Annotated in this window: 103 protein-coding genes and 2 pseudogenes (1 of these 105 running past the window's edge); 57 read left to right on the plus strand and 48 right to left on the minus strand. The window is 63.9% G+C overall.

Translation table 11 applies throughout. The annotated features are described in order from the left end of the window. Window positions 1-818: 818 nt before the first annotated feature. Both THL1_RS07350 and THL1_RS07355 read right to left on the minus strand, forming a co-directional pair. A complete protein-coding gene (locus tag THL1_RS07350) occupies window positions 819-1,952 on the minus strand; it encodes a P1 family peptidase (RefSeq protein ID WP_069082647.1) in 1,134 nt (377 codons plus the stop codon). Between the two features lie 45 nt (window positions 1,953-1,997). Further along, complete coding sequence (locus THL1_RS07355) at window positions 1,998-3,101, minus strand: polyamine ABC transporter substrate-binding protein (protein ID WP_069082648.1); 1,104 nt, start codon at window positions 3,099-3,101, stop codon at window positions 1,998-2,000. A gap of 111 nt (window positions 3,102-3,212) precedes the next feature. Between THL1_RS07355 and THL1_RS07360 the strand changes: the two genes are divergently transcribed. Then, entirely contained in the window at window positions 3,213-3,986 is a 774-nt protein-coding gene (locus THL1_RS07360) for a helix-turn-helix transcriptional regulator (protein ID WP_069082649.1), read from the plus strand. 168 nt (window positions 3,987-4,154) lie between these two features. Here THL1_RS07360 and THL1_RS07365 read toward each other — a convergent pair whose 3' ends face one another. The 10 genes from THL1_RS07365 to argH all read right to left on the minus strand — a co-directional run bounded on the left by THL1_RS07365 (window position 4,155) and on the right by argH (window position 13,688). Further along, the gene (locus THL1_RS07365; RefSeq protein WP_069082650.1) at window positions 4,155-4,622 is read right to left on the minus strand and encodes a BRO-N domain-containing protein; all 468 of its coding nucleotides are present in this window, start codon (window positions 4,620-4,622) and stop codon (window positions 4,155-4,157) included. A 321-nt stretch (window positions 4,623-4,943) separates the two neighbouring features. After that, complete coding sequence (locus THL1_RS07370; RefSeq protein ID WP_069082651.1) at window positions 4,944-5,231, minus strand: hypothetical protein; 288 nt, start codon at window positions 5,229-5,231, stop codon at window positions 4,944-4,946. 52 nt (window positions 5,232-5,283) lie between these two features. Beyond that, on the minus strand, window positions 5,284-6,462 hold the full coding sequence (locus tag THL1_RS07375; protein WP_069082652.1) for an MFS transporter: 1,179 nt from the start codon (window positions 6,460-6,462) through the stop codon (window positions 5,284-5,286). Between the two features lie 70 nt (window positions 6,463-6,532). Then, a complete protein-coding gene (locus THL1_RS07380; protein ID WP_069082653.1) occupies window positions 6,533-7,894 on the minus strand; it encodes an MmgE/PrpD family protein in 1,362 nt (453 codons plus the stop codon). After that, window positions 7,891-8,790, minus strand: coding sequence for a polysaccharide deacetylase family protein (locus tag THL1_RS07385; RefSeq protein ID WP_069082654.1), 900 nt, complete (start codon window positions 8,788-8,790; stop codon window positions 7,891-7,893). Before THL1_RS07385 ends, THL1_RS07380 begins: the two co-directional genes overlap by 4 nt. After that, entirely contained in the window at window positions 8,783-9,631 is an 849-nt protein-coding gene (locus THL1_RS07390; RefSeq protein WP_069082655.1) for a polysaccharide deacetylase family protein, read from the minus strand. The genes THL1_RS07385 and THL1_RS07390 overlap by 8 nt, the downstream gene beginning before the upstream one ends. 15 nt (window positions 9,632-9,646) lie before the next feature. Then, the gene (locus THL1_RS07395; RefSeq protein WP_069082656.1) at window positions 9,647-10,465 is read right to left on the minus strand and encodes an ABC transporter substrate-binding protein; all 819 of its coding nucleotides are present in this window, start codon (window positions 10,463-10,465) and stop codon (window positions 9,647-9,649) included. A gap of 33 nt (window positions 10,466-10,498) precedes the next feature. Beyond that, the gene (locus THL1_RS07400; protein WP_069082657.1) at window positions 10,499-11,263 is read right to left on the minus strand and encodes an amino acid ABC transporter ATP-binding protein; all 765 of its coding nucleotides are present in this window, start codon (window positions 11,261-11,263) and stop codon (window positions 10,499-10,501) included. Between the two features lie 26 nt (window positions 11,264-11,289). Then, window positions 11,290-12,168 carry an amino acid ABC transporter permease gene (locus THL1_RS07405; RefSeq protein WP_069082658.1) on the minus strand — a complete coding sequence of 293 codons (879 nt, stop codon included), beginning with the start codon at window positions 12,166-12,168 and terminating at the stop codon, window positions 11,290-11,292. A 92-nt stretch (window positions 12,169-12,260) separates the two neighbouring features. After that, window positions 12,261-13,688, minus strand: coding sequence for an argininosuccinate lyase (gene argH, locus THL1_RS07410; RefSeq protein ID WP_069082659.1), 1,428 nt, complete (start codon window positions 13,686-13,688; stop codon window positions 12,261-12,263). A 308-nt stretch (window positions 13,689-13,996) separates the two neighbouring features. On the opposite strand from argH, the gene THL1_RS07420 reads away from it, so the two are divergent. From THL1_RS07420 to THL1_RS07430, 3 genes are all read left to right on the plus strand, one after another. Continuing rightward, window positions 13,997-14,962, plus strand: a complete 966-nt coding sequence (locus THL1_RS07420) for a LysR family transcriptional regulator (protein ID WP_069082661.1) — start codon at window positions 13,997-13,999, stop codon at window positions 14,960-14,962. 765 nt (window positions 14,963-15,727) lie between these two features. Continuing rightward, complete coding sequence (locus THL1_RS07425) at window positions 15,728-17,044, plus strand: type II toxin-antitoxin system HipA family toxin (RefSeq protein WP_069082662.1); 1,317 nt, start codon at window positions 15,728-15,730, stop codon at window positions 17,042-17,044. Beyond that, the gene (locus THL1_RS07430) at window positions 17,041-17,475 is read left to right on the plus strand and encodes a helix-turn-helix domain-containing protein (protein ID WP_145928270.1); all 435 of its coding nucleotides are present in this window, start codon (window positions 17,041-17,043) and stop codon (window positions 17,473-17,475) included. The genes THL1_RS07425 and THL1_RS07430 overlap by 4 nt, the downstream gene beginning before the upstream one ends. A 164-nt stretch (window positions 17,476-17,639) precedes the next feature. Here THL1_RS07430 and THL1_RS07435 read toward each other — a convergent pair whose 3' ends face one another. Beyond that, a complete protein-coding gene (locus tag THL1_RS07435; protein WP_069082664.1) occupies window positions 17,640-18,233 on the minus strand; it encodes a helix-turn-helix domain-containing protein in 594 nt (197 codons plus the stop codon). Window positions 18,234-18,590: 357 nt separating this feature from the next. Here THL1_RS07435 and glnT point away from each other — a divergent pair, with 357 nt between their 5' ends. From glnT to THL1_RS07470, 7 genes are all read left to right on the plus strand, one after another. Further along, window positions 18,591-19,925, plus strand: coding sequence for a type III glutamate--ammonia ligase (gene glnT / locus THL1_RS07440; RefSeq protein ID WP_069082665.1), 1,335 nt, complete (start codon window positions 18,591-18,593; stop codon window positions 19,923-19,925). A gap of 40 nt (window positions 19,926-19,965) precedes the next feature. Then, complete coding sequence (locus tag THL1_RS07445; protein WP_069082666.1) at window positions 19,966-20,865, plus strand: class II glutamine amidotransferase; 900 nt, start codon at window positions 19,966-19,968, stop codon at window positions 20,863-20,865. Between the two features lie 11 nt (window positions 20,866-20,876). Next, window positions 20,877-21,551 (plus strand): protein glxC, encoded by a 675-nt coding sequence (locus tag THL1_RS07450; protein ID WP_069082667.1) that lies wholly within the window; start codon window positions 20,877-20,879, stop codon window positions 21,549-21,551. An 88-nt stretch (window positions 21,552-21,639) separates the two neighbouring features. After that, window positions 21,640-22,962: an FMN-binding glutamate synthase family protein gene (locus THL1_RS07455; protein ID WP_069082668.1), complete on the plus strand. Its 1,323-nt coding sequence runs from the start codon at window positions 21,640-21,642 to the stop codon at window positions 22,960-22,962. A 517-nt stretch (window positions 22,963-23,479) separates the two neighbouring features. Then, a complete protein-coding gene (locus tag THL1_RS07460; RefSeq protein WP_069082669.1) occupies window positions 23,480-24,799 on the plus strand; it encodes an ammonium transporter in 1,320 nt (439 codons plus the stop codon). Between the two features lie 11 nt (window positions 24,800-24,810). Next, complete coding sequence (locus tag THL1_RS07465; protein ID WP_069082670.1) at window positions 24,811-25,149, plus strand: P-II family nitrogen regulator; 339 nt, start codon at window positions 24,811-24,813, stop codon at window positions 25,147-25,149. Window positions 25,150-25,291: 142 nt separating this feature from the next. Beyond that, window positions 25,292-25,633, plus strand: coding sequence for a DMT family transporter (locus tag THL1_RS07470; protein ID WP_069082671.1), 342 nt, complete (start codon window positions 25,292-25,294; stop codon window positions 25,631-25,633). 176 nt (window positions 25,634-25,809) lie between these two features. On the opposite strand, the pseudogene THL1_RS31165 reads toward THL1_RS07470, so the two are convergent. The 9 genes and pseudogenes from THL1_RS31165 to THL1_RS07515 all read right to left on the minus strand — a co-directional run. Beyond that, window positions 25,810-26,781, minus strand: a pseudogene (locus THL1_RS31165) (methyl-accepting chemotaxis protein); the annotation flags it as partial. 75 nt (window positions 26,782-26,856) lie between these two features. Continuing rightward, window positions 26,857-29,202, minus strand: a complete 2,346-nt coding sequence (locus THL1_RS07480; RefSeq protein WP_069082673.1) for a DUF1989 domain-containing protein — start codon at window positions 29,200-29,202, stop codon at window positions 26,857-26,859. A gap of 110 nt (window positions 29,203-29,312) precedes the next feature. Beyond that, window positions 29,313-30,683 carry an NAD(P)-binding domain-containing protein gene (locus THL1_RS07485; RefSeq protein WP_069082674.1) on the minus strand — a complete coding sequence of 457 codons (1,371 nt, stop codon included), beginning with the start codon at window positions 30,681-30,683 and terminating at the stop codon, window positions 29,313-29,315. Next, the gene (gene folD, locus THL1_RS07490; protein ID WP_069082675.1) at window positions 30,680-31,591 is read right to left on the minus strand and encodes a bifunctional methylenetetrahydrofolate dehydrogenase/methenyltetrahydrofolate cyclohydrolase FolD; all 912 of its coding nucleotides are present in this window, start codon (window positions 31,589-31,591) and stop codon (window positions 30,680-30,682) included. Before folD ends, THL1_RS07485 begins: the two co-directional genes overlap by 4 nt. Further along, window positions 31,588-32,457, minus strand: coding sequence for a formyltetrahydrofolate deformylase (purU, locus tag THL1_RS07495; protein ID WP_414703728.1), 870 nt, complete (start codon window positions 32,455-32,457; stop codon window positions 31,588-31,590). The genes folD and purU overlap by 4 nt, the downstream gene beginning before the upstream one ends. A gap of 21 nt (window positions 32,458-32,478) precedes the next feature. Beyond that, window positions 32,479-33,609 (minus strand): aminomethyltransferase family protein, encoded by a 1,131-nt coding sequence (locus THL1_RS07500; protein WP_069082677.1) that lies wholly within the window; start codon window positions 33,607-33,609, stop codon window positions 32,479-32,481. A 42-nt stretch (window positions 33,610-33,651) separates the two neighbouring features. Continuing rightward, on the minus strand, window positions 33,652-34,668 hold the full coding sequence (locus THL1_RS07505; protein WP_069082678.1) for a heme-dependent oxidative N-demethylase family protein: 1,017 nt from the start codon (window positions 34,666-34,668) through the stop codon (window positions 33,652-33,654). Between the two features lie 17 nt (window positions 34,669-34,685). After that, window positions 34,686-35,615, minus strand: coding sequence for a PDR/VanB family oxidoreductase (locus THL1_RS07510; protein WP_069082679.1), 930 nt, complete (start codon window positions 35,613-35,615; stop codon window positions 34,686-34,688). Further along, window positions 35,612-36,139 carry a dimethylamine monooxygenase subunit DmmA family protein gene (locus THL1_RS07515; RefSeq protein ID WP_069082680.1) on the minus strand — a complete coding sequence of 176 codons (528 nt, stop codon included), beginning with the start codon at window positions 36,137-36,139 and terminating at the stop codon, window positions 35,612-35,614. The genes THL1_RS07510 and THL1_RS07515 overlap by 4 nt, the downstream gene beginning before the upstream one ends. Before the next feature lie 174 nt (window positions 36,140-36,313). Between THL1_RS07515 and THL1_RS07520 the strand changes: the two genes are divergently transcribed. Continuing rightward, entirely contained in the window at window positions 36,314-36,979 is a 666-nt protein-coding gene (locus tag THL1_RS07520; RefSeq protein WP_069082681.1) for a LuxR C-terminal-related transcriptional regulator, read from the plus strand. Window positions 36,980-37,202: 223 nt separating this feature from the next. On the opposite strand, the gene THL1_RS07525 is transcribed toward THL1_RS07520, so the two are convergent. The 5 genes from THL1_RS07525 to THL1_RS07540 all read right to left on the minus strand — a co-directional run bounded on the left by THL1_RS07525 (window position 37,203) and on the right by THL1_RS07540 (window position 41,561). After that, entirely contained in the window at window positions 37,203-38,555 is a 1,353-nt protein-coding gene (locus tag THL1_RS07525; RefSeq protein ID WP_069086441.1) for a purine-cytosine permease family protein, read from the minus strand. A 5-nt stretch (window positions 38,556-38,560) separates the two neighbouring features. Beyond that, window positions 38,561-39,247 (minus strand): cysteine hydrolase family protein, encoded by a 687-nt coding sequence (locus THL1_RS07530; protein WP_069086442.1) that lies wholly within the window; start codon window positions 39,245-39,247, stop codon window positions 38,561-38,563. Between the two features lie 125 nt (window positions 39,248-39,372). Continuing rightward, window positions 39,373-39,531: a hypothetical protein gene (locus tag THL1_RS30275; RefSeq protein WP_177343819.1), complete on the minus strand. Its 159-nt coding sequence runs from the start codon at window positions 39,529-39,531 to the stop codon at window positions 39,373-39,375. A gap of 68 nt (window positions 39,532-39,599) precedes the next feature. Then, complete coding sequence (locus tag THL1_RS07535) at window positions 39,600-40,643, minus strand: LLM class flavin-dependent oxidoreductase (protein WP_069082682.1); 1,044 nt, start codon at window positions 40,641-40,643, stop codon at window positions 39,600-39,602. Window positions 40,644-41,075: 432 nt separating this feature from the next. Beyond that, window positions 41,076-41,561, minus strand: a complete 486-nt coding sequence (locus tag THL1_RS07540; RefSeq protein ID WP_069082683.1) for a flavin reductase family protein — start codon at window positions 41,559-41,561, stop codon at window positions 41,076-41,078. A 348-nt stretch (window positions 41,562-41,909) separates the two neighbouring features. Between THL1_RS07540 and THL1_RS07545 the strand changes: the two genes are divergently transcribed. The 3 genes from THL1_RS07545 (at window position 41,910) to THL1_RS07555 (ending at window position 45,762) form a co-directional block, all read left to right on the plus strand. Continuing rightward, entirely contained in the window at window positions 41,910-43,307 is a 1,398-nt protein-coding gene (locus tag THL1_RS07545) for a purine-cytosine permease family protein (RefSeq protein ID WP_069082684.1), read from the plus strand. 124 nt (window positions 43,308-43,431) lie between these two features. Continuing rightward, entirely contained in the window at window positions 43,432-44,256 is an 825-nt protein-coding gene (gene ppk2 / locus THL1_RS07550; RefSeq protein WP_069082685.1) for a polyphosphate kinase 2, read from the plus strand. A gap of 33 nt (window positions 44,257-44,289) precedes the next feature. Then, window positions 44,290-45,762 carry a lytic transglycosylase F gene (locus THL1_RS07555; RefSeq protein WP_145928271.1) on the plus strand — a complete coding sequence of 491 codons (1,473 nt, stop codon included), beginning with the start codon at window positions 44,290-44,292 and terminating at the stop codon, window positions 45,760-45,762. A gap of 1 nt (window position 45,763) precedes the next feature. Here THL1_RS07555 and THL1_RS07560 read toward each other — a convergent pair whose 3' ends face one another. Further along, on the minus strand, window positions 45,764-46,081 hold the full coding sequence (locus tag THL1_RS07560; RefSeq protein ID WP_069082687.1) for a heavy metal-binding domain-containing protein: 318 nt from the start codon (window positions 46,079-46,081) through the stop codon (window positions 45,764-45,766). A gap of 379 nt (window positions 46,082-46,460) precedes the next feature. After that, window positions 46,461-46,886 (minus strand): organic hydroperoxide resistance protein, encoded by a 426-nt coding sequence (locus tag THL1_RS07565; protein WP_069082688.1) that lies wholly within the window; start codon window positions 46,884-46,886, stop codon window positions 46,461-46,463. 399 nt (window positions 46,887-47,285) lie between these two features. Here THL1_RS07565 and edd point away from each other — a divergent pair, with 399 nt between their 5' ends. The 10 genes from edd to THL1_RS07615 all read left to right on the plus strand — a co-directional run bounded on the left by edd (window position 47,286) and on the right by THL1_RS07615 (window position 59,262). Continuing rightward, window positions 47,286-49,112 carry a phosphogluconate dehydratase gene (edd, locus tag THL1_RS07570; protein WP_069082689.1) on the plus strand — a complete coding sequence of 609 codons (1,827 nt, stop codon included), beginning with the start codon at window positions 47,286-47,288 and terminating at the stop codon, window positions 49,110-49,112. Then, window positions 49,109-50,077 carry a glucokinase gene (locus THL1_RS07575; RefSeq protein ID WP_069082690.1) on the plus strand — a complete coding sequence of 323 codons (969 nt, stop codon included), beginning with the start codon at window positions 49,109-49,111 and terminating at the stop codon, window positions 50,075-50,077. The genes edd and THL1_RS07575 overlap by 4 nt, the downstream gene beginning before the upstream one ends. 114 nt (window positions 50,078-50,191) lie before the next feature. Further along, window positions 50,192-50,923: a response regulator gene (locus THL1_RS07580; protein ID WP_069082691.1), complete on the plus strand. Its 732-nt coding sequence runs from the start codon at window positions 50,192-50,194 to the stop codon at window positions 50,921-50,923. Next, window positions 50,916-52,346 (plus strand): ATP-binding protein, encoded by a 1,431-nt coding sequence (locus tag THL1_RS07585; RefSeq protein WP_069082692.1) that lies wholly within the window; start codon window positions 50,916-50,918, stop codon window positions 52,344-52,346. The genes THL1_RS07580 and THL1_RS07585 overlap by 8 nt, the downstream gene beginning before the upstream one ends. Window positions 52,347-52,623: 277 nt before the next feature. Next, window positions 52,624-53,877, plus strand: coding sequence for an ABC transporter substrate-binding protein (locus THL1_RS07590; protein WP_069082693.1), 1,254 nt, complete (start codon window positions 52,624-52,626; stop codon window positions 53,875-53,877). A gap of 211 nt (window positions 53,878-54,088) precedes the next feature. Then, the gene (locus THL1_RS07595; protein ID WP_069082694.1) at window positions 54,089-54,997 is read left to right on the plus strand and encodes a carbohydrate ABC transporter permease; all 909 of its coding nucleotides are present in this window, start codon (window positions 54,089-54,091) and stop codon (window positions 54,995-54,997) included. Continuing rightward, a complete protein-coding gene (locus THL1_RS07600) occupies window positions 54,990-55,835 on the plus strand; it encodes a carbohydrate ABC transporter permease (RefSeq protein WP_069082695.1) in 846 nt (281 codons plus the stop codon). The genes THL1_RS07595 and THL1_RS07600 overlap by 8 nt, the downstream gene beginning before the upstream one ends. A 24-nt stretch (window positions 55,836-55,859) precedes the next feature. After that, a complete protein-coding gene (locus tag THL1_RS07605) occupies window positions 55,860-57,011 on the plus strand; it encodes an ABC transporter ATP-binding protein (RefSeq protein WP_069082696.1) in 1,152 nt (383 codons plus the stop codon). 112 nt (window positions 57,012-57,123) lie between these two features. Beyond that, on the plus strand, window positions 57,124-58,347 hold the full coding sequence (locus tag THL1_RS07610) for a maltoporin (RefSeq protein WP_069082697.1): 1,224 nt from the start codon (window positions 57,124-57,126) through the stop codon (window positions 58,345-58,347). A gap of 12 nt (window positions 58,348-58,359) precedes the next feature. Then, window positions 58,360-59,262 (plus strand): D-hexose-6-phosphate mutarotase, encoded by a 903-nt coding sequence (locus tag THL1_RS07615; RefSeq protein ID WP_083246047.1) that lies wholly within the window; start codon window positions 58,360-58,362, stop codon window positions 59,260-59,262. 159 nt (window positions 59,263-59,421) lie between these two features. On the opposite strand, the gene THL1_RS07620 is transcribed toward THL1_RS07615, so the two are convergent. Then, a complete protein-coding gene (locus THL1_RS07620; RefSeq protein ID WP_177343857.1) occupies window positions 59,422-60,282 on the minus strand; it encodes a MurR/RpiR family transcriptional regulator in 861 nt (286 codons plus the stop codon). Between the two features lie 182 nt (window positions 60,283-60,464). Here THL1_RS07620 and zwf point away from each other — a divergent pair, with 182 nt between their 5' ends. The 6 genes from zwf (at window position 60,465) to THL1_RS07650 (ending at window position 67,593) form a co-directional block, all read left to right on the plus strand. After that, on the plus strand, window positions 60,465-61,934 hold the full coding sequence (gene zwf, locus THL1_RS07625; RefSeq protein WP_069082699.1) for a glucose-6-phosphate dehydrogenase: 1,470 nt from the start codon (window positions 60,465-60,467) through the stop codon (window positions 61,932-61,934). Further along, on the plus strand, window positions 61,921-62,634 hold the full coding sequence (gene pgl / locus THL1_RS07630) for a 6-phosphogluconolactonase (RefSeq protein ID WP_069082700.1): 714 nt from the start codon (window positions 61,921-61,923) through the stop codon (window positions 62,632-62,634). Before zwf ends, pgl begins: the two co-directional genes overlap by 14 nt. A gap of 16 nt (window positions 62,635-62,650) precedes the next feature. After that, a complete protein-coding gene (locus THL1_RS07635; RefSeq protein WP_177343820.1) occupies window positions 62,651-63,340 on the plus strand; it encodes a bifunctional 4-hydroxy-2-oxoglutarate aldolase/2-dehydro-3-deoxy-phosphogluconate aldolase in 690 nt (229 codons plus the stop codon). 336 nt (window positions 63,341-63,676) lie between these two features. Beyond that, entirely contained in the window at window positions 63,677-65,302 is a 1,626-nt protein-coding gene (locus tag THL1_RS07640) for an NADP-dependent glyceraldehyde-3-phosphate dehydrogenase (RefSeq protein ID WP_069082701.1), read from the plus strand. A 165-nt stretch (window positions 65,303-65,467) separates the two neighbouring features. After that, a complete protein-coding gene (locus tag THL1_RS07645) occupies window positions 65,468-66,286 on the plus strand; it encodes a shikimate 5-dehydrogenase (protein WP_069082702.1) in 819 nt (272 codons plus the stop codon). 146 nt (window positions 66,287-66,432) lie between these two features. Beyond that, the gene (locus tag THL1_RS07650) at window positions 66,433-67,593 is read left to right on the plus strand and encodes a Fic family protein (RefSeq protein WP_069082703.1); all 1,161 of its coding nucleotides are present in this window, start codon (window positions 66,433-66,435) and stop codon (window positions 67,591-67,593) included. A gap of 213 nt (window positions 67,594-67,806) precedes the next feature. On the opposite strand, the gene THL1_RS07655 is transcribed toward THL1_RS07650, so the two are convergent. Next, entirely contained in the window at window positions 67,807-68,694 is an 888-nt protein-coding gene (locus tag THL1_RS07655; protein WP_069082704.1) for a LysR family transcriptional regulator, read from the minus strand. A gap of 135 nt (window positions 68,695-68,829) precedes the next feature. Between THL1_RS07655 and THL1_RS07660 the strand changes: the two genes are divergently transcribed. From THL1_RS07660 to THL1_RS07675, 4 genes are all read left to right on the plus strand, one after another. Continuing rightward, window positions 68,830-69,951 carry a muconate cycloisomerase family protein gene (locus tag THL1_RS07660; RefSeq protein WP_069086445.1) on the plus strand — a complete coding sequence of 374 codons (1,122 nt, stop codon included), beginning with the start codon at window positions 68,830-68,832 and terminating at the stop codon, window positions 69,949-69,951. 15 nt (window positions 69,952-69,966) lie between these two features. After that, complete coding sequence (catC, locus tag THL1_RS07665; RefSeq protein ID WP_069082705.1) at window positions 69,967-70,257, plus strand: muconolactone Delta-isomerase; 291 nt, start codon at window positions 69,967-69,969, stop codon at window positions 70,255-70,257. A 39-nt stretch (window positions 70,258-70,296) separates the two neighbouring features. After that, the gene (gene catA, locus THL1_RS07670; RefSeq protein WP_069082706.1) at window positions 70,297-71,223 is read left to right on the plus strand and encodes a catechol 1,2-dioxygenase; all 927 of its coding nucleotides are present in this window, start codon (window positions 70,297-70,299) and stop codon (window positions 71,221-71,223) included. Between the two features lie 451 nt (window positions 71,224-71,674). After that, a complete protein-coding gene (locus tag THL1_RS07675; protein ID WP_145928272.1) occupies window positions 71,675-72,544 on the plus strand; it encodes an alpha/beta hydrolase in 870 nt (289 codons plus the stop codon). A gap of 130 nt (window positions 72,545-72,674) precedes the next feature. Here THL1_RS07675 and THL1_RS31280 read toward each other — a convergent pair. The 10 genes and pseudogenes from THL1_RS31280 to antA all read right to left on the minus strand — a co-directional run. After that, window positions 72,675-73,079: pseudogene (locus THL1_RS31280) on the minus strand (methyl-accepting chemotaxis protein); the annotation flags it as partial. 623 nt (window positions 73,080-73,702) lie between these two features. Further along, window positions 73,703-74,956 (minus strand): OprD family porin, encoded by a 1,254-nt coding sequence (locus tag THL1_RS07685; RefSeq protein WP_069082709.1) that lies wholly within the window; start codon window positions 74,954-74,956, stop codon window positions 73,703-73,705. A 133-nt stretch (window positions 74,957-75,089) separates the two neighbouring features. Continuing rightward, window positions 75,090-75,779, minus strand: coding sequence for an ABC transporter ATP-binding protein (locus tag THL1_RS07690; protein WP_069082710.1), 690 nt, complete (start codon window positions 75,777-75,779; stop codon window positions 75,090-75,092). Next, window positions 75,772-76,521: an ABC transporter ATP-binding protein gene (locus THL1_RS07695; RefSeq protein WP_069082711.1), complete on the minus strand. Its 750-nt coding sequence runs from the start codon at window positions 76,519-76,521 to the stop codon at window positions 75,772-75,774. Before THL1_RS07695 ends, THL1_RS07690 begins: the two co-directional genes overlap by 8 nt. Beyond that, a complete protein-coding gene (locus THL1_RS07700; RefSeq protein ID WP_069082712.1) occupies window positions 76,518-77,537 on the minus strand; it encodes a branched-chain amino acid ABC transporter permease in 1,020 nt (339 codons plus the stop codon). Before THL1_RS07700 ends, THL1_RS07695 begins: the two co-directional genes overlap by 4 nt. 10 nt (window positions 77,538-77,547) lie before the next feature. Continuing rightward, window positions 77,548-78,459: a branched-chain amino acid ABC transporter permease gene (locus tag THL1_RS07705; RefSeq protein ID WP_069082713.1), complete on the minus strand. Its 912-nt coding sequence runs from the start codon at window positions 78,457-78,459 to the stop codon at window positions 77,548-77,550. A 61-nt stretch (window positions 78,460-78,520) separates the two neighbouring features. After that, entirely contained in the window at window positions 78,521-79,684 is a 1,164-nt protein-coding gene (locus THL1_RS07710) for an ABC transporter substrate-binding protein (protein WP_069082714.1), read from the minus strand. A 179-nt stretch (window positions 79,685-79,863) separates the two neighbouring features. Further along, entirely contained in the window at window positions 79,864-80,889 is a 1,026-nt protein-coding gene (gene antC, locus THL1_RS07715) for an anthranilate 1,2-dioxygenase electron transfer component AntC (RefSeq protein ID WP_069082715.1), read from the minus strand. A gap of 19 nt (window positions 80,890-80,908) precedes the next feature. Next, window positions 80,909-81,400, minus strand: a complete 492-nt coding sequence (antB, locus tag THL1_RS07720; protein WP_069082716.1) for an anthranilate 1,2-dioxygenase small subunit — start codon at window positions 81,398-81,400, stop codon at window positions 80,909-80,911. Beyond that, the gene (gene antA / locus THL1_RS07725) at window positions 81,397-82,791 is read right to left on the minus strand and encodes an anthranilate 1,2-dioxygenase large subunit (protein ID WP_069082717.1); all 1,395 of its coding nucleotides are present in this window, start codon (window positions 82,789-82,791) and stop codon (window positions 81,397-81,399) included. Before antA ends, antB begins: the two co-directional genes overlap by 4 nt. A gap of 728 nt (window positions 82,792-83,519) precedes the next feature. On the opposite strand from antA, the gene THL1_RS07730 reads away from it, so the two are divergent. From THL1_RS07730 to THL1_RS07740, 3 genes are all read left to right on the plus strand, one after another. Next, on the plus strand, window positions 83,520-84,533 hold the full coding sequence (locus THL1_RS07730; protein WP_069086446.1) for an AraC family transcriptional regulator: 1,014 nt from the start codon (window positions 83,520-83,522) through the stop codon (window positions 84,531-84,533). A 107-nt stretch (window positions 84,534-84,640) separates the two neighbouring features. Continuing rightward, window positions 84,641-85,378 (plus strand): DUF899 domain-containing protein, encoded by a 738-nt coding sequence (locus THL1_RS07735; RefSeq protein WP_069082718.1) that lies wholly within the window; start codon window positions 84,641-84,643, stop codon window positions 85,376-85,378. A gap of 89 nt (window positions 85,379-85,467) precedes the next feature. Continuing rightward, window positions 85,468-86,613, plus strand: a complete 1,146-nt coding sequence (locus THL1_RS07740) for an IS110 family transposase (RefSeq protein ID WP_069082015.1) — start codon at window positions 85,468-85,470, stop codon at window positions 86,611-86,613. Window positions 86,614-87,099: 486 nt separating this feature from the next. On the opposite strand, the gene THL1_RS07745 is transcribed toward THL1_RS07740, so the two are convergent. After that, window positions 87,100-90,174 (minus strand): efflux RND transporter permease subunit, encoded by a 3,075-nt coding sequence (locus THL1_RS07745; RefSeq protein ID WP_069082719.1) that lies wholly within the window; start codon window positions 90,172-90,174, stop codon window positions 87,100-87,102. A gap of 1 nt (window position 90,175) precedes the next feature. Then, entirely contained in the window at window positions 90,176-91,273 is a 1,098-nt protein-coding gene (locus tag THL1_RS07750; protein WP_069082720.1) for an efflux RND transporter periplasmic adaptor subunit, read from the minus strand. 144 nt (window positions 91,274-91,417) lie between these two features. On the opposite strand from THL1_RS07750, the gene THL1_RS30280 reads away from it, so the two are divergent. Next, complete coding sequence (locus THL1_RS30280) at window positions 91,418-91,558, plus strand: hypothetical protein (protein ID WP_177343821.1); 141 nt, start codon at window positions 91,418-91,420, stop codon at window positions 91,556-91,558. Further along, a complete protein-coding gene (locus THL1_RS07755; RefSeq protein WP_069082721.1) occupies window positions 91,555-92,754 on the plus strand; it encodes an MFS transporter in 1,200 nt (399 codons plus the stop codon). Before THL1_RS30280 ends, THL1_RS07755 begins: the two co-directional genes overlap by 4 nt. Before the next feature lie 81 nt (window positions 92,755-92,835). Here the strand turns inward: THL1_RS07755 and THL1_RS07760 are convergent, their stop codons facing one another. The 5 genes from THL1_RS07760 to csiR form a co-directional block, all read right to left on the minus strand. Beyond that, window positions 92,836-93,213 (minus strand): type II toxin-antitoxin system VapC family toxin, encoded by a 378-nt coding sequence (locus THL1_RS07760; RefSeq protein WP_069082722.1) that lies wholly within the window; start codon window positions 93,211-93,213, stop codon window positions 92,836-92,838. Continuing rightward, entirely contained in the window at window positions 93,210-93,449 is a 240-nt protein-coding gene (locus THL1_RS07765) for a type II toxin-antitoxin system Phd/YefM family antitoxin (protein ID WP_069082723.1), read from the minus strand. The genes THL1_RS07760 and THL1_RS07765 overlap by 4 nt, the downstream gene beginning before the upstream one ends. A 110-nt stretch (window positions 93,450-93,559) precedes the next feature. Continuing rightward, window positions 93,560-94,009, minus strand: coding sequence for a BCCT family transporter (locus tag THL1_RS31170; protein ID WP_335721530.1), 450 nt, complete (start codon window positions 94,007-94,009; stop codon window positions 93,560-93,562). After that, window positions 94,006-94,227, minus strand: a complete 222-nt coding sequence (locus THL1_RS30580) for a BCCT family transporter (RefSeq protein ID WP_069082724.1) — start codon at window positions 94,225-94,227, stop codon at window positions 94,006-94,008. Before THL1_RS30580 ends, THL1_RS31170 begins: the two co-directional genes overlap by 4 nt. A gap of 265 nt (window positions 94,228-94,492) precedes the next feature. Continuing rightward, window positions 94,493-95,194, minus strand: a complete 702-nt coding sequence (gene csiR / locus THL1_RS07780; RefSeq protein ID WP_069082725.1) for a DNA-binding transcriptional regulator CsiR — start codon at window positions 95,192-95,194, stop codon at window positions 94,493-94,495. Between the two features lie 182 nt (window positions 95,195-95,376). Between csiR and glaH the strand changes: the two genes are divergently transcribed. The 17 genes from glaH to THL1_RS07865 all read left to right on the plus strand — a co-directional run. Further along, complete coding sequence (glaH, locus tag THL1_RS07785; RefSeq protein WP_069081861.1) at window positions 95,377-96,354, plus strand: glutarate dioxygenase GlaH; 978 nt, start codon at window positions 95,377-95,379, stop codon at window positions 96,352-96,354. A 132-nt stretch (window positions 96,355-96,486) separates the two neighbouring features. After that, entirely contained in the window at window positions 96,487-97,737 is a 1,251-nt protein-coding gene (lhgO, locus tag THL1_RS07790; protein ID WP_069086447.1) for an L-2-hydroxyglutarate oxidase, read from the plus strand. A 38-nt stretch (window positions 97,738-97,775) separates the two neighbouring features. Beyond that, window positions 97,776-99,224, plus strand: coding sequence for an NADP-dependent succinate-semialdehyde dehydrogenase (gene gabD / locus THL1_RS07795; RefSeq protein ID WP_069081862.1), 1,449 nt, complete (start codon window positions 97,776-97,778; stop codon window positions 99,222-99,224). An 89-nt stretch (window positions 99,225-99,313) separates the two neighbouring features. Then, complete coding sequence (gene gabT, locus THL1_RS07800) at window positions 99,314-100,591, plus strand: 4-aminobutyrate--2-oxoglutarate transaminase (RefSeq protein ID WP_069082726.1); 1,278 nt, start codon at window positions 99,314-99,316, stop codon at window positions 100,589-100,591. A gap of 454 nt (window positions 100,592-101,045) precedes the next feature. Then, on the plus strand, window positions 101,046-101,957 hold the full coding sequence (locus THL1_RS07805) for a LysR family transcriptional regulator (RefSeq protein WP_069082727.1): 912 nt from the start codon (window positions 101,046-101,048) through the stop codon (window positions 101,955-101,957). Between the two features lie 234 nt (window positions 101,958-102,191). After that, entirely contained in the window at window positions 102,192-103,037 is an 846-nt protein-coding gene (locus THL1_RS07810) for a transporter substrate-binding domain-containing protein (protein WP_069082728.1), read from the plus strand. A 53-nt stretch (window positions 103,038-103,090) separates the two neighbouring features. Beyond that, window positions 103,091-103,906 (plus strand): amino acid ABC transporter ATP-binding protein, encoded by an 816-nt coding sequence (locus THL1_RS07815; RefSeq protein ID WP_069082729.1) that lies wholly within the window; start codon window positions 103,091-103,093, stop codon window positions 103,904-103,906. Window positions 103,907-103,916: 10 nt separating this feature from the next. Beyond that, on the plus strand, window positions 103,917-104,588 hold the full coding sequence (locus THL1_RS07820) for an amino acid ABC transporter permease (RefSeq protein ID WP_069082730.1): 672 nt from the start codon (window positions 103,917-103,919) through the stop codon (window positions 104,586-104,588). Window positions 104,589-104,598: 10 nt separating this feature from the next. Continuing rightward, complete coding sequence (locus tag THL1_RS07825) at window positions 104,599-105,264, plus strand: amino acid ABC transporter permease (RefSeq protein ID WP_069082731.1); 666 nt, start codon at window positions 104,599-104,601, stop codon at window positions 105,262-105,264. 30 nt (window positions 105,265-105,294) lie between these two features. Continuing rightward, window positions 105,295-106,173 (plus strand): 4-hydroxy-tetrahydrodipicolinate synthase, encoded by an 879-nt coding sequence (gene dapA / locus THL1_RS07830; RefSeq protein WP_069082732.1) that lies wholly within the window; start codon window positions 105,295-105,297, stop codon window positions 106,171-106,173. A gap of 56 nt (window positions 106,174-106,229) precedes the next feature. Next, window positions 106,230-107,261, plus strand: coding sequence for a 4-hydroxyproline epimerase (locus THL1_RS07835; protein ID WP_069082733.1), 1,032 nt, complete (start codon window positions 106,230-106,232; stop codon window positions 107,259-107,261). Further along, the gene (locus THL1_RS07840; protein WP_069082734.1) at window positions 107,258-108,532 is read left to right on the plus strand and encodes an NAD(P)/FAD-dependent oxidoreductase; all 1,275 of its coding nucleotides are present in this window, start codon (window positions 107,258-107,260) and stop codon (window positions 108,530-108,532) included. The genes THL1_RS07835 and THL1_RS07840 overlap by 4 nt, the downstream gene beginning before the upstream one ends. Next, window positions 108,529-110,010, plus strand: a complete 1,482-nt coding sequence (locus THL1_RS07845; protein WP_069082735.1) for an aldehyde dehydrogenase family protein — start codon at window positions 108,529-108,531, stop codon at window positions 110,008-110,010. The genes THL1_RS07840 and THL1_RS07845 overlap by 4 nt, the downstream gene beginning before the upstream one ends. Before the next feature lie 10 nt (window positions 110,011-110,020). After that, window positions 110,021-111,052 carry a proline racemase family protein gene (locus tag THL1_RS07850; RefSeq protein ID WP_069082736.1) on the plus strand — a complete coding sequence of 344 codons (1,032 nt, stop codon included), beginning with the start codon at window positions 110,021-110,023 and terminating at the stop codon, window positions 111,050-111,052. Between the two features lie 83 nt (window positions 111,053-111,135). Continuing rightward, window positions 111,136-111,840 (plus strand): GntR family transcriptional regulator, encoded by a 705-nt coding sequence (locus THL1_RS07855; protein WP_069082737.1) that lies wholly within the window; start codon window positions 111,136-111,138, stop codon window positions 111,838-111,840. Window positions 111,841-111,921: 81 nt separating this feature from the next. Beyond that, entirely contained in the window at window positions 111,922-112,830 is a 909-nt protein-coding gene (locus THL1_RS07860) for a DMT family transporter (RefSeq protein WP_069086448.1), read from the plus strand. 180 nt (window positions 112,831-113,010) lie between these two features. Beyond that, window positions 113,011-113,482, plus strand: partial view of a GntR family transcriptional regulator gene (locus THL1_RS07865; RefSeq protein WP_069082738.1) — the 5' portion only. 236 nt of this gene lie beyond the right edge of the window; 472 of the gene's 708 nt are visible here — the first part of the coding sequence; it begins with the start codon at window positions 113,011-113,013; its stop codon lies off the right edge, out of view.

Below are 113,482 nucleotides of genomic sequence, written 5' to 3' on the forward strand. Positions count from 1 at the left end.
ACTGCTGTGGGAGATTCCATGTCAATCAGTCATGCAGCGGCCCCGTAGGTTGGTCCGAGCGGAGCGAGGCCCAACATGGCCATGAATCGACCTCGCACGTTGGGCTTCGCTTCGCTCTGCGCCAACCTACAAAAGCCGCCCGCTGTGCTTGCCCCCTATAAGGGGGCCATCCTCACACGCAGCACCCAGCTGATCTCCATCACCGTGCCCAACAGTAGGGTGCGCCATGCGCACCGCGGCGATGCTGGCGACTCCGTGCCTGTCTCCCGGTGCGCGCGGCGCACCCTACGGGACTCGCAGCATCCTGCTGGTTCGCGGACTCGTATCGTCACAGGCAGAGCCGGTGACTCATCACCACGTCCAAATGAATTCGCGCCTTCTACACGGATGCGAGGTGTGTCCGTCGGTTGGGTCGGGCGGTGTTCCGCGAGCGAAGCGAAGCCCAACGCCGAAGTGGCGTCGAGGTCGCAGCGTTGGGCCTCGCTGCGCTCGGACCAACCTACGGCAATCCTGCGGGCTGCTTGGCGAATGAATTGGCTCCGACAGAGATGTGCCTCCACAGGAATGCGGAGCTGCCGGCGCGAGTCACCCCTCTCCCGCTAGCGGGGGGAAGGGAGATTGCGGTGGTTCAGAGGGAGAGGGGGCTGACCAGAAACGCGTTGCCCACCCTTCATAACCCTCAAGTTCGCGTAGGGTGGAAAACCGCAGAGCGTCTTTCACCAGCGATTGTCCAGGCTACCTCGATAGGTACGCCACCTGTAGCACGACCAGGTGGCGTTCTGCTGTTAACGAAGGTTCTCCAGCGTGTTGTGGGTTTGCTAGATCAGATCGCCTTGCCCGGCCCCCGGCCAGCCGGCCTGACGCAGGGCCTTCAGCAACGTGGCGGCGTCCAGTCCCTTAACCGTATGGCCATTGCCTTCGGTGGTGGTTGCCGCCACCAGCGCATTGATGATGGCTTCCTCCACAGCCTCCGAGGCGGCGAGGAACAAATCGCCGATATGGTCGTTGTTGACCATGCGCAGGCCGTCGCAGGTGAAGGCGCCCTTACGCTCGTAAGCGGTTGCCTCCAGCTGCTGGTTGCCGGTGGAGAAGGCGACGAAGATGTCACCGCTGCAATCCTCGTTGCCGCCGCCGGTGCGGGCGATGCCGATGCTGGCGCGCTGGGCCAGGCGGGTGCACTGGTGCGGCAGCAGCGGGGCATCGGTGGCCAGGCAGACGACGATCGAGCCCATGCCGGGATGGGGCAGGTCGGCGCGCAGGAACGGCGAGGTAGCCTTTTCCATGTAGCGCCCCACCGGGTAACCATCCACGCGCAACTCGCGGCGGGTGCCATGGTTGGCCTGGACTATGGCGCCCACGGTCCAGCCGCCCTGCGCCACACTCAGGCGCCGCGAGGCGGTGCCGATGCCGCCCTTGTACTCGTGACAGATCATGCCGCTGCCACCGCCGACTGCGCCTTCGGTCACCGGGCCACCTATGGCACGGTCCATGGCTTCGGCCACATGCTCGGCGCGCACGTGGAAGCCGTTGATGTCATTGAGCAGGCCGTCGAAGGTTTCCAGCACCACCGGCATGTTCCAGTACAGGCGCCCGTCAGCGGGTTGGCTCTGGCGGTCCAGGGCGATCAAGGCGTCGCGCACCACACCCACGCTGTGGGTGTTGGTGAAGGCGATCGGGCTGGTCAGCAGGCCGGCCTCACGAATCCACTCCAGGCCGGTGGCGTCGCCGTTGCCGTTGAGGATATGCACACCGGCGAAGCACGGCTGATGGGTGGTGGAACCCGGGCGCGGCTCGATCAGGGTGACCCCGGTGTTGATGTCGCGGCCGCTGGCGGTGCGCCCGCGGATATTGCTGTGGCCGACGCGCACGCCGGGTACGTCGGTGATGGCGTTGAGGGGGCCGGGTTGCAGTTGGCCGAACTGGATGTTCAGGTCGCGGGCACGCAATTTCATGGTCTTTCTCGTTGTCAGAGGGTTATCAGGAAAAGTTCGGCGGGCTTACTGACCGCTCTTTACCTTGCTCCACACACGGGTGCGGATACGCTCGGTCTTCTTCGGCAGGGGTTCCAGGGTGAACAGACTGGCCATGGTTTCTGCCGACGGGTAGACGGCCGGGTTGTTGCGCGTCGCCGCGCTGACCAGGGGGGTCGCGCTGCGGTTGCCGTTGGGGTAGCGCAGGTAGTCGGTAATCGGCGCAACGACTTCCGGGCGCATCAGGTAGTCGATGAAGGCCAGGCCCTGGGTCGGGTGGGGCGCCTGCTTGAGCAGCACCAGGGTGTCGAACCACAGCGGCGCGCCTTCCTTCGGCAGGCTGTATTCGATGCGCACGCCGTTGCCAGCCTGCTCAGCGTTGGCCTTGGCGTCCAGCATGCCGCCGGCCCAGCCCACCGCCACGCAGATATCGCCGTTGGACAGGTCGGTGATGAACTTGGACGAGTTGAAGTAGGCGATGTGCGGGCGCAGCTTGAGCAGCAGCGCCTCGGCCTTCTTATAGTCCTCCGGGTTGCTGCTGTTGGGCGGCAGCCCCAGGTACTGCAGGACGATGGGCAGGATCTCCGACGGCGAATCGAGCAGGGCCACGCCGCACTGGCTGAGCTTGGCCAGGTTTTCTTCCTTGAACAGCAGCTCCCAGGAATCCACCGGGGCCTGCTCGCCGAGCACGGCGCGGACCTTGTCGACGTTGTAGCCGATGCCGTTGGTGCCCCACATATAGGGCACGGCATAGCGGTTGCCCGGATCGCTGCTGGCCAGCTTGGCCAGCAGGGCGGGGTCCATGTGCTTGAGGTTCGGCAGCTTGGCCGGGTTCAGTGGTTCGAGCACGCCGGCCTTGATCAGCGTCGGCAGGCTGAAGTTGCTGGCCACCACCACGTCGTAACCGCTGCCGCCAGTGAGCAGCTTGCTCTCAAGGACTTCGGCGCTGTCGAAGGTGTCGTAGATGGGCATGATGCCCGTGTCACGCTTGAAGTCTTTCAGGGTTGTGGGACCGATATAGTCATACCAGTTGTACACATGCACGCTGGGGGTATCTGCTGCGGCGGCTGCTATCCAGGCCGACAGGCAGGCACCAATTCCGAGGTTGAGATACGAGTGGTGACGACGCATGATGCGGCACTCCTAACCGGCTATAGACCGGTGATGGTCAGGAGGATGCAGAGTATTCGCACGGGCGGTACTCACCCATTCCCATCATGGGTTACGCGAAAGGGGTAGTGAGTGGAAGCCTTGTTGAAAGAGTTGCCCATACACCAGGGCTTGGCGCGGGTGATCGGCGCCTTGGGCAAGGAGGGATTCTGGCGCTGCCTGGTGGATACCCTGCGTCTGCTTGTGCCGCTGGACAATGCCGTGGTGACCCTGATGCAGCCGGGCCGGGTGCCACATCTGCTGGCCGACTTCGAGTTCCGCGCCGGGGTGCACGAGCGAGAGGATCTGGCGGACTACTGCGCCGGTATGTACCTGCTCGATCCGTTCTACCAGGCCGCCTGCAGCGGCATCGCCGATGGCCTGCACAGCCTCGAGTCGGTGGCGCCCGACCAGTTCCAGCAGAGCGAGTACTACCTCAGTTACTTCCGCACGGTGATTGGTAGTGGCGAGCTGCAGTTCATCTGCAACCTCGAAGGTGTCGTGCTCGGTCTGTCGCTGGGGCGCTCCACGGCCTTCGGCCACGACGAACAGGGCCGCCTGCTGTGCGTGCGCGACTGGGTGCTGGCTGCCATGTGTCGGCACCTGCAACTCATGCCGCCGGAGGGCCGGGTTGCAGCTGCTGCGGCCGGCGATCTATTGACCCTGCTGGACCGCTTGGACGCACGCCTGTCCGAACGCGAAATCGAGACTGCTCGACTCATTCTCCAGGGGTTCTCAAGCAAGGCGATCGCCCAGCGCTTGGGCATTTCCCCGGAAACGGTGAAGGTGCACCGGCGCAACCTCTACCACAAGCTCAACGTCAACGGTCACGCCGAGCTGTTCGCCCTCCTGCTGCAGCCTCGTTGAACGGCCAAATTGCTGCCATGCCAGCCATAACTGGAGGCTGTGCTTAAAGCTCGTTTCACGCGGCAAGCAGTCGGCCAAGGAGGCTCACCAGCCTGACAAGCCGCTGGAAGCCATCGACGTTGCTGCGCGACAGGTGGACTACCGCATCCATCAACGCACCTTCTCTACTCATGCCGACACCGCCGCGCCATCCACCATGAAGGCCGGCAAATCCCGCCAGGCCACCCACAGCTCCCGCTGCCAACGCACCACACCAATCTGCCGGTCAGCCCAGTGGATAAAGGCCCGTCGCGGTGCGGCACCTGGATCACGGTGATAGTCATGCAGCGTCGGCACCAGCACCTCGCTCAGCCAGCGGCTGATCTCGGCGTAGTCCGGCCGGGCGAAGCGAAACAGCGCCTTGTAGGCCCCGGCATCGCTGATGGCGTCGACTTCTTCATGAAAGCCGCTGGTGTTCGCCAGCAAGACGGTGCGCTTTTCAAAACGCTCCAGGGCATGGAGCAAACGGCGGGCATTGCGGACACCCATCAACCGGGCGAAGTCATGGGCGACGAACCAGGGTTGGTGGTCGATCATCAGGGCGCGCAGGCGGTGGGCGTGGTGGTGGAAAACGATGGGGGTGTATGCGTCGTGCATGGTGGATCTCCAGTGTTTGGAAAGAGTCCGCCACCATTCGCTGTCATCGAAGGGCGGCAGATCGCGCAGGGTTGACAGACCGGACACTGGAGCCGGCAGACCCGAGGGTCTCCCCACGCGATCTGCCATAGAGCAGTGCAGTTAGAAAACTGCATGCGAGCAAAGGCCTGCAAAAAACGTCCGCCGCTTTTCGCATGCACCGTGCGGCGCAATCGCGCCAGTGTTTCAGGCTGTCAAACCCGGCCACGGGATTGACCGTGGCCGGGGGAGGATAGGGATAGAGCAGGGGGAGGGCGAGGGGCTTGGAGAGGGCCGCATCAACTAGGAGCTTTGGCGGAATAACCTCGATGCCATGCGTTTAGAACGTCTCCCTTGGGGCAGGTGGCGCCCGTTCTTGAAGACCTGGACCCGGCTTCCTTCTGAGGTGTAAACCACCATACCTCCAGCCAGATATTCGACATCCAGGGTCGCAGGTACATCGTCTCCTTCCACGAGAATCTTCACCGTGGCATGACTTTCAATCCAGAACTCGCTGGAAATCGGCTCGATTACCAGCAGCAACCGCTTGGGAGCCCCATTGATGAAGCGGAATTCTTGGCTGTTATTCATTTCATCGCCTATGTGCTCCGACTGGCGCGAAGCGTTACTGCAAGAGATTCGATCAAGTCTTCACCCGGACCCGCCTGCCGGTCTCGAAACAGAGCAATCCACCCAATGCTGAAAGCCCCATCAAGACAAGGAACATGCTGGCGGGTACGGCATAGGTCAGGAGGTACCCGCATAGAATGGGGCTGAGGGCTCCGCCAAGGGCGGCCAGGTTCTGGGCGCCGTAATAGCTGCCACGCAGGTGCTCTGGCGCGATGGTGTCGATGAACAAGTACTCACCGGGCAGCACGATCATTTCCCCAAGCGTGAACACGAACATCGCCAGGCACCAACTGACCATGTTCTCGGCGTACATGAAGCCCAGCAGGCCACTGATGAACAGCGCCGAGCCGATGCCCATCCAGAACGCCAGGTGTTCTCGTTTGAGCAGGCGACCGAACTGGTACTGCAAAACGATCACCGTGATCGCGTTACAGGCCAGTACCGCGGAGAGAATCTTCATGGCCTCGTCGGACGGATAGCCAACCAGCAGGTACTGCGACAGGTAGATGGTGAAACGGCCATGGACCACGGCATTGAGCAGGCTGCCCAGGGTGAAGAGGATCAGGGTGCGGTCGTTTCTGAGCGTGGCCAGTGCAGCCAGGAAGGTGGGTGGCTGGTTCTGAGTGGCCGTCTCCGAACGCCGGCTGGGCGGCACGACGCTCATCAGGAAAATACTCAGAAAGGCGATGGCGCTGGCGGTCCAGAAGGGCGCCATGGGTTGAGCGCCGGCGAGGACTACGCCAAGCATCGGACCGGTGGCGTATCCGATGTTGGTCAAGGTGTAGCGGAGGGAGAAGGCTTTCGCCCGCTGCTCGATGGGCAGGTTCTCGCTGAGGATGGCCTTGGAACCAATGACGAACAGTGCTGCGGCCGATTCGGTGATGACCAGGGTCAGCGTTGCCAGATACAGGTTGCTGGCAAAGGTCAGCAAGAGGAACCCGATTGAGCTGGAAAGCATCGCCAGGATAAGCAGCCGGCGTTTCTCGAAACGGTCCACGACGTAGCCGCCATACAGGCCAAGCAATGTACCGGTGAAGGCGGCAATCCCCACCAGTAGCCCAACGTCTTTCTGATCAAGCCCAAGTCGGGTGCTCAGGAAAAGTGCCAGCAACGGGCTGGTAATGGCCCGGCTGATCACGATCGTCAGCGAGCACACCATCAGGCGGCGAATAACAAGCGAGTAAGTAGTCACAGAGATCCTGTCTGTCCCGGATGTCCTGCGGTCACGCAGTGGGAGCGTCAATTCGATGCAGGCCGCTGCGCTATGCGGCCGAGAGCATCTCGGCAAGCTGCTCGGTAGAAGGCACGTCTTCCAGTTTCAGGAGAAGGTTGGCCAACTGCTTGACCCTGGGTGGCGGGAGCACGCGGACGGCCAGGCTGTAGAACTTGTCCAGCAGAGCCTCGTCGCTGATGGGGTTGCCCGGTGCACCAAGCGCCACTTCAACGCACAGACTGGCCTCGCGACCGTCGCACGTACGCAGGGTGACGATAGGTTCACCGTCTTCGGACAGTGTCGGGTTCATGCCAAGGTGGATGCGTTCGAACCAGGAAATGATCGCCGGGTTCTTTCGGCACTTGTCCTCGTAAGCGTCCAGTCCGGCGTGGCCATAGGTGAGCCTGGCCGCCAGCGCATAGGGCAGGCTCATCTGCGCCGAGGCCAGCGTCTCGATGCGGGTATGGCCACACATGTCCTTGAGGAACTCGCACATTTCCACGCGGATTTCGGCGACCTGATCCGGCGTGATGTCCAGCTTTTCCATCAACAACCCGACGGCATCGATTGCGGCGTGGGTGCCCCGGCACGAGGCATAGGGTTTGATGGAACAGCGCGCCAGCTTCCAGATCGTGCCCAGGGTTTCGTCCAGGGCTTGCGGCTCGGCATCATCGCCGGCCAGGGTTTTCAGGAAGCCGCCCCAGACATCGTCGAACAGGTGGGTCGGTCCGGTAATCCCTTGCTGAGCCAGCATGACCGCGAGCAAACCGCCTTCTGCCGCACGGCCGGTATGCAGCTTCTTGGTCTGGGAACCGTCGTGGATGAACGCCCAGAGGCCACCACTGAAGCTGCCGGCAATGCCCAGCGCGGAGAGGGTCTTCGCCTGGTCCAGTCCGAATACGCGCGCGCAAGCCGCCGCTGCGCCGAAGACACCGCAGGTGGCGGTGGAGTGCCAGCCTGCACCGTTGTGCGCGGAGTAGCTGCCGCAGGCTTCGAGCACGCGTCGACCGACTTCGTAACCGATGACCACGGCCACCAGCAGCTCCTTGCCGGAGATCACCTTGTCGCTGGTCTGGAGGGCTGCCATCACGGCGGGCAACACGACTGCGCCGGAATGGTCGCAGCCGCCGGCATCGTCCAATTCCAGGGCATGCGCCGCAATGCCATTCAGCAGGGCGGCATTGCGCGGACTGGCGCGATGATGGGTGCCCCATAGCACGGTATTGCCCGGCGCCTCGTGCTGTACGCAAAGCTGGTAGGAGGCTTTGAAAATGTCACTATCGGCGCCCGCCAGGGTCGCTCCGAAGGTGTCCAGGATATGCCGTTTGGCTTTCTCCACCAGGGACGGAGGCAGGTCTTCGTAACGGGTTTCGACCACGAAGCGGACCAGTTTCTGGAAGCGTTCAGTCACAGTTGATGCTCCGTGGTATGGCGTGCGTACACAGCGGCAGGATGGTCATCGGGCAGCGCGGGGCCGGATTGCGCCCACCACTGCGCTACGTCTTCGGCAGTGGTGAACCAGACGTCGGGATGCTGTTGGATGCCTTCCAGCAGCTCGCGCAAGAGTCCGATACGACCGGGGGTGCCAATGATCTCGGGGTGCAGGCGCAACACGTAGCAGAGGCCGTAGCGGTGAAACCCGGCGAAGTCCATCTGCATGTTCTTCAGGGTATGGCTGTAGGAGGCGATTCGCGATTGAGCCGGCGGCACGGCTGGGCTGAGGTTGAACGCGAAGTAGGGCTCGTCCTCCAGCTCGTAATGCAGGGGTAATTCAATCAATGGCGTGCTGCCCGGAACCGGTTGCTGGTGCGCAAAGGGCAGATCATCCCCGCGCAGGGACGACGACCAGAGAATGCCTTGGCGGCGCATGGCCTCGGGGAAGCCCGGTGCCCAGTTGCCGGCGGGAAGGCGGAAACCGCGTGGCTTATGGCCGGTGAGGCTGGTCAGGACGTTGCAGCCACGCTCCAGCTCGGCTTCCTGTTCGGCGAGGCTGAGCAGGTCGTAGTCCTGGTGGCGGTAGCCGGCACAGGCGATCTCGTGTCCCGCCTTGAGAATCGCCTCGATCTGCTCCGGGTTCTCCTCGGCGACCATGCCGGGAATGCACCAGGAACTGCGCACCTGCAGGTCAGACAGGGTATCCAGCAGGCGGGCCACGCCGCGAGTGGTGCCATAGCGCCAGACGGACAATGTCTTGTCGCGGCCGGCTACCGCAGGTGCCTGGGTGAGAATGCCGTGAATGTCGTTGTAGTCGACGGTTACTACCACCGCGCAACGATAAGGCGCGGGCCAGATTGGCAGGTCAGTCATTGCCATGCTCCTTCAGCGTCCATTGCGCCACATCGCGGCAGGTGGCGAACCACACATCGTCACGTTGGCGCATGTGTTCGAAGAGGCGCTCCAACAGCAGGAGCCGGCCGGGTTTGCCGGTGATCTTCGGGTGGAACAGCGTGGTCAGGCACAGCCCTTCGTCCATGGCGCCGTCGAACTCGCGGCACCAGTTATCGAGGGTCAGTTCATAGCTGGCCGTGCGGTCCAGCCCGGAAGGGAAGTTCGGCCCCTTGGTGTACGCCAGGGAGGCATAGTCATCGAGCTCCCAGTGGCCCGGGATTTCCACCAGCGGCTTGGCGTGACCGGCGACGTTGACCAGGTAGGGACGATCATCGCCGCGCATGCTGCTGGAGTAGATCACGCCCGCGTCCAGGAGCATGCCAGGGGTGTGGGTGTGCCAATCTCCGGAGGGGGTGCGGAATCCCACTGCGCGGATACCTAGAACGTTCCAGAAGACTTCCCGGCACTTCTCCATCACCTGGCGCTGCTCTTGTAGCTCCAGTGCATAGAAGGATTCGTGCTTGTAGCCGTGATAAGCCACTTCATGTCCCCGCTCGACAATCGCCTGGCACTGCTTGGGCCAGTTCTCCACCACCCAAGCGGGGATGAAGAAGGTTGCCGGAATGCGGGCAGCATCGAGCAGATCGAGGATGCGTGGCAGGGCGCGATAAGGGTCGTAAGCGCCGAAGCCGAAATACTCGGGCTTGTGCCAGATCGATCCGTTGAGCATCGCATCGCCCGTCGGACCGTCGACATCGAAGGCCAAGGCCATGCAGGCCCGGCTTTTGCCGGGCCAGTTGGGCGTGGTCGAGGGGGACATGAGTGCGCTCCGAGGTTATTTGCCGTTGATGGTCACGCGCTCGATCGCGCCTTCCTCAAGCTCCCATTTCTTCAGGATCGTCTGATAGCTGCCATCGGCGATCATGCTTTGCAGCGCATCGGCCACGGCCTTGGCCAGTTCGGGGTTGGTGTTGCTGACGCCGAGCCCGGTAAGTTGGCGGGAGATGGCATTGCCCAGCGGTTTGAAGGTGTTCTGCTCCAGGGACATGATGTAGGGCACGGTTTCACTGCCCTGCATGGCGGCATCCAGGCGGCGCTGGCGAAGCTGGGCGCGGGCATCCGCGCTGCCTTCCGCGCCGACCACGATAACCGCCGGCTTGCCCGCAGCTTCGCAGTTGGCCTTGCTCCAGGCTGCGATCTCGGCAGGGAAGGTGGTGCGGCGGCTGGTCCCCACTTTCTTGCCGCAGAGGTCGGTCATTTCATTGAGGTCGTCGCGGCTCTGCAGGGTGTAGAACTGCGGGCCGCTGGTGAAGTAGTCGACGAAGGTCACCGACTTCTGCCGCTCCTCCGTATCGGTCATGCCGGACAGGATGATGTCCACACGCTTGGTGGTCAGCGCGCTGACCATCTGCTCGAAGGCGGTTTCCTGCCATTTGATCTTCACGCCAAGGCGCTCGGCCAGAGCATTGCCGAGGTCATAGTCGACGCCGGTCAGCTCGTTGGTAGCGGGGTCCTTGAAGTCCATGGGCGGGTAGTTGGGCATGATCGCCGCAACGATTTCGCCTTTTTCCTTGATGGCTGCCGGGAGTTCAGCGGATGCCTGCGCGGAAACGGCAAGGCCCATCAGTACGGAGGAGAGGATCAGTTTTTTCATGTAAGTTCGTTCTCTTGGGATTGTTATTGGCGACTAGGCGCGAACGGCAGAAATGAAGTTTTGGGTGCGTGGATTTTGTGGGGTCAACAGGACTTCTTCAGGGCTTCCGGCTTCCACGACTTGGCCGCCATCCATGAACACCACGCGGTTGGAAACCTCGCGGGCGAAACCCAGTTCGTGGGTCACAACGACCATGGTCATCCCGCTTTTGGCGAGGTCACGCATGACCGAGAGCACCTCACCGACCAGTTCCGGGTCGAGTGCGGAGGTGGGTTCGTCGAACAACATCAGCTTCGGCCGCATGGCCAGGGCCCGGGCGATGGCAACACGCTGCTGCTGACCGCCGGAAAGCTGGATGGGGTAGTTATTGCGCTTGTCGGCCAGGCCGACTCGGGCCAGCAACTCGACGGCGTCGTCGGTGGCTTCCTTGGGTGAGCGCTTGAGCACCTGGCAGGGGCCTTCGACGATGTTCTCCAGCACAGTCATGTGCGGGAACAGGTTGAAGCGCTGGAAGACCATGCCGGTGGCCAGGCGTTGGCGGGCGATCTGGGTCTCGTTCAACTCGTAGAGCTTGCGGCCGACCATGCGATAGCCGACCAGCTCGCCGTCTACCCAGAGACCGCCGCTATCGACTTTCTCCAACTGGTTGATGCAGCGCAGGAAGGTGCTCTTGCCCGACCCGGAAGGGCCGATGACGCAGAGGACTTCGCCTTGTTCGATCTCCAGGTTGACGTCTTTGAGGGCGTGGAAATCGCCGTAGTATTTGTTCAGGCCGACAGCCTTGACGATGCTTCTCATGGGGATATCTCTCACGACGTGGGCGATCAGGAGCGCTTGCCTGCGCCTTTGGCGAAGTAGCGTTCCAGCCGGCTCTGGCCGAACGACAGGACGGTAACGACGGCGAGGTACCAGATACCCGCAACAATCAGCAGCTCCATGACGCGGGCGTTGGCGTAGTAGATGTTCTGGGCGTTATGCAGCAGCTCGGAGTACTGGATGACGCTGGCCAGACTGGTCATCTTCACCATGCCGATGAACTCGTTGCCCACCGGCGGGATGATGATCCGCATGGCCTGGGGCAGGATGATTCGCTTGAGCGACTGCAGGCGCGGCATGCCAATGGACTTGGCCGCTTCATACTGGCCGGTGTCGACGGACAGCAGACCGGCACGTACCACTTCGGCGGTGTAGGCCCCCTGGTTGATGCTCAGGCCAAGCAGGGCCGCGACGAAGGGGGTCATCACGGTCACGGTCTCGATCTGGAAGAGGCCCGGAATGCTGATGACGGGGAAGATCAGCGCCAGGTTGAACCACAACAGCAGCTGCAGGATCAGCGGCGTGCCCCGGAACAGCCAGGTATAGGCCAGGGCGACGTATTGCAGGATGGGGTTGTGCGACATGCGCATGACCGCCGTGACCACCCCGAAGATGACCCCGAGGACCATGGCCAGCACGGACATCACGATGGTGTTCAGCAGGCCGAAGAGTATCGCTTCGGATGTCAGGAACTGGCCGACGTAGGACCACTCGATCTGTCCCTTGGCGAAGGCGTGCCCGAGGCCGATCAGCAGGACCACGATCAGCGTGGCGAAGAACATGCGTCCGTAGTAACGACGCGGCACATGCTCGTACTGAGTGATGTCGAACTCGTTTTCCAGTTGCTTGCGTTCGGCGGCGAGGCGTTGTGCTTGTAATTGGCTCATGGTGTTGCTCCGAAGGCGGCGCAAGAGCGCTGCGGCTTATCGGTCGATCTTGAAAGCGCGTCCAATAGGAGCGCGCTTCGTTCAGGCAAGACTCAGATGCGTGGGCCGGTGTAATTCGCGGTCCATTCGCGCTGGCCTTCCAGGGCCGATTTCAACCGGGTGATCTGCTCCCGGACGCGCTCCGGAGCCGTACCGCCCCAGCCACTGCGCGCAGCGATGGCTGCTTCCAGGGTCAGGCTGTCACGCACATCCGCCGTCAGGCGCGAATCGATATCCGCCAGGGTGGCGGGACTGGCTTCCCACAGCTCGATGTCTTGCTCCTCACAGGCACGTACCAGGGCACCGGTGATCTCGTGGGCTTCCTTGAACGGCACGCCGCGTACGGCCAGCCAATCGGCGACTTCGGTCGCCAGGGTGAAGCCGAGCGGTGCCTGGCGGCGCAGTTCGTCGGTGCGAACCTGCATGGTGCGAACCATGCCAGCCATGGCGGGAAGGACCAGACCCAGGGTTTCGAGGGTGTCCAGGACTTCGTTCTTGTCTTCGGCAAGATCGCGGTTGTAGGACAGCGGCAGGGATTTCAGCGTGGACAGCAGCCCGGTCAGGTTGCCGATCAGACGGCCAGCCTTGCCTCGCGACAGCTCGGCAATATCGGGGTTCTTCTTCTGCGGCATGATCGAGCTGCCGGTGGCATAGGCGTCATCCAGATCGACCCAGCGGAACTGCCGCGAGGACCACAGGCAGAACTCTTCCGACAGTCGAGAGATATTGATACCCAGCATGGCGGTCACGAACAGGAACTCAGCGACATGGTCCCGGCTGGCCACCGCATCGATGGAGTTTTCGCAGGGGGCGGTGAATCCCATCTCAACGGCGGATTGCTGGGGTTGGCGCGCGATGGCCGAGCCGGCCATGGCCGCAGCACCCAAGGGCGACAGTCCAGTGCGCGCATCCCAGTCCACCAGGCGTTGTATGTCGCGCAGCATGGCTTGCGAATGGGCCAGCAATTGGTGGGCGAAAGTGATGGGTTGGGCCTGCTGGAGGTGGGTAAAGCCGGGGCAGATGGTTTCGACATGCTGCTCGGCCTGTTCCACCAGTGCGTCCTGCAGGTCCAGGACCTGTACGGCCAATTTGCGGGCATGGTCGCGCAGGAACAGACGCAGGTCATTGGAAGCCTGGTCATTTCGAGAACGGCCGGCACGGAGCTTGCCACCCAGAGTGCCCAGGCGTTCGGTCAGCACGCGCTCGAGGAAGGTATGCACGTCCTCGTCGTCCAGCGTAGGGCTGATGCGGCCGGCGCGGAAATCTTCATCGATGCTGTTGATCGCTTCCAGCATGCGCTGGGTTTCAGCCTCGTCCAGCAGCCCGGCCCGTTGCAGCTCACGGGCATGTGCCCGGGAACCGGCGAGGTCGTACGGAGCCAGTTGGAAGTAGCGTTCGGGGCAGCGCGACAGGGCCGCCAGGGCTGCGGACGGGCCACTCTTGAAACGGGCTCCCCAAAGGCGATCGGTGGGTTGAGTCATTATTGTTTTTCCTCGCATTTCTCGATTTAGAACGGGTGTGCCCAAATACTTCGAAGTGTCTTTCAGCGCCCGCGTGAGGGCCTGAAAGTCACTGGCGAAAACTTGTCTTTGGGCAGAATGGGAGTGAGGCGGAGTTCCTGTCCTTGTGGACGGGATAAAACCTATAGAATTCAACCGATTGCGGCTGAAGTCGCGGATCTGAAGCGTGTTGCAATGAGCCGTTGTATGTGTTCATGATGATTGGGCCGGCTGATTTCTTGTTGTGGAACCTAGCCTGTTGCATGCCGATCACGAGGTAAATAATCATCATGGAAACCTCACTTTCCACATCCGGAAACCTGCCTGGAAAGACAAGAATCAGAGCGCCGATGGCGCTAAGCGGCCAGGACTTCAAACTGCTGAAAGTTTTCAAGGCAGTTGTGGAGGCAGGTGGTTTCAGTGCGGCGCAAAACGAGTTGAATGTCGGCCTGGCGGCCATTAGCAAGCAGATTTCTGACCTTGAAATCCGCATTGGAATGCGCCTTTGCAGCCGAGGTCGTGAGGGTTTTAGCCTGACCGACGAGGGGCAAGTGGTCTATCAGGCATCCATTGAACTCTTTAACTCGGTTGAGAGTTTTCGAGACAGGATAAGTTGTGCGCAGAATGAGTTGATAGGCGATCTTAGTATCGGTGCTATCGACAATACACTATCCGATCCAAATTCCTTGCTAATATCTGCACTCCAACTTATCAATGATGAAGCTCCCAGGGTAAGAATACGTCTGAGTGTTTCTCAGTTGGATGAGGTTGAGCGGGGAGTTGTCGAGGGCAGGTTCGTGGCGGGCATCGTTCCGGTCTATCAGAAGCGAGAAGAGTTTGATTACTTTGAGATGTATCAGGAACAGTCGAATTTGTATTGCGGTGCCGGGCATGAATTGTTTGACAAGTCAGATGAAGAGATCGATACGGAGAACTTGAAGGACTTTAACTTCATCAATCACCGCTATGCGATCCACTCTGCCAAAAGAGCGTTTTTCGACTCCGAAAAAATCAGCACTTCAGCCATGCAGGTCGAAGCTGTCGCCATATTGATTCTCACGGGGAGATTCATCGGTTTTCTGCCCTGTCAGTATGCGGCTCAACTGGTCAAGGACGGGCGCTTGAGGGCAATTTGCCCAGAGGCTGTCAACCTCCAGACACCCTTCAGCCTGATTTTGCGTCACAACACGCCGCGAAGCCCTCTGATCAAGGCATTTGCTGATGCCATGAAGATAGATCTCAAGCGTGCACCCTGAAGGCCAGGCATTGATGTCAATGAGCTATGTTCGGCAAGGTTGCTGAGCGTCGGAGAGACAAAATTTCGTTGTTGCTCGGCTGCTTCAGGAGTGCGTGGCTGAGTGACGTCTCCCCATCCCGATGGTCGCTTCCCGTATTGCCCGAAGATTACGAGTTGCTTTCCCTTGGTGGGTATACGGTGTGCCAGTTGTTAGTTGCATCCCCTTTCTTAAAGCAATCCCCCTCGAAAACTTGGGGGCAGCCAGCAGTTTTAACTGCGCTGCAGTAAAAATGGGGTTGAGCTACAGGTTATGGTGCGGCGGTTACGAATGCTTTCGAGGCCGCTCCAGGCCGCTCTCCGCCAGTCATAGCGCCACGCTTTACTCAAACTGGGTGCAAACACCAGCCCCGGCAGTTCCAACTGCACATTCTGTGATGACGGCCCAAAAGCTACTAACCCGGCAACGCCAAACAGGAACTTGAAGTCCACCCGTCAACGAGCTCACTCACTCCCATAGCGCATCACCGACAACAACCGGATCGGCACCTGCATGTGGTAGAGCGGGTCGTATTGGCCGATCCCGGCGATGAGCGCCACGTCCGCCGCTTCAGTTCCTGCGCCTCTGGCTGGGTGTACGTCCTGCCTCATCACTCTGTAGGTCATTGTCCGGTATTTTAATACCGATTCATCGTATCAACCCTGCGCTAACCGGAATCATATTGCTGGAAGCTAAGAGGAGAACTACATTACTCAGCATCATAGTTCCGATTAGCTTGCGCACAACATGCCAGGACATCTCACGATCCAGACCTACGTTGAAGGCCATTGGCGCGATGCCATGGTGCTTTCTGTCTCCGACCCCGAGAAGGGTCAGGAGTCGCCGTGCAGTGTGTCCTACGAGCAGCCCTACTTGCTCGATTTCATCGCGCAGATGGAAACGCTATTCGAGCCAGCCATCAGCGTTAACCTTCCGCTGAACTGGAACCATGTCGATAGCCGGGGGTATCCCCCATTTGTCTACGACATTGTTCCGGCTGGTGCCGCCCGCAAGTCGCTGATGCGTCGATTCGGTGGCGAAAAGCCCGATGGAATGGACATGGATTTTTTCCTCCTGGGGCGCTGCACACCGTCACCTATCGGGCACTTGCGTGTGAAGGAGTCTTTCGAACATATCGACCAGTCGCGCGTGGAGGACTTCCCGCGGCAGGAGGTTGTAGACAGAACGAACGACTTCCTCGAGTACGCCTATGAGTCCGGCGCTGCTCTGGGCGGTGCTACGGGCGCGCAGGGAGAGGCGCCGAAGGTGATTATGGTTGAGGGCGTGGATGGGGCTCTTTATGCCGATGCCATGCTTCCTGACGAACGTGCACGCCGCCATTGGCTGGTGAAGTTTGCTCGCAACCAGGTCACGGAGCGCGACAAGAACATCCTGCGGGCCGAGTACCACTATTACAAAGCGATCTCGCAGCTCGGCTTGAACACGATATCCACGGATGGGCTTGTGCTTGAAGAAGCCGATAAGCCGAGCCTGTGGATGCCACGCTTTGATCGGCGAGTCGACAAGGGCGTGGTGGAAAGAATCCCGGTCGAGTCGATCTATTCGGTGTGTGAAAACACAGTGCCTGGTTCGCGGTTGAATCATGAAGACGTGCTCAGCCGCCTGATCTACCTGTGGCGCACGAATGGGCAGGGCGAAGAGCTTGAGGAACTGGTTTTCGAATACCTGCGGCGCGACCTGCTCAACCGTATCCTCGGGAACTCCGACAGCCATGGGCGCAACACGGCCATTTTCAGGCATCGGGGCAGATTCGAACTGGCGCCGATCTACGACCTCGCTCCGATGGTGCTCGACCCGGAAGGGGTCACTCGAGTGACCAAGTGGGTGCCTGAGCACATGGGAAATCCGGACTGGAGAGCGATCTGCGGTTACTTCGAGGACTTGGTTAGCCCGGACATTCTCTTGGAGCGCCTGCGGGGAACTGCTGAGCTGTTTCGAGCGTTGCCGGATCTGCTGGTTGAGCTTCCTGCGGAAATTAAAAGCGCCCAGTCCATCCCGCTGAATAATCTGGACAAGCGCTTGGCTGAATGGGGGCTTCGATGAAAGCGATCACCAACGAAGAGCGCAAGCGGCTCATTGACGACATCATGACGCGGCACGCGATGGGGGAAGAAACCCTGGGAACGGCCATTCGCCGACTGCGGCTTGAGGTGACCGGTCTCGACCAGGACACCTTCGCTGCCATGTGCACCCTGTCGACCAAGGCCCTGTACCAGATCGAGAAGGACAAGAGTAATCCGACCATCAACACCATCGACGGCATTCTGAGGAAGTTCGGGCTGCGCCTGGGGCTGGCCATGGCGGCCAGAACCACTTGCACGCCGCCGCTTGGGCAGCCACAACCTGTCTCTAAAAAGCCGGCTCGCGGCGCCAATCCTCAACGGAAGTACGCAGGTCAGCCCAGTAGAACTGCGACTCTCCGGGCTGCTGAAAAGGCCAGGATCAAGGAGGGTGACAAGGGCCCGACCGAATGAGTGGTGGTCTGTCCCGGAACTGGTAGTCAAGAGCTACTGATCGCCATATCGCCGCTCAAACTCCATCGGACTGAGTGTCCCAACCTGAAGCTCACCAACCCAGGAGCGGCAGCCCCAAACCCCAAGCCCGCTCCACGTCATGTTCACCCCGCGAGGGCCGGCGCTCACTCACTCCCGTAGTTCATCACCGACAACAACTTGATCGGCACCTTCAGCAGCTTCTCCGGCCCGTGGGGCACGTCGCCGTCGAAGGTCAGGCTGTCGCCGGCTTCCATGTGATAGAGCTGGTTGCCGTGGCGGTACACCAGTTCGCCCTCCAGCAGATGGAGGAATTCGGTGCCGGGGTGGGCGAAGGTGGGGAACTCCTCGCTGGCGTCATCCATGCTCACCATGTAGGCCTCGAAGTTCTTCTTCGGCCCACGGGTGTGGTTGAGCAGGTGGTAGGTGTGGCCCTTCTCGGTGCCGCGGCGCACCACTTCCATGCCTTCGCCGGACTTCACCAGAATGGCGTTGCCGTCGGGCTGGTCGTACTGGCTGAACAGCTTGGACATCGGCATGCCCAGCACGTCGCACAGGCGGCTCAGGGTATCCAGGCTGGTGGACACCTGGGCGTTCTCGATCTTGCTCAGCATGCCCTGACTGATCCCGGCGATACGCGCCACGTCCGCCAGCTTCAGTTCCTGCGCCTGGCGTTGGCGCTTGATCTGCATGCCCAGGTACTGCTCCAGGCGGAGGCGGGGAGGGGTTTCGGTGGTCATGGGCGGTGAGTCCTGCACGATTTCAGTTCAAGAAAATAACTTTCGCACTGAGAAAGTGCGAGTCCGAGCGTCCCGGCCCGGAAGGCGACAGGGGACTTTCCCACAGTGAAAAGGATTTTCCCATATAAACAGTAGCTCGGCGCAAAACCGAGTGCTTCCTCCCCTCCGCGTTTCAGATTGGCAAGCTGCTTGCATTCCTGATGGGAAACTAAGTTTCCTGTGTGGAATTCAATGAAAAAGCCCGACCGCTACCTGCTCATTCAGACGATCCGGACCCCGGTGGCAGTCGTGCGCCGCTCCCTCCTTGATCGCCTGCCCTCCACCGACCGCCTTGCCCTAATCCAGGAGTGAAGACTCATGTTGCCAACTGAAACGCAGCGCATCATCGACCAGCACGGCATCAAGTACGTGCTGGCCCAGTTCGTCGATATCCACGGCGCCGCGAAGACCAAATCCGTGCCGGTGACCGGCCTCAAGGCGGTGGCCGAGGATGGTGCCGGGTTCGCCGGCTTCGCCATCTGCGGCATGGGCATGGAGCCCCATGGGCCGGACTTCATGGCCCGCAGCGATCTCTCCACCCTGATCCCGGTGCCCTGGCAGCCGGGCTACGGCCGGGTGGTGTGCATCGGTCATGTGGAAGGCAAACCCTGGGCCTATGACACCCGCTATGTGCTGCAACAACAGGTCCAGCGTCTCTCCGACAAGGGCTGGACCCTGAACACCGGCCTGGAGCCGGAATTCAGCCTGTTCCGCCGTGGCGCTGACGGCAAGCTGCAACTGGTGGACGCCACCGACAACCTCGACAAGCCCTGCTACGACTACAAAGGCCTGTCGCGCTCCCGCAAATTCCTCGAGCGCCTGACCGAAGCCCTGCAACCGGTGGGCTTCGACATCTATCAGATCGACCACGAGGACGCGAACGGCCAGTTCGAGATCAACTACACCTACAGCGACGCCATGGAATCGGCGGACCGCTTCACCTTCTTCCGCATGGCCGCCGGCGAGATCGCCAACGACATGGGCATGATCTGCTCCTTCATGCCCAAGCCCGATCCGAAGCGCGCCGGCAACGGCATGCACTTCCACCTGTCGATCGCCAGCGCCAGCAACAAGAACCTCTTCCACGACCCGAACGATCCCAGCGGCATGGGTCTGTCGAAGCTGGCCTACCACTTCGCCGCCGGCCTGCTGGCCCACGGCCCGGCCCTGTGCGCCTTTGCTGCACCCACGGTCAACTCCTACAAGCGCCTGGTGGTGGGCCGCTCACTGTCCGGCGCCACCTGGGCGCCGGCCTTCATCGCCTTCGGTGCCAACAACCGCTCGGCCATGGTGCGAGTGCCCTACGGCCGCCTGGAGTTCCGTCTGCCGGACGCCGGCTGCAACCCCTACCTCGTCACCGCCGCGATCATCGCCGCTGGTCTCGACGGCATCGACCGCCAGCTGGAGCCGGACACCATCTGCAACGAGAACCTCTACAACCTGAGCCTGGAAGAGATCGCCGCGCGCGGCATCAAGACCTTGCCGCAGTCGCTCAAGGAAGCCACCGACGCCCTGGAAGCAGACCCGCTGTTCCGCGAGGTGCTCGGCCCCGAAATCGTCGACGAGTTCATCAAGCAGAAGCGCATGGAATGGGTGGAGTACAGCCGACACGTCTCCGACTGGGAGATCCAGCGCTACACCGAATTCTTCTGAAAACCCTTCGCCCATTTACCTGCCCCCGAGGAGACACGCCATGTGCGGAATCGTAGGTCTTTACCTGAAGAAGCCCGAGCTGGAAGGCCAGCTCGGCAAACTGTTCGAACCCATGCTCGAAGCCATGACCGACCGTGGTCCGGACAGCGCCGGCTTCGCCATCTACGGCGATGAAGTGGCCGACGGCTGGGTCAAGCTGACCCTGCAGGCCATCGAGGCCGACTACGGCTGGAAGCACCTGATGGGATCGTTGGAGGGCCGCCTCGGCTGCTCCCTGGACTGGTTCCAGAACGCCAGCGCCGCGGTGCTCAAGGTCAACTGCGACGAAGAGCGCGTGCGCGACGCCCTCGCTGACCTCGCTCCCGACGTGCGCATCATGAGCGCCGGACAGAGCATCGAAATCCTCAAGGGCATGGGCCTGCCGAAGGAAATTTCCGAGCGCTTCGGCCTTGCGAACATGAAGGGCAGCCACATCATCGGCCACACCCGCATGGCCACCGAAAGCGCGGTGACCATGGAAGGCAGCCACCCGTTCTCCACCGGCGCCGACCTTTGCCTGGTGCACAACGGCTCGCTGTCCAACCACTCGCGCCTGCGCCAGGAACTCAAGCGCCAGGGCATCACCTTCGAAACCGAGAACGACACCGAAGTCGCCGCCGGCTACCTGACCTGGCGCCTGCAACAGGGCGACAGCCTGAAAGAAGCGCTGGACCACTCCCTGGAAGACCTCGACGGCTTCTTCACCTTTGCCATCGGCACCCGCAACGGCTTCGCGGTGATCCGCGACCCGATTGCCTGCAAGCCGGCGATCCTCGCCGAAACCGACGACTACGTGGCCATGGCCTCCGAGTACCAGGCCCTGGCCAGCCTGCCGGGAATAGATAAAGCGAAAGTCTGGGAACCCGAACCCGCCACCATGTACATCTGGGAACGCGCCTGAGGAGCTGAACTATGAAAACCGTTGATCTTTCCACTGCCTCGGTGCGTGAACTGAACCAGACCCTGCACGGTGACGTGCAGGACCGCGAGTGGCTGGTGACCCATCCGGACGGCAAGCACAACCTGGCCGTGGGTGTGAATCAGGCCGTCAGCATCGATATCCAGGGCCATGCCGGCTACTACTGCGCGGGCATGAACCAGAAGGCCAGTGTCACCGTGCATGGCAACGTCGGCGTCGGCGTGGCGGAGAACATGATGTCCGGCTCGGTGCGAGTGAAGGGCAGTGCCTCCCAGGCCGCCGGTGCCACCGCCCATGGCGGGCTGCTGGTGATTGAGGGCGATGCCGGTGCGCGCTGCGGCATTTCCATGAAGGGCGTCGACATCGTGGTCGGCGGCAGCATCGGCCACATGAGCTGCTTCATGGCCCAGGCCGGGCGTCTAGTGGTGTGCGGCGATGCCGGCGACGCCTTGGGCGATTCGCTCTACGAAACCCGCATCTACGTGAAGGGCACGGTGAAGTCCCTGGGCTCGGACTGCATTGAGAAACAGATGCGCGCCGAGCACCTGGAAGAACTGCAGGAACTGCTCAACCGCGCCGGCTTCGACGAAGACCCGGCCAGCTTCAAGCGCTACGGCTCGGCTCGCCAGCTGTACAACTTCAAAGTCGACAACGCATCCGCGTACTGATCCAGCACCGCACGGTGCGCGTGGCGCACCCTACCGACGCCCTGTAGGGTGCGCTGTGCGCACCACTGCCCCCACGAGGAATTGCAAAATGAGCGAACAAAAAACTCCAGTGCTGCGCGAATCCGCCACCTTCGACCGTCTGACCATCCAGGAAATCCAGCGTGCCGCCGAAACCGGCATCTATGACATCCGTGGCGGCGGCACCAAGCGCAAGCTGCCGCACTTCGACGACCTGCTGCTGCTCGGCGCCTCCGTGTCGCGCTACCCGCTGGAAGGCTACCGCGAGAAATGCGGCACCGACGTCGTGCTCGGCACCCGCTTCGCCAAGAAACCGATCCACCTGAAAATCCCGGTGACCATCGCCGGCATGAGCTTCGGCGCGCTGTCCGCCAACGCCAAGGAAGCCCTCGGCCGTGGCGCCAGCATCGCCGGTACCAGCACCACTACCGGCGACGGCGGCATGACCCCGGAAGAGCGCGGCCAGTCGCAGCACCTGGTCTACCAGTACCTGCCGTCCCGCTACGGCATGAACCCCGACGACCTGCGCAAGGCCGATGCCATCGAGATCGTCCTCGGCCAGGGCGCCAAGCCGGGCGGCGGTGGCATGCTGCTGGGCATGAAAGTCACCGAGCGCGTCGCCGGCATGCGCACCCTGCCCATCGGCGTCGACCAGCGCAGCGCCTGCCGTCACCCCGACTGGACCGGCCCGGACGACCTGGCGATCAAGATCGCCGAGCTGCGTGAGATCACCGACTGGGAAAAACCCATCTACGTGAAGATCGGCGCCAGCCGTCCGTACTACGACGTCAAGCTGGCGGTGAAAGCCGGTGCCGACGTGATCGTCCTCGACGGCATGCAGGGTGGCACCGCCGCCACCCAGGAAGTGTTCATCGAACACGTAGGCATCCCGATCCTCCCGGCCATCCCGCAAGCCGTGCAGGCCCTGCAGGAGATGGGCATGCACCGCAAGGTGCAGCTGATCGTCTCCGGCGGCATTCGCAACGGTGCCGACGTGGCCAAGGCCATGGCCCTGGGTGCCGACGCCGTCGCTATCGGCACTGCCGCCCTGGTGGCGCTGGGCGACAACCACCCGCGCCTGGATGAGGAACTGAAGAAGATCGGTTCGGCCGCCGGCTACTACGACGACTGGCAGAACGGCCGCGACCCGGCCGGTATCACCACCCAGGACCCGGAGCTGTCCAAGCGCCTGGACCCGGTGGAGGCCGGCCGCCGCCTGGCCAACTACCTGCGCGTGCTGGTGCTGGAAGCCCAGACCATGGCGCGTGCCTGCGGCAAGTCCCACCTGCACAACCTCGACCCCGAGGACCTGGTGGCATTGACCGTGGAAGCCGCCGCCATGGCCCGCGTGCCCCTGGCTGGCACCAGCTGGATTCCGGGTCAGGGCTACTGATCCCGAAGGCAATGCATAAAGGCCGGCGAGCGATCGCCGGCCTTTTTCTTTTTTGTAGGTTGGGCCTCGCGTAGGGTGGAAGTCGCTTTTCACTTCCACCGGCGGTGTTTCCGGTGGGCACCGGTGGTGGGTCGATAAAGCGTGATCCACGGCCGCTACGCGGCTTTCGCGAATGAATTCGCTCTCACTGGACAGCGGGGCACCGTCCTGGTGAGCGCATTGCTTTATTGATTGGCAGGAAAATCAAATTCGCACCAAGAAAATGCGTTCTGACTTGCCATCGCTATCCCTTGCCTCTCCAGTCCGCGAAATAAAGCGTTTTCCATTCAACGACTTAGCGAAAAGGTAAGCGCGTGCTTTGGCCTTGGCAGGCCAATTGCTATGCCTATGGGGAAACAAAATTGCCCTGCAGGAAGAAAGGTGCTGGTCCGGCCTCGTCCTCCTGGGGCGCTCGAACGCCGGTTCGCCCCTCCGACAGCGGGCCGGCCGAATCCCCGTCGGTTGGAGGCTACAGGCAATGATCCGGTTTTCTCATGTGGGCCGCGGTATGTTGGGCCTTTCCCTTCTGTTGGGCAGTTTCGCCGCCAATGCGGAGGAAACAGCACCTGTGATCAATAGCGGCGACACCGCGTTCGTCGCGCTCTGCTCGCTGGTGGTGCTGCTGATGACACTGCCGGGCCTGGCGCTGTTCTACGGCGGCATGGCGCGGACCAAGAACGTGCTGTCGATCCTCATGCAGGTGTTCTGCACCGCCTCACTCATGTCGGTGCTGTTCGCCCTCTATGGCTACAGCCTGACCTTCACCGATGGCGGTTCGCTGCAGTCGGTGATCGGCGGCCTGGACAAGCTGTTCCTGGTCGGCGTCACCAAGGACACGGTGGTCGGCACCATTCCCGAGTACCTCTACTTCCTGTTCATGCTGCTGTTCGCCGCCATCACGCCTGCGATCATCGTCGGCGCCTTCGCCGAGCGCATGAAGTTCGCCGCGGTCATGGTGTTCATGGCGGTGTGGCTGACCATCAACTACATCCCCATGGCGCACATGGCCTGGGGCGGTGGCTGGGTGTTCAACCTGGGCGTGCAGGATTTTGCCGGCGGCAACGTGGTGCACCTGAACGTCGGTATCGCCTCCCTGGTGGGCGCCTGGCTGCTGGGACGCCGTCGCGGCTTCGGCACCCCGGCGATCGCTCCGCACAACATGACCATGACGCTCACCGGTGGCTCGCTGCTGTGGGTGGGCTGGCTGGGCTTCTGCGGCGGTTGCGCGCTGGCCGCCAACGGCTTCGCCATGCTGGTAATGGTCAACACCATGCTCGCCAGCTGCGCCGGTGCGCTGGGCTGGATGCTGGTGGAGTGGCAGCACCGTGGTCGTCCAAGCCTGTTCGGCGCGGTGTCTGGAGCCATCGCCGGCCTGGTGGCGATTACCCCGGCCTGCGGTTATGTCGGCCCCATGGGCGCCATCCTGCTGGGCCTGATCGCCGGCCCGGTGTGTGTCTGGTCGGTGGACAAGCTCAAGCCGATGATCGGCCTGGATGATGCCTTCGATGTGTTCGGCGTGCATGGCGTGGCCGGCATCCTCGGCGGCTTGCTGACCCCGGTGTTCGCCCTCACCGCCATCGGTGGCCAGGGCTTCCCCGAAGGCCGCGACCTGTTCGACCAGTTGCTGGTCAACGGTGGCGCGATCCTGTTCAGCATCGGCTTCTCGGCCGTGACCAGCCTGATCGCCTTCAAGGTGGCTTCCGCGCTGTGCAGCGGGCTACGGGTTGAGGAGGCGGCCGAGGTAGATGGGCTGGACCTCACCGCCCACGGCGAAGTCGGCTACAAGTACTCGAGCTGAGGATCGCCGCCATGAAACTCATTACCGCAATCATCAAACCCTTCCGCCTGGACGACGTGCGCGAAGCGCTGACCGAGGCCGGCGTCAACGGCGTGACCGTGACCGAGGTCAAGGGCTACGGCCGGCAGAAGGGCCACTCGGAAATATACCGGGGCGCCGAGTACGTGGTGGAACTGCTGCCCAAGGTCAAGCTGGAAATCGTAGTCGGCGACGCGCTGTGCCAGGCCGCCATGGACGCCATTCTCAAGGCGGCCTACACCGGCAAGATCGGCGACGGCAAGCTGTTCGTTCAGGAACTGGAAAGCGTGGTGCGGATACGCACCGGCGAGATGGGCGAAGACGCCCTGTGAGTTGACGGTTGTACCCCTGCGCCGACGCCTTGCGTCGGCGCTTTCATTGGAGCCGGGAAAGCGGTGCGCACAGTGCACCCTACTGCGGAAGGGTAGGGGGCGCCGCGCGCACCAGCTTGTGTTCGAGAAGGAGGCGTGAAGGATGGCGTGGTTGAATGGATGGGGATTCCTGGTCCTGGCGGGACTCTGTGAGGTGCTCTACGCCTCGATCATCCCGCGCACGGATGGATTCACACGGCTCTGGCCGAGCCTGTATTGCGGGTTCTTCCTGCTGCTGAGCATCTATCTGTTGAGCCTGGCCGTACGCGAGCTGCCGCTGGGCCTGGCCTATGCGGTGTGGGTGGGCATCGGCACCCTCGGCACCGTGGCCTACGGCACTCTGTTTCTGGGAGAACAACTGGGCCCGATGCGCGGCCTGTGCCTGGCGATGATAATCGGCGGCATCGTCGGCCTGAAGATGGTGGGAGGCGCGCAGGTGGCGTAGGCGCAGGCCGGCGCCAAATCCCTGGCCGGTGGGGTGGGCTGATGATGAATGCACTCATTCGCCGTATTCGATGATGGCGCCACGCGGCCCACCCTGCCATTGCCGCAATGCCCCGTTTCCAATCGTTTTCCAGGCAATATGCCTGAAATTGGTTCGTTTCCTCAGCTTTGCTGCCGCAGCATCGCCTGAATCTGCTGCACCGATTCCTGGGTCCGCCGCGCCAGGTTGCGTACCTCGTCCGCCACCACCGCGAAACCGCGCCCTTGTTCACCTGCTCGGGCCGCTTCAATGGCGGCGTTGAGCGCCAGCAGGTTGGTCTGTTCGGCGATGCCACGTATCACCCCGGCCACCTGGGCGATCTGGCCATAGGTGGTCTGGATGTTCGCCTGTTCGCGTTCGTGCAGGCTGGCGGCGGTCTTCTCGTCACTGATCTCGCGCACCGCACCGGTGACATAGAGCAACCGGCCTCGGCTGTCGCGCAGGCAGCGGCCGCGTTCGCGGAACCAGACTTCGCCACGGGTCTTGTGGCGCATGCGGTACTCCACCGCATAGAAACCGTCGCCGCTGCTGTCCGCCATCGAAGCGTTGAAGGTCTTCATGACCTCCTTGAGATCGTCCGGGTTGGCCACGCCGAAGTAGCTGTCCCAGCCATCGGGAAACTCCTCGCGCTTGTAGCCGATGAGTTCGCGGAACTGCTCGGACCAGCGGATCACGTTCTGCGGATGGTCGGGGTCGCCGTTCACCACGTTCATCGCCCAGCAGCCTTCGGTGAGGGTGCGTTTGGTCAGGTCCCACACCTCGCGTTCCTTGTCCCACGTTTCCCGTTCGGCCTCCAGGGCCGCCAGACGTTGCCGGTACTCCTCCAGTTCACCGCGCAACCGCGTGTCCTGCTGTTCGGCCTGGGCCAGTCGCCGGTTCAACTCGGCGTACTCATTGGCACTACAGGGTGACGGCGCTTGCCGCTCGGTGTGCTGGCGGATGTGCTGCAGTTCACGCCAGTCGCGCTGCAGCCGTTCCAGGCTGCCAAGCAGCCGGGGTTGGTGTCTCAGTCGTGGCAGTGCGGATTCCGGGCCCTGGTCGCTGGACAGTTGGTCGAGCCACTGGCTGAGTTCGTTGGCCAGGTTGCTAGATGCTTTTCTGAACCACATTGGCCGATTCTCCTTGGCTATGGACGGGGGAGGGACTTGCAGGACTCCCTAGCAAATCCCTCTCCAAGTACCGCATCAGCTGCGCACGCGGGTCTTCTCCGGGTCATAGGCCACGGTGCTGGCGGCCACGCGGGCGCGAATGCGCTTCTGCTGGCCGTCGAGCTTGCCGATTTCCACCGCCGTGCCCGGTTCGCAGTAGCCGATGTCCAGCCGGCACAGGGCGATGTTCTTGCCCAGCACCGGCGAGCGGGTGGCGCTGGTGACGACCCCGACCTGGGCACGGCCGACGCGCACGCAGTCGCCATGGGCGGCCGGTTCGTTGCCATCCAGTTCCAGGCCCACCAGACGCTGTTGCGGATGGGCGCTGCGGCACAGCAGGGCGTCTTTGCCGATGAAGTCGGCCTGCTTGGTCTTCAACGGTACGCAGAAGCCGATGCCGGCCTCGAAGGGATCGGTCTGGTCGCTGAATTCGTAGCCGGCGAAGATCAGCCCGGCCTCGATACGCAGCATGTCCAGCGCGTGCAGGCCCAGCGGCACCAGCCCCAACGGTTCGCCGAGCTGCCAGAGGCGCTTCCACACCTTCATGGCGTCGCTGGGGTGGCACCAGATTTCGTAACCCAGCTCGCCCGTGTAGCCGGTGCGCGACACCATCAGTGGCGGACCGTTGTAGTCGTCCAGCCGGCCGACGAGGAATCGAAACCAGCCGAGGTCTTCCAGTTTTGGTTGAGTGCCCGGCGTCCAGATCATGTCTTTCAGCAGGGTGCGGGCCAGCGGGCCCTGTACGGCGATGTTGTGGATCTGCTCCGAGGCGCTTTTTATCCACACCTTCATGCCCAGCTTTTCGGCCTGCTCACGCAGCCAGACGCCGGCATAGTCCTCACCGCCGATCCAGCGGAACGCATCGGCGCCAAGGCGAAGTAGCGTGCCGTCGTCGAGCATGCCGCCGTGATCAAAGCACATGGCCGAGTACACCACCTGGCCGACCGCGAGCTTGCGCACGTCGCGGGTCAGGCAGTGGTCGAGCAGGGTTTCTGCGTCGGGGCCGAGCACTTCGAATTTGCGCAGGGCGGACAGGTCCATCACCGCCACTTTCTCGCGGCAGCCGTGGTACTCCTCGACCGTGCCGTAGCCGTCGAACTGGATCGGCGTCCAGAAGCCGCGGTAGTCGACGAACTGGCGGGTGAGGCTGGAGGTGCCGGGGTGGAAGCCGCTCTCTCGGGTCAGCACCGGGTCGGCGTCGGGTGTCTTGCGAGTGGCCATGGCGATACTGAAACGCTCCTGTTCGGAATACACGCGGATGTGGATGTCGGTGGGCTGCCAGCCGTTGGCCGGATCGATGTCGTCCGGGCAGGAGCTGCTGGCGCAGACGAGGTCGGTCATGGCCCGCAGCAGTACGTAGTCGCCGGGGCGCGACCAGGGCTCGTCGAGGGTCAGGTGCTGGTGTGCGTCCACCCCGGTGTTGAAGAAGAAGTTGATCGCCGGCCAGCCGGCGCGGCCTTGCACGCCGTACTTCGCCACGGCGCGGCTGATGTTGTCGCTGCAGTTGGCGTGGCCGAAGTAGCCCTGGGATTCGTAGTAGCGTGCGGTACAGGCCAGGGCGAAGGTGTCGTGACGGCCAACGGTATCGCGCACCACTTCCAGCATCGGCTGCAGGTTGCGGTCGAAGAAGCGGCTGAACAGGCCAGGGCCGGGATAGGCGTTGCCGTTCAGGGTGCGGGTGACGGTGGGATCGAGGTCGATCTCGCGGCCGGCGTCCAGGCCACGGCGGTCGAAGGCGACGAAGTCCGAGCACTGGCGTCCGGCGACATCCAACACCTGGATGTACTGGCCGGCGCCGACGACATAGTCCCGCGCGGTGCCGGGTGTGATGGTGAATTCATCCACCAGTTCGCCCAGCGGCGCCGGTAGCGGCGGGGCCAGCACACGGCGCGGGTTGGCGCGGTGGATCAACAGGCGCAGATCGCTGGCGCGAGACTGGCTGTCTACTGGCGTCTGGCCGCCCGGTGCGGCGACTATCACCAGCAGCGCTTCGCTGGCACTGAATCGGCGGCTGAAGCCGGCGGGCGTGCCGGGTTGCCAGAGTCGCGCGGCAGGCGGCAGGTGGCGGCAATCGATGCCACGCCGCACCAGCCCAGCGCTGACATGGGCGGCCTCCGGGCTGCCGTCATGCAGCAGGTGGGCGATGAAGTCGGCGCCGGGGCTGGCGGTGAGGCCAAGGGCGGCCAGCGCCGCGCGGCCGTTGCCGGCGAAGGCCAACAGCTCGGCGGCCTGGTCGCCTTCGAGGTCGATCACCTCCAGACGGTCTCCCGCTTCCAGGGCCACGACGGTCAGCCCGGCGGGGGCGACACGGTGGCGTTCCAGGCCCGGGGCGCGGGCGAACAGGGCCGGCTCCAGCGGCCGGGATATCACGGGCAGGTTCATGTCATGGCTCCACGCAAGGATTCGTTCCGTAGGGTGCGCCGTGCGCACCGATAGCCGTGGCATTCGAGGGCCATCCATCGGTGCGCGCAGCGCACCCTACGGGTACGGTTTCAACCCACGGCTTTGATGGCGGGCAGCGGACCATCAGCCAGGTACGCTGCCAGCGAATCGTCCAGCGCTTCCAGCCAGGGTGTGTGGTGGGGCGTGGCCAGGGTGCCGGTGATGAGCGAGCGGTGGCACTTGTCGCGGTAGCCCATGATGTTTTCGTACTTGTCCTGCTTCCATTGCAGGAAGGTCCGGTTCACCTCGGCGATGTCGAAGCTCGGGTAGTCGGTGGCCTCGATGAGCTGGCGGATGTACTCGCCCTGGAACTCGAACATTTCCTGCGCGGTTTCCAGGGTTTCCTCTTCCTGGCGCCAGGCCAGGTCTTCGGCGTGCATGGTGGCCTGCTCGGGCAGGGCGATGCGGCCGAGGATGACGTCGCGGGCATACCAAGCCTGGGCGTCGAACATGTTGAAGCTGTACCACTGGTCCTGCATGCCGAGGTAAACCAGCTTCGGGTTCTGCTCCCAGAACACGCCCTTGTAGAGGTTCAGCGGCCAGAGGCGGTTGCCTGTCTTCAGGCGCAGCGCTTCCGGCAGGAAGGGGAAATGATGCTTGTAGCCGGTGCAGAGGATGATGGCGTCAACATGCTGGCTGCTGCCGTCGGCGAAGAAGGCAGTGCTGCCCTTCACATGGGTGAGCAGCGGTTTCTCTTCCCAGTTCTCCGGCCACTTGTAGCCCATGGGCGCGCTGCGGTAGCAGCTGGTGATGGTGCGGGCGCCGTACTTGAAACACTGCGAACCGATATCTTCGGCGGAGTAGCTGCCGCCGACGATGAGCACGTCCTTGCCCTTGAATTCCAGCGCGTCGCGGAAGTCGTGGGCGTGCAGCACGCGGCCGGCGAAGCTTTCGAAGCCCCCGAAGTAGGGCACGTTGGGGGTGGAGAAGTGGCCGCTGGCGACTACCACGTAGTCGAAGGTTTCGCTGTAGGTCAGGTCCTTCTCGTAGCTGTGGGCGGTGACCTCGAAGGTGCCGCTGGCGGCGTCCCAGGTCACGCCACGCACCGTAGTGTTGAAGCGGATGTAGGGGCGCACGCCGGCCTTTTCCACACGGCCCTTGATGTAGTCCCAGAGCACTTCGCGGGGCGGGTAGGAGCCCATGGGGCGGCCGAAGTGCTCGTCGAAGCTGTAGTCGGCGAACTCCAGGCATTCCTTCGGCCCGTTGGACCAGAGGTAGCGGTACATGCTGCCGTGCACCGGCTCGCCGTGCTCGTCCAGGCCGGTGCGCCAGGTGTAGTTCCACATGCCGCCCCAGTCCGCTTGCTTCTCGAAGCAGACCAGTTCGGGAATCTCGGCGCCCTTGGCATGGGCCGACTGGAAAGCACGCAACTGGGCGAGGCCGCAGGGGCCGGCGCCGATGATGGCGACTCGTTGTTTCATGCTGGGTTCTCCACGGAAGGTTGGGGCAGGCCGGCGGCCGGGTGCTGGAGGTGCGCCGCGGCCAGGGTGTTCTTCATCAGGAAGGCGATGGTCATGGGACCGACGCCGCCGGGCACTGGGGTGATGGCGGCGGCGCGGGTGAGGGCGGAGTCGAAGTCCACATCACCCACCAGCTTCGAGCGGCCGCCTTCCTCGATGCGGTTGATGCCGACGTCGATCACCACCGCGCCGGGTTTCAGCCAGTCGGCATCCACCAGGCGCGGACGGCCAACGGCGGCGACGACGATGTCCGCCTGGCGGCAGAGTTCTCGCAGGTTGGCGCTTCTCGAATGCACCACGGTCACCGAGCAATGGGCCTTGAGCAGCAGGGCGGCCATGGGCTTGCCGACGATGTTGGAGCGGCCGATCACCACCGCGTGCTGGCCGGCGAGGTCGCCGCAGGTGTCCTGCAACAGGCGCAGGCAGCCGGCCGGGGTGCAGGGCGTGAGCACGTCGCGGCCCTGGCTGAGGCCGCCGACGTTCTCGGCATGGAAGCCGTCGACATCCTTCAGCGGATCGATGGCCTGGAGGACACGGGTTTCGTCGATATGCGCCGGCAGCGGCAACTGCACGAGGATGCCGTGCACGCCGGCGTCGGCATTGAGGCTGTGGATAAGTGCCAGCAACTCGGACTCTTCAGTCTCCGCTGGCAGCTTGTGTTCCAGGGAACGGATGCCGCATTCCTCGGCGCGCAGCACCTTGTTGCGCACGTAGACCTGGCTGGCCGGGTCCTGGCCGACCAGCACCACGGCCAGGGCCGGGGCAATGCCGCTGGCCTTGAGGGTAAGGACGTCGTTCCCGACTTCGGCGAGCACCCGCGCGGCCGCCGCCTTGCCATCGATGAGTGTGGGGGACAGGGCGGCGCTCATCGGAAGATCACCGTCTTGTCGCCATTGAGGAAGACCCGGTGCTCCAGGTGGTATTTCACCGCCTTGGACAGGGCCACGGTTTCGGTGTCACGACCCACGGCCACCAGGTCGTCGGGCAGGTAGGCGTGATCCACGCGCTGCACTTCCTGCTCGATGATCGGGCCTTCATCGAGGTCCGAGGTCACGTAATGGGCGGTGGCGCCGATCAGCTTCACGCCACGCTCGTAAGCCTGGTGGTAGGGCTTGGCGCCCTTGAAGCCGGGCAGGAACGAGTGGTGGATGTTGATGGCGCGACCAGACAGCTGTTTGCACAGGTCGTCGGAGAGGATCTGCATGTAGCGCGCGAGCACCACCAGCTCGGTCCGGGTCTCGTCGACGATCTGCATCAGCGCCGCTTCCTGCTGGGCCTTGGTGTCCTTGGTCACCGGCAGGTAGATGAAGCGGATGCCTTCACGTTCGGCCATCGGGCGCAGGTCGAGGTGGTTGGAGACGATGGCGGTGACCTGCATGTCCATCTCGCCTTTCTGGTGGCGATAGAGCAGGTCGGTGAGGCAATGGTCGTACTTGCTCACCATCAGCAGCACGCGCATCGGGCGGTTGCCTTCGAACAGCTCCCAGTCCATCTCGAAGGGCACGGCGACGTCATCGAAGCCCTGGCGCAGGGCGTCGATATCCGGCTTGGCGCCAGTATTGAAACGGAACACCGCGCGCATGAAGAAGCGCCCGGTGAACTCGTCGTCGAACTGCGCCAGCTCGCTCAGGTAGCACTGCTGCCCGGCGAGGTAGGTGGTGACCGCCGCGACGATGCCGGAGGTGGCCGGGCAGCTGATCTTGAGGATGTAGTGATTCATGTCGGTTGCTCTCATGCAGGCAAGGAACGGCCGCGCTCAGCCCTTGGCGGTGCGCTTTTTCTTCTCGGGGTCGTCGAACGGCAGCGTGTGGGCGATGGCTTTCACGCTGAGGCTGCCGCGCACGTCCAGGGGCACGCCTTGTTCAGCGATCTGCGGCTCGACGCGGGCGATGGCCATGGAGCGGTCGGTGAGGCGCGAGTACATGGCGCAGGTGATGACACCGACCTGGCGGCCGTCGTGCCAGAGGGTGTCGCCGTTCTGCGCGGCGACATGGCCGTCGAGCAGCACGCCGAAGATCTTGAAGCGTTCCTGGCCCTTGAGCCGGTAGTGCTCACCGGCGCCACGGAAGTCCTGCTTGCCGGGCGACACGGTGAAGTCCAGGCCCAGTTCCCACAGGGTGTCGCCGGCCTTCTGGTCGGCGAAGGGGTACATCTGCGAGTTGTCGTAGGGGAAGAACAGCAGGTAGCTCTCCACCCGCAGCCAGTCCAGCGCGGTGAAGGCGCAGGGGATGATGCCGAGGTCCTTGCCCTTGGACAGGATGCCGTCCCAGATGGCCGGGGCATCGGCGGCCTTGCAGAAGATCTCGTAGCCGCGCTCGCCGGTGTAGCCGGTACGGGAGATCATCACCGGGCGGTCGAACAGCTTCGTTTGCATGTGGTGGAAGTAGGGCAGGTCGCGGATGCCCGGTACGTGCTCGGCGAGGAAGTCGACGGCCTTCGGCCCTTGCAGGGAAAGGTCGTGCAGGTCGTCGTCGAACAGTACCGCCACCTGGCGGCCCTGGGCCGAGCGGATCAGTACTTCGTGGCCCGAGCCTGCGCCGTGCACCACCATGAAGGCGTTGGGACCGGTGCGGTAGACGATGCAGTCGTCGATGAACTTGCCGTCCTCGTCGAGCATGCAGGCGTACACCGACTTGCCGGGATAGAGTTTGCTGATGTCGCGGGTGGTGGCATGGTCGAGCAGGCTTTCGGCGTGGGGGCCGACGTAGTGCACCTTCTTCAGGCCGGACACATCCATCAATCCGGCGCGGGTGCGGATGGCCTCGTGGTGGTCGGCGAGATCGCTGGCATAGGTCCAGGCGGTGCCCATGCCGTTCCAGTCTTCCAGGTTTGAACCCAGTGCCAGGTGGCGTTCGCGGAGCGCACTGATGCGCCATGAATTAGCCATGGGAAAGTCCTCTTGTCGTGGTTGTTCGGTCGGGGTGAACGCTCAGGCTTCGGGATCGAACCGGCGCAGCCAGTCCACCAGCGTCTGGCGGTAACGGGTGATGCCCTTGTAGTCGGCGATGGGATCGGGCAGGTCGCGCATCACGCGGTGCAGGCGCTGCGCCCAGGCCGGGTTGCTGACCAGTTCATCGATGCTGATGAGGTAGGTACGGATGCCGAACAGCAGCGCGTTGGAGCGCGGCAGGCGGGTCATCAGTTGCAGCTCGACGCGCAAGTGCACCAGGCGGCCGACGTTCTCCGGCGTGACTTTGCCGCGATCGTTGCCCCACTCGTGGTAGGTCTCGGGCGAGGTGTCCAGGCGCGGGTTGATGGTCAGGGTCCAGTTCAGGCGGCGCACCGGGTGGCCGACCTGGATGTTCAGCAGGTATTTCAGGGCGCGGTCGAACACGCCCATCTGGTGCGCCATGGGCACCGGCGAATGCCATTGCTTGAAGCTCATGCCGGCGTCGAAACGCAGCGACCAGTCGGCAGGGCAGGTGACCATGCCGGCGTCCATGTAGAGGTCGCCGTCGCGCTGGTCGAGCACCGCGAAGTCACCCTGCATCTGCCGGGTGATGTACTCCAGCGGCTCGCAGGGCAGGGTGGCCGGGTCGCCGTAGATGAAGTGCTGGTCGATGCCCAGCGCCAGGTTCTGCCAGTGCCAGGCGTCCCCATTTCGCGAGAGACGGAAGTGCTGCGGGTAATCGTGGGCGAGGTGCTCCATCAGCATCTCCAGCGTGTCCCATGCGGCCTGGGCCATGTGCGGCATCACCAGGCAGCGGTCGGGGTCGAGTTCCAGCACGCGGGCGCGTTCGGCCATCTCGGAGACGTAGTGCTCATCGACGTCGAAGCTGTGCTCGAACACCGAGCCTGGATCGCGCGACACCGCCGGCTCCAGGTTGACCGAGTACAGGTACTGGTCTTCCGGGAACGGAAAGGGAAAACGGGCGATGGCGGCCGGACTGTTGCGGAAGCTGAAGTCGTCCCGGTAGGTCTGCAGCGGCTTGAAGGTCAGGGTCATGGGGGCGTCTCCGGAGTTCAGATATCGAGCAGGATCGGGCTGCCGCAGCCGCGCGAGACGCAGGGCATCAGGCTGCTGGAGCGTTCATCGGCGCTGAGGAAGTGGTCGCGGTGCTCCACGTCGCCTTTCAGCCAGGGTGTCTGGCACTGGCCGCAGACCCCGCCCCGGCAGAGGTTGGGCACGTCCACACCGGCCGCTTCCAGGGCTTCCAGCAGGCTCTGGTCAGGGCCCACTTCCAGTTGCTGGCCGCTGCGCGCCAGCTCGACGCGAAATGGCTGGCCGGGCTCGGGCGCGGCGAAGGCTTCCCAGTGCACGCGGCGCGGGCTCCAGCCCTGGGCGGCGGCCTGTTCCTGCAGGTCCAGCAGCAGGGATTGCGGGCCACAGGCGTAGACATGGGCACCCAGGGCGCGCCCCTGGAGCAGGGCGGCGATGTCGAGCCGGCGCACACCTCCCTGGTATTCATGCAGGTGTGGGCCGAGCAACTGGCGCAGTTCGCCGACATAGGCGTCGCTGGTGCCGGTGCGGTAGGCGTAGTGCAACTCGAAGTCGGCACCCCGGCGCAGCAGCTCCCGGCTGTAGGCGATGAAGGGGGTGATGCCGATGCCGGCGGCCACCAGCAGGTGCTGGCGCGCCTCGCCATGCAGCGGGAACAGGTTGGCCGGTGGCGAGAGGCGCAGCGGGTCGCCGACCTCCAGGCGCTGGTGCAGGTAGCGCGAGCCACCCCGCGAGGCGTCCTGGTGGCGCACCGCGATGCGGTACTGGCGGGTGTCGGCCGGGTCGCCCAGCAGCGAGTAGGCGTTGCGTCGGCCATTGGGCAGGTGCAGTTGCACATGGCTGCCCGCCGAGAAGCCCGGGAGCGCGCCGGCCACGGGCTCGAAGCTGTATTCGCGGATAACGGGGGTCAGCTCGCGGATGGCGGCGACGCGGACATCGATCAGCGGGCTCATGGCAGGACCTCCTGATAGGGCTGGTCGGCATTGGCGCAGACGCCGAGGTAGGCACCCAGGCGTTGGGAGAAGTGGCGGCGTACCTCCAGCACCACGCCGCACTGGGTGCAGGTGAGGTGATCGGCGCTGCTGGCCGGCTGGCAGGTGGCGCAGTGCACGCAGAACACCCGGCGGGTGCCTTCCGGGTTGCTGCTCACGAGGATTTCATCCACTTGCAGGCCGGCGCTGCGGGCCAGGGCGTGCAGCGGCCAGACGAAGGCTTCGTCGCCGCGCAGGTCCAGGCGCAGGCCGACGCGGGCGTCCTTCAGTTGCGCATTGAGGGCCAGCTGCAGGGCGGCGAGGCTGGGGAAGTCCGGCAGGGCCAGGTGCGTCAGCCGGGCCTTGCCCAGTTGCGCGGTGAGGGCGGCGCAGTCATCCCGTCCAGTGCCCTGAGTCACCAGCAGGTGCGCGTTGGCTGTCAGGCTCGGCTGGCCGCTGGGGTAGCGCGGCACGCTGAAGGGGTGGTCGGTTGCAGTGGTGCTCATGGTGTCCTCGCGGATTCGCCTGTTTCCTCGTGGAGAAAATATTTTCTCTTTGGGAATCGGCGCTCAATCCGCACGAGGAGATATGCCAAAAGGGGTAGTGCCCTTGCCAAGGCATGGAAGTTGCTGCTTCCGGGAACCTGCCAACCCAGAGGCGAGCACCGGAGGAGGAGAGGGATGAACAACGCCAGCCTGTTACTGACCGCCGTGCCGTCAGTGCCCGCCCGGGATGAGTTGACCGAGCGCGAGGGCCAGACCCTCGCGTTGATCGCCACGGGGCTCAGCAACAAGCAGATTGCCCGTGAACTGGGTATCAGCGATGGCACGGTGAAGATCTATGTGCGCAACCTGCTGCGCAAATTCCGCCTCAATTCGCGCCTGGAACTGGCTACCCGCGTCCACCGCAGTGGCGCCTCCTGGCGCACGGCGGACGATGTGTCGTTGCCCAGCGAAGGTGCAAGCCCGGCTCCGGCTGCACCGATTCCGCCCGTACCGGGGCTGCTCGATGAACTGCCGGGGTTGATCTACCGGGGCGACAACGACCGCACCTGGTACATGGAATACGTCAGCGCCGGCTGCCTGACCCTCACCGGCTACACGGCCGAGTACCTGACTCGCGACCCCGAGCACAGCTACGGTTCGCTGATCCTCGACGAATACGCCGACTACATCTGGTACTGCGTGCAATGCGCGCTGCTCAAGCGCGAGCCCTACCAGCTCAGCTACCGCATCCGCTGCGCCGACGGGCGCATCAAGAACGTCTGGGAAACCGGGGTGGGTGTTTACTCCAGTTCAGGCGAGGTGCTGGGGATCGAGGGGGCGATCTTCGAGATGCGGGGCTAGCGGTGCGGTAGGGTGCTCTGTGCATCAACCTACGGCAGGCCTGCGGCCTGCAAGACGTGCACGAGGGGCGCTTTTGTAGGGTGTGGCGGGCGGCGCTCCGCTGGAGCGAAGCGATATCCATCGGCGGAGGGGCGATGGGTATCGCAAGCTCCACCCATCCTACGTTGCTGCCTGGAGGTGGGCCGAGAGTCCCCCCTCTCCCCTTGGGAGGGGGGGGCCGTGCCTAGGCAGGGCATTGGCGCGCCAGGCTGCGCCGCATCGCCCAGTAGTAGGTCAGCGCCGGCACCAGCAGGCCCACCACCCAGGCCAGGTCGACGCCGTCCAGCGCGTTGGCGATGGGGCCGACGTAGAGGGTGGTGTTCATGAACGGAATCTCCAGCAGGATCGCCAGCAGGAAGCTGCCGCAGGCCACCAGGTTGACCCGGCCGTAGCGGCCGTCCGGGTCGAAGATATCCGCCACGCAGTAGTCGCCTTTCCTCAGGCAGTAGTAGTCCACCAGGTTGATGGCGGTCCACGGGATGAGGAAGTAGCTCATGAAGAAGATGAAGTTCAGGAAGTAGGTGATGAAGTCGTCCTGGCTGATGGTACACAGCGCGGTGGCGATCACGCTGATGGCCAGCATGAACAGGCCCCGCACCCGTGGCGTCACCCGCAGGCGGGCGAAGGGCTCGATCACCGTGACCGTGGACATGAATGCGCCATAGAGGTTGAACACATTGATCGCCACCTGGCCGTAGAGGATGAAGGCGAACAGCGGCAGGGTGGCGCTACCGAACAGCAGCGCCAGGTGGCGGCCGACGTTATCGGAGAAGCCGCCGATGGCCACGCTGAGCACGGCGCCGAGGATCATCATCCAGGCCCCGCCGGCCACGGTGCCGGCATAGCTGAACCAGAACACCCGCGACATCGGCGTGTTACCCGGCAGGTAGCGCGAGTAGTCGGCGACATAGGGGGCGTAGGACAGCTGCCAGGTGACCGCGATGCTCACCGCCACCAGGAACTTCGACAACGAGAAGCCCGCCGGCGACCACTGTCCTTCGGGGATCGGCAGGCCCAGGGCCAGCGCGGTGGCGACCAGGAAGACCAGCACCGACAGCAGCGACAACACCTTCTGCAAGCGGTGGATCAGGCGGTAGCCGTAGAGCGCCACCAAAAAGCACAGCGCACTGATCAGGTAGATGTTGCCGTTGCCGCTGAGCGGGCTCACCGATTCGATGGCCTGGGCCGCCAGCAGGGTGTTGCTGACGAAGAAACCCAGGTAGATGAGCATCACGAACAGCAGCGGCAGCACCGCACCGATCACGCCGAACTGGGCGCGGCTCTGGATCATCTGCGGGATACCCAGCTTGGGCCCCTGGGCCGAGTGCGAGGCCATGAAGAGGGCGCCGATCAGCGAGCCGAGGATGATCGCCACGGCGCTCCAGAACAGGTTCAGGCCGATCACCACCGGCAGCACGCCGGAGGCGATGGTGGTGATGTTCATGTTGGCGCCGAACCAGATGTAGAACAACGAACCCGGCTGGCCATGGCGCTCGTTTTCGGGGATGAAGTCGATGCTTCTTTTCTCGACGTGCATGGCGATCACTCCTGTTCCTGGCGCGGCAGGCCGAGGGCGGACTGCAGACGGGCGATGGTGGCGACGAACTGTTCGGGGCGGTGCGCGAACTGGTCCGGTTCGCTCGAGCGGCAGGACTGGTGCGGCTCGCCGCTCAGTGCGTTCAGGTACTGGTCGGTGGAAAAGAGTTCGAGGGCGTAAACCCAGTTGGCCATGATCAGCAGGGCGGCGTTATGGGCGGCTTCCGTGGTGCTGGTGCAGGCGTCGGCGATCAGGTCGACGCGGTAGCCCAGGGCGAAGGCGTCCAGCACCGTGGCCAGCACGCAGGCGTCGGTGAGCACACCCGTGACGATCAGCCGGCGCACGCCGAGCGCCCGCAACTGCTGGTCGAGCTCCGTGCGATGGAAGGCGCTGTAGCGCGGCTTGTCGATCACCCGGTCGCCGGGGCGGGGTGCCAGGCGCTCGATGATCTCCACCTGGCGGGTGCCGGCGCGGTAACTGGCCGGGCGTCCGGCGCTGTCCAGCGGCTCGCCGGGTGGCAGGTCGCTGCCGTCCGCCGCGTTGATGTGGCGGGTGTAGATAATGGGGGTGCCTGCATGCCGGGACGCATCCAGCAGGCGGGCGTTGTTGTGGATAACCCGATCAAAGCCATGCAGGGGGAAACCCTCCTCCTGCTGCATGTCGATGACCAGGAAAGCTTTGTCTGTGTTCATGAGCAACTCTTGTTGTTGTTCGGCCATGAGTGCGCGGCGACGGGCAGCATCGGCCAGGCGCACGGAGGCACCTCGGTCGAGCGGAGAAGCGTCGGACGCAGGCGAATTTCAGCGGTGAGAGTTGGTCAGCGGACTATCTGCCAGAAGCCGTTCTGCTTGGCGGTAACGGAGGAGCGCAAGCGCTTGAGGAAGAGATGGGCGGGCGTCCACTTGCCGCGCAGGTAGGCCATGGCTGCCCCGGGCAGTGGCTTGCGGAAGCAGAGGGTGAGGCCAGTCTTGTGCATGGCGTTCGACCACCTGTGGGTTGGTGAAGGGCGGCTGGGTCGCCCGACCCGGCCGCCTGCAGCATAGATCAGCGGAACGCCGGCACCACGTGTTTGATGAAGAGTTCCAGGGACTTCTTCTTCTCGGCATGGGACAGGCTGTTGTCGGCCCAGAAGCTGAACTCGTCCACACCCAGTTCCTGGTAATGGCGAATACGGGCGATCACTTCTTCCGGGGTGCCGATCATGGTGTTCTTGCGGATGTTCTCCAGCTCGAACTCCGGGCGGTCCTTGAACTTCTCTTCCGGGCTCGGCTGGAGGATACCGTTGACCGGGGTTTCCTTGTTGCCGAACCAGGCATCGAAGGTGCGGTAGAAGCGCGAGATGGCGGCGGCGCCGACCTTCCAGCCTTCCGGGTCGTCCACGCTGTGCACGTGGGTGTGGCGCAGCACCATCAGTTGCGGGCGCGGCACGTCCGGGTTGTTGGCCAGGGCAGCCTCGAACTTGTTCTTCAGGTCGACCACTTCCTCGTCACCCTTCATCAGCGGGGTGACCATCACGTTGCAGCCGTTGGCCACGGCGAAGTTGTGGGAGTCCGGGTCGCGGGCGGCGATCCAGACGGGCGGGCCCGGCTGCTGGATCGGACGCGGCGAGGAGGTGGAGGTGGGGAACTTCCAGATTTCGCCATCGTGGGCGACATCGCCCTGCCACAGGGCCTTCACCACCGGCACCATCTCACGCAGGTACTGTCCGCCGGCGGTGGCGGGCAAGCCGTTGGCCATGCGGTCGAATTCGTACTGGTAGGCGCCACGGGCCAGGCCCACTTCCATGCGGCCGTTGCTGATCACGTCCAGCAGGGCGCACTCACCGGCGACGCGGATGGGGTGCCAGAAGGGCGCGATGATGGTGCCGGCGCCCAGGCGAATGGTGCTGGTGCGCGCGGCGAGGTAGGACAGCAGGGGCATCGGGCTCGGCGAGATGGTGTATTCCATCGCGTGGTGTTCGCCGATCCACACGGTGCTGAATCCGCCGGCCTCGGCCATCAGGGTCAGTTCGGTCAGATCCTCGAACAGCTGGCGGTGGCTGATCTGCTCGTCATACCGCTCCATATGCACGAACAACGAAAATTTCATGATGCTTTCCTCAAACCTGTGTCTGTTCGGCCCCGGAGTGGCCGGTTCGGCGAAGCGTGCACTGCGCCTCGATAGTTCTGGATTCCGCTGCGTCGGCAGACGCCTCACACAAGGCGGAGCGGATCGCTGAACATTGGTATACCATAATATGGAATGTCTGCAAGTCTTTCCGATAGGTGCCCGGCTGAACAAGGTGGGATCACCGGATGACTCGGTACCCGGCGCCCTCTGGGAGATGGAAGGAAAGCCAAGGCACAGCCCGACCGGGAATCGTTGGGTTTCGCTTCGCTCTAGCGGAACGCCGCCCGCACCAACCTACGGGAGGCCTGCGGCCTCCTTCGTAGGAGCGAGCTCTGCTCGCGAAGCTTTTCCCGCGCCATAAAAAAACCCCCAATCAAGGGGGCGGGAATCAAAGCACACATCGACTCGATGTCAGGCGAAGGCCTGCAGCGCGCCCATCTTGCCGCGGCAGTAGATCATCGGGATCACAGGCTGCTCGGGGACGATCAGGTTCTTCACCGCGCCTACCAGGATGGCGTGGTCGCCGCCTTCGTATTCGCGCCACAGCTCGCATTCGATGATGGCGGTGGCTTTGGCCAGGATCGGGTTGCCCAACTCGCTCAGGGTCCAGTCGATGCCCTGGGCCTTGTCCCTGCCTTTCTTGGCGAAGGCGTAGGCCTCGCCCTGCTGGTCGGCGGAAAGCAGGTGGATGGCGAAACGCTTGCTCTTGATCAGCACCGGATAGGAGTCGGAACTGTAGTTGGGGCAGAACAGCACCAGGGCCGGGTCCATGGACAGGGAGCTGAAGGCGCTGGCGGTCAGCCCGACGATCTGGCCGTCGTCATCCAGGGTGGTGATGACAGTGACGCCGGAAGGGAAGGAGCCCATGACTTGTTTGTAGGCATTGGTGTCGATCATTTCGGGTACCTATCGGGAGCAAGTGGCTGCGACCGGCAGCGCATCTGTGTCTGATGGTATACCGTAATACTCTCAATGCAAGTGGTATTTTTTGCGCCCTCCTGCTGCCCGACGAACGTCGTGATGAACGCTGCAGGCCACGTAATACGGGAGTTTGGCGGAATAAGGTTGAACGTTTCAGCCATCCTGCGGCGCGTTTTCAGTACAGATAGGCGCTCAAAAAATCCTTGTCTGAGTCTTGGAATACCATAATATGGTGTTCGCTTTCGGGTGGCCTGCGCCGTTGCTATCTAGCCCGATTGCGACCCTTCGTGGCTTTTCTAAAAAGACAATAAGCAAGGCAAGACGATGTCCGAGAATTCCCAGCAGACGCTGATCGAGAACCATACCGTCGACTACGTGCCGCCCGCCGAGCGCCATGGCAAGGCACGCGACCTGTTCACGCTGTGGTTCAGCACCAACATTGCACCACTGCCGATCGTCACCGGGGCCATGGTGGTCCAGGTGTTTCACCTCGACCTGCTCTGGGGCCTGCTGGCTATCGTGCTGGGGCATATGATCGGCGGTGTCTTCATTGCCCTGGCCTCGGCCCAGGGGCCGCAGATGGGCATTCCGCAGATGGTCCAGAGCCGGGGCCAGTTCGGCCGCTACGGTGCGCTGTTGATCGTCTTGTTCGCAGCGGTCATCTATGTCGGCTTCTTCATCTCCAACATCGTCCTGGCGGGCGAGTCGATCCACGGCATCGCCCCCACCGTGCCGCTGCCGGCGGCCATCATCATCGGTGCCATCAGTGCCACTGCCATCGGCGTGATCGGCTATCGCTTCATCCACACCCTGAACCGCATCGGCACCTGGGTGATGGGTGGCGCGCTGCTGGCCGGTTTCATCACCATTTTCTGCAGTGAGCTGCCGGCCGATTTCTTCAGTCGTGGCGGCTACAATCTGTCGGGCTTCCTGGCGACAATCTGCCTGGGGATCATCTGGCAGCTGAGCTTCTCGCCCTACGTCTCGGACTACTCCCGCTACCTGCCGGCCAGCATCGGCATCGCCAAGCCGTTCTGGGCCACCTATTTCGGCGCCTGCCTGGGCACCATCCTGTCTTTCAGCTTCGGCGCGGTGGCCGTGCTGGCAACTCCGGAAGGCACTGAAGCCATGGCGGCGGTGAAGCAGGCGACCGGAGTGCTCGGGCCGCTGCTGATGGTGCTGTTCCTGCTCAACATCATCAGCCACAACGCCCTCAATCTGTATGGCGCGGTACTGTCCATCGTCACCTCGATCCAGACCTTCGCCGGCAGCTGGACGCCGAGCATCCGCGTGCGTGTGGTGCTGTCGGCCCTGGTGCTGGCCGGTTGCTGCGTCATGGCCCTGGGCGCCTCGGCCAACTTCATCTCCCACTTCATCGGCCTGATCCTCGCGCTGCTGCTGGTCCTGGTGCCCTGGGCCACCATCAATCTGGTGGACTTCTACCTGATCAAGCGCGGCCAGTACGACATCGCCTCGATCTTCAAGGCCGATGGCGGCATCTACGGGCGCTTCAATCCCCACGCCATCACCGCCAATTTCATCGGCATCCTGGTGCAGCTGCCGTTCGCCAATACCGCGCTCTATGTCGGTCCCTACGCCAACTATATCGAGGGCGTGGACTTGTCCTGGTTGGCGGGGCTGCTGGTGACCGGCCCGCTCTATTACTGCCTGACCACCCGCAGCAAGGCGGAGCCGACTGGCGATCTCAGCTTGGCCGAATAACCGGCTGAGTTACCCCTCAGGAGCGCCCCGACCTGCCCGGCAGGCCGGGGCGTTCTGCTTTTCGGGCAAGGTGCTCGCGGTCAGCTAGCTTGTATGGATTGGGGTTCTCCGAACGGAGCTGATCATGACAAAGAACAAGAAGAAGGCGACCGCCAGCGAGGCGGTCAAGCACGAGAGCCTGGGCCGCAAAGAGTACGAGAAGGAGCTCAAGCACCTGCATGTGGAGCTGGTGAAACTCCAGCAGTGGGTAGTGGCACAGGGGCTCAAGGTCTGCGTGATCTTCGAGGGGCGTGATGGCGCCGGCAAGGGCGGGACCATCAAGGCCATTACCGAGCGGGTCAGCCCACGGGTGTTCCGGGTGGTGGCGCTGCCGGCTCCGACCGACCGCGAAAAGACCCAGATGTACGGCCAGCGTTACCTGACCCATATGCCGGCTGCCGGAGAGGTCGTGATTTTCGACCGCAGCTGGTACAACCGCGCCGGCGTCGAACGGGTGATGGGCTTCTGCACCGAGGAGCAGGCGAAGAAGTTCCTCGCCGTGACCCCGTTGTTCGAGAAGATGATGGTCGAGTCCGGGATCATCCTCATCAAGTACTGGCTGGAAGTCAGCGCCGAGGAGCAGGCCCGCCGACTCAAGGACCGCATCGACGATGGGCGCAAGATCTGGAAACTGTCGCCCATGGACCTCAAGTCCTACTCCCGCTGGGACGACTACACCCGCGCCCGCGACGAGATGTTCGCCGCCACCGATTCGTCCTGGGCGCCCTGGTACATGGCGAACTCGGAAGACAAGCGGCGCGTGCGGCTGAACATCATCAGCCACCTGCTCAAGCAGATTCCCTACAAGGACCTGACCCACGACCAGAAAGTGGAGCTGCCCAAGCGCGGCAAGCTGGGCAAGTACAAGGCGGCCCCTTACCCCTTCAGGATGGTCGAGGAGCGCTTCTGATATCGCCGTTTTCCCTCCCGCGGGGTGAACACCATGAAGGCGAACCGTTGGCTTTACCTGTTTCTGGTCCTGGCTGTTTCGTTACCGGCCGCCTGGGCGCAGGACTTGCCCAGCGTCGAGCTGAGCGCCGCAGAGGAAGCGGAAGTGGACGCCATGGTCTTGCCGGTGCCACCTGCCCGGAAGGTCGATTTCGACGGGATGCGCAAGAGTCGCCTGGTGCGCATCCTGGTGCCCTACAGCAAGACGTTCTACGCGGTGGATCGCGGTCGCCAGCAGGGGATCAGCTACGAGCTGGGCAAGGCCCTGGAGTCCTGGCTGAACCAGCGCTATCCGTTCGAGAGCAAGTCGCTGAAGTGGCGGGTGTTGTTTATACCGACGGCTCGCGACCAGTTGCTTCCCAAGCTGGTCGAAGGTGTCGGCGACATTGCCGCCGGCGGCCTGACCATCACCCGCAAACGGCTGGAAACGGTGGACTTCGCCGAGCCCTTTGCCAAGGGCATCCGCGAGGCGCTGGTCACCGGGCCCAACGCTGCCAAGGTCGAGAAACTGGAGGACATGGCCGGAATGGAGGTGATGGTGCGTCCCTCCAGCAGCTATTTCGAGCACCTTACCGAACTCAACGAAAGCTTCCGGCAGAAAGGGCTGGCACCCATCCAGATCAGGCCGGCGGACGAAAACCTGGAGTCCGAGGACATTCTGGAGATGGTCAATGTCGGCCTGGTCAATGCCACAGTGGTCGATCGCTATATCGCCGAAGCCTGGAGCCCGATGCTCGAGAGCCTGGTGATCCATGACGCGTTCTATATCCGTGACGATTCCGAGTTTGCCTGGGCGGTACGCAAGGACAGCCCGGCGTTCCTGGACGTGCTGTCTGGGTTTGCCAAGACCCACAAGATCGGCACCACCTTCGGCAACATCCTTCACAAAAAGTACGTGAAGAACAGCAAGGCGCTCTACAACGCCACCACGGAAGAGGAGCTGAAGCGCTTTGCCGAACTGGTCGGTTTTTTTGAAAAGCACGCCACGACCTACGACTTCGACTACCTGATGTTGATGGCACAGGGCTTCCAGGAATCCCAGCTCAACCAGGATGCGCGTAGCCATCGCGGCGCAGTCGGGATCATGCAGCTGCTGCCCAGCACCGCTGCCGACCCCGGCGTGGGAATCAGCGGGATCGACAAGAGCGCGGATCGCAACATAGAGGCCGGCAGCAAGTACATGCGCCTGCTCGCCGACAAGTACCTGAACGATCCCGAGCTGACGAAGCTCAATCGCACCCTGATGTCGTTCGCCGCCTATAACGCCGGCCCCGGCAACCTGCGCAAGTTCCGCCGGCTGGCGGAGAAGTCGGGCCTGGACAAGAACATCTGGTTCGGCAACGTCGAACAGGCCGCCGCGCGCATTGTCGGTCGCGAGACGGTGGATTACGTCGGCAACATCTACAAGTACTACGTGGCTTACAAGCTGGCGCAGGAAAAACAGCGGCTGCGGGCCAAGGGGGGCTGAGTCAGATCACCACGGCGGTGCCGCTGATGCTCACCATCAGCATGCTGCCGTTCTGGCCGACCACCTCGTAGTCGATATCGATGCCGACTACCGCATTGGCGCCGAGCTTCTCGGCGCGCTCGGACAATTCCTCGAAGGCGATCTCCCGGGCCTTGGCCAGTTCCTTCTCGTAGGCGCCGGAGCGTCCGCCGATGATGTCGCGGATGCCGGCGAACAGGTCACGGAACACATTGGCACCGAGAATGGCTTCGCCGACCACGATGCCTTTGTACTCGCGAATGGCCCGGCCTTCGAGGGTGGGGGTGGTGGAGAGGATCATGGGGGCTCCTGGGTGGGGGAAAGAGAGGTTCATTGTAGGAGCGATTCGAGGGGATCAATGCACGGGGCCGTTACCAGGTGCTTCGTTGAAACCGGCGCCTTGCACGACCCGAAACAATGGCGGCTGTCTTGCTGCTGACGCTGTGTCGGTGCGCACAGAGCACCCCACGATGGGCGGTCTGAACGACGTGAAACACCCGTGAGGGGATGGGGAACCCGTAGGGTGCGCTGCGCGCACCAGCGGTATTCGGTGGGGTCTGCGGCCGCCTCGCTGCTGGCGTCGGACTGCCTTGCGAGCGAATTCATTCGTGATTGGAATCGCTCCAACAAGAAAAGGGCGGCACCCCGTTCGGGAGGCCCGCCCTTGTTCCTAGCGCGACTCAGACCAGCGTCAGGGTCACGTCGATATTGCCGCGGGTGGCGTTGGAGTAGGGGCACACGATGTGGGCCTTGTCCACGATGGCACGGGCTTCCTCGTGGTCCAGGCCGGGGATGTCGATGCGCAGCTCCACCTCGATGCCGAAGCCGGTGGGAATGGCACCGATGCCCACGATGCCTTCGATGGAGGTGTCGGCCGGCAGCTTGTGCTTGTCGCGGGCGGCGACGAACTTCAGGGCACCGAGGAAGCAGGCCGAGTAACCGGCTGCGAACAGTTGCTCGGGGTTGGTGCCTTCGCCGCCGGCGCCGCCCAGTTCACGCGGGGTGGTCAGGCTGACGTCGAGTACGCCGTCGGAGGAGATGGCGCGGCCCTCACGGCCGCCGGTGGCTTCTGCAGAGGCGCGGTAGAGAACGGTTTCGATGCTCATGATGGTTTTCCTTTCAGTGGGGTTTCGAGTCTGTGGTGTACGTCAGTGGGTGTTTACTTGTTCACTAATGTTTTGTGCGCTAATCAAATCAACGAGGCAGAAGTTACTGCTGTGTTATTTTGTGCGCAAGTTATTTATTAGAGTATTTCGCGCTAACGCCGCTGTGTTGTGGTCATAAGCCGCTGGAATGCGCCATGAGTGGGATAGGTAGCGGAGCCGGCCCGGCGTTATGCTGCGTGCCGCCAACCGAGGCGATGGTCTATATGAATAAGAGCGGGTTCCCTTGATTATGTTGTTGCAATAACAAAATATTGTGTATTGCCTAGTGAATTTAAGTGGTTTGTTGCAGTATTGTGGTTTATATAAAAACAAATTCACCCGCTACCTGGAGTCGAATCCATGCATCCCCGCGTACTTGAGGTAACCGAGCGCCTGGTTGAACGCAGCCGAGCTACCCGCGAGCGCTACCTGGCGATGATTCACAAGGCGGCCAGCGACGGGCCGCAGCGCGGCAAACTGCAGTGCGCCAACTTCGCCCACGGGGTGGCCGGTTGCGGGGGCGGTGACAAGCAGCGCCTGCGCCTGATGGATTCGGCCAACGTGGCCATCGTCACCGCCTACAACGACATGCTCTCGGCCCACCAGCCCTACGAGGACTACCCGGAGAAGATCCGCCAGGCCCTGCGTGACATCGGCTCGGTAGGGCAGGTCGCCGGTGGCGTGCCGGCCATGTGCGACGGCGTCACCCAGGGCGAACCGGGCATGGAGCTGGGTATCGCCAGCCGCGAAGTGATCGCCATGTCCACCGCCGTGGCGCTGTCCCACAACATGTTCGACGCGGCGCTGTTCCTCGGTATCTGCGACAAGATCGTCCCCGGCCTGATGATGGGCGCCCTGCGCTTCGGCCACCTGCCGTCGATCTTCGTGCCTGCCGGTCCCATGCCGTCTGGCCTGTCGAACAAGGAAAAGGCCGATGTGCGCCAGCGCTACGCCGAAGGCAAGGCCAGCCGCGATGAGCTGCTGGAGTCGGAAATGAAGGCCTACCACAGCCCCGGCACCTGCACCTTCTACGGCACCGCCAACACCAACCAGATGCTCATGGAAGTGATGGGCCTGCATTTGCCGGGCGCCTCCTTCGTCAATCCGAATACCCCGTTGCGCGAGGCGCTGACCGTGGAAGCGGCGCGCCAGGCCACGCGCCTGACGAAGCAGGGTGGCCAGTTCTTGCCCATTGGCGAGATCGTCGACGAGCGCGTGCTGATCAACTCGATCGTGGCCCTGCACGCCACCGGCGGCTCCACCAACCACACCCTGCACATGCCGGCCATTGCCCAGGCAGCGGGCATCCAGCTCACCTGGCAGGACATGGCCGACCTCTCCGAAGTGGTGCCGACCCTGGCTCACGTCTATCCCAACGGCAAGGCCGACATCAACCACTTCCACGCCGCCGGTGGCGTCGCCTTCCTGGTGCGCGAACTGCTCGATGCCGGCCTGCTGCACGAAGACGTCAACACCGTCATGGGCCGTGGCTTGCGTCGCTACACCCAGGAGCCTTTCCTCGACGACGGCAAGCTGGTCTGGCGCGAAGGTCCGGCGGCCAGCCTCGACGACAGCATCCTGCGCCCGGTGGCACGGCCCTTCTCGCCAGAGGGCGGCTTGCGGGTCATGGAAGGCAACCTCGGGCGCGGTGTGATGAAAGTGTCCGCCGTGGCGCCCGAGCATCAGGTGGTGGAAGCGCCGGCACGGGTCTTCCATGACCAGCAGGCCCTGGCCGATGCCTTCACGGCCGGCGAGCTGGATCGCGACCTGGTGGCGGTAATGCGCTTCCAGGGGCCGCGCAGCAATGGCATGCCCGAGCTGCACAAGATGACCCCCTTCCTTGGTGTGCTGCAGGACCGCGGCTTCAAGGTCGCACTGGTCACCGACGGGCGCATGTCCGGTGCCTCGGGCAAGATTCCCGCAGCCATCCACGTCTGCCCGGAAGCCTTCGACGGCGGCCCGCTGGCGCGGGTGCGCGATGGCGACCTGGTGCGCGTGGACGGCACTACCGGCACCCTCGAAGTGCTGGTGGACGCCGCCGAGTTTGCATCGCGCGAACTGGCGCCGTGGGACCTCGAAGCCAATGTCGGCACCGGCCGCGAGCTGTTCGCCTTCATGCGCGAATCCTTCAGCACGGCCGAGCAGGGCGCCAGCGCCTTCACTCGCAACCTGGAGCGCCTGAAGTGAAGCTGGCGCTGGTTGGAGACATCGGTGGTACCAATGCGCGCTTCGCCCTGTGGCGCGACGAAAAACTGGAGTCGGTGCGCGTGCTGGCCACCGCCGACTTCGCCGGGCCGGAACAGGCGATCAGTCACTACCTGGCCGGGCTCGGCCTGGCGGGAGGCAGCCTGGGCGCAGTCTGCCTGGCAGTCGCTGGCCCGGTGGGTGGCGAGCATTTCCGCTTCACCAACAACCACTGGCGCCTCAGCCGCTCGGCCTTTTGCCGCACCTTGCAGGTGGACGAGCTGCTGCTGATCAACGATTTCTCCGCGATGGCCCTGGGCATGACCCGCCTGCGCGAGCACGAGAAGCTGCAGGTCTGCCCCGGCGTCGCCGACCCGGATAGCCCGGCGGTGGTGATCGGCCCGGGCACCGGTCTTGGCGTCGGCACCTTGCTGCCGTTGGGTGAAGGACGCTGGAAGGCCTTGCCGGGGGAGGGTGGGCATGTCGACCTGCCGCTGGGCAACCTGCGCGAAGCGACCCTCTGGCAGCAATTGCACGACCAGCTCGGCCATGTCAGCGCCGAGAGCGTGCTCAGCGGCAACGGCCTGCTGCAGCTTTATCGCGCCGTCTGTGCGGTTGACGGCCATGCGCCGCGCCTGGCCTCGCCCGCCGAAGTGAGCGCTGCGGCCCTGGCCGGAGACCCGTTGGCCATCGATGTGCTGGAGCTGTTCTGCAGCTGGCTCGGCCGGGTGGCCGGCAACAACGTGCTGACCCTTGGCGGCCGTGGTGGCGTGTATATAGTCGGCGGCGTGGTGCCGCGCTTCGCGGCGTTCTTCCAGAAGAGCGGCTTCGCCCGCGCCTTCGCCAGCAAGGGTTGCATGAGCGGGTACTTCGAAGGCATTCCGGTATGGCTGGTGACGGCCGAGTACCCCGGCCTGGAAGGGGCGGGCGTCGCCCTTCAGCAGGAGCTGTTTCGTAGGATGGCGTAGAGCCTAGCGAAACCCATCGGTCCGAGTGATGGGTTTCCCAGGCTCTACCCATCCTACCGGCTGTGCGCACGGCGCACCCTACGAAGCGATAGATAACAACAAAGGACGGCCACTGTGAGCCAATCCGGAAAATCCATTCTCCTGGTGGATGACGACCAGGAGATTCGTGAACTGCTTGAGACCTACCTGAGCCGCGCCGGCTTCCAGGTGCGCAGCGTTGCCGATGGCGAGGGCTTCCGCCGCGCCATGGGCGAAGAGGCGGCGGACCTGGTGATCCTCGACGTGATGCTGCCCGACGAAGACGGCTTCAGCCTGTGCCGCTGGGTGCGTGCCCACCAGCGCCTGGCCCAGGTGCCGATCATCATGCTCACCGCCAGCTCCGACGAAGCCGACCGGGTCATCGGCCTGGAGCTGGGCGCCGACGACTACCTGGGCAAGCCGTTCAGCCCCCGCGAACTGCTGGCGCGGATCAAGGCGCTGCTGCGTCGAGTCGGCTTCGGCCAGGAGCGTACGGCGGTCGAGGTGCTGGCCTTCGACGAGTGGCGCCTGGACATGATCAGCCACCGTCTGTTCCACCTCGATGGCGAGGAAGTGATCCTCTCTGGCGCCGACTTCGCCCTGCTGAAACTCTTCCTCGATCACCCGCAGCAGATCCTCGACCGCGACATGATCGCCAACGCCACCCGTGGCCGCGAGGTGATGCCCCTGGAGCGCATCGTCGACATGGCCGTGAGCCGACTGCGCCAGCGCCTGCGCGACACCGGCAAGGCGCCGCGGCTGATCCGCACCGTGCGCGGCGCGGGCTACCTGCTGGCGGCACAGGTCACGCCGCACCAGCATGCTTAGGCTCGTGCCGCGCTCGTTGCTCGGGCGCATGCTGTTCCTCACCCTGCTGGTGGTGTTGCTGGCCCAGGCGCTGTCCAGCGTCATCTGGGTCTCGCAATTGCGTGCCAGCCAAATGGAAGGTCTGCTCACCAGCGCCCGCAGTCTGGCGCAATCCATGGTCGCCAGCGTGAGTTACATCCGCTCGCTGCCCATCGGTTACCGCCCCATGGTGCTCGACCAGTTGCGCTCCATGGGCGGCACGCGCTTCTTCGTCTCCCTCAACGACAAGCCCCTGGACATGAGCGTGCTGCCGGAAACCCCGCGCAAGCGCGCGGTGCTCGGCGAAGTGGAAGCGGTGCTGCGCGAGCGACTGGGCAAGCAGGTGGACCTGTCCCTGCACTTCGTCAATCCGGACGACCTGCGCATCTTCAACAGCGGCCTCAAGCTCGACGAGCTGCCGCGTTCCTGGGCCCATTACGCGCTGACCCTGGAGCCGGTGAACCCGCCCATCCTGGTCACGCAGATCCAGATTGGCCCCAGCGAGTGGTTGTACCTCGCATCCTTGATGCCCGAACCCTACGCCACGCTGGAAGACCAGGGCCTGCCGACCCAGCAGCTGTGGTTCATCCTCCTCACCAGTTCCTTCCTGCTGTTGTTCATTGGTCTGCTGGTGCACTGGCAGAGCCGGCCGCTGAAGCGCCTGGCCAGGGCCGCACGGGAAATGTCCCTGGGCGCCGAAGTGGAGCCCTTGCCTGAAGCGGGTGGCAGCGAAGTGGCCGACGTAAGCCGCGCCTTCAACAGCATGCGCGACCGTATCAGTCGCTACCTCAGTGAACGCAGCCAGTTGTTCAGCGCCATCTCCCACGACCTGCGCACCCCCATCACCCGCCTGCGTCTGCGGGTGGAACTGCTGGAGGACGAAGCAGTGCAGGCCAAGTTCAGCCGCGACCTGGATGACCTGGAACTGCTGGTGAAGGGCGCGTTGCAGTGCGTGAAGGACACCGACATCCACGAGAACATCGAACAGGTGGACCTCAACCACCTGTTGCACGGGCTGATCGAGCCCTACCTCGGCACCGGGCAGGTGACGCTGGAAGGGCGGGCGATTGCGCCTTACCCCGGCAAGCCCCTGGCCCTGCGCCGCTGCATCGGCAACCTGGTGGACAACGCGCTGAAATACGGTGAACGGGCGCACCTGCAGATCGAGGACAGCATCGATGCCTTCGTCCTGCATGTGGACGACGAAGGCCCCGGCGTACCGGAGCAGAAGCTGGAGCAGGTGTTCGAACCGCACTTCCGCCTGGCGGGGCACACACAGGGCTACGGCCTGGGGCTTGGCATCGCGCGTAACCTCGCCCACAGCCACGGCGGGGAGCTGAGCCTGAAGAACCTGCGCGACGGCGGGTTGCGGGTGACGCTGTGGTTGCCGAGGCAGGCCGGATAGGCCGCTGCCCTCTCCCCCATCCCCTCTCCCTGAAGAGGAGAGGGGTGACTCGCGCTTGCAGGATTCTGCCAAAGCCCAACTCATGCACGGACAGCCCCCTCGCCCTTCAGGGAGGGGGTTGGGGAGAGGGTGCCTTTCCGCGCACCGACTTTTGTAACCACCCCGTGACCATCCACCATCCCTTTGTTACCCGCGGCCTTGCAGGCCGTGGTTAGACTGCGAGGCAAGGGCAAGCACCGACTTGCACAGTCATAAAAACAAAAAGGTATCCCCCTCCATGAATGCCATCTCCCGCCTGGCCGCTGTCGTTTCCCTCGCCTCCCTGTTCCCGTTGTCCGCCCTCGCCGGCGAAGTGGAAGTCCTGCATTGGTGGACCTCCGGTGGCGAGAAGCGCGCCGCCGATACCTTGCAGAAACTCGTCGAAGAAAAAGGCCACACCTGGAAGGATTTCGCCGTTGCCGGTGGCGGTGGCGAGGCGGCCATGACCGTACTGAAGACCCGCGCCGTCTCCGGCAATCCGCCGTCCGCTGCGCAGATCAAGGGGCCGGATATCCAGGAGTGGGGCGAGCTGGGCCTGCTGGCCGAGCTGGACGACGTCTCCACCGAGGGCAAATGGGATTCGCTGCTGTCCCCGCAGGTCGCTGACATCATGAAGTACGACGGCCATTACGTGGCTGTGCCGGTCAACGTGCACCGGGTCAACTGGCTGTGGATAAACCCCGAGGTGTTCCAGAAGGCCGGCGCCACGCCGCCCACCACCCTCGACGAATTCTTCGTCGCCGCCGACAAGCTCAAGGCCGCCGGCTACATCCCGATCGCCCACGGCGGCCAGCCCTGGCAGGACGGCACGGTGTTCGAGGACCTGGTCTTCAGCATTCTCGGCCCGCAGGGCTATCACAAGGCTTTCGTCGAGCAGGACAAGGCAACTCTCACCAGCGACAAGATGGTCGAAGTCTTCGCCGCCCTGAAGAAGCTGCGCGGCTACGTCGATCCTGACGCCGCTGGCCGCGACTGGAACAGCGCCACGGGCCTGGTCATCAACGGCAAGGCCGGCATGCAGATCATGGGCGACTGGGCCAAAAGCGAGTGGAGCGCTGCCGGCAAGGTGGCGGGCAAGGATTACCAATGCCTGCCGTTCCCCGGCACCCAGGGCAGCTTCGCCTACAACATCGACTCCCTGGCCATGTTCAAGCTCAAGGATGAAGCCAATATCCAGGCGCAGAACGACCTGGCGCGCACCGTGCTCGAGCCGCAGTTCCAGCAGTTCTTCAACCAGAACAAGGGCTCCATTCCGGTCCGCCTGGACCAGGACATGTCGAGCTTCGATGCCTGCGCCCAGCAGTCCATGAAGGACTTCAAGGAAGCGGCGGCAGGCAATGGCCTGCAGCCGAGCCTGGCCCACGGCATGGCCGCCTCCAGCTACGTGCAAGGGGCAGTGTTCGACGTGGTGACCAACTTCTTCAACGACCCCGCCGCCGACCCGAAAAAGGCCGCGCAGCAACTGGCCGCCGCGATCGAAGCGGTGCAGTAAGCGGTCGGGCCGCCTGAGAGCGGCCCTTCTCCAAAACAGACGATTTCGAGGGTGCCGGCAGGCGCCATGGTTTCCTGCTGCTCCTCATCAGCCCCCTCTCCCACTTGTGGGAGAGGGTTGGGGAGAGGGCTGCCCGAAACACCCTCTCCCCCGGCCCCTCTCCCGCAGGCGGGAGAGGGGAGTGAAAACCCAACCCACGGAGCTGGTACTCATGAGCTCAACCGCAGTCTTCGCCAAGGCCTCACCGCTGGATGCGCTGCAACGCTGGCTACCCAGGCTGGTACTGGCGCCCAGTGTGCTGATCGTGCTGGTCGGCTTCTATGGCTACATCCTCTGGACCTTCCTGCTGTCCTTCACCAACTCGCGCTTCATGCCTAGCTACAAATGGGTCGGGCTGCAGCAGTACGAGCGCTTGCTGGACAACGATCGCTGGTGGGTGGCCAGTCACAACCTGCTGGTCTATGGCGGACTGTTCATCGGCATCAGCCTGGTGATCGGCGTGTTCCTGGCGGTGCTGCTGGACCAGCGTATCCGCCGCGAAGGCTTCATCCGCACCGTCTACCTCTACCCCATGGCGCTGTCGATGATCGTCACCGGCACCGCCTGGAAGTGGCTGCTCAACCCTGGTCTGGGTCTGGACAAGCTGTTGCGCGACTGGGGCTGGGAAGGCTTCCGCCTGGACTGGCTGGTGGACCCGGATCGGGTCGTCTACTGCCTGGTGATCGCCGCCGTGTGGCAGTCCTCGGGTTTCGTCATGGCGCTGTTCCTGGCGGGGCTGCGCGGGGTGGACCAGTCGATCATCCGTGCCGCCCAGGTGGACGGCGCCAGCCTGCCAGCCATTTACCTGCGCATCGTCCTGCCGAGCCTGCGTCCGGTGTTCTTCAGCGCGCTGATGATCCTCGCCCACATCGCCATCAAGAGCTTCGACCTGGTCGCCGCCATGACGGCCGGTGGCCCCGGCTACGCCTCCGACCTGCCTGCGATGTTCATGTATGCCCACACCTTCACCCGCGGCCAGATGGGCCTTGGCGCCGCCAGCGCGATGCTCATGCTCGGCGCGGTGCTGGCGATCCTCGTGCCCTACCTGTACTCCGAACTGAGGAACAAGCGCCATGACTAGCCTGGCCGGAAAACCCGCCTTCAGTGTCAGCCGCCTGGCCATCCACGCCACGCTGTTCGTCGCCTGCGCCGTTTACCTGGTGCCGCTGGTGGTGATGCTGCTGACCAGCTTCAAGACGCCGGACGACATCCGCACCGGCAACCTGCTGTCGATGCCGGACGTGTTCACCCTGGTGGGCTGGGCCAAGGCCTGGGCCAGCGTCGGCGGCTACTTCTGGAACTCGGTGAAGATCACCGTGCCGGCGGTGATCATCTCCACCCTGCTCGGCGCGCTGAATGGCTACGTGTTGTCCATGTGGCGCTTCCGTGGCTCTCAGCTGTTCTTCGGGCTGCTGCTGTTCGGTTGCTTCCTGCCGTTCCAGGTGGTGCTGCTGCCGGCGTCCTTCACCCTCGGCCAGTTCGGCCTGGCCAACACCACCGGCGGCCTGGTGCTGGTGCACGTGGTTTACGGCCTGGCCTTCACCACGCTCTTCTTCCGCAACTTCTACGTGAGCATCCCGAACGCACTGGTGAGCGCGGCGCGGCTGGACGGGGCGGGGTTCTTCACCATCTTCGGGCGCATCCTGCTGCCCATGTCGGTGCCGACCATCATGGTCTGCCTGATCTGGCAGTTCACCCAGATCTGGAACGACTTCCTCTTCGGCGTGGTGTTCGCCAGCGGCGACACCCAGCCCATCACCGTGGCCCTGAACAACCTGGTGAACACCAGCACCGGGGTCAAGGAATACAACGTCGACATGGCCGCCGCGATGATCGCCGGCCTGCCCACCCTGCTGGTCTACGTGTTCGCCGGCAAATACTTCCTGCGCGGTTTAACTGCTGGCGCGGTGAAAGGCTGACGCCTTCAAGATTGGAGAAACGACATGGCAACCCTCGAACTGCGCAATGTGAACAAGTCCTACGGCAGCGGCCTGGCGGACACCCTGAAGAACATCGAGCTGTCCATCGACTCCGGCGAGTTCCTGATCCTCGTCGGCCCGTCGGGCTGCGGCAAAACCACCCTGATGAACTGCATCGCCGGGCTGGAGAGCATCAGCGGTGGCGCGATCATGGTCGATGGCCAGGACATCAGCGGCATGAGCCCGAAGGACCGGGACATCGCCATGGTGTTCCAGTCCTATGCCCTGTACCCGACCATGAACGTGCGCGAGAACATCGCCTTCGGCCTGAAGATCCGCAAGATGCCGGCGGCCGAGATCGACGCCGAGGTTTCGCGTGTGGCCAAGCTGTTGCAGATCGAGCACCTGCTGCAGCGCAAGCCGGGCCAGCTCTCCGGTGGCCAGCAGCAGCGCGTGGCCATGGGCCGGGCGCTGGCGCGGCGGCCGAAGATCTACCTGTTCGACGAACCGCTGTCGAATCTCGACGCCAAGCTGCGGGTGGAGATGCGCACCGAGATCAAGCTGATGCACCAGCGGCTGAAGACCACCACCGTGTACGTCACCCACGACCAGATCGAGGCCATGACCCTGGGCGACAAGGTGGCGGTGATGAAGGACGGCATCATCCAGCAGTTCGGCACCCCGCAGCAGATCTACAACGATCCGGCCAACCTCTTCGTCGCGGGCTTCATGGGCTCGCCGCCGATGAACTTCGTGCCCCTGCGCCTGCAGCGCCGCGACGGCCGCCTGGTGGGCCTGCTGGACAGCGCCGACGGCCATTGCGAACTGCCCCTGGGCGACGCCGATGGCGAGCTGGAAGGGCGCGAACTGATCCTCGGCATCCGCCCGGAGCAGATCCTGGTCGGCGCCAGCGAGCTGCCGACCATTCGTGCCGAGGTGCAGGTGCTGGAGCCCACCGGCCCGGACATTCTGGCCTTCGTCGAGATCAACCAGACCAAGGTCTGCTGCCGCCTGGCCCCCGATGCGCCGGTGCGCGTGGGCGACACCCTCGACCTGCAGTTCGCGCCCGACAAGGTGCTGCTGTTCGACGCGCAAAGCGGCGAGCGGTTGTGTGCACCGGGAAAGGTGGCGAGCCCTGAGCGGCAAGCCAAGGTGGCGCAGCTCAAGGGGCGTTGAACCGTAGCCCGGATGAAATCCGGGGATTGGCTGTCACGGCCTTTCCGGATTGCATCCGGGCTACCTGGAAAGACGATCCATCGACGTACAACAATAAAAATCTGGAGTGGACATGAGCACGACGATCAAAGGTTTGTGGGTACTGCCCTGCGCGCTTTTCGCGGTTTCCGGTGTGGCGCAGGCGGTGGAATTCACCGGCTACATGCGCAGTGGCGCCGGGGGGGCCAGCGAGGGCGGCACGCAATCCTGCTTCCAGCTGCCGGGGGCTCAATCGAAGTACCGTCTGGGCAACGAATGCGAGCAGTACATCGAACTGGACCTGCGCCAGGACCTGCTCAAGCTCGATGACGGTTCGGTGGTCAGCGTCGAGGGCATGGCGCAGCTCTACAACGAATACGGCCATACACCCGAGTTCACCGGCGACCACGGCTTCGCGCGGATGAACCAGATGTATGCCGAGTGGAGCAATATGCCGGCGCTGAACGGCGGCTCCTTCTGGGCCGGTCGCCGCTTCTACAAGCGGAACGACATCCACATCTCCGACTTCTACTACTGGAACCAGAGCGCCACCGGCTTCGGCTTCGATGAAGTGGCCATCGGCGACCTGAAGTACAGCTACGTGTTCTCGCGCAAGGACAACTACGACCAGGACCCCTACATCAACCGTCACGACTTCAACATCGACGGCTTCCAGACCAATCCCGGGGGTGAGGTCGGTGTGGGTGTCAGCTATATCGACAAGCCCGACAGCACCGACGCCCATAGCGGCTGGTCGGTAGCGGCGCAGCACAAGCAGAAGGTCTTCCTCGGCGGGGTCAACACCTTCGCCCTGCAATACGGTCGCGGACCGGGCACCGCGCTCGGTTACACCGGCGACCCGACCCTGGACAACGCCAACAAGAGCTGGCGTGTGGTGGAGTTCTTCGACTGGCAAGTGACGCCGCGCTTCGGTGGCCAGTTCGAGGTGGTCTACCAGAAGGACACCCGTCCGGATGGTGACGACCAGAATTGGCTGTCCGTCGGCGTGCGCCCAGTCTACGCCTTCACCGACCAGTTCAAGCTGGTGACCGAGTTGGGCCGCGACCAGGTGGAAGCCCCTGGCGGCACGCGCAAACTGACCAAGTTCACCGTCGCGCCCACCTGGTCGCCGGCCGGTCCTGGCTTCTGGGAGCGCCCGGAAATCCGTCTCTACTACACCTACGCCAGCTGGAACGAGGCGGCCCAGCGTGCGGCCAGCCAGATGGCGGCGGGCTCGGCGCTTTCGGATACCGGCGCCTTCGGCAATGCGCTGCATGGCTCCAACTTCGGTGTGCAACTGGAGTACTGGTGGAAATGACGGGTCATGTCGATGGCCGCCAGTGAGTCCCGCCGTCGCGGGCCGCGCCTGGTGAAGGCAGGGGAGGGCGCCGACCATCCCCTCGCCGACCTGCTGCGCCCGGCGGCCGGGCAGCCGTTCCGCTGGGCCGAGCACCAGGGGCGCGAGCTGCTGCTGGTGGAGCACCCGCGCTGCTCGGCGGTGTTCAGCCGGCAGGGCGGCCAGTTGCTGCACTACCAGCCCCACGGCGAGCGGCCGCTGCTCTGGTGCGCGGCACGCTGGCCGCGCATCGGCGCCATTCGCGGTGGTGTGCCCGTCTGCTGGCCCTGGTTCGGCCGCCATCCCATGGAAGGCGGCTGGCCTCATCACGGCTGGGCGCGACTGTCGGACTGGCGACTTATCCACAAGGACGCCGATGCCGAGGGTGTGCGCCTGAACTGGCGCCTAGACCTGCATGACTGGCAGGTGGATCTGCAGGCGGAGCTGGGCGAGCGTATGAGCCTGCAACTGGTCACCCGCCACCGCGACAGCGAGCCCTGTGTCCTCAGTCACGCACTCCACGCCTACTGGCGGGTCAGCGACGTGGCTCGGGTCGGTTTGCTGGGGCTGGACGGCGTCGATGGCCGCGACCTGCTGACGCGCGAGGCGTGCCGGCAGGAGGGTGAGCTACGGGTGATCGATGGTTGCCACAAGGTCTTCCGGCGCGGTGGCCGGGTGCGGATTCAGGATGCCGGATGGCAGCGGCGGTTGCGCATCGAGGGAGGGAATAATCCGAACACGGTGGTCTGGCATCCGGGTAGCAGGCCTCTTTCAGAGGTGAGCTGGGCAGAGGGCCTGGGCTTTCTTTCCGTGCAGGGCGCGGCTTGTGACGAGGGCGGCGTGGAGTTGGTGGCAGGGGAAGAAGCGAGGTTGAGTTTGAAGGCGTGGGTCGGGTGAGGCGCGGGGCATGGGCTCCGTTGCCCTCACCCCAACCCTCTCCCGCAAGCGGGAGAGGGGGCTGTCCGTGCGGCGGTCGAAGCAAGTGCCGGCTGCTTGTCTCCCCTCTCCCTTCAGGGAGAGGGGCTGGGGGAGAGGGTAAATCCCCGCAAAGAACTATCAGGATGGCTCTTCATCCGTCGGATACCGGCTGGCGTTGAGGCTTTCCTTGATCTTGCGCAGGTGCGGCTGGAAGTCGACGCCGCGGCGCAGGGTCATGCCGGTGGCGAGCACGTCGAGCACGGTGAGCTGGATGATGCGCGAGGTCATCGGCATGTAGATGTCGGTGTCTTCCGGCAGCGGGATATCCAGGCTCAGGGTGCTGGCCTTGGCCAAGGGCGAGCCGGCGGCCGTCAGGCCGAGTACCGAGGCGCCGTTCTGCCGTGCCAGGCGCGCTACCTCCACCAGCTCGCGGGTGCGGCCGGTGTAGGAAATGATCACGAACAGGTCGCCCGTGTGCGCCACCGACGCGAGCATGCGCTGCATCAGTACATCGGAATGGGCGGACACGGCGAGGTTGAAACGGAAGAACTTGTGCTGGGCGTCCAGGGCCACCGAGGCCGAGGCGCCAAGGCCGAAGAAGTGGATTTGCCGGGCCTGGATCATCAGGTCCACGGCGCGGCTGACCAGTTGTGGGTCGAGGGTCTGCAGGGCGCTGTCCAGGGAGGCGATGGCGCTGCCGAAGATCTTCCGCGTGTAGGCCTCGGGGCCGTCGTCCGCCGCGACCGCCTGGCTGACGTAGGCGGCACCGCTGGCCAGGCTCTGCGCCAGTTGCATCTTCAGTTCGGGGTAGCCGTTGACGCCGAAGGAGCGGCAGAAGCGGTTCACCGTCGGCTCGCTGACCTGCGCGGCCTGGGCCAGCGCGGCAATGCTGTAGCGGGTGGCTTGTTGCGGGTCGCGCAGGATGACTTCGGCGACCTTGCGCTCAGCCTTGTTGAGTTCGTCGAGGCGGTTCTGGATCTGCTCCAGCAGGTTGTGCACGCGGTCCATTGGGATTCCTGGAAAGGGGCCTGCAATCGGTGGCCTATCGTACTGAGCGCATCTGGACGGAGCCACCGCAATCTCGCATGTTGGTAAATGTAGTTTTATTACTACATTTTGTCTTGATGAAGCGCATTATTGGGTGTATTCATAAGCTCATGTTTGATAGAAGAACAAATATCATGGCCTCACAACCTGTCGAACTTTGCACCCTGGCGCTCTTCGGCGGCCTCGGTGACCTCGCACTGCGCAAGCTGTTTCCCGCGCTCTATCAACTGGACCGCGCCGGCCTGCTGCCGACCGATACACGCATCCTTGGCCTGGGTCGCGAGAATGGCGACCCGGCTGCCCACCTCGTTGCCATTGGCGAGCACCTGCGTCGCTACGTGCCCGCCGCAGAGGTGGAGGAGGGCGCCGTGCAGCGCTTCCTGGCGCGGCTCGATTACCTGACCATGGACTTCCTCGATGCCGACGCCTACTCGGCCCTGGCTGACAAGCTGGGCCCCGTGTCCCGGCTGATCGCCTACTTCGCCACGCCCGCCGCCGTGTACGGCGCCATCTGCGCGGGCCTGGCCGCCACGGGGCTGGCCGAGCGCACCCGCGTGGTGCTGGAAAAACCCATCGGCCATGATCTGGAGTCCTCACGCGCAGTGAATGACGCCGTGGCGACGCACTTCCCGGAAAACCGCACCTACCGGATCGACCACTATCTGGGCAAGGAGACGGTGCAGAACCTGATTGCCCTGCGCTTTGCCAACAGCCTGTTCGAAACCCAGTGGAACCAGCACCACATCTCCCATGTGGAGATCACCGTGGCCGAGCAAGTGGGCATTGAAGGGCGCTGGGGATACTTCGACCAGGCCGGACAGTTGCGCGACATGATCCAGAACCACCTGCTGCAACTGCTCTGCCTGATCGCCATGGACCCGCCCAGCGACCTCTCCGCCGACAGCATCCGCGACGAGAAGGTCAAGGTGCTGAAAGCGCTGGCGCCGATCACCCAGGAGCAGCTCAGCCAACAGGTGGTGCGCGGCCAGTACGTGGCCGGCAACATCCTCGGCAAGACGGTGCCCGGCTATCTCGAAGAAGAGAACGCCAACACCCACAGCGACACCGAAACATTCGTCGCCCTGCGCGCGGAAATCCGCAACTGGCGCTGGTCCGGCGTGCCCTTCTACCTGCGTACCGGCAAGCGCATGCCGCAGAAGCTTTCGCAGATCGTCATACACTTCAAGGAACCGCCGCACTACATCTTCGCCCCCGAGCAGCGGCCGCTGATCAGCAACCGGCTGATCATCCGCCTGCAGCCGGACGAAGGTATTTCCCTGCAGGTGATGACCAAGGACCAGGGCCTGGACAAGGGCATGCAGCTGCGCAGCGACCCGCTGCAGCTGAGCTTCTCCAATACCTACCGCAGCGCGCGGATTCCGGACGCCTATGAGCGTCTGCTGCTGGAAGTGATGAAGGGCAACCAGAATCTCTTCGTACGCAAGGACGAAATCGAATACGCCTGGAAGTGGTGCGACCAACTGATCGCCGGATGGCGGCAGCAGGGCGACGCACCCAAGCCCTACGCGGCGGGAACCTGGGGGCCGGTGGCCTCCATCGCATTGATCACCCGTGATGGCAGGAGTTGGTATGGCGATCTGTAATCTCGACCTGCCGACGCAGGTCACCGGGCTCAGCCTCGGCAGCCCCGAACAACTGGCCGGTGAACTGGCCATAACCGTCGCCAACGCCCTGCGCGATGCCATCGACACACGCGGTTCGGCGGTGCTGGTGGTGTCCGGCGGGCGCAGCCCGGTGGCCTTCTTCGAGTGCCTTTCCGGCCAGGCACTGGATTGGTCGAAGGTGACCGTCAGCCTCGCCGATGAGCGCTTCGTGCCGGTCAGTCATCCCGACAGCAACGAAGGCCTGGTGCGCCGCCACCTGTTGCGCGGAGCCGCTGCCGGGGCGCAATTCCTCGGTCTCTACCACAGTGCGCCCGGCCTCGACGAGTCGGCGCACATGGCCGATGCGGCCCTGGGTGAGCTGGGCGCCATCGACGTGTTGGTGCTGGGCATGGGCGAGGATGGCCATACCGCGTCGCTGTTCCCGTCCAGCCCGAACCTGGAGCTGGCGCTGAGTGCCGATTGCCCGCAACGCTGCCTGCCGATGCTGGCACCCAGCGTGCCGCGCCAGCGCCTGACATTGACCCTGCCGCTGCTGGCCAGCGCGCACCTGACCCTGCTGGCCGTGCAAGGCCAGGCCAAGCTGGCCACCCTGGCCGACGCCCTGGCGGGCGAAGACGCGACGGCGATGCCGATCCGCGCCTTCCTCCGTCGTCCCCTGGAAATCCACTGGTGCCCCTGAGCCCGAAGGAACGCCCATGACCAGCCTCCCCACCAACCGGGCCACGAGTCGCGAAGCCGTGCCGAGCATGGCTGACAAGGCCGCCGTGATCGATATCCTCTGCGGCGCGGCGCGCATCCTGCCGGTGATCACCATCGAGCGGGAGCAGGACGTCCTGCCCCTGGCCGATGCCCTGGCCTCCGGCGGATTGCGTACCCTGGAAATTACCCTGCGCTCCGAGCACGGCCTGTCCGCCATTCGCACCCTGCGTGAGCAGCGCCCGGAACTCTGCGTCGGCGCAGGCACTGTGCTGGATGAATGGATGCTTGCCGAGGCCGAAGCCGCCGGCTCGCAGTTCATCGTCACCCCCGGCTGTACCGCCGAACTGTTGCGCGCCGGCGTCTACAGTCCGTTGCCGCTGTTGCCCGGTATCAGCAGTGCCTCGGAAATCATGCTCGGCTACGCCCTGGGTTATCGCCGCTTCAAGCTGTTCCCGGCGGAAATCTGCGGTGGCGTGAAGGCCCTCAAGGCCTTCGGCGGTCCTTTCCCCGGCATCCGTTTCTGCCCCACCGGCGGTGTGAACCCCGACAACCTGCACGACTACATGGCCCTGCCCAATGTGATGTGCGTGGGTGGCACCTGGATGATGGACAAGGACTGGGTCCGCAACGGCGACTGGCAGCGCATCCAGGAAGCCACGGCAGCGGCATTGGAGCTGTTGCGCTGATGCAGGATGCCTCGCCTATGCGGCGATCTTCTGTTGTAGGGGCGAATTCATTCGCCAAGCAGGCCGCAGGTCTGCCCTGGGAGATCCAATGGGGGCACTACGTGCCCCTTGGCGAATGAATTCGCCCCCACAAGGTTTGTGCCCACGAAGGTAGCTCGGATGCAATCCGGGAACAGGCTGCCGACATTCCCCGGATTTCATCCGGGCTACGCACCCGATTAGCGCCGATCCCGTCATGAGAACAGATTCCGCCAAACGGTTTGCTGAAACGATTTACCTAGCAAGAAAACCGCGTTAAAACCGATTTCCAGTGGTCCCGATCCAGAGGAAAGTGCAATGACTCACAACAACAAGCTCGAAACCCTGTTCCCCACTGCCGACCAGATTCCCGAGCGCTACCGCCCCGGCGCGCCCATCGAACAGCGCGAATACCTGGTGAACGGCGAGCTGTTGCGCTGGGAGGGGCCGTTGGCTGCCGTGCGCAGCCCGATCTTCCTGGCCAGCGACCAGGGTGATGAGCAGGTGGTGCTGGGCAGCACTCCGCTGCTGGATGCCGATGCCGCGCTGGCGGCCCTGGAGTCCGCCGTTGCTGCCTACGACCACGGGCAGGGCGCGTGGCCGACCATGCGCGTGGCCGAGCGCATCCAGCATGTGGAGAAGTTCCTGGCACGCATGCGTGAGCAGCGTGAGGCGGTGGTCAGGCTGCTGATGTGGGAAATCGGCAAGAACCTCAAGGACTCCGAGAAGGAGTTCGATCGCACCTGCGACTACATCGTCGACACCATCGAGGCGCTCAAGGAGCTGGACCGCCGCTCCAGCCGCTTCGAGCTGGAGCAGGGCACCCTCGGCCAGATCCGCCGCGTGCCGCTGGGCGTGGCGCTGTGCATGGGGCCGTACAACTACCCGCTGAACGAGACCTTCACCACGTTGATTCCGGCGCTGATCATGGGCAACACCGTGGTCTTCAAGCCGGCCAAGTTCGGCGTGCTGCTGATCCGCCCGCTGCTGGAGGCCTTCCGCGACAGCTTCCCGGCGGGCGTCATCAACATCATCTATGGCCGTGGCCGCGAGACTGTCAGCGCCATCATGGCCAGCGGCAAGGTCGACGTGTTCGCCTTCATCGGCACCCACTCCGGCGCCGCCGACCTGAAGAAGCTGCACCCGCGCCCGCACCGCCTGCGCGCGGCTCTGGGCCTGGATGCGAAGAACCCCGGCATCGTCCTGCCCAAGGTGGATCTGGACAACGCGGTGAGCGAAGCCATCACTGGTGCGCTGTCGTTCAACGGCCAGCGCTGCACCGCGCTGAAGATCCTGTTCGTTCACGAGGATGTGCTCGAGCCCTTCCTCGATAAATTCTGCGCCAAGCTGGCCGCGCTCAAGCCGGGCATGCCCTGGGACGATGGCGTAGCCCTGACCCCGCTGCCAGAGCCGGGCAAGGTCGATTTCCTCAACACTCTGCTGGAGGATGCCGTGGCCAAGGGCGCCAGGGTGGTCAACCCAGGCGGCGGCAGCCACCGGCAGAGCTTTTTCTACCCCGCTGTGCTGAGCCCGGTGAGCCCGGACATGCGCCTCTACAACGAAGAACAGTTCGGTCCGCTGATTCCGGTGGTGCCGTACCGTGAGCTGGACGAGGTGATCGACTACGTGCTGCATTCGGACTACGGCCAGCAGCTCAGCCTGTTCGGCAACGACCCGGCGCAGGTCGGCCGGCTGGTGGATGCCTTTGCCAACCAGGTGGGCCGCATCAACATCAACGCCCAGTGCCAGCGTGGCCCGGATACCTTCCCCTTCAACGGCCGCAAGAATTCCGCCGAAGGAACCTTGTCGGTGCATGACGCGCTGCGGGTGTTCTCCATCCGCACCCTGGTGGCCACCAAGTTCCAGGCGGACAACAAGGAACTGGTCAGCGAGATCATTCGCAACCGCGAATCGAACTTCCTGACCACGGATTACATTTTCTGACGAACCTGGCAGGCGGCGATTGGTTTCTGTAGGGGCGATTTCAATCGCCAAGCGGACCGAAGGTCCGCCTTGCAGGCCCACATTGGGGGGCACTGCGTGCCCCTTGGCGAATGAATTCACCCCTACAAGGTTGCCGATTCCCCGCCGTCATAACCGGAGATCCCAATGCCCCGCCCCATCAGCCGGGACACCCGGCTTTGCATGTCGCTGTCCGGCCGACCCGGCAACTTCGGCACGCGCTTTCACAACTACCTGTACGAAGCCCTCGACCTGGACTTCGTCTACAAGGCTTTCACCACCACTGATCTGCCGGCGGCCATCGGTGGCATCCGCGCCCTCGGCATTCGCGGTTCGGCGGTGTCCATGCCGTTCAAGGAAGCCTGCATCCCGCTGCTGGATGAACTGGACGCCTCCGCCTCGGCCATCGACTCGGTGAACACCATCGTCGCCGACAACGGCAGGCTCAAGGGCTACAACACCGACTACAGTGCCGTGGCCAGCCTGCTGGCGAGCCACGCGGTGCCCAGGGACATCCGCTTTGCCGTGCGCGGTAGCGGCGGAATGGCCAAGGCCGTGGCCAGTGCGTTGCGCGACAGCGGTTTCCGCCACGGCAGCATCGTTGCCCGCAACCGGGAAACCGGCCAGGCGCTGGCGCAGGGCTGTGGCTACGAATGGCTGGCGGAGCCGGGCGACGCGCGTCCGCAGATGCTGGTCAACGTTACCCCGCTGGGCATGGAAGGCGGCCCGGAAGCCCAATCCCTGGCTTTCACCCGCGAGCAGGTGGAAGCGGCTGAGTGGGTGTTCGATGTGGTAGCCCTACCGGTGGAAACCCCGCTGATCCTTCTGGCCCGTGAATTGGGCAAGCCGGTGATCACCGGTGCCGAAGTGATTGTGCTGCAGGCGGTGGAGCAGTTCGTGCTCTACACCGGCGTGCGGCCGGAGGCGGAGTTGATCGAAAGGGCGGCGGAGTTCGCGCGGGGTTGAACAGGGCTGGGGTGGGTTTCGACTTGTTCATCTATCTGCATTTGAGATAGTGATTCTGATCGATGCTCTCGATAGGCTCATAGTTATTAGGTTTCATGTGATAGGTTTCGAGATATTCAAATTTATCGCTCTGGATGATTGTCGAGATGCCATCCTTTTCCCACTTTGAGCTGACCCTGCTCAATCCATCGTTCGATTCACCCTTGGTTGATGTGCTGAACGAACTCGAGCATCTGCGCCGCTTTCGCCTGAGTGGCTCCACGCCGCCTGCCATCTTCTTTCAGCTGAAGGACATCTTCCACATCCTCGAGAGCCTCGGGTCTGCCCGCATCGAGGGGAACCACACGACGCTCGCCGACTATGTGGAAAGCAGGGTTGAAGGGACCGATTCCACCAGTGACCCGTTGCGGGAGATTTCCAATATCGAGAAGGCAATGGCCTATATCGAAGAGGTCATCACGCCAGGCTGCGAACTGACCCAGCATTTCATCCGCGAACTGCATGCAATGACGGTCGCTAATCTGGATCGAGAAGGCGACCGAACGCCAGGCGCCTTTCGTACTGGGGCGGTACAGATCGCCTTGTCCAACCACCTCCCGCCTGACGCATTGCTCGTTCCCGGCTACATGGAGGAGTTGGTGGATTTCGTGAATCGGGATGAGCCGCCAAAGTACGATCTGATGAAGGTCGCCTTGGCACACCATCGCTTCGGCTGGATTCATCCCTTCGCCAATGGCAACGGCCGGGTTGTTCGCCTGTTCACTTACGCGTTGCTCATCAAGTATGGCTTCAACGTTTCCACCGGTGGCCGTGTACTCAACCCGACCGCAGTCTTCTGCAACGACCGGGAGCGCTATTACGCCATGCTGGGCACCGCGGATCAGGGGACGCCGGGCAGCCTGGAAAGTTGGTGTGTCTATGTGCTGGAAGGCATCCTGCATGAGTTGAACAAGGTGGGCCAACTGACCGACTACCGGTACCTGAAGCGTGCGATCCTCGCTCCGGCCATCAGCCATGCGCGTGAGCGCGGCCTGATCAATCCCATGGAGCAAGGCGTGCTGGAGCAGCTGCTACGCACCGATGACGGCGTTGCCAAGGCGGGTGATCTAGCCGTTGCCATGCCCGGCCTGAAGCCGCCCCAGTGCAGCTACCAGATCAAGAAGCTGGTTGATCGGGGGATGTTACGACCGATCCAGCCCAATGCACGGCAATACACCCTGGGCTTCTCCAACAACTACCTGATACGTGGAGTGATACGTGCGCTGGCGGCGGAAGGATTCATTCCCGAGCCAGTGGTGCATGGCTGAGGTACCCAAACAAGGGGGAGCTCAATCCTCCCTCCGGCAGGTTCGCGTAGATCTTTTCCACTCCTTTGCGGGCTTTTTTCTTGTTGTGGGGGGCGGTTGCTTTTCGTGGGGGCGAATTCATTCGCTAAGGGCAGCGCAGGTGCACCCGGCATTCCCCCGGTTCTGCGGTCTGCGGCCTGCAGCGCGAATGAACTCGCTCCCCCAGGATCAAGATCACGCGCCGATCCGCCCTTCAGACAACTCCTCGATCAGCGCCAGGCAATGGGTCAGTGCCGGGGAGGCGTCGCCCACGCGGCGGCTGATGATGATGGGGGAGGTGGCCTGGGCTTCCTGCAGGGTGGCGTAGCCGATGTCGATGCGATGCAGCACCTGCACCGAGGCCGGCACCAGGGTGATGCCGATGCCGGCGGCGACGAGGCCGATGGCGGTCTGCAGTTCGTTGGTCCATTGCGCCACTTCGATCTGCAGGCCATAGGCGGCGAATAGCGACAGCACATGGTCGGCGTAGCTCGGCCGGGGGTTGCCCGGATAGAGCACGAACGGCTCCTGGGCGAGGTCCGTGAGGCTCACCGGGCCGGGGAGCAGTGGATGCCCGGCGGGCAGGGCGGCCACCAGCGGGTCGAGGGTCAGCACCTGTTGCTGAATCGCCGGGTCGTTGATGTGGATACGGCCGAATCCGACGTCGATGCGACCGGCCTTGAGGGATTCCACCTGCTGCAGGGTGGTCATCTCCGACAGGCCCAGTTCCAGCCCGGCATCGCTGCGCAGGCGCCGGATCAGGTCCGGCAGCACGCCGTAGAGGGTGGAGGGTGCGAAGCCGATGCCGAGCCAGGCTTTTTCACCCGATCCAATGCGGCGGGTATTGTCACAAACCTTGGTCAACTGCTCGAGAAGGGTGCTGGAGTGCTCATGGAAAAAGCGTCCGGCTTCGGTCAGGCGCAGGGGGCGGCCACGGTCCAGCAAGGCCACACCTAACTCGTCTTCGAGCTGCTGGATCTGCCGGCTCAAGGGCGGTTGGGCGATGTGCAGGCGTTCTGCGGCACGGGTGAAGTTGAGGGTTTCGGCGAGCGCTTTGAAGTAGCGAAGGTGACGAAGCTCCATGGGGACTCCGGGGCGGTGTCGATGCCAATATGGCGATACCTTCCAGGTATCGAACTAGACAAACTCTATATTGGACCCCGCAGTTTGTCGCGGCCACTATCGGGACCAGATGAACCGAACCTGATGGGTATTGAAGTGAGCCAAGTCCTGATCGAAAGCGTCGAGACGATCATCGTCGACCTGCCGACCATCCGCCCGCACAAGCTGGCCATGCATACCATGCAGAACCAGACCCTGGTGGTGATCCGCCTGCGCTGCTCCGATGGCATCGAAGGCCTCGGCGAGTCCACCACCATCGGTGGCCTGGCCTACGGCAACGAAAGCCCGGAAAGCATCAAGCAGAACATCGACAGCCACCTAGCTCCACTGCTGATCGGCCAGGACGCCTGCAACATCAACGCCGCCATGCTGCGCCTGGACAAGGCCGCCAAGGGTAATACCTTCGCCAAGTCCGGCCTGGAGAGCGCACTGCTGGATGCCCAGGGCAAGCGCCTCGGCCTGCCGGTGAGCGAGCTGCTCGGCGGCCGCGTGCGTGACGGCCTGGAAGTGGCCTGGACCCTGGCCAGCGGCGACACCGCCAAGGACATCGCCGAAGCCGAGCACATGCTGGAAATTCGCCGTCACCGCATCTTCAAGCTGAAGATCGGCGCCGGCGAAGTGAGCCGCGATCTCAAGCACGTCATCGCCATCAAGCAGGCCCTGGGCGACAACGCCAGCGTGCGTGTCGATGTCAACCAGGCTTGGGACGAATCCATCGCCCTGCGTGCCTGCCGCATCCTCGGCGACAACGGCATCGACCTGATCGAGCAGCCAATCTCGCGCATTAACCGTTCCGGCCAGGTGCGCCTGAACCAGCGCAGCCCGGCGCCGATCATGGCCGACGAATCCATCGAGAGCGTCGAAGACGCCTTCAGCCTGGCCGCCGACGGCGCCGCCAGCATCTTCGCCCTGAAGATCGCCAAGAACGGTGGCCCGCGTGCCGTGCTGCGCACGGCGCAGATCGCCGAAGCGGCCGGTATCGCCCTGTACGGCGGCACCATGCTGGAAGGCTCCATCGGCACCCTGGCGTCGGCCCATGCCTTCGTCACCCTCAAGCAACTGACTTGGCACACCGAGCTGTTCGGGCCGCTGCTGCTGACCGAGGAAATCGTCAGCGAAGCGCCGGTCTATCGCGACTTCCAGCTGCACGTGCCGCGTACCCCGGGCCTTGGCCTGGCCCTGGACGAAGAGCGCCTGGCGTTCTTCCGCCGCAAATAAACAGGAGACCTTCCCATGCTGTTCCACGTGAAGATGACCGTGAAACTTCCGGTCGACATGGACCCCGCCAAGGCCGCCAGGCTCAAGGCCGACGAGAAGGAGTTGGCCCAGCGCCTGCAGCGCGAGGGCAAATGGCGCCATCTGTGGCGCATCGCCGGCCACTATGCCAACTACAGCGTGTTCGACCTCGCCAGCGTCGAGGAGCTGCATGACACTCTTATGCAGTTGCCGCTGTTCCCCTACATGGAGATCGAGGTGGACGGCCTCTGCCGCCACCCGTCATCGATTCACGAAGACGATCGCTGATCGATTCGCGCCCGATAACAACAAGATGAGGAAATAGCCATGACTATCAAACTGTCCAGCAACGAAAACGTCCAGAAGTTCTTCCAGGAAGTGAGCGGCTTCAACAACGACCAAGGTAGCCAGCGCATGAAGAAGCTGGTGAACCGCATCCTGGTCGACACCATCAAAATCATCGAAGACCTGGAAGTCACCACCGAAGAGTTCTGGAAGGCGGTGGACTACTTCAACCGCATGGGTGCCCGTGGCGAAGCCGGCCTGCTGGTGGCGGGCCTTGGCCTGGAGCACTACCTGGACCTGCTGCTGGACGCCCAGGACGAGCAGGCCGGTCTTTCCGGCGGCACCCCGCGCACCATCGAAGGCCCGCTGTACGTGGCCGGCGCGCCGCTGTCCGAAGGCGAAACCCGCATGGACGACGGCACTGATGCCGGTACCGTGATGTTCCTCCAGGGCCAGGTGAAAGATGCCGACGGCCAGCCGATCGCCGGCGCCATCGTCGACCTGTGGCACGCCAACACCAAGGGCACCTATTCCTACTTCGACACCACCCAGTCGGACTACAACCTGCGTCGCCGCATCGTCACCGACAGCGAAGGCCGCTACCGTGCCCGCAGCATCGTGCCGTCCGGCTACGGCTGCCCGCCGGATGGCACCACCCAGGAAGTGCTGAACCACCTGGGCCGCCACGGCAACCGTCCGGCGCACATCCACTTCTTCATCTCCGCGCCGGGCTATCGCCACTTGACCACCCAGATCAACCTGTCGGGCGACGAATACTTGTGGGACGACTTCGCCTACGCCACCCGTGATGGCTTGGTGGGCGAGATCCGCTTCACCGAAGACGCCGCCGCTGCCGCCGCCCGTGGCGCCGTGGACCGCTTCGCCGAAATCGACTTCGACTTCCAGCTGCAGAAGGCCCCGAGCGCGGAGCAGGAAGCCATCCGCGACCGCGTTCGCGCCGAAGCCTGAGTCACCGAATCGGCGGGGGAGGCTGGTTCCCCCGCTGCTTGAGCCGGCCGTTTGGCCGGCTTTTTTATGGGCGGTGGGTTTGCACTGACTTTCGGGACAATGTCGAACTTTGCTTCCCGCACCCCAACCCCGCTCTGCGCCCCGGTCAGTTCGCTTCGCGCCCTGGCGCTCATCGGCACCGAAAGCGGTGCTTTCGAAAGCGTGCCTCTTCGCCCCAGAGGGAGAGGGGGCAGTCCGTGCAGGATGGTTGGTGAGTGCCCGGCGCGAGTCACCCCTCTCCCTGCGGGAGAGGGGCCGGGGGTGAGGGTGGTTGACCCCGTGCTCGGGCTTTCGCGAATGAGTTCGCTCCCACAGAAGCAGCACAAACTCCCCGGATAGCCATCCCCGACTATCCGGATTTCGCCCTCCCACGGAATGCCGCCTAATCGACGGACAACTCTCGGAGGTGCCCATGACCCGCCCCAGCGATCCGGCCGAACTGGCCGCGTACTACGACGTGCAATACAACGCCCGCGCCAGCGTCGAGGACTTCGACCAGTATCCGCGCCAGTACCGCGCACTGAGCGACGACGCCCATGCGCGGCTGAAGTGCTTCAAGGATGTGTCCTACGGACCGGGAGCCGGTGAGCGGCTGGATATCTTCCCTGCCGCGCAGCCGGATGCCCCGGTGCTGCTGTTCATCCACGGCGGCTATTGGCGCGCGCTGTCCAAGGCCGATTCGGCGTTCATGGCGCCGGCCTTGACCGCCGCCGGTGCGTGCGTGGTGGTAATGGATTACGACCTGGCTCCGGCCGTGAGCCTCGACCATATCGTCGACCAAACCCGCCGCGCACTGGCCTGGCTGCACCGCCACATAGCCGAGTTCGGCGGCGACCCGCATCGCCTGTATGTCAGTGGCAGCTCGGCAGGCGGGCACCTCACCGGGATGCTGCTGGCTGGAGGCTGGCACGGGCGCTATGGCGTGCCGGACAACGTGCTGCGCGGCGCCCTGCCCATCAGCGGGCTGTTCGACCTGCGGCCGCTGCTGGAGACCCATATCAACGGCTGGATGGGGATGGACGAAGCGGCAGCGCGCCGCAACAGCCCGGCCTTCCACCTGCCGACGCGGGGTGCCGAACTGGTGATCAGCTACGGGGCGCTGGAGACGGCGGAGTTCGCCCGCCAGTCCCACGATTTCTTCGAGGCCTGGAACGCGAGCGGACTACCCGGCCGCTTCGTCGAAGCGCCCGGCAGGAACCATTTCGATGTGGTGCTGGAGTTGGGCCAGCCGGGGACGCCGTTGTATCGGGCGATGTGCGAATTGATGGGGCTGAATGGGTGAGCCTGTAGGGGCGAATTCATTCACCAAGGGCGACGCAGCTGCCCTCTACGAGCTTTCGCAAGGCAGGTCTTCGACCTGCTTGGCGAATGAGTTTGCCCCTGCAAGATAAGCATGCGCGCTCCAGTGGTGATCAGCCCAGCAACTCCCTCAATTGCCCGGTGATCCGCTGCTTCTCCTCCAGCCGCTGCATGATGCGCTGGACGATCTCGTAGCGTGTGGTGGCAACGCTCTTCATCTGTGCCAGGGCCTGCAGGGCGATGGCGGATTTCTCCAGGCCAGAACGCGTCGAGCCGTCCACCTGTGCCAGGCCGATGCGTGCATTTTCCGAGGCATGCAGCAAGCCGCCGACAATCTCCCCGATCTGTTCGCTGGCTTCGTTGGCGCGGCGGGCGAGGTTGCGCACTTCTTCCGCCACCACCGCGAATCCACGTCCCTGTTCGCCAGCGCGCGCCGCTTCGATGGCGGCGTTGAGGGCCAGCAGGTTGGTCTGCTTGGCGATCTCCTGGATGCTGCCGACGATGGAGCCGATGCGCTGCGACTGATCGCTGAGGTCGTTGAACACCTCGGTGATATGGCCCATGTACTGCCCCAGTTCGCCGATGGAAGTTGCCGAGTCCTCGATGCTGCGGGTGGAAAGCTGCAGGTTCTCGCCCGCCTGACGGGCCAGGCTGTTGGCCTGCTGCATGTCGGCCTCGCTTTCGGCGATGGCCAGGCCAAGGTCGGCCAGGCGCGCCAGCAGGTGTTCGAGGGGTAGCGTGGGGACCGGTGCCAGCGGGATTTCCACAGGGTAGGCAGGCGCGGGTTGCGGTTCCGGCACCGGTTGGATCACCGCAACCTCGATCACTTGAGCGGGAAGATGGTGGTAGAGCAGCCCACCGCAGAAGGTGCAGGTGCCGGCCAGGACCAGCGGCCAGGGGCTGGCCAGCAGCCAGGCGGCGAGCATGAAAAGGCCGCCGAGACAGAGCAGCAGGGCGGCCACGGATTTTCGGGGCATGGGGATTCCTTGTCGGTGGGGACGACCTTGTGGGGGCGATTTCAATCGCAATGCAGACCGAAGGGCTGCCCTGCCAGGCCAAGGGCAGCTGTGTTGCCCTTGGCGAATGAATTCGCCCCCACAGGTGGAGCAGGCCGTGCCAAAGGTGGACGGCGCGCTCGGTTTCAGAACAGTGCCAATGTGTAATTGAGGATCAGCCGGTTCTCGTCGATGTCGGTGCGGTAGTTGGAACGCGCGGTGACGTTGCGGATGCGCACGCCCAGGCCTTTAAGGGCGCCGCTCTGGATCACGTAGCCGATGTCCAGGTCGCGCTCCCAGTCCTCGCCTTCAAAGCCCTTGCCGGTGTCGACGTTGTCGCCCCTGATGTAGCGCAGGGTGGTGGTCAGGCCGGGGATGCCGAGGGCGGCGAAGTCGTAGTCATGGCGCACCTGCCAGGAGCGCTCATCCGCCGAGGCGAACTCGTAGGTGGGGACCTCGTTGCCCAGCGGCGTGATGTTGGCGAACACCTTGGGGAAGCCCTGGTCGCCGAACATGCCCTGGTAGCCGATGAAGAAGGTGTGGCCGCCACGCTTGGCCGAGAGCAGGGAGTAGAAGGCCTGGTTGTCGACCTCGCCGATCAGCTTCTTACCGTCTTCGCTGGAATCGTAGAAGCCCATGTTGGCGCCCAGCACCCAGTCGCCCACCGGTTCGGCGTGCTTGAGGCTGATCAGGCGCTGGTCGTAGATGTCCTCCAGCTGCGCGTACCAGGCACCCACCGTGGTGCGGTTGGCATTGAAGGCGTAGTCGGCACCGGCGTAGTTGAAGGCGTCGCTGGAGGCCTGGCGCTGTGGCTGGTAGCCGATCTGGGCCTGGATCTTGTCGTCGCCGGCCTCGTTGCGCAGGCTGGTGCCGGTCAGGTGGCCACCCTGCAGGGTCAGCCCGGCGATTTCGTTGGAGGTGATGCTCGCGCCCTGGTAGCTGGGCGGCAGCAGGCGGATGTCGCTGAACATCAGCACCGGCAGGTTGGGTTGCAGCTCGCCGACTTTCAGCTCGGTCTTCGAGAAACGCATCTTCCCGGCCACGCCCAGGCGGCTGTAGTCGTCGGCGGCCTCGCCATCCTCCTGCACCGGAAGCAGGCCGGTGTTGACCCGGTCGGGGCTGCTGTCGAGCTTGATGCCAAGGGTGCCGATGGCGTCGAGGCCAAAGCCCACCGGGCCGGGCGTGTAGCCGGACTTGAAGTTGAGGATGAAGCCTTGGGCCCATTCTTCGGCCTTGGATTGTTTGTTCGGTCCGACGATGTCGGAGAAATCGCGGCTGAAGTAGTAGTTGCGCAGTTGCAGGGTAGCGGTGGAGTCCTCGATGAAACCGGATTCCGCGGCCAGCGCGCTGAAGGGGAGGGTGCTCAATAGGATTGGGAACGCACGGGACTTGTAGATCATCGCAAGGCTCTTCTTCTGGTTTTCTGGGCGCAACCGTCCGCCGCCGGCTTTCGCTGAGCTGGCGGAGAGCGGATTGCGTCGGGGGTTACCGGCCCGTCGTGACTACGGGCCGAGATCTAGGGCGACGAGCGAGCTAGACGCCCAGGTATCTGTGCGACAACTCCGGTGCCGCGGCGAGTTGATCCGGCGTTCCCTGCCAGACCTGCCGTCCCTTCTCGATGATGTGGTGGCGATCGACCACCCGCGCCATCTCCTTGAGGTTCTTGTCGATGACCAGGATGGTCTCGCCTTCGGCCTTGAGGGTGGCCAGGCAGTTCCAGATGGTCTCGCGGATCACCGGGGCCAGGCCTTCGGTGGCTTCGTCGAGGATCAGCAACTGCGGATTGGTCATCAGCGCACGGCCCACCACCAGCATCTGCTGCTCGCCGCCGGAGAGGGTCTTCGATAGCTGCTCCTGGCGTTCTTCCAGGCGCGGGAACAGGGCATAGATACGTGCCAGGTCCCACTTGCCGCCCTTGCTGGCGGTGGCCAGCAGGTTCTCCTTCACGCTCAGGCTGCCGAAGGCGCGGCGGCCTTCCGGCACCAGGCCCAGACCGGCCTGGGCGATGCGGTAGGGTGTGGCGCCGCGCATCTCCTTGCCGTGGATGCGGATGCTCCCCGCGCTCGGCTTGAGCAGGCCCATGATGGATTTCACGGTGGTGGTCTTGCCCATGCCATTGCGGCCGATCAGCGAGACCACCTGACCCTGTTCGATGGTCAGGTGCATGTCGAACAGCACCTGGCTCAGGCCGTAGCCGGCCTGCAATCCATTGACTTCAAGCATGTTCTTCCCCCAGGTAGGCGGCGCGGACCTGCGCGTTGCTGCGGACTTCTTCCACTGAGCCGGTGAGGATGGTCTGGCCGTAGACCAGCACGGTGATGCGGTCGGCCAGGGCGAACACGGCATCCATGTCGTGCTCCACCAGCAGGATGGCGTAGCGCCCCTTGAGCGACTGGAGCAATTCGGTCATGCGCGCGGATTCCTCCGCACCCATGCCGGCCATGGGTTCGTCCAGCAGCAGGACCGAGGCTTCCTGGGCCAGCGCCAGGGCCAGTTCCAGCTGGCGTCGTTCGCCGTGGGACAGTTCGCTCACCAGGTCCTGGGCACGGCGGCCGAGGCCGACCTGTTCCAGGTAGCCCAGCGCCGGGTCCAGCAGGCTGCGGTCGCGGGACAGCGGACGCCACATGCCGAAGCTCCTGCCTTCGCGGGCGGCGATGGCCACCGCGACGTTCTCCAGCAGGCTGAAATCCGGGTAGAGCTGGCTGACCTGGAAGGAGCGGGCCAGGCCCAGGCGTGGTCGTTCGTGGGCCGGCACTTCGGTGATGTCCTGTCCGGTGAAGAGAATCTTCCCCTTGTCCGGACGGATTTCCCCGGCGATCTGCGAGATCAGCGTCGACTTACCGGCGCCGTTGGGGCCGATGATCGCGTGCAGCTCGCCAGCGGCCAGTTCCAGGTTGGCGCCATTGGTGGCTTTCACCGCACCGAAGGATTTCTCCAGGCCACGGATGGACAGTTGCGCGCTCATGGGTGCACCTCGCGGGCGGTGGCGACGGGAAGGGGCTGGGCGGAGGCCTTGCGCCGTCGCTGGCCGGCCATCAGCAGGCCGTAGATGCCCTGGCGGCCGAACACCACCACCAGCAGCAGGAGCGGGCCGAAGATCAGCAGCCAGTGTTCGGTCCACAGGCTCAGAAGCTGTTCCAGACCGAGGTAGACCGCAGCGCCCAGCACCGGGCCGAGGAGGGTACCGACGCCGCCGAGAATCACCATCGCCATCAGCTCGCCGGACTTCTGCCAGGCGCCCATGTCGGGGCTTACGAACAGCGCGTAGTTGGCCCAGAGCACGCCGGCCAGGCCCGCGCCGAGGCCGGCGATGACGAAGGTGGTGAGGCGATAGCGCAAAGGTTTCAGCCCCAGGCTGACGGTGCGTCGCTCGCTCTGCTTGAGGCCGCGCAGGACGAAGCCGAAGCGCGAGCCCACCAGGCGCCGGCAGATCAGCAGCCAGGCCACCAGCAGGGCAACGCAGAGGTAATAGAACGCGTTGGCGTCGTTCAGGTCGAGGCCGGGCAGGCTGTTGCGCTCGTTCATCAGGATGCCGTCGTCACCGCCGTAGAGCGACAGCGAGCCGAGGATGAAGTAGAGCATCTGGCTGAAGGCCAGGGTGATCATGATGAACTGCACGCCGCTGGTGCGCAGCGACAGGTAGCCCATCACCAGGCCGAGCAGGGCACAGCAGAGCAGGGCCAGCGGCCAGACCACCAGCGCGCTGTTGCTGCCTTCCCAGCCCCACAGCGGCATCGCCTGCGAGCTGTGGAAGGCGATGATGCCGACCACGTAGCCGCCCAGGCCGAAGAACGCGGCGTGGCCGAAGCTGACCATGGCGCCGTAGCCGATCAGCAGGTCCAGGCTGGCGGCTGCCATGCCGTAGATGGCCAGGCGGGTGAACAGGCTGACCAGGAAGGGTTCGTTGCACAGCACCGCCACCAGGGGCATCAGCGCGAAGGTGGCCAGGCAGGCCAGGTCGATAATCAGTCGACGGGACATGGGATTCTCCTCAGGCGCGGGCCGGCAGCAGGCCGCGCGGACGCACCAGCAGCACCAGGGCCATGACGATGTAGGCGCTGGCGGAAATCAGCCCGGCGCTCAGGGCGCCGCTGACCTCGGCCGGCAGCAGCTGGTCCAGCAGTTGCGGGATGTAGGCGCGGCCCAGGCTGTCGACCATGCCGATCAGCAGGGCGCCTACCAGGGCGCCGCGCACCGAGCCGACGCCGCCGACGACGATGACCACGAAGGTGGTGATCAGCACCTTCTCGCCCATGCCGATCTCCACTGACAGCAGCGGCGCGGCCATGAAGCCGGCCAGGCCGCAGAGCACGCAGCCGAAGACGAACACCAGGGTGTAGAGGCGGGCAATGTTCACCCCCAGGGCACCGACCATCTCGTGGTCGTCGGCGCCGGCGCGGATCAGCATCCCCAGGCGGGTGTGGTTGATCAGCAGCCACATGCCGAGGGCCACCAGCAGGCCGGCGCCGATGAACAGCAGGCGGCTGACCGGGTACATCAGGCCGGGCAGCACTTCGACGAAGGCGTTGTACCAGTCCGGTGTCGGCATGGCCGGCGGGCTGCGGCCGAACAGCAGGGTGATCAGCTCGTTGGTGAAGAACACCACGGCCAGCGTCGCCAGTACCTGGTCCAGGTGGTCGCGGTTGTAGAGGCGGCGGATGATCCCGGTCTCGATCACCAGGCCGTAGAGCGCGGCACCGGCCAGGGCGGCAAGGCCGCCGAGCCAGAAGGAGCCGGTGGCGATGGCGGTGTGGGCGGCGCAGAAGGCGCCGACCATGTAGAAGGCGCCGTGGGCGAGGTTGATGACGCCCATGATGCCGAAGATCAGCGTCAGGCCGGAGGCGAGCAGGAACAGCAGGGCGCTGTACTGCAGGCCATTGAGAAGTTGTTCGAGCAACAGCATGGCGAAGTCCTGCGATGGTGGCCCGCCGGCGTGGCCGGCGGGCTGGCGGGTCAGGTCGGGATCAGAGCGCGCACTGGGTCGCGTAGCTGTCCACCTGGGCCTTGGCGATGGTTTTCACCGGCACCTCGGCGAGCTTGCCGTCGGCACCGGCCTGGACCTTGAGCAGGTGCCAGTCGATCACCGCATGCTGGTTGCTGCCGAAGCGGAAGTTGCCACGCACCGAGTCGAAGCGGGCATCGCGCAGGGCGCTGCGGAAGGCCTCGGCGTTCTTGATGTCGCCATTGGTGGCCTTGAGGGCCGAGCCGATCAGGCGCGCGGTGTCGTAGCCCTGGGCGGCGTACATGGTGGGGGCGCGGTTGTACTTCTCGGTGAAGGCCTTGATGAAGGCCTGGTTGGCCGGGTTGTCGGACTGCGGGTTCCAGCCGCTGACCACGTTGACGCCCTCGGCCACGTTGCCGGTGGCGGCGAGCATGCGCTCGTCCATGGAGAACACCGGCACTACCATCGGGATGCTCTTGGCCAGACCCGAGCTGCCGTACTGCTTGGCGAAGTTGATGCCGGCACCGCCGGGATGGAACTGGAACACGGCGTCCGGGTTCAGCGAGCGGATGCGCGCCAGTTCCACGGAGAAGTCCAACTGGTTGAGCTTGGTGTAGATCTCGGTGACTTCGCCCTTGAAGGTGCGCTTGAACCCGGCCAGGGCATCGCGGCCGGCCTGGTAGTTGGGGGCGAGGATGACCATCTTCTTGTAGCCGAGGTCGTTGGCGGCGACGCCGGCCATCTCGTGGGGCACGTCGTTCTGGTAGGAGGCGGCGAAGTAGTTGGGCTTGCACTGTGCGCCGGCGAGGTTGGAGGGCGCGGCGTTGGTGCTGATGTAGAAGCGGTCTCCCTGGGTCGCGCCGTTGACCACGGCGGCCAGTACGTTGGAGAACATGACGCCGGTGTAGAGGGAGATGCCGTCGAGGCTCATGCGGTCGATGATCTGCTTGCCCTTGGCGGGTTGCAGGCCATCGTCCTCGACCACCAGCTCCACGGGCACGCCGCCGAGCTTGCCGCCTTCCTGGTCCATGGCCAGGCGGAAGGCGTCGCGGGCGTCCTCGCCGAGGTAGCCAGCGGGTGTGGAAAGGGTGGTGATGAAGCCGATGCGCACAGGGTCCTGTGCCAGGGCGGGGAGGGAAGAGGCCAGCGCGGCCCCGAGCATCGCAAGTTCAAGGGTCTTTTTCATGGTTACCGCCTTGGTTGCGCAGCGCCGTCGTGACCCGGCCTGCTTAGTTGTTGTGTGGGCAGTTGGTGAAGCGGGTGGAGCGTATTTGTTGTTTTGTGTGCCGCTGTAGGAGCGAGCTTGCTGGCGAACGCATCGCGCATTCGCCAGCAAGCTGGCTCCTGCAAAGGGGCATGCACTTGTCAGGTATTGCTCTCGGTGAACTTCTCGAAATACAGGTGACCGTTATCGATGCCGTTTTCCGTGAGCCAGGTCTTCACCGACTCCACCATCGGCGGCGGGCCGCAGAGGTACATGTCGAAGGGGGCTTCGCGCAGGGCCACTGCATCGAAGTGCTCGGGTACGTAGCCGCGCTTGCCGTTCCAGTCCTGGCCCTCGTCGCTGATCACCGGGGTGAAGCTGAAGTCCGGGATGCGTGCGGCGTAGTCCTGGATGCGCTCCAGCTCGCAGAGGTCGGCCACCTGGCGCACGCCATAGAACAGGTGCACCGGCTGACCGCAGCCGCCATTCGCGGCGATCTCGTCGAGCATGCCGAGGAAGGCCGAGAGGCCGGTCCCACCGGCCACCAGCAGCAGCGGCTTTTCGATGTGGCGCATGTAGAAGGCACCCAGCGGGGCTTCGAAGTGGATTTCGTCTCCCACCTTGCAGCGTTCGCGGATGTAGTTGCTCATCACCCCGTCCGGCAGCAGGCGGATGAGGAACTGCAGCTTGTTCTCCGCGTTCGGTCGGTTGGCGAAGGAGTAGGAGCGTTTAGCGTCCGTGCCCGGTACCTGCAGGCGGGCGTACTGGCCCGGCAGGAAGTCCAGGTGCTGGCCGTCGATGCCGGCATCCAGGTGGAGGATGGCGGTGGTCGGCGACACCTGCTCGACGTGGGTGACCACGCCGCGTTCTTCCACCGGCCGCGCCGCGCTGCAGAGCGACGAGGCGAAGTCGAAGTAGAACGACGCATCGGATTGCACACGGGTCTGGCAGGTGAGCATCTTGCGCTGTTCCAGGTCCTTGGCCGACAAGGCCTCCTCGTCCACGTAGTCCATGGCGTAGCGGCCGGACTCGCAGCGGCCCATGCAGGTGCCGCAGACGCCCTCGCGGCAGTCCAGCGGAATGTTGATGCCGTTGCGCAGGGCGGCATCGAGCAGGATCTCGTTGCCCTGCACGGGGAAGAACAGGGTTTTGCCATCGGCAAAACTGAAGGCGACCTTGTGGTTCATGGCGCGTACATCCGGGCAATCAGAGGTGGTAGAAGTCGAGCACCGAGTTGATGGTGTCGTTGAGCAGGACCATGTGCTTGCGGGTGATCTTCCAGCTCTCGCCGCTGGGCTTGAGGTGGTAGGTCGCATGGCCGAAGAACTGCTCGCTCTGGCCCAGCCGGTAGTACAGCGTGTGCCAGTTGGCCTTCACTTCCAGCTGGCCATCGCCACGCTCGGCGATACGCACGTTGCTGATCTGGTGCAGGGTGCGCGGCATCGGCACGGTCGAGGCGGCCTTGCCGGTGCGGATGCGGTACACCCGGTCTTCCAGGCCCGAGCGGTTGCTGTAGTAGATCAGCGACATGCCGCGTTTCGGGTCGGTGGTGTACTGGTGCTCGGACTCCCACTGCGGCAGGTGGTACTCGCACTGCTCGTCGAACAGCTCGAGGTAGGCGTCCCAGTCCTGGGCGTCGCACAGGGCGGACTTGTCGTAGAGGAACTGTTCGATCTGGTATTGCAGTTGCGGGTTCATGCCTGCACCTCCTGTAGTTTCAGGGCTTTCTGGTCCAGGCCCTTGAGCAGGAAGCGCTGCCAGTTGACGTGCTGGTTCACGTACAGACCTTCATGGGTGAATTCGGTGCCGGTCATCACCGGCGCGATGCCCAGGGTCTGGCTGTTCGAGGTGGCGCCGGTGACCCACTTGCCGTAGCCGCGGGAGATGTCGCTCCAGCGTTCCAGGCGTCCCTGGAAGCCGCGCTGCTGTTCGCGGAACTCCACCAGGTCGTCGGGGGTGCCCATGCCGGAGACGTTGAAGAAGTCCTCGAACTGGCGGATGCGGCTCTCGCGGTCGGCATCGGACTCACCCTTCACGCCGATGCATTGGCTGGTGATCTCGGTCTTGTTCCAGGCCACCGGACGCACGATGCGCAGCTGGGAGCTGATCTGGTCCATGAAGAACAGGCTGGGGTAGATGTTCAGGTTGCGCAGGCGATGCATCATCCACTCCGCCTTGGCCTGGCCGTGCTCCTCGACCAGGCGTGGCATCACGGTGGCGTAGCCGGGGCGTACGGTGGGATTGGGCATGTCGCTGAACAGCACGCTGTGGCCGTTGTTGAAGGAGAACCAGCCGTCGTCGGTCTCGGCGTCACCGGCACCGAGCTTGCTGTAGTCCAGGGTGCTGCTGGCGCCGCCCTTGGCGGCGTTGACCTGCTGGCGGTGCTGCACGGTGGCCACGTAGTTGTAGTGCACGGTGCTGACGTGATAGCCGTCCAGGCCGTTCTCGTTCTGCAGCTTCCAGTTGCCGTCGAAGGTGTAGGTGGACTTGCCGGGCAGCACTTCCAGCTCGCCGGTGGGCGACTGGGCGACCATCATGTCGAAGAACACCTTGGCGTCGCCGAGGAAGTCTTCGAGGCTGTCGGTGCCGGCGACATCGAGGCTGATGAAGACGAAGCCCTTGTAGCTCTCGATGCGCGCTTTCTTCAGGCCTCGGGTGGCCTTGTCGAAGCCTTCCGGGTACTCGCCGGGTGCCTTGACCTTCACCAGGCGGCCATCGCTCTTGTAGCACCAGGCGTGGAAGGGGCAGGTGAAGGTGGACTGGTTGCCCTTGCCCACGCGGGTGAGGGTGGCGCCGCGATGCTGGCAGGCGTTGATCAGGGCGTTCAGCTCGCCATTGCCGTCGCGGGTGATGATCATCGGCTGGCGGCCGGCGCGCAGGGTCATGAAGTCGTGGGCGTTGGGGATTTCGCTCTCGTGGCAGGCGTAGATCCAGTTCTTCTCGAAGATCAGTTCCATCTCCAGGTCGAACAGGTCCGGCTCGGTGAACATGTCCCGGGCGATGCGGTACACGCCGTCGTCTGGACGGAAGTCCAGGCAGCCGCTGACGTATTCTCTCCACTGCGCAACGTTTTTATTCGAAGTATTCATGGGTGGCACCTTCCACATCGGGCGAATCAGTGGAGGCCATTAGAAGGAGCAGGGACTTGCCCGGTCTATCCGCATAGTTGGCGAAGCTGCGCCGTAAATTTTGCCGTCGGCCATCCACCCGCAAGCCACAAGGGGCGGGGCTTGCAGCGGTTCCTGGGCGAGCGGAAGAAACGGATAGCCTTTGTCCAGCAAGCGGATAGCGGCGGGGGTGGGAAGGGGACTTGAATCCACCTCGACAGCGCCACGGCGGGGCGCGGTAACGGTGGGTTGGCCTGGAGCGGCCCGAGGTAACGCCTGCTGATGGAAATGGCGGTTGGCTAGCCGATTCTTTCGCTGTGCGCTATCCGAAAAATTGGCGAAGGCTATCCACTCCTTCCGTGGGGGTAACCCAAGGCGTGCATGTGCTTCCCAAACCGAGTAACACACCAGCTTTTCTGCCAATCACCAGGTTGCGCCGGAGAAAGTGGGCGGTTAACGCACCGAGTGACCGTAGGCCTTGTTCCAGGCGGCGTGGCAGGGCCCTGGAATGAGGCATCCAGACCAGTCGCCTGGTCCTTTGTGGACACGTTTCCGGGGGCCGAGGAGCAGATCTATCCAGAAAATGGGCCAATGTTATCCTCGATTTCCGCTCTTCGAAGGAGCGTGCTGGTGTGGCATGGAGCTTGCCTGTTTCAACTCGACGCGCCGCAAGAGCGCGCATCTCCAATTGCCGTGTTGGGTGCCGCGTGATGAGTACGAAGAACTATCCCCATTTTCGAGACATTTCCGCAGATCGCTACGATCTGGCGGGAGCCCGTTCCTGGATGTCGAACATTTGCGGGCCTCACCAGCTGAAGGCGGCGAAGCCCGAGCGTATCCAGTTCCACCACAGCGGCAATGTGTTGCCCTCGATGTCCACCACCCTGGGCTATGTCGAGTACGGCACCGACGTCACCATCGGCGTCGGCGACGAGATGAACCTCAACTGTTACAGCCTCAGCCTGCCGCTCAGCGGCGAGCAGGAGCTGGCCAAGTCCGGGCGACTGCTGCGTTCGGATCGCGACTGGGGAGTGATCGTCTCGCCCCACGAACACCAGGAGCTGACCATCGGCGGCGACTGCCACAAGTTGCAGGTGGCGATTCCCCGTGCGGCCATGCAGCAGACCCTGGAAGACCTGTTGCAACGCAGCGTGGATGCACCGCTGAGCTTCCAGGCCGAGATGGATGCGGTAGAAGGCGCGGCGGCTTCCTGGTGGCGCATGGCGCGGCACCTGATCGATGAGCTGGAGCGCAGCCGTGATCTCTACGGCCAGCTGTTCTTCACCCGTGATCTGGAAAGCGCGCTGATCAAGGGGCTGATCCTGGCCCAGCCGAACAACTATTCGGACGAACTGCGCGAGCGCCTGGAGATCAAGCTGCCGCACTACTTGCTGCGTGCCCGTTCCTTCATCCAGGTCCACGCCCGCGAGGACATCTGCCTGGAGGACATCGAGCGCGCCGCCGGCGTTTCGCGCTTCAAGCTGTTCGAGGGCTTCAGGAAGTACTTCGGCCAGTCGCCGATGGCGTTCCTGAAGAAGCACCGGCTCACTGCAGTGCGACAGGACATCCTCGAGGACCGTTCCCAGCGCAACATCTCGGCGATCGCGCTGGCCTGGGGCTTCAATCACCTCGGACGCTTCTCCAGCGAATATCGCAAGCTGTTCGGCGAAACACCGAGCGCCACCATCCAGCGCCTGGAGGCCAGACGCGGCCACAGCCTCTGAGGCGCGGCCGCTCGTCGCCAACTCTTCGCGCAATTGTCGAGCGCACCCCCGGCCGGACGACCACTAGGGCGAGTCCCTTATCAACGTCTGGTTCAGGAGTGCGCACCATGAACATCGACAAGCATCCCGTAGTTTCCCAAGCAGAATGGCTTCAGGCGCGCGAGGAATTGCTGCGCAAGGAAAAGGCCTTCACCCACGAGCGCGACAAACTCAGCGCCGAGCGCCGGGCGCTGCCCTGGGTCCGCATCGACCAGGTCTATGCCTTCGAGGGGCCGGACGGCTGGGAAACCCTGGCCGACCTGTTCGACGGGCGCAGCACGCTGGTCATCTACCACTTCATGTTCGGCCCCAACTGGAAGGAAGGTTGCCCCGGCTGCTCCTTCCTCGCCGACCATATCGATGGGCCGAACCAGCACCTCAAGCACCACGACGTGACCCTGCTCTGCGTGTCGCGTGCGCCCTTGCAGGAGTTCCAGGCCTTCCGCAAGCGCATGGGCTGGACGTTCAAGTGGGTGTCGTCCCAAGGCAGTGCCTTCAACCAGGACTTCGGCGTGGCCGCCCGGCCCGAAGACATCGCCGCTGGCACCGCGCGATACAACTACGGCACCAGCAAGGACCCGGGCGAGGACATGCCGGGGCTCAGCGTGTTCTATCGCAACGAGGCCGGGGACATCTTCCACACCTATTCCACCTATGCCCGTGGCCTGGACCTGCTGGTAGGCGCCTACAACTTCCTCGACCTGCTGCCCAAGGGCCGTGATGAGCAGGAGATCATGGACTGGATGACCTACCACGACCGCTATGAGGAAGAACCGATGAAGGCGCATAGCTGCTGCGCGGAGTGATGCAGCTCTTGTAGATCCTATGCAAAGGCCGCCCGCACGCCGATTCTTAATCCGGGGGATAGAAGGTTTGGCCCAGAGGAGGAATCGACATGCGAACGGCCTACGTTGAACAGCATAGTGCGAACGAACCGGTCTTGGCAGTGGCGCTGGAGTTGGCCAGGGCCAGTTGGAAAGTGGCGCTGAGTGATGCCCGGCGCGCCCCCCGGCTGAAGACAGTCGACGCACCGCAACCCCTGGCGCGCCTGGAGCAGGTGGTGCAAACGATCGCGGAGACGCGCGCGCTCTGGGCGTTGCCAGCGTCCGCCAGAGTGGTCGTGGTGTATGAAGCGGGCCAGGATGGCTTCTGGCTACAGCGCGCCTTGCAGGCGCGTGCGCTGGAGGTCCTGGTGATCGATCCAGCGAGCCTGCTGATGGCGCGGCGGAGGCGTCTGGCCAAGACTGACCGGCTGGACGCCTTGCGCCTGGTGGAGGCCCTGCTGGCCTGGCTGCGTGGCGAGCAGCGGCGTTTTCAGGTGGTGTGCCCGCCCAGCGTCGAGGACGAGGATCGCCGGCACTGGGGGCGCGAGCGCCAGCAGTTGCAGCGCGAGCTGCAGCAGCACCGCAACCGGATCGAGAAGCTGCTGGCGACGGTGGGCTGCTGGACCCGGCTGGATCGTGCCGGCCGCCAACAACTGGCCGAGGGCACGCTGCAGGACTGGGCTGGCCAGGCGCTGGGGGCGGCGCTGCAGGCCCGCCTGCAGCGGGAGCTGCAACGCTGGCAGGAGGCCCGGACCCAGCTGCGGCGGCTGGAGCACGAACACGCGCAGCGCTTCGGCACCCGCCAGGCCGAACAAGTGGCGCGACTGAGCCAGTTGCGCGGCATCGGCACCGTCGGCGCCCGGCAACTGGTACTCGAGCTGTTCTGGCGGCAGTTTCGCAACCGCCGTCAGTTGGGGGCCTGCGTTGGCCTGGTGCCCTCGCCCTACGACAGCGGCACGCTGCGGGTCGACCAGGGCATCAGCAAGCAGGGTAATCCCCGGGTCCGCGCGCTGCTGGTCGAACAGGCCTGGCTATGGCTGCACTACCAGCCGAACAGCGCCCTCAGCCACTGGTTCGCCAAGAAGGCCGGCGGTGATTGCCGTCGCAGTCGACGGGTAGCGATCGTGGCCCTGGCGCGACGCCTGGTGATCGCCTTGTGGCGCTACCTGGAGCGCGGTGAGCTGCCGGCGGGTGCAACACTGAAAGCCGTGCCCTGACACCACCACTCAGCCAGCGAGCCGCGACGAAAGAGTTACGCAGTCAACACGCCCGTAATTCGCCCGGGTCATCAGCGCGATGACCGATCTTGTAGAAAGGGTGTGGTGCAAAGGGGTATGCCTGAGCGCAACGCGCAAGCAGGATCGTGTTGGTCCTCGTGACCAGCGGATAGAAGGTGGTGAGACGCTAGGTCTCACGAGCAGCATGCCCCGCTGCCTTGATGCGTGCCCCAAGTCATGAATCGGAGGAACAGGCCTTGACACCGAGATCTTCATAGAAGGGGCGAATTCATTCGCCAAGCAGGCCGAAGGTCTGCCCTGTATCAGGGGGCAACTGCATTGCCCTTGGCGAATGAATTCGCCCCCACAGGGAAATCACCTCCAGCGTCTTGCTCGGCCATTGGTGCGCGCGGCGCACCCTACGAACCGAATCGCTCCACCGTAGGGTGCGCTGTGCGCACCGCTTGCGTTGTGGGAGCTATTCCATCAGAGCTGGAGCACCGCCTCCTCCACCGGCTTCTTCACCCGCAACACCAGCGCACACAGCGCCGGCAGGAACAGCAGGGTCAGCACTGTGCCCACCAGTACGCCGCCGATCAGCACATAGGCCAGGGATGACCAGAACACCGAGAAGGTCAGCGGGATGAAGGCCAGCGCGGCGGCCAGGGCGGTGAGCAGCACCGGGCGGGCGCGGCGCACGGTTGCCTCGATGATGGCCTCGCGCAGGGGGCGGCCGTGGGCCTGCTCCTGTTCAATCTGGTCGGTGAAGATCAGGGTGTTGCGCATCAGGATGCCGCCGATGCCGATCAGCGCCAGGATGGCGTTGAAGCCGAAGGGCTGGTTGAACAGCAGCAGCGCCGGGATCGCACCGATCAGGCCGAGTGGCGCGGTGGCGAACACCATGAACATCAGGGAGAAGGAGCGCACCTGGAACATGATCACCACCAGGGTCAGCAGGATCATCACCGGGAACAGCACGGCCAGCGCCTTGTTGGCCTTGGCGCTTTCTTCCACCGGGCCGGCGATGGTCACCTTGTAGCCGGCTGGCAGTTTGGCGATCAGCGGTTGCAGGTCGGCGTACACGGCCTTTTCCACGTCCGGTGGCTGGGTGCCCTGGATGATGTCGGCACGGACTTCGAAAGTGAGTTCGCGGTCGCGGCGCTTGAGGATGGGTTCTTCCATCACCGGCTGGAAACGCCCCACCTGTTCCAGGGGCACCGAGACGCCCGCGGCATTGGTGATGGTCAGGCCCTCGATGCCGCCGAGGTTCTGCCGCTGGGCGTGCAACGCGCGGACCATCACGGCCACGGTGCGGTTGCCTTCGCGTACTTCGGTCACCGGGTTGCCGGTGAGCAGGGCGTTGAGCTGGCTCTTGACATCAACGGGGGTGAAGCCGAGCAGGCGCAGGCGGTCCTGGTCCAGTACCAGGCGATAGGAACTGCTGCGCTCACCCCAGTCTATGAAGGTGTCGCGGGTTTTGGGATTGACGGCGACCACGGCACGAACCTCTTCGCAGATCTGCCGCAGCTGGTCGAGGTTGGGGCCGGAAACCCGGAACACCACCGGGAAGGGCACAGGCGGGCCGAATACCAGCTGGGTGACGCGTACCCGCGCCGAGGGGAATTCACCGGCGGCGATACGTTCGTGCATGCGTGCCTTTAGGGTGTCGCGAGCCTTGGCGTCTGCGGTCTGCACGATGATTTTGGCGAACGCCGGGTCCGGCAGCTCGGGGTTCAGGGACAGGAAGAAGCGTGGCGCACCGCCGCCTACATAGGCGTTGACCAGTTTGGTCTGAGGTTCTTCCAGCAGGGCTTTCTCCACCTGGGCGACCACGGATTCTGTGGCCTTGAAGGCACTGCCCGGCGGCATGTAGACCTCCAGCAGCAACTCGGAGCGGTCGGAGTTGGGGAAGAACTGCTTCTTCACGATGCCCATTCCTAGGCCGCTGGCGACGAAGGCCAGCACCACCAGGACGGTGACCAGCTTGCGGTGGTTCACGCACCAGGTGACCAGGGTGCGCAGGCGCTGGTAGAGGCGGGTGGCGTAGAGCGCGTCGTGGCCGCCGGCAACGGGCTTGATCTTGGGCAGCAGCTTCACCCCCAAGTAGGGCGTGAAGAACACCGCCACCAGCCAGGAGGCGAGCAGGGCGAAGCCGACGATCCAGAAGATGTTGCCGGCGTACTCCCCAGCGCTGGACTTGGCGAAGCCCACCGGCAGGAAGCCGATGACGGTCACCAGGGTGCCGGTGAGCATGGGTGCGGCGGTGGAGGTCCAGGCGAAGGTGGCGGCCTGCACGCGGTCGAGGCCTTCCTCCAGCTTCACCACCATCATCTCGATGGCGATGATGGCGTCGTCCACTAGCAGGCCCAGGGAGAGGATCAGCGCGCCGAGGGTGATCCGGTCGAACTCGCGTCCGGTCATCAGCATGATCACGAAGACGATGGACAGGGTCAGCGGTACGGCGGCGGCCACCACCAGGCCGACGCGGAAGCCCAGGGCCAGCAGGCTGATCAGCATCACGACGCCCAGGGCGACGAAGAACTTGAGCATGAACTCATTCACCGCGATGCGGATTTTCTCGGCCTGGTCGGAGACCTTGTCGAATTTCACACCCAGCGGCAGCCCGGCATGGATGCGGTCTTCCTCGGCCTGCAGGGACTTGTCCAGTTCAAGGCCGTTGAAGTGCGGGTCCATGATCACGCCGAGCATCAGCGCCGGTTCGCCCTGGTGGCGGATGCGGTAGTTCGGCGGGTCCTCGTAGCCACGTGTGACCGTGGCGACGTCGGCGATGCGCAACAGCTTGCCGTTGGCATTGATCGGCACGTTTTCGATCAGCTTCAGGCTGTCGAAGGCACCGTCCAGGCGAATGTAGGCGCGCGGTCCGCTGGTTTCGACGAAGCCTGCCGGGGCCACGCCGTTCTGCTTGGCCAGGGCTTCGAAGATTTGTTCGGGCTTCAGGCCAAGGGTGGCCAGGCGCTGGTAGGAGAATTCGACGAAGATGCGCTGGGCCTGTTCGCCAAGGATGTTGACCTTCTTCACCCCGGGCAGATTGAGCAGGCCCTGGCGCAGGTCCTCGGCCATCTGCACCAGCTGGCGGTGCGGCAGTTGTTCGGCCTCCAACGCGTAGAGGGCGAAGTAGACGTCCGAGTATTCGTCGTTGAAGAAGGGGCCGACCACGCCTTGCGGCAGGCGCTTGGCTTCATCGGAGAGCTTCTTGCGGGTCTGGTAGAAGAGCGCCTGGATGTCGCCCGGCCGGGTGGAATCCTGGTACTGCAGCTTCATCGAGACGAAGCCGGGCTGGGCGATGGTTTCCACCCGGTCGTAGAAGTCCAGCTCCTGCAGGCGCTTCTCCAGGCGGTCCGCCACCTGCTCCTGCATTTCACGCGCGGTAGCGCCCGGCCAGGCGGCGGTGATGGTCATGGTCTTGACCGTGAAGGAGGGGTCTTCGGCGCGCCCCAGCTTGCTGAAGGCGATGGCCCCGGCGACTAGGGTGGCGATGATCAGGAAGAGGGTGACTGCCCGATTGCGCACGGCGAATGCGGAAAGGTTGAAGCGGCTCATTTCAGTGCTCCAGGGCCAGCGACGGCGCCGGCAGCTCGCGCACGCTGTCACCGGCGTTCAGCAGATGGGCGCCAAGGGCGACGATGCGTTCCCCCGGTTGCACACCACCTTCCAGCACTGCCTCTTCCTGCTCCAGGCGCACCACGCGAACCGGGCGCAGTTCCAGCTTGCCGTCCGCCTTGATGACCCAGACGCCGGTGCCCTGGCCCTTGTCGTGCAGGGCGCCCAGCGGCACGCGCAGCAGTTGCTGCTGGGCGGCGCCGTCCAGCTGCAGGGTGATGGTGGAACCGATGGCCAGGGCGGTGGAGTCGCCGCCCAAGGTGTAGCGGGCGCGGAAGGTGCGGGTGGTGGTATCCGCCGCAGCGGAGAGCTCGCGCAGGTTGGCGGGAACCGAATTGCCTGACGCGCCATAGGGGTAGGCGCGGGCTGCGTGGTTGGCTAGGGAACGCTGGGTTTCCGGGATGTCGATCACCGCCTCGCGCGCGCCGTCATGGGCCAGGCTGGCGACGACCTGGCCCTCGGCGACGACCTGTCCACGATTCACCCGCACATCGGTGATCACGCCGTCGCCATCGGCCCGCAAGGTCGAGTAGGCGCGGCGATTCTCCACCTGGGCCGCTTCGGAAGTGGCGGCGGCCTGTTCGGCCTGGGCAACCCGCAGGCGCGTGGCGGCCTGGTCGTACAGCTGGCGGGATACCGCGCCGGTGCCGGCCAGGCGGCGATAGCGGGCTTCGTCGTCGCGGGCCTGGCGCAGCTCGGCTTCGGCCGCGGTGACGCGGTTGCGTGCGGTGCGCAGGGCCAGTTCGAAATCGGTGTTGTCCAGCACCAGCAGGATATCGCCACGCTTCACGCGGGTACCCGGGTCCACCTTGCGGGCAATCAACTTGCCGCCGACGCGAAAGCCCAGGTCGCTGGCCGTGCGCGCGGCCACCACGCCGGTGTAGAGGGCGTCCTGCTGGGGGGCGGCCTGGACGTCCGTCGCCAGGACCGCCCTTGGCTGGGGCGCGCTGACCGAGGTATCGGCCTGGCTGTTGCAGCCGCTCAGGGTCAGCAGGGCGGCGGGGATCAGGGCGAGTAGAGCAAGGTGTGGGCGATTCATGGCGCGATCCTCGAATAGGGCGGCGGCAGGGCGGCAGTACTGCAGGTCGAAAATATGATAGGCATAATCTAAAAGTGTGTATATATGTCACTCGTCATCTATTTCGTCCGCCCAAGGGCGAAGCGACCAACGGAGGTACCGGCAATGAACAATGAGCAAGAGGTGCTGGACAGTGGGCCGGGCTGCGGTGCGCCGCAGGGCTTCGGCAGTGACGATTGGCAGGCGCTGGAATGGCAGCTGATGGCCCTGGTGCTGGATGCCGATGAAGACGGAGCGCAGCCATGAACCCGTCGCGCCTGCTGCTGACCATCCTCATGGTGCTGACCGCCATGGGGGAAATCTCCACCCAACTGATCATTCCCGCACTCGGTGCCCTCGAGCAGGGGCTAGGCGGCGCTCATGGCGCGAGCCTCGCGGCGCTGTCCGCGTTCGTTGCGGCGTTCGGGCTCGGGCAATTGCTGCTGGGGCCACTGTCCGACCGGATCGGCCGCCGGCCGGTGCTGATCGGCGGGCTCAGCCTCTATCTGGCCGCCACCGCCTGGATGTTCCTGGCCGACAGCATGACTGACTTCATTCTCGGACGCGTGGTCCAGGGCCTGGGCGCCTGCGCCGCGCTGGTGCTGGCACGGGCCATCGTGCGTGATGTATGGAAGGCGCAGGCGGCTCCGGCCCTGGCACTGACCGTGATCGGCATGCTCAGCGCCATCGCCCTGGCGCCCATGGTCGGCGGTCTGCTGACCCAGTGGGGCGGCTGGCATGCGCCGATCCTCGCCTCCCTGACCATCGGTAGCCTGGCGCTACTGGCGGTGCTGGCCTTCTACCGGGAATCCAACCCCAGCCTCGATCCCAAGGCCGGCCATCCGGCGACCCTGGCGCGGGACTACTTCGACCTGCTCAAACAGCGTTCCAGTCGGGCCCTTGCCTTCACCCTGGCGGGCACTTACGGAGCGATGTTCGCGGTAGTGGCCGGTTCATCGGCCGTCTATATCGGCCTGCTGGGGCTGAGCGCAGCGGAATACGGCCTGGCTTTCGGCGCGACCATTTCCGGGCTGATCGGCGGTGCGTTGTTCACCCAGCGCAAGATCATGCAGCTGGGTCCGCAGCGTATCGTCGGTATTGGTGTGAGCCTGGTGGCGGCGGGTGCGCTGACCACCTTGCTGGTGCACGCCACGCTTGGCCTGTCGGTGCTCGGCCTTTCGTTGCCGCAGGTGCTGGTGACCCTGGGTGGCGGCATGCTGATCCCGGCGTCGGTGGCTGGCGTGGTCATGCCCAACGCCCACCGCGCGGGCCTTGCCGCCGGCCTGATGGGCTTCGCCCAGATGCTCGGCGCCACCTGCAGCGGTCTGCTGCTGGGGGCGCTGCAGGATGGCAGCGCCTGGCCGATGGTCGGCGTGCAAGCCGTATTCGCCGTGGCGGCCATCAGCGCGTTCGCGGTGATGACCCGCAAGCCGCGGGGCGAGGTGGTATCGGTGGCGGGGTAGAAAGTGATGGCTTCATGTAGGAGCGCATTTATTCGCGAATGAATTCGCTCCTTCTACAGTGATCGGTCGAGCGGTAGAGGTTCAGACCAGCACAGCCAACTCGGAGTAACCGGCCACTTGTGGATCTGCCGTAAGCAGCCTCATGGGCTCGGTCATTGCGGTGGCGACCAGGATGCGGTCGAAGGGATCGCGGTGATGATTGCCGAGATCGCGGATCGCAAGGGTGTGTTCGACGGCGATGGGCAGCTCGATGAACCCGCTCTCCCGACATCCATCGCGCACTGTGTCCAGGCCAACGTTCAGCTTCCCCAGGCCTATCTTGATGGCCATTTCCCAGAAGCTGGCGGCGCTGACATGTACCTCGCTTGCATCCTCGATCAGTCGCCGCGCCCGCGTTGAAAGCCTTGGGCTATCGGCCAGCGTCCAGAGCAGGATATGGGTATCCAGAAGAATCCTCATGGATTAACGCCTTCGAAGCTATCGAGCAGGTCATCCGGCAGCGGGGCGTCGAAGTCTTCCGGGATCACCAGAATTCCCTTCATGGCACCGATGCGCTGGCCGGTACGTTTGCCGGCTGGTACCAGGCGAGCCATAGCGCGGCCATGCTTGGCAATGGTGATGATCTGGCCGTTGGCAGCTTCGTCGACCAACTTGGACAGATTGTTCTTGGCTTCACCCAGGGGCACAGTGATCATCGTTTACCTCCAATAATTTGGACAAATTTAGCCAAAATTGCTGAGGCTGGCAAAGAGGCCATCGGGTTGCTGGTGTCCGGTTGGCCGGGCTCCGTCTTTTGCAGGTTCGTCTAATCCTTCGATTCATCCGCTGACCACACCGCCAGCTCATAGCCGTCTGGATCGATGAAGTGGAAGCGGCGGCCGCCAGGGAACGAGAACGCCTGACGGCTGATGATGGCCCCCGCCGCTTCAATCCTGCGTTGGGCTTCGCCTAGATCGTCGGTGTACAGGATGACCAACGGGCCCCCCGGTCGAACGGGCTCCCCTGTTGTGAATCCTCCGGTTATTCGGCCGTCGCAGAACTCGGTATAGGTCGGGCCGTAGTCCGAGGCATCCAGCAGATCGGGTTCGCCACGCAGACGGCTGAGGACGACGTCGCGGTAGGCGCGGTTCTTCTCGCAGTACGAGCGCACATGCCAGCCCACGACGCCGCTGAAGAGCATGGCGATCCAGGAGCCGAAGCTGAATTCCAGGTCGTCTTCGTCGCGGCCCAGCTTGATGTGGCCGTAACGGCTCATGGCCAGGTAAACCGGCACCCCAGCACGCCCGTGACCAGGCTCAGGTAGAACCATTTGAACTGCTGCACCACGAACTCCGACATGGCCTTGAAGACCTCGCCGGCCTGCTCGGCCTGCAACACGCAGCTTACGACGAAGACGATCACGATCAGCACCGAGCTGAGCGTCACCGTGGGATTCAGGCCCTTGAACAGGCCCAACTCTGCACGCATCAACATCCCCGCTTGTTCTTTTTACAGGGCTTGGCTAGGCGCCGCGGCCCAGGCTAGCCCGACAAAATGGGGCTAGAGAGGATTGTCGGACAACCCATTTTTAATCATGCCTCGATGATATTTCGGCATGGGTGGGGGGCACGGTGTGGGCTTGCCTTGTAGGGGCGAATTCATTCGTCAAGCAGGCCAAAGGCCTGCTCAGGGTTACATCAAGGGGGCGACTGCGTCGCCCTTGGCGAATGAATTCGCCCCCACAGGAGGGAGTTTGCGGCTAGCGGGCGCTGCCGCCCATCCCTTCAGTCCGCATGATCTCGGCAATGATCGGCACCGGGGTCATCAGGTGGGTGCGCATCATTTCGCTGGCGCGCGTGGCGTCGCGGGCGAGGATGGCTTCCACCAGTGCGGCGTGTTCCTGGCGCTTGCGCTCCAGGGCTTCTTCGGAGAACACCGTCTGGGTCAGCCAGAGGTGGCGGTAGCGTTCGGCCTGGTCGAACAGGTAACTGCGGGCCTGCAACAGGTGCTTGGAGTTGCAGCCCGATGCGATGGCGGTGTGGAACGCCTTGTGGCGCTGGTCCCAGACATCCAGGCGCTGCTCGCGGGTTTTCACTTCCATCACCTTGGCCAGGGTATGGGACTGGGCCAGGATCGACGCTTCCCAGGCGTCGTCGCCGCGCTCGATGGCCAGGCCGACGATCATTGCTTCCAGGTTCGCGCGGGCGTCGTAGATGTCCTTCATCTCTTCCACGGACATGGGTGCCACGCGGTAGCCCTTCTGGCTGATGGCGACCACCAGCTTCTCCGCCACCAATTGCGACAGGGCTTCACGCAGCGGGCCCACGCCCAGGTCGTAGCGTTCCTTCAGGGTGCTCATCAGCAGCTTTTCACCGGGCTTGAACACGCCACGGATGATGTCCTGCTTGAGCCACTCATACCCGCTGAAAGCCGAGTTCTGACGAGGGGCGAGTGCTTCCAAGGTGCTGTTCCTCACAACGTTTTGCGGATCATACCGAAACGTCTTTTCACCGAGAAACAATGGACAAACGTGCGTTTTATTTTCGTTTTTTAAAAATGTAGACATTTTTAGTTTGTGGCGATATTTTCCACTCGCCCACCTGATCCGGGCGCTGCCTACCACTTCTTTGCCAGGAAACCGCCATGAACGCCTTTACGAAGATCGAGGACCTTGTGATGCCGATGCCGCTGGAGACCCGGGGGTTCACCGTCACACCCTCCCAGCAGTCGCCGCGCCTGCTCCAGCTGACCTTCGCCCGCGAAACGGTGGAGGCCTTCGTCAAGGCGGTGGGTGAGTGGCCGGTCCAGGCCCTGGAGTACAAATCCTTCCTGCGCTTCCGCTTCGGCCAGATACTCGACGACCTGTGCGAAGGCACCCTGCGCCCGGTGCTGCTGAACACCATCCTGAGCCGCGCCTCCGGCGGCATGCTGATCACGCCCGTCGGGCTGGATGACGTGAGCCAGGCCGAGGACATGGTGAAATTCACCACCGCCTGCGCCCACCTGATCGGCCGTTCCAACTACGACGCCATGAGCGGCCAGTTCTACGCCCGCTTCGTAGTGGTCAACACCGACAACTCCGACAGTTACCTGCGCCAGCCGCACCGGGTCATGGAGCTGCACAACGACGGCACCTTCGTGAACCAGATCACCGACTACGTGCTGATGCTGAAGATCGACGAGAAGAACATGGAAGGCGGCAACTCCCTGCTGTTGCACCTGGACGACTGGGAGCAGTGCGACGAGTTCTTCCGCCACCCGCTGGCCCGTCGCGAGATGCGCTGGACCGCGCCGCCGAGCAAGAAGGTCAGCGAGGACGTGTTCCATCCGGTGTTCGATACCGACGCCGAAGGCCGCCCGACCATGCGCTACATCGACCAGTTCGTGCAGCCGGAAAACTTCGAGGAAGGCATCTGGCTGAACGCCCTGTCCGAATCCCTGGAAGGCAGCGCGCAGAAGCTGTCCGTGCCGGTGCCGGTGGGCAGCTTCGTGCTCATCAACAACCTGTTCTGGCTGCATGGCCGCGACCGCTTCATCCCCCACGAGGGTCTGCGTCGCGAACTGATGCGCCAGCGCGGCTTCATCAGCTACCAGAAGCCCCGCTACCTGCGCGGTCAATAATCAATGGAGCGCGGCGGAGGGCTGCCACGGGCGGCCCTTCGCCGTGCCCGGCACAAATGTTCGACCGTAGGTTGGCGCTGAGCGCAGCGAAGCCCAACACCTATCCGCTGCGCCAAGCGCGAGGTAATGGCTGTGTACGATTTCATCATCATCGGCGGCGGTATCGTGGGCATGTCCACGGCCATGCAGCTGATGCAGGTTTACCCGGATGCCAAGGTTCTTCTCCTGGAGAAGGAGTCCGGCCCGGCCCGTCACCAGACCGGCCACAACAGCGGCGTGATCCATGCCGGCGTCTACTACACCCCCGGCAGCCTCAAGGCGCGCTTCTGCCTGGAAGGCAACAAGGCCACCAAGGCTTTCTGCAACAAGCACGGCATCCGTTACGACGAGTGCGGCAAGCTGTTGGTGGCCACCAACGCGCTGGAGATGGAGCGCATGAAGGCGCTCTGGGAACGCACCGCCGCCAACGGCCTGGAACGCCACTGGCTGTCCGCCGCCGAGCTGCGCGAGCGCGAGCCGAACATCGTCGGTATGGGCGGCATCTTCGTGCCCTCCAGTGGCATCGTCAGCTACGCCGAAGTCACCGCCGCGATGGGCCGCGAGTTCCAGGCCGCCGGCGGCGAGATCCGCTTCAGCGCCGAAGTCACCGGCCTCGACGAGCATGCCGATGAAGTGGTGGTGCGTACCCGCACCGACGAGTTCCATGGTCGCTACCTGATCACCTGCTCGGGGCTGATGGCCGATCGCGTGGTGCGCATGCTCGGCATCGAGCCGAACTTCATCATCTGCCCGTTCCGGGGCGAGTACTACCTGCTGCCCAAGCAGCACAACCAGATCGTCAACCACCTGATCTACCCGATTCCGGACCCATCCATGCCGTTCCTCGGCGTGCACCTGACGCGGATGATCGACGGCACCGTCACCGTTGGCCCCAACGCCGTGCTGGCCATGAAGCGCGAGGGCTACCGCAAGTCCGATATTTCGATTTCCGACATGGTCGAGACCCTGACGTCCCCCGGCATCCTCAAGGTGCTGGCGAAGAACCTGCGCCCCGGCCTGATCGAGATGAAGAACTCCCTGTTCAAGGGCGGCTACCTCAAGGAAGTGCAGAAGTACTGCCCGAGCATCACCAAGGCCGATCTCACCCCCTATCCGGCCGGCGTGCGCGCCCAGGCGGTGTCCCGCGACGGCAAGCTGATCGATGACTTCCTCTTCGTGAACACCCCGCGCAGTGTGAACGTGTGCAACGCACCGTCGCCCGCCGCTACCTCCGCGATCCCGATCGGCGCCCACATCGTCGACAAGGTCCGTGAGCAGATCGCCGCCTCCGGCACCCGCTTCACCGTCAAAGCCACCGATAACAAGCAGCGGGCCGCCGGCTGAGCCGACGTCACCGCCGCCCAATCCAGAGGATGACAAGCGTGCAACTGAAAGACTCCACCCTGTTCCGCCAGCAGGCATATGTAGACGGCGCCTGGGTCGATGCCGACAACGGCCAGACCCTCAAGGTGAGCAACCCGGCCACTGGCGAGCTGATCGGCAGCGTGCCGAAAATGGGCGCCGCCGAGACCCGTCGCGCCATCGAAGCCGCCGAACGCGCCCTGCCAGCCTGGCGTGCGCTGACCGCCAAGGAACGCGCCAACCGGCTGCGCCGCTGGTTCGAACTGATGATGCAGAACCAGGACGACCTGGCCCGCCTGATGACCCTGGAGCAGGGCAAGCCGCTGGTGGAGTCCCGTGGCGAAATTGCCTACGCGGCGTCCTTCCTCGAGTGGTTCGGTGAAGAAGCCAAGCGCGTCTACGGCGACATGATCCCCGGCCACCAGGCCGACAAGCGCCTGATGGTGATCAAGCAGCCCATCGGCGTCACCGCTGCCATCACCCCGTGGAACTTCCCCTCGGCGATGATCACCCGCAAAGCCGGCCCGGCGCTCGCCGCTGGCTGCACCATGGTGCTCAAGCCTGCCTCGCAGACCCCGTACTCCGCCCTGGCCCTGGCCGAACTGGCCGAGCGTGCCGGCATTCCGAAAGGCGTGCTGAACGTGGTCACCGGCAGTGCCGGTGAAGTCGGCGGCGAGCTGACCAGCAACCCCATCGTGCGCAAGCTGACCTTTACCGGTTCCACCGAAATCGGCCGCCAGCTGATGGCCGAATGCGCCAAGGACATCAAGAAGGTGTCGCTGGAACTGGGCGGCAACGCGCCCTTCATCGTCTTCGACGACGCGGACCTGGATGCCGCCGTGGAAGGCGCGCTGATTTCCAAATACCGCAACAACGGCCAGACCTGCGTGTGCGCCAACCGCCTCTACGTGCAGGACGGCGTTTACGACGCTTTCGTCGACAAGCTCCAGGCCGCCGTCGCGCGCCTGAAGATCGGCAACGGCCTGGAAGACGGCATCACCACCGGCCCGCTGATCGACGCCAAGGCCGTGGCCAAGGTCCAGGAGCACATCGAGGACGCCGTCGCCAAGGGCGCCCGTGTCGTTTCCGGCGGAAAGCCGCACAGCCTGGGCGGCACCTTCTTCGAGCCGACCATCCTGGTCGACGTACCGAAAAACGCCGCCGTGGCCAAGGAAGAGACATTCGGTCCGCTGGCGCCGCTGTTCCGCTTCAAGGATGAAGACGAAGTCATCGCCTTCTCCAACGACACCGAGTATGGCCTGGCTGCCTACTTCTATGCCCGCGACCTGGGCCGCGTGTTCCGCGTGGCCGAGGCCCTGGAGTACGGCATCGTCGGCATCAACACCGGGATCATCTCCAACGAAGTGGCGCCCTTCGGCGGCGTCAAGGCCTCGGGCCTGGGCCGCGAAGGCTCCAAGTACGGCATCGATGACTACCTGGAAATCAAATACCTCTGCATCGGCGTGTAAGCACGGCGGATCACAACCCATTCCTGCACCAGAGGTCGCCAGCCGCGCTGGCGACCTCTGGTGTGGTGCGACTGAATATTGGAGTGCGCATGAACACCAACCAGAGCCTGCAACAACGCCGTATGGCCGCCATTCCTCGTGGCGTCGGGCAGATCCATCAGATCTTCGCCGAGCGTGCTGAGAACGCCACCGTGTGGGACGTCGAGGGCCGTGAGTACCTGGACTTCGCCGGTGGCATCGCCGTGCTGAACACCGGCCACCTGCACCCGAAGGTGATGGCCGCCGTCCAGGAACAGCTGGCCAAACTGACCCACACCTGCTTCCACGTGTTCGGCTACGAGCCCTACGTGACCCTGGCCGAGAAGATCAACCAACTGGTGCCGGGCAGCTTCGAGAAGAAGACCCTGCTGGTCACCACCGGTGCCGAAGCTGTTGAGAACGCCATCAAGATCGCCCGCGCCGCCACCGGCCGTAACGGCGTGATTGCCTTCACCGGCGCCTACCACGGCCGCACCCAGTACACCCTGTCGTTGACCGGCAAGGTGGTTCCGTATTCCGCTGGCATGGGCCTGATGCCGGGCGGTGTGTACCGCGCCGAATACCCGAACGCGATGCACGGCGTCTCGGTGGACGATGCGATGGCCAGCATCGAACGCATCTTCAAGAACGACGCCGCACCCAGCGACATCGCTGCGATCATCCTCGAGCCGGTGCAGGGCGAGGGTGGCTTCAATGTCGCGCCGAAGGACTTCATGGCCCGCCTGCGCGCCCTGTGCGACCAGCACGGCATCCTGCTGATCGCCGACGAAGTACAGACCGGCGCCGGCCGCACCGGCACTTTCTTCGCCATGGAACAGATGGGGGTAGCTGCCGACCTGACCACCTTCGCCAAGTCCATCGCCGGTGGTTTCCCGCTGGCGGGCGTATCCGGCCGTGCCGACGTCATGGATGCCGTTGCCCCGGGTGGACTGGGTGGCACCTACGCCGGCAGCCCGATCTCCTGTGCCGCGGCACTGGCGGTGATCGAAGCTTTCGAGAGCGAGAAACTGCTGGATCGCGCCAAGTCCGTGGGTGAAATCCTCACCGCCGGCTTGCGCAAGATCGCTGAGCGCCACAACAGCCTGGTGGACGTGCGCAACCTCGGCGCCATGGTCGCCGTTGAGCTGTTCGAGGCTGGCGATGTGAGCAAGCCGGCCGCCGAACTCACCGGCAAGGTCGTTGCCAAGGCACGCGAGAAGGGCCTGATCCTGCTCTCCTGCGGCACCTACTACAACGTCCTGCGCATCCTGGTTCCGCTGACTGTCAGCGATGCTGATCTGGAGCGCGGACTGGCCATTATCGGCGAGTGCTTCGACGAGCTCGCCTGAAAAGGCTGAGCATCGGTGATGCGTCGTTAAAAACCGGCTGGCCTGACCTTCGCTCAGTCTTTTCAGGACTGATTGATTTAGAGCGTCACCCTGGTCCCTGCTCACCCGCTCCTGCCCCGATGACCGACCCGGGCAGGGCGGGTTTTTTCGTCCCGCGTCTGACCGTCGATGAATCCTGCGTCACCGTGTCAGACACACTTGGCGTGCCCCACGCCAAGGCCATCCTCGTGGTCTGTTCAGTCCTGCTCATCACCTGCCGTCGGGCGCAGAGCGGGACGGGCCGCGTTCGGAAGGGGCAGCTGGCACGGAGACGTTGATCCGGTGCGGGATGAGGTTCATGAGGGCTCCTCGGCGTGAGTGCCACTGGGCTCGGGAGGTTCTGCCGAGCTTGCGGTCACCGGGTGCGTGAGTTAAAGCTATATTTTCTTGCGTTCACGTACTGGAAAACTCACCTATGCCCAAGAAAAACCCTTTGAGCCAGGTCAGCGATTTCGACCTGAGGCTGCTGCGGCTTTTCAAAACCGTGGCTGAGTGCGGCAGTTTCTCGGCAGCTGAAGGCACGCTGGGCATTACCCGCTCGGCCATCAGCCTGCACATGAGTGACCTGGAGAAACGCCTTGGTATGCGGCTGTGCCAACGTGGGCGGGCCGGATTCGCGCTGACGGACGAGGGGCGGGAAGTACTGCGGGCTAGCGAGACAGTGCTGGTGGCCATCGAAGGCTTTCGCAGCGAGGTCAACCAGATGCACCAGCAGTTGCGCGGCGACCTGAATGTTGGGATCGTGAATAACCTGGTGACCCAGCCCAGGATGCGTATCACCCAGGCGCTCAAGGCCGTGCGGGCAGAAGGCGCGGGGGTACGCATCAACCTCAGCATGAGTACCCCCGGAGAGATCGAGCGCGGCCTGCTGGACGGCCGCTTGCATGTGGGCGCAGTCCCGCTGATCACGCCCCTGTCCGGGCTGGAATACAGCCTGCTCTACGAGGAGCGCTCGAACCTCTACTGCAGCCACGAGCACCCGTTGTTCGCACGCGCCGCCGAGGTCAGCAACGAGGAGCTGAAGAGTGCGGATGCCGTGGTTCCCAGCTACCGCATGACGGCCGAGGCAATCGGTCTGCACCAGTTGCTGAACTTCGCCGCGTCGGCCACGGACCGCGAGGGCATCGCCTTCCTGATCCTCACGGGCAGCTACATCGGCTTCCTCCCGGATCACTACGCCGCCACCTGGGTGGAGAAAGGGCTGATGGCGCCCTTGAGCCCGGATCGCCTGTTCTTCGAGGCCAAGCTGGCGGTCGCGACCCGCAAGGGGCGTAGGCAGAACCTTATCCTCGAACGCTTCCTCGACTCCCTCCAGCGCACCCGCTAAGCCACGCCGCACCTCACTTCGCTGCACTCGCACAGTCGCCCCGTCCGCTGGATGGGCGCGACCGTTCGGTCATTCCTTCGAAAAAAAGTCCAAAGCGCGTGTTGACACGAACTTTTGATCGGCCCTAGTCTGAATACAGCGCTGCACACATCGAGATGCACATGACAACATGCAGCGCAAAATCGATTGCTGACTCTTCTGCCTACAAAAACAACGTTACCGGAGAGATTCAAAATGGCTCGGTTCTTCTCTCGCTCCATCCGCAGTGTGATCGCTTGTGTTGCCACCGTCGGCGCATTGCTTACCCAGGCCCCTGCCCAGGCGGCCGAAACGCAAATCTGGAAAGACATTCAAAAGGCTGGCGTGCTGCGCTGCGGCGCAGCCGTGGCCGCGCCGTACGTCATGCGCGACGCGGCGTCCGGTCAGTACAGCGGTTACTTCGTGGACCTGTGCCGCGACTTCGGCGAGAAGGTGCTGAAGGTCAAGGTCGAGTTCGTGGACACCAACTGGGACAACCTCGTGGCCGGCCTGCAAAGCGGCAAGTGGGACCTGGCCATGGCCCTGAACCAGACGCCGGAACGCGCCCTGGCTGTGTCCTTCTCGGCGCCGGCCACCGACTACCAGGTCTCCCTGCTGGTGAACAAGGACAACCCCAAGTTCGCTGGAGCTGGGAACACCATCGCGGACTACGACAAGGAGGGCGTCACCTTCGCCGTCATGTCCGGCACCGCGCAGGACAAGGCCATTTCCGCAGTGGTGAAAACTGCCAAGATCATGCGCCTGCCCGGCATGGATGAAACCCGCCTGGCGGTGATGTCCCGTCGTGCCGATGTGCTGGTGGATGCCAGCGACACCAACCATCTGTTCGCCGTCGCCAATCCGGACTGGGCCAAGGAAGTCCTGCCCAAGCCGGCCCTGGCCAAACAGGGCGTGGCCTTCGGCCTGCGTCGTGACGCCAGCGCCGCCGACCTGCAAGTGCTGAACATCTACGTCAGCCAGCGCCGCGAGAACGGCGAGATCGACGCCCTGGTCGACAAGGCCTCCCAGTTGGCCAACGCCGCCGAAAAAACCGCCCAGTGATCTCTCGTTGACCCCCGAGGGCCTCCATGCGGGGCCCTCCCGGAGAACTTCCTATGAATTCCCCCTATCTGGTGGCTGCCCAGCCGCAGCCCGCGATCGCCTCCAATTCGGCTGCTGGCGACTTCATTCAGCTGCGCGGCGTATGCAAGTCCTATGGCGAGCAGTTGGTCGTGATGGACAACATGAACCTGGACATGCGCGCCGATGACCGTCTGGTGATCATTGGTCCGAGCGGTAGCGGCAAGAGTTCGCTGCTGCGGGTGCTGATGGGGCTGGAAGGCATCCAGGGCGGGACCATCAGCTTTCAGGGCAAGCCTTACATCAGCGGTTCCGCCGGGCGTGGAAAGCTGGATGAGAAGCTGCGCAACCAGATTGGCATGGTGTTCCAGCACTACACCCTGTTTCCGCACCTGTCGGTACTGAGCAACCTGATCCTGGCCCCCACCAAGGTCCATGGCCTGTCCAAGGCCGAAGCAACGGAGCGCGCCCGGTTGTACCTGGCCCGCCTGGGCCTGGAAAGCAAGCTCAACGCCTATCCCAGCCAGTTGTCCGGCGGCCAGAAGCAGCGCGTGGCCATCGCCCGTGCCCTGATGCTGGAGCCCAAGCTGATGTTGTTCGATGAGGTGACCTCCGCCCTCGACCCGGAAATGGTCATCGAAGTGCAGAACGTGATGATGCAGCTGGCCGAGCAGAAGATGGCGATGATCATCGTCACCCACGATATGCACTTCGCCCGGCACATCGCCACCCGCGTGGTGTTCTGCGCCAACGGCAAGGTGGTCGAGCAAGGCCCGCCGGAGCAGATCTTCACCCAGCCCAAAGAAGCCCGTACCCGGGAATTCCTCGAAAAAGTCCTGCACCTGGACTGAGGGCGAAGCCATGAACTACCAATTCGACTTCCACTTCCTGAGCGGAAACTTCGGCGTCCTCTGGGACGGTCTGAAGGTCACGCTGGAACTGGCGCTGGTCTCCAACCTCATCGGCCTGGTGCTGGGCTTCGGCCTCTGCCTGCTGACCATGAGCCGCTGGTTCTTCCTGCGCTGGCCCGCCCAGTTGTTCATCGAGTTCTTCCGCTGCACCCCGGCGTTGCTGCAGATCGTCTGGTTCTTCTACTGCGTGCCGATGCTCTTCAACGTGTTCATCGATCCGGTCGCCATGGGCTTCCTGGCGCTGGGCCTGAACTTGACCGCATTCAATGCCGAGGCCTATCGCGCCGGTGTTCAGGCGGTGCCGCGTGAGCATCTGGATGCTTGCGTTGCCCTGGGGCTGCGTCCCTGGCAGCGGACCCTGTACGTGGTGCTCCCGCAAGCCTTGCGCAGTGCCTTGCCGGTGCTCATGACCAACGGCATCGGCACCCTGCAACAGAGCGCACTGGTCGCCATCGTCGCTGTCTCCGACCTCATGTACGTGGGCAAGAGCCTGGCTACCGAGGCTTATCGGCCGCTGGAAACCTACACAGTGATCGCCCTGATCTACTTCGCCCTGTCGTTGCCGATCGGCCAGTTGGTGCAACTGATCGAGCGTCGCCAGGACGCTGCGGCCGCGCGCTGAGGAGAATGCCATGACCATCGATTTCTCCATCGTCCTGACCTACTGGCACGTGCTGCTCAAGGGTCTGGCGCTGACCCTGGCCATCACCCTCGGCTGCGCCGTGATCGGCAGCCTGGCGGGGTTCGTGCTCAGCCTGCTGCGGATGTCCCGCCTCAAGCTGCTGAAACTGCCGACCACCCTGTATGTGGAGTTCTTTCGCGGCACGCCGCTGCTGATCCAGCTGTTCTGGGTGTTCTTCTGCTTCCCGGTGGTGTTCGGCATGGATATCCCGCCGTACGTGTCAGTGATCATCTCGCTGACGCTTTATATGGCGGCCATCACCAGCGAGACCTTCCGCGGTGCGCTGAAGTCCATCGCCAGCGAGCAGCACGATGCCTGCACCGCCCTGGGCCTGACCTCGCGGGTGAAGGTGCTCTACGTGATCTTCCCGCAGGCACTGCTGCGCGCCATTCCACCGCTGCTGTCGAACGTGGTCAGCCTGTTCAAGGAGAGCGCCCTGATCTCCTCGGTAGGCATCGCTGACCTGATGTTCGTCGGCCAGAACATTTCCAACAGCACGGCCCGGCCGGTCGAGTTCCTCTCCGCCGTCGCCGTCATCTACTTCCTTGTGGCTTTCCCGCTGACCCGCCTGGTCGGTGTGGTCGAAGCCCGGATGCTCCGGCGCTACGCCTACTAACCCCCAAAAGCCCCTATCTGGAGAGACACCATGCAACTGAAAGGCATCCTGCCCGCCCTCGTCACGCCCTTCGACAAGTCCGGCGCGGTCGACCACGAAACCCTGGCAGCCATCATCGAATACCAACTGAACGCCGGCGTCAGCGGCTTCGTTCCGCTGGGCTCCACCGGCGAGTACTACGCCCTGACCAACGAAGAGCGTCGCCAGGTCATGGCGACCGTGAAGGAAGTGGTGGCTGACCGTGGCGTGCTCATCGCCGGCGCCAACGGCTCCTGCACCCGCGAAGTGATCGAGCAGGTCAAGCAGACCCGCGACGCTGGCTACAGCAACGTGCTGATCGCGCCGCCGTACTACGCGCTGCCGTCCCAGCAGGAGCTGATCGGCCACTACCAGGCTGTGCTGGACGCGGTGCCGGACGTCAACGTGGTGCTCTACAACTACCCGGTGCGCACCAACGTGGAAGTCGGCTTCGAAGTGCTGGAAGCCTTCAAGAACCACCCGCGCGTGATCGCCATCAAGGAAAGCAGCGGCAACCTGCTGCGCGCCATCGAGATCGGCAACACCTACAAGGACAACTACCAGCTGTCCTGCGGCTCCGACGACCAGGCCCTGGACTTCTTCCTGTGGGGCGCCAGCAGCTGGATCTGCGGCCCGGCCAACTGCTTCCCGGACCAGGTGGTGGACTTCTACCGCAAGTACTCGTCCGGTGATCTGGCCGGCGCGCAGGCGGTGATGCGCTCGCTGTTCCCGGTCATGGCCAGCATGGAGTCCGGCAAGTTCATCCAGAAGGTGAAGTACGGCTGCGAACTGGCAGGCTTCAACGCCGGCAACGCGCGCATGCCGCTGCAACCGCTGACCGATGACGAGAAGGCCGAATTCCGCAAGGTATTCGAAGCTTCCCAGCGTTGACCCAAAGCCGGCATCGGCTCCAAATGGAGTCGATGCCGTTTACCGAGAGAGCAGAGATGACCAGCCAAGTTTTCACCTGTATCGAAGGCCACACCGAAGGCATGCCGGTGCGCATGGTGGTGGGAGGCGCGCCGGAGCTGCGCGGCGCGACCATGAGCGAGCGGCGTCAGCATTTCATCGAAGCGTTCGACTGGGTCCGTCGTGCCCTGATGCTGGAACCCCGTGGCCACTCCCACATGTCCGGCACCCTGTTCTATCCCCCGGTCAGCGCCGAGGCCGATTTCAGTCTGCTGTTCATCGAGACGTCCGGCTGCCTGCCCATGTGCGGTCACGCGACGCTGGGCTCCATCACCTTCGCCCTGGAAGCGGGCCTGGTGAAGCCGAAAACACCGGGCCAGGTGGTGGTGGATGTTCCGGCCGGCCAGATCCGCGCCCGCTACGAGCAGCAGGGCGATAAGGTCACCTCGGTGCGCTTTACCAACGTGCCGGGCTTCCTGCTCTACCAGGACGTACAGATCTTCCTGCCGCAACTGGGCAAGTTGAAGCTCGACATCGCCTACGGCGGCAACTTCTACCCGATCATCGAAGTCCAGGCCAACTACGCCGGCTGCGAGCACTTCACGCCCGAGCAGTTGCTGGAGTGGGGCCGGGAAGTGCAGCGACTGGTCAATGCCAATTTCGATGTGGTGCATCCGGACGATGCCTCGATTCGCGGCGTGAAGCACTGCATGTGGGCCGGCCACCCGCTGGCCAAGGACTCGCATGGGCGTGCTGTCGTCATCGCCGGTGACAGCCTGGTGGACCGTTCGCCTTGCGGCACGGGAAGCTCCGCGCGCGTTGCCCAGCGCTTCGCTCGAGGCTGGTTGAAGGAAGGGGAAGCCTTCCGTCACGAAAGCATTATCGGCAGCCGCTTCACCGGCCGTGTGGAGGCCACCACGACTCTGTCGAACGGCGCTGCGGCGGTTTATCCGAGCATCGAAGGCAGTGCCTGGATTACCGGCCGTGCCGAGTTCTACGTGGATGACACGCAACCGTACTGGGACGGCTTCTCCCTGGGCGATTTCGTTGGCAACAAGGGGGCCGCATGAACGCTCAGCAAAGCCAGTCGGCCATCGTCATCGGTGGTGGCATCGTCGGCGTCTGCTGCGCCTTGTACCTGCAGCGCGAGGGCTACCAGGTCACCCTGGTAGACCCGGCTGCGCCGGGTGACAGCACGGCGAAGTGGAGCTGTGGCCAGATGGCGGTGAGCGAGGTCATTCCGCTGTCCAAGCCCGGCATCCTGAAAAAGATCCCATCCTGGCTGCTGGATCAGAAGGGGCCGCTGGCCCTGCGTCCCAGCGCACTGCCGGGCATCCTGCCGTGGTTCCTGCGCTTCGTTTCCTGTGCCCGGCACTCGAAGATCGTCGAGATTGCCGAGGCCATGACCACGCTGACCGAGAATGTCTACGAGGACTACGCGCCCTTGCTGGATGCGTGCGCGGACAAGACCCTGCTGGGCGATCGTCCAATCATCGAGGTCTTCGACTCGCCGGCCGGCGTGATCCACGAGCGGCCTCATCTGGAGCTGCGCAAGTCCCTGGGCTTCAGTTCGGAAGAGCTGGACGCTGGCGCCATCGCCGAACTGGAGCCGAGCCTGGCCGGCAAGTTCAAGCATGGCCTGCTGTTCCCCGATTGGCGCGCAGTGAGCGATACCGAAGGCTTCATCGCGGCGCTGACCCAGAGCTTCATCGATCAGGGCGGCGTGCGTGTGCGCGATCAGGCGAAACGCATCGACAACGTGGCGGATCGCGCTACCGGCGTCACCCTCGCCAGCGGCAAATGCCTCCCGGCTCAACACGTGGTGGTGGCCGCCGGCACCGGCTCGCGGCAGTTCTTTTCGCAATTGGGCGTGGACATTCCGCTGGCCGGTATCGCGGGATACCAGGTGGTATTGCCCAACCCCGGTGTCGAGATTCGCCACTCGGTGATCTATGCCGACGGCGGCTTCTGCTTCAGCCCCATGACCCGTGGCCTGCAGATCGGCGGCACCATCGAGTTCGCTGGTGCCAACGCTGAACCCAACTTCAAGCGCGCCGATATCATCCTGGAGAAAGCCAAGCGAATCCTGCCGCAACTGCAGGACAGTAATTTCGAGTACGGCGTGGGCTATCGCCCGTTCCTGCCGGACACCAAGCCGGTGATCGACCGTTCCGCACGACTGACCAACGTGTTCATGGCCTTCGGCCACGGCCAGCTCGGCCTGACCCTTGGCGCCACGACCGGGCGCCTGATCGCCGACCTGGTCGCCGGAAGACCGACCGCCCAGGACCTGACGCCTTTCAGCGCCAACCGTTTCGCCTTCATTGGAGGACTCGCATGAATTCGTACGACCAGCTCTATATCAATGGCCAGTGGGTTGCCCCGGTCAAAGGTGGCACCTTCGAAACCGTCGATCCGAGCAGTGAGGCGCTGATCGCCCGCGTGGCGGCCGCCACGGCGGAAGACGTGGACCTGGCGGTGAAAGCCGCTCGCCAGGCCTTCGATGAGGGCCCTTGGCCGCAGATGAATGGCTCCGCCCGTGCCGCCGTGCTGCGCCGCATCGCCCAGGGCATCCGTGATCGCCAGCAGGAGCTGGCCGAGCTGGAGGTGCGCGACAACGGCAAGCCACTGCCCGAAGCGCTCTGGGACATTGGCGATACCGCCGGCTGCTTCGATTTCTACGCGGACCTCGCCGAGGACCTGGACAGCCATGTGGAACAGCCCGTGGCCCTGGCCGACGAGCGTTTCAACTCCGTGGCCCGCAAAGAGCCGGTCGGTGTCGCTGGCGCGATCATCCCCTGGAACTTCCCGATGCTGATGGCCGCCTGGAAAGTCGCTCCGGCGCTGGCCGCCGGTTGCAGCATGGTGCTCAAGCCCTCCGAGCTGACACCTCTGACCGCGCTGGAACTGGCCCGCATCGCCGACAAGGCCGGGCTGCCCGCCGGTGTGCTGAACGTGATTCCGGGAATGGGCCCGGACGCCGGCGCGCCGCTGGCCGAGCACCCCGGTATTGACAAGTTGGCCTTCACCGGCAGCGTGCCCACTGGCAGCCGGATCATGCAGGCGGCTGCCAAGGACATCAAAAACATCAGCCTGGAGCTTGGCGGCAAGTCGCCCTTCATCGTCTTCGCGGATAGCGATATCGAAGCTGCCGTCGAGTGGATCATGTTCGGCATCTTCTGGAACCAGGGCCAGGTCTGTTCCGCCACCTCTCGCGTACTGGTCCAGCGCGACCTGTATCAGCCGCTGCTGGGGCGCCTGAAGGAAGAGGCGGAGAAGGTGCGCATCGGCAACGGCCTGGAAGAGGGCGTGCTGCTCGGTCCGCTGGTGAACAAGGGGCAGTACGACAAGGTCCTGGCCGCCATCGCCCGTGGCCGTGAGGAGGGCGCGCAACTGGTTTACGGTGGCGAGCGTCCGGGCGGTTTCGACCAGGGCTTCTACCTGCAACCCACCATCTTCGCGGACGTACCGGAAGACAGCTGGATCTGGCAGGAAGAAATCTTCGGCCCGGTGGTTTGCATCCGTCCCTTCGACAACGAAGCCGAAGCCCTGAGCTCGGCCAACGATTCACGCTTCGGCCTGGCCGCCGCCGTGATGTCGAAGGACCTGGAGCGCGCTGAGCGCGTGGCCCGCAAGCTGCGTGCCGGTATCGTCTGGATCAACTGCTCGCAACCCACCTTCACCGAGGCCCCCTGGGGCGGCTACAAGCAGAGCGGCATCGGCCGTGAGCTGGGTGAATGGGGCCTTAACAACTATCTGGAAACCAAGCAGATCACCCGCTACGACAGCGAGCAGCCCTGGGCCTGGTACATCAAGTGAGGTAGTCGCCATGCGTTGGAAGAAAACGCTTCAGTTGGTGGATGTCCACTGCGAAGGCGAAATCGGCAAGGTCATTACCGGGGGCGTCGTCGGCATCCCCGGTGAGACCATGCTGGACAAGATGAATCATATCAACGAAGTGGACGACAGCCTGCGCCGCCTGGTGATGCTGGAACCGCGCGGCTGCCTGCAGATGTCGGTGAACCTGCTGCTGCCGCCGACCCGACCGGAAGCCCAGGCCGGGTTCATCGTCCTGCAAGCGGACAAGGCCCATCCCATGTCCGGCAGCAACTGCATCTGCGTGGTCACCGCGCTGCTCGAACTCGGCATGTTGCCGATGCAGGAGCCGGAAACCACTGTGGTGCTCGACACGCCGGCAGGCCTGGTAACCGCCAAGGCCCGCTGTGAAGACGGGCGCTGCCTGAGCGTGTCGCTGGACATGGTGCCGTCCTTCGTCGAGCAGCTGGACGTGGCCATCGAAACCGAAGCGTTCGGCACCCTCAAGGCCGACATCGCCTTTGGCGGTGTGTACTACGCCCTGGTGGATGTGGATCAGGTGGGGCTGAGCATCGCGCCTGAGCATGCACGGGAACTGGCCGCCGCTGGTGTTGCCCTCAAGGACATCATCAACCGCCAGGTCAGCGTTCAGCACCCGCTGCTCAAGGCGCTCAACGATGTCGCCTACGTGATGTTCCGCAATCGCGTCGACGACCGTACCTACCAGACCTGCACCACCTTGCCACCGGGGCGGGTGGACCGTTCCCCCTGTGGCACCGGCAGCTCGGCCAACCTCGCCACGCTGGCAGCAAGGGGTCTGGTGGAGGAGGGCGACCAGCTGGTCTCCCGCTCAACCATCAACGGGGAGTTCCAGGTCCAGTTGCTGGGCCGCACCGAAGTGGCGGGCAAGCCCGCCGTGCTGCCACGGGTAACGGGGCGTGCCTGGATCTACGGTATCCAGCAGCTGGGCGTGGACCCCGACGATCCCTTGGCCGCCGGCTTCATGCTGAGCGACACCTGGGGGCCGGCTTTCCCTACTGAGTGAACACCCGCGCTCCTTCAACGGAGAGGCACACCGTTCCCATTGGGCGGGCCGCTAGGCCCGCCCGAACCATCGAGATCATCGCCATGGGCGTAGTGACATTAGAAGCGGAAAACAGTGGGAAGCGGCATGGCGGTCGCTACATCTACGAAGAGCTGCGCAAGCAGATCCTGACGTTGCAACTCAAGCCCGGCGCCCAGCTGGATGAGGTCTCCCTGGCGGCGCAGTTCGGTGTCTCGCGCTCGCCGGTGCGCGATGCCCTGGCACGGCTGATCAGTGAAGGCCTGGTCACCATCCTGCCGAACCGCACCACCCTGGTGACCCCGTTCGAGATCGAAGAGTTTCCCAAGTACATCGCCGCCCTGGACCTGACCCAGCGCGCGGTGACCCGCCTTGCGGCGATCAACAGGACTGAACAGGACCTCGACCGCATCCGCGAGGCCAATACGGCTTACGTCCGGGCTCTGGGGCTGGGCAACTTCCAGGAAATGTCCGAGCGAAACAAGGCGTTTCATCTGGAGATCGCCAAGGCGGGCCGCAATCCCTACCTCACGAACTACTACGAAAAACTGCTGGGGGAGGGGCAGCGACTGCTTCACCTTCATTTCGATTTCATCGTCAGTTCGCAAATGACCCGTCCGGATGAGGACCACGACAAGATCATCGAGGCCATCGTCAACAGGCAGGCTGACGAGGCGGAAGCCGCTTCACATGAACACACGCTGCTCTTTCGTGATCGCTTCCTGGAGTTCATGAAACAGAACCTGACGAAGAACATCTCGATTCTCTAAAGGAACACATCGTTTCCATCGGCCTCGCCTCAGGACGCAATGGGCCGCTTCATCTACCCGGCAATGACGGCTTTCTTCCCTATGCAAACCAAGCTCTTCCCGCGACATATTGCGGCCCTGCTTCTTGCCGGGCTGGCCTGCGCCTTTGCTGGTAACCATATTGCCGCCCGCATTGCCTTCGATGACGGCGCTGGATTGCTGCTGGCGATCCTGTGTCGCTCCGGCGTCACCATGCTGGTGCTGGGCATTCTTGTTTTCCTGAAGCGGGAATCCGTTCGCCTCGGGCCAGCGATGGCCGGCTGGCAGTTGCTGATGGGTTGCCTGATAGGCTTCCAGAGCTTCTGCATCTACTCCGCAGTGGCCCGAATTCCAGTCGGCCTGGCACTACTCGTGGTTAATCTTTCTCCGGTCTTCCTGGCGCTGTTCACCTATGTCCTGGGTGGTCCGGCACCTACTCGTCGTTCAGTGGTGCTCATGGCCTGCATCCTCTGCGGTCTGTTGATTGCGCTGGATGTGCCGACCATCGTTGCTGGGCAAGGTCAGTTCGACGAGCGCTGGATAGAGGGGGTCCTGTTCAGCCTGGTCGGCGCAGCGGTGTTCGGCGCCGCCATGTGGGTTTCCGAGAACCGGCTATCGGGCATGGCCGGTACCGTGCGCAGCATGCTGACCATGGCGCTGGTTTTCGCCGTCGCCCTCCTGGCCAGTGCGGCGAATGTCGTGCCGGGTGGGCTGTCCATGCCAGAGTCGACCGGTGGCTGGCTCGCCTTGTCGTTCCTGGTCGTGCTTTACGGAGCAGCCTTTTCCACGCTGTTCATTTTCATGCCCAGACTGGATATCGCCCGTAATGCGCCCGTGCTGAACGTGGAGCCAGTAGCCGGACTGATGTTTGGCTGGTTGATACTCGACCAGCAGCTCAGTGCGCTGCAACTGGTCGGAGGGGGGATGGTGGTCGCGGGTATCGTGCTGCTGGCCTATCGCCGTCAGGGCTGAGCCCGCTATGCAGCTGTCGATGAACGGTGCGGCACTCGATGCAAATGGCGAGAATTACCTTCGCTGAACGGGCAGCTGGCCGCACGTTCTGAACGATAGGCGCCTTTCCGCGAGCTGAGTTACCCTTGGCCGACTATCAGGCGATGTCGCGTTGCCTGGACAAGATGAACAGGGTGCTTGATGAGTAACGATTCAGTAGAGCCGGAGAGCAGCGGTCGTCGTCACGGCGGGCGATACATTTACGAGGAGCTGCGCAAGCAGATACTCACGCTGAAGCTGAAGCCCGGTGCTCCATTGGATGAGGTTTCGCTTGCGGCCCAGTTCGGTCTTTCGCGCTCTCCAGTACGTGATGCTCTGGCCCGCCTGATCACCGAAGGGCTGGTGACGATCCTGCCGAACCGCACCACGCTGGTGACGCCGTTCGAGATCGAGGAGTTTCCGAACTATGTATCGGCGCTGGATCTGATCCAGCGCGCCGTTACCCGGCTGGCGGCCCTGCAACGCACCGACGAAGACATGGCGCAAATCCGTGCCGCGGAAAACGCCTACATGGAGTCCATCAGCAAGGGCGACTTCCAGGCCATGACGGAGCTGAACAAAGCGCTTCACATGGAAATCGCGCGCGCCGGCAAGAATCCCTACCTGACCAGCT

Origin of the sequence: Pseudomonas sp. TCU-HL1 (assembly GCF_001708505.1) — a bacterium.
Lineage (GTDB): Bacteria > Pseudomonadota > Gammaproteobacteria > Pseudomonadales > Pseudomonadaceae > Metapseudomonas.

What these genes read in the sequence shown, in the direction of transcription:
- THL1_RS07350 (WP_069082647.1), bottom strand. Translation starts at nt 1,952, where the DNA reads ATGAAATTGCGTGCCCGCGACCTGAACATCCAGTTCGGCCAACTGCAA.
- THL1_RS07355 (WP_069082648.1), bottom strand. Translation starts at nt 3,101, where the DNA reads ATGCGTCGTCACCACTCGTATCTCAACCTCGGAATTGGTGCCTGCCTG.
- THL1_RS07365 (WP_069082650.1), bottom strand. Translation starts at nt 4,622, where the DNA reads ATGCACGACGCATACACCCCCATCGTTTTCCACCACCACGCCCACCGC.
- THL1_RS07370 (WP_069082651.1), bottom strand. Translation starts at nt 5,231, where the DNA reads ATGAATAACAGCCAAGAATTCCGCTTCATCAATGGGGCTCCCAAGCGG.
- THL1_RS07385 (WP_069082654.1), bottom strand. Translation starts at nt 8,790, where the DNA reads ATGACTGACCTGCCAATCTGGCCCGCGCCTTATCGTTGCGCGGTGGTA.
- THL1_RS07390 (WP_069082655.1), bottom strand. Translation starts at nt 9,631, where the DNA reads ATGTCCCCCTCGACCACGCCCAACTGGCCCGGCAAAAGCCGGGCCTGC.
- THL1_RS07395 (WP_069082656.1), bottom strand. Translation starts at nt 10,465, where the DNA reads ATGAAAAAACTGATCCTCTCCTCCGTACTGATGGGCCTTGCCGTTTCC.
- THL1_RS07400 (WP_069082657.1), bottom strand. Translation starts at nt 11,263, where the DNA reads ATGAGAAGCATCGTCAAGGCTGTCGGCCTGAACAAATACTACGGCGAT.
- THL1_RS07405 (WP_069082658.1), bottom strand. Translation starts at nt 12,168, where the DNA reads ATGAGCCAATTACAAGCACAACGCCTCGCCGCCGAACGCAAGCAACTG.
- argH (WP_069082659.1), bottom strand. Translation starts at nt 13,688, where the DNA reads ATGACTCAACCCACCGATCGCCTTTGGGGAGCCCGTTTCAAGAGTGGC.
- THL1_RS07420 (WP_069082661.1), top strand. Translation starts at nt 13,997, where the DNA reads ATGGAAACCTCACTTTCCACATCCGGAAACCTGCCTGGAAAGACAAGA.
- THL1_RS07425 (WP_069082662.1), top strand. Translation starts at nt 15,728, where the DNA reads ATGCCAGGACATCTCACGATCCAGACCTACGTTGAAGGCCATTGGCGC.
- THL1_RS07430 (WP_145928270.1), top strand. Translation starts at nt 17,041, where the DNA reads ATGAAAGCGATCACCAACGAAGAGCGCAAGCGGCTCATTGACGACATC.
- THL1_RS07435 (WP_069082664.1), bottom strand. Translation starts at nt 18,233, where the DNA reads ATGACCACCGAAACCCCTCCCCGCCTCCGCCTGGAGCAGTACCTGGGC.
- glnT (WP_069082665.1), top strand. Translation starts at nt 18,591, where the DNA reads ATGTTGCCAACTGAAACGCAGCGCATCATCGACCAGCACGGCATCAAG.
- THL1_RS07445 (WP_069082666.1), top strand. Translation starts at nt 19,966, where the DNA reads ATGTGCGGAATCGTAGGTCTTTACCTGAAGAAGCCCGAGCTGGAAGGC.
- THL1_RS07450 (WP_069082667.1), top strand. Translation starts at nt 20,877, where the DNA reads ATGAAAACCGTTGATCTTTCCACTGCCTCGGTGCGTGAACTGAACCAG.
- THL1_RS07455 (WP_069082668.1), top strand. Translation starts at nt 21,640, where the DNA reads ATGAGCGAACAAAAAACTCCAGTGCTGCGCGAATCCGCCACCTTCGAC.
- THL1_RS07460 (WP_069082669.1), top strand. Translation starts at nt 23,480, where the DNA reads ATGATCCGGTTTTCTCATGTGGGCCGCGGTATGTTGGGCCTTTCCCTT.
- THL1_RS07465 (WP_069082670.1), top strand. Translation starts at nt 24,811, where the DNA reads ATGAAACTCATTACCGCAATCATCAAACCCTTCCGCCTGGACGACGTG.
- THL1_RS07470 (WP_069082671.1), top strand. Translation starts at nt 25,292, where the DNA reads ATGGCGTGGTTGAATGGATGGGGATTCCTGGTCCTGGCGGGACTCTGT.
- THL1_RS07480 (WP_069082673.1), bottom strand. Translation starts at nt 29,202, where the DNA reads ATGAACCTGCCCGTGATATCCCGGCCGCTGGAGCCGGCCCTGTTCGCC.
- THL1_RS07485 (WP_069082674.1), bottom strand. Translation starts at nt 30,683, where the DNA reads ATGAAACAACGAGTCGCCATCATCGGCGCCGGCCCCTGCGGCCTCGCC.
- folD (WP_069082675.1), bottom strand. Translation starts at nt 31,591, where the DNA reads ATGAGCGCCGCCCTGTCCCCCACACTCATCGATGGCAAGGCGGCGGCC.
- purU (WP_414703728.1), bottom strand. Translation starts at nt 32,457, where the DNA reads ATGAGAGCAACCGACATGAATCACTACATCCTCAAGATCAGCTGCCCG.
- THL1_RS07500 (WP_069082677.1), bottom strand. Translation starts at nt 33,609, where the DNA reads ATGGCTAATTCATGGCGCATCAGTGCGCTCCGCGAACGCCACCTGGCA.
- THL1_RS07505 (WP_069082678.1), bottom strand. Translation starts at nt 34,668, where the DNA reads ATGACCCTGACCTTCAAGCCGCTGCAGACCTACCGGGACGACTTCAGC.
- THL1_RS07510 (WP_069082679.1), bottom strand. Translation starts at nt 35,615, where the DNA reads ATGAGCCCGCTGATCGATGTCCGCGTCGCCGCCATCCGCGAGCTGACC.
- THL1_RS07515 (WP_069082680.1), bottom strand. Translation starts at nt 36,139, where the DNA reads ATGAGCACCACTGCAACCGACCACCCCTTCAGCGTGCCGCGCTACCCC.
- THL1_RS07520 (WP_069082681.1), top strand. Translation starts at nt 36,314, where the DNA reads ATGAACAACGCCAGCCTGTTACTGACCGCCGTGCCGTCAGTGCCCGCC.
- THL1_RS07525 (WP_069086441.1), bottom strand. Translation starts at nt 38,555, where the DNA reads ATGCACGTCGAGAAAAGAAGCATCGACTTCATCCCCGAAAACGAGCGC.
- THL1_RS07530 (WP_069086442.1), bottom strand. Translation starts at nt 39,247, where the DNA reads ATGAACACAGACAAAGCTTTCCTGGTCATCGACATGCAGCAGGAGGAG.
- THL1_RS30275 (WP_177343819.1), bottom strand. Translation starts at nt 39,531, where the DNA reads ATGCACAAGACTGGCCTCACCCTCTGCTTCCGCAAGCCACTGCCCGGG.
- THL1_RS07535 (WP_069082682.1), bottom strand. Translation starts at nt 40,643, where the DNA reads ATGAAATTTTCGTTGTTCGTGCATATGGAGCGGTATGACGAGCAGATC.
- THL1_RS07540 (WP_069082683.1), bottom strand. Translation starts at nt 41,561, where the DNA reads ATGATCGACACCAATGCCTACAAACAAGTCATGGGCTCCTTCCCTTCC.
- THL1_RS07545 (WP_069082684.1), top strand. Translation starts at nt 41,910, where the DNA reads ATGTCCGAGAATTCCCAGCAGACGCTGATCGAGAACCATACCGTCGAC.
- ppk2 (WP_069082685.1), top strand. Translation starts at nt 43,432, where the DNA reads ATGACAAAGAACAAGAAGAAGGCGACCGCCAGCGAGGCGGTCAAGCAC.
- THL1_RS07555 (WP_145928271.1), top strand. Translation starts at nt 44,290, where the DNA reads ATGAAGGCGAACCGTTGGCTTTACCTGTTTCTGGTCCTGGCTGTTTCG.
- THL1_RS07560 (WP_069082687.1), bottom strand. Translation starts at nt 46,081, where the DNA reads ATGATCCTCTCCACCACCCCCACCCTCGAAGGCCGGGCCATTCGCGAG.
- THL1_RS07565 (WP_069082688.1), bottom strand. Translation starts at nt 46,886, where the DNA reads ATGAGCATCGAAACCGTTCTCTACCGCGCCTCTGCAGAAGCCACCGGC.
- edd (WP_069082689.1), top strand. Translation starts at nt 47,286, where the DNA reads ATGCATCCCCGCGTACTTGAGGTAACCGAGCGCCTGGTTGAACGCAGC.
- THL1_RS07585 (WP_069082692.1), top strand. Translation starts at nt 50,916, where the DNA reads ATGCTTAGGCTCGTGCCGCGCTCGTTGCTCGGGCGCATGCTGTTCCTC.
- THL1_RS07590 (WP_069082693.1), top strand. Translation starts at nt 52,624, where the DNA reads ATGAATGCCATCTCCCGCCTGGCCGCTGTCGTTTCCCTCGCCTCCCTG.
- THL1_RS07595 (WP_069082694.1), top strand. Translation starts at nt 54,089, where the DNA reads ATGAGCTCAACCGCAGTCTTCGCCAAGGCCTCACCGCTGGATGCGCTG.
- THL1_RS07600 (WP_069082695.1), top strand. Translation starts at nt 54,990, where the DNA reads ATGACTAGCCTGGCCGGAAAACCCGCCTTCAGTGTCAGCCGCCTGGCC.
- THL1_RS07605 (WP_069082696.1), top strand. Translation starts at nt 55,860, where the DNA reads ATGGCAACCCTCGAACTGCGCAATGTGAACAAGTCCTACGGCAGCGGC.
- THL1_RS07610 (WP_069082697.1), top strand. Translation starts at nt 57,124, where the DNA reads ATGAGCACGACGATCAAAGGTTTGTGGGTACTGCCCTGCGCGCTTTTC.
- THL1_RS07615 (WP_083246047.1), top strand. Translation starts at nt 58,360, where the DNA reads ATGGCCGCCAGTGAGTCCCGCCGTCGCGGGCCGCGCCTGGTGAAGGCA.
- zwf (WP_069082699.1), top strand. Translation starts at nt 60,465, where the DNA reads ATGGCCTCACAACCTGTCGAACTTTGCACCCTGGCGCTCTTCGGCGGC.
- pgl (WP_069082700.1), top strand. Translation starts at nt 61,921, where the DNA reads ATGGCGATCTGTAATCTCGACCTGCCGACGCAGGTCACCGGGCTCAGC.
- THL1_RS07635 (WP_177343820.1), top strand. Translation starts at nt 62,651, where the DNA reads ATGACCAGCCTCCCCACCAACCGGGCCACGAGTCGCGAAGCCGTGCCG.
- THL1_RS07640 (WP_069082701.1), top strand. Translation starts at nt 63,677, where the DNA reads ATGACTCACAACAACAAGCTCGAAACCCTGTTCCCCACTGCCGACCAG.
- THL1_RS07645 (WP_069082702.1), top strand. Translation starts at nt 65,468, where the DNA reads ATGCCCCGCCCCATCAGCCGGGACACCCGGCTTTGCATGTCGCTGTCC.
- THL1_RS07650 (WP_069082703.1), top strand. Translation starts at nt 66,433, where the DNA reads ATGCCATCCTTTTCCCACTTTGAGCTGACCCTGCTCAATCCATCGTTC.
- THL1_RS07655 (WP_069082704.1), bottom strand. Translation starts at nt 68,694, where the DNA reads ATGGAGCTTCGTCACCTTCGCTACTTCAAAGCGCTCGCCGAAACCCTC.
- catC (WP_069082705.1), top strand. Translation starts at nt 69,967, where the DNA reads ATGCTGTTCCACGTGAAGATGACCGTGAAACTTCCGGTCGACATGGAC.
- catA (WP_069082706.1), top strand. Translation starts at nt 70,297, where the DNA reads ATGACTATCAAACTGTCCAGCAACGAAAACGTCCAGAAGTTCTTCCAG.
- THL1_RS07675 (WP_145928272.1), top strand. Translation starts at nt 71,675, where the DNA reads ATGACCCGCCCCAGCGATCCGGCCGAACTGGCCGCGTACTACGACGTG.
- THL1_RS07685 (WP_069082709.1), bottom strand. Translation starts at nt 74,956, where the DNA reads ATGATCTACAAGTCCCGTGCGTTCCCAATCCTATTGAGCACCCTCCCC.
- THL1_RS07690 (WP_069082710.1), bottom strand. Translation starts at nt 75,779, where the DNA reads ATGCTTGAAGTCAATGGATTGCAGGCCGGCTACGGCCTGAGCCAGGTG.
- THL1_RS07695 (WP_069082711.1), bottom strand. Translation starts at nt 76,521, where the DNA reads ATGAGCGCGCAACTGTCCATCCGTGGCCTGGAGAAATCCTTCGGTGCG.
- THL1_RS07700 (WP_069082712.1), bottom strand. Translation starts at nt 77,537, where the DNA reads ATGTCCCGTCGACTGATTATCGACCTGGCCTGCCTGGCCACCTTCGCG.
- THL1_RS07705 (WP_069082713.1), bottom strand. Translation starts at nt 78,459, where the DNA reads ATGCTGTTGCTCGAACAACTTCTCAATGGCCTGCAGTACAGCGCCCTG.
- THL1_RS07710 (WP_069082714.1), bottom strand. Translation starts at nt 79,684, where the DNA reads ATGAAAAAGACCCTTGAACTTGCGATGCTCGGGGCCGCGCTGGCCTCT.
- antC (WP_069082715.1), bottom strand. Translation starts at nt 80,889, where the DNA reads ATGAACCACAAGGTCGCCTTCAGTTTTGCCGATGGCAAAACCCTGTTC.
- antB (WP_069082716.1), bottom strand. Translation starts at nt 81,400, where the DNA reads ATGAACCCGCAACTGCAATACCAGATCGAACAGTTCCTCTACGACAAG.
- antA (WP_069082717.1), bottom strand. Translation starts at nt 82,791, where the DNA reads ATGAATACTTCGAATAAAAACGTTGCGCAGTGGAGAGAATACGTCAGC.
- THL1_RS07730 (WP_069086446.1), top strand. Translation starts at nt 83,520, where the DNA reads ATGAGTACGAAGAACTATCCCCATTTTCGAGACATTTCCGCAGATCGC.
- THL1_RS07735 (WP_069082718.1), top strand. Translation starts at nt 84,641, where the DNA reads ATGAACATCGACAAGCATCCCGTAGTTTCCCAAGCAGAATGGCTTCAG.
- THL1_RS07740 (WP_069082015.1), top strand. Translation starts at nt 85,468, where the DNA reads ATGCGAACGGCCTACGTTGAACAGCATAGTGCGAACGAACCGGTCTTG.
- THL1_RS07745 (WP_069082719.1), bottom strand. Translation starts at nt 90,174, where the DNA reads ATGAGCCGCTTCAACCTTTCCGCATTCGCCGTGCGCAATCGGGCAGTC.
- THL1_RS07750 (WP_069082720.1), bottom strand. Translation starts at nt 91,273, where the DNA reads ATGAATCGCCCACACCTTGCTCTACTCGCCCTGATCCCCGCCGCCCTG.
- THL1_RS30280 (WP_177343821.1), top strand. Translation starts at nt 91,418, where the DNA reads ATGAACAATGAGCAAGAGGTGCTGGACAGTGGGCCGGGCTGCGGTGCG.
- THL1_RS07755 (WP_069082721.1), top strand. Translation starts at nt 91,555, where the DNA reads ATGAACCCGTCGCGCCTGCTGCTGACCATCCTCATGGTGCTGACCGCC.
- THL1_RS07760 (WP_069082722.1), bottom strand. Translation starts at nt 93,213, where the DNA reads ATGAGGATTCTTCTGGATACCCATATCCTGCTCTGGACGCTGGCCGAT.
- THL1_RS07765 (WP_069082723.1), bottom strand. Translation starts at nt 93,449, where the DNA reads ATGATCACTGTGCCCCTGGGTGAAGCCAAGAACAATCTGTCCAAGTTG.
- THL1_RS31170 (WP_335721530.1), bottom strand. Translation starts at nt 94,009, where the DNA reads ATGAGCCGTTACGGCCACATCAAGCTGGGCCGCGACGAAGACGACCTG.
- THL1_RS30580 (WP_069082724.1), bottom strand. Translation starts at nt 94,227, where the DNA reads ATGTTGATGCGTGCAGAGTTGGGCCTGTTCAAGGGCCTGAATCCCACG.
- glaH (WP_069081861.1), top strand. Translation starts at nt 95,377, where the DNA reads ATGAACGCCTTTACGAAGATCGAGGACCTTGTGATGCCGATGCCGCTG.
- gabT (WP_069082726.1), top strand. Translation starts at nt 99,314, where the DNA reads ATGAACACCAACCAGAGCCTGCAACAACGCCGTATGGCCGCCATTCCT.
- THL1_RS07805 (WP_069082727.1), top strand. Translation starts at nt 101,046, where the DNA reads ATGCCCAAGAAAAACCCTTTGAGCCAGGTCAGCGATTTCGACCTGAGG.
- THL1_RS07810 (WP_069082728.1), top strand. Translation starts at nt 102,192, where the DNA reads ATGGCTCGGTTCTTCTCTCGCTCCATCCGCAGTGTGATCGCTTGTGTT.
- THL1_RS07815 (WP_069082729.1), top strand. Translation starts at nt 103,091, where the DNA reads ATGAATTCCCCCTATCTGGTGGCTGCCCAGCCGCAGCCCGCGATCGCC.
- THL1_RS07820 (WP_069082730.1), top strand. Translation starts at nt 103,917, where the DNA reads ATGAACTACCAATTCGACTTCCACTTCCTGAGCGGAAACTTCGGCGTC.
- THL1_RS07825 (WP_069082731.1), top strand. Translation starts at nt 104,599, where the DNA reads ATGACCATCGATTTCTCCATCGTCCTGACCTACTGGCACGTGCTGCTC.
- dapA (WP_069082732.1), top strand. Translation starts at nt 105,295, where the DNA reads ATGCAACTGAAAGGCATCCTGCCCGCCCTCGTCACGCCCTTCGACAAG.
- THL1_RS07835 (WP_069082733.1), top strand. Translation starts at nt 106,230, where the DNA reads ATGACCAGCCAAGTTTTCACCTGTATCGAAGGCCACACCGAAGGCATG.
- THL1_RS07840 (WP_069082734.1), top strand. Translation starts at nt 107,258, where the DNA reads ATGAACGCTCAGCAAAGCCAGTCGGCCATCGTCATCGGTGGTGGCATC.
- THL1_RS07845 (WP_069082735.1), top strand. Translation starts at nt 108,529, where the DNA reads ATGAATTCGTACGACCAGCTCTATATCAATGGCCAGTGGGTTGCCCCG.
- THL1_RS07850 (WP_069082736.1), top strand. Translation starts at nt 110,021, where the DNA reads ATGCGTTGGAAGAAAACGCTTCAGTTGGTGGATGTCCACTGCGAAGGC.
- THL1_RS07855 (WP_069082737.1), top strand. Translation starts at nt 111,136, where the DNA reads ATGGGCGTAGTGACATTAGAAGCGGAAAACAGTGGGAAGCGGCATGGC.
- THL1_RS07860 (WP_069086448.1), top strand. Translation starts at nt 111,922, where the DNA reads ATGCAAACCAAGCTCTTCCCGCGACATATTGCGGCCCTGCTTCTTGCC.